This is a genomic window from Proteus sp. TSJ240517 (assembly GCF_047921575.1).
Lineage (GTDB): Bacteria > Pseudomonadota > Gammaproteobacteria > Enterobacterales > Enterobacteriaceae > Proteus.
This window is the reverse complement of sequence record NZ_JBLRMH010000003.1, coordinates 230,686-346,028: the sequence shown is the minus strand read 5'-3', so window position 1 is coordinate 346,028 and position 115,343 is coordinate 230,686. Positions and strand designations below refer to the sequence as shown.

At 38.1% G+C, this 115,343-nt stretch carries 88 protein-coding genes and 1 pseudogene (2 of these 89 only partly in view); 35 read left to right on the top strand and 54 right to left on the bottom strand.

All coding sequences use genetic code 11. The features are described from left to right. Nucleotides 1-1,815, bottom strand: the 5' portion of a protein-coding gene (helD, locus tag ACNARN_RS07795) for a DNA helicase IV (protein ID WP_416304310.1). The gene continues 237 nt to the left of window position 1, outside the view; the window shows 1,815 of its 2,052 coding nt (coding positions 1-1,815); the start codon lies at nt 1,813-1,815; its stop codon lies beyond the left edge, outside the window. 114 nt (nt 1,816-1,929) lie between these two features. On the opposite strand from helD, the gene yccS reads away from it, so the two are divergent. After that, on the top strand, nt 1,930-4,098 hold the full coding sequence (gene yccS / locus ACNARN_RS07790) for a YccS family putative transporter (protein WP_198620523.1): 2,169 nt from the start codon (nt 1,930-1,932) through the stop codon (nt 4,096-4,098). 70 nt (nt 4,099-4,168) lie between these two features. On the opposite strand, the gene ACNARN_RS07785 is transcribed toward yccS, so the two are convergent. After that, nucleotides 4,169-4,777, bottom strand: a complete 609-nt coding sequence (locus ACNARN_RS07785; RefSeq protein WP_109373553.1) for a TfoX/Sxy family DNA transformation protein — start codon at nt 4,775-4,777, stop codon at nt 4,169-4,171. A gap of 228 nt (nt 4,778-5,005) precedes the next feature. On the opposite strand from ACNARN_RS07785, the gene sulA reads away from it, so the two are divergent. Then, the gene (sulA, locus tag ACNARN_RS07780) at nt 5,006-5,557 is read left to right on the top strand and encodes an SOS-induced cell division inhibitor SulA (protein ID WP_109373552.1); all 552 of its coding nucleotides are present in this window, start codon (nt 5,006-5,008) and stop codon (nt 5,555-5,557) included. A gap of 349 nt (nt 5,558-5,906) precedes the next feature. Continuing rightward, a complete protein-coding gene (gene ompA / locus ACNARN_RS07775) occupies nt 5,907-6,998 on the top strand; it encodes a porin OmpA (protein WP_198620521.1) in 1,092 nt (363 codons plus the stop codon). A 179-nt stretch (nt 6,999-7,177) separates the two neighbouring features. On the opposite strand, the gene matP is transcribed toward ompA, so the two are convergent. Next, nucleotides 7,178-7,639 carry a macrodomain Ter protein MatP gene (gene matP / locus ACNARN_RS07770; protein ID WP_088493264.1) on the bottom strand — a complete coding sequence of 154 codons (462 nt, stop codon included), beginning with the start codon at nt 7,637-7,639 and terminating at the stop codon, nt 7,178-7,180. A 361-nt stretch (nt 7,640-8,000) separates the two neighbouring features. Here matP and ACNARN_RS07765 point away from each other — a divergent pair, with 361 nt between their 5' ends. Next, nucleotides 8,001-9,743 carry an AAA family ATPase gene (locus ACNARN_RS07765; protein ID WP_198620520.1) on the top strand — a complete coding sequence of 581 codons (1,743 nt, stop codon included), beginning with the start codon at nt 8,001-8,003 and terminating at the stop codon, nt 9,741-9,743. An 83-nt stretch (nt 9,744-9,826) separates the two neighbouring features. Further along, entirely contained in the window at nt 9,827-10,345 is a 519-nt protein-coding gene (gene fabA / locus ACNARN_RS07760; protein ID WP_023581351.1) for a bifunctional 3-hydroxydecanoyl-ACP dehydratase/trans-2-decenoyl-ACP isomerase, read from the top strand. Between the two features lie 116 nt (nt 10,346-10,461). Here the strand turns inward: fabA and ACNARN_RS07755 are convergent, their stop codons facing one another. From ACNARN_RS07755 to rlmKL, 7 genes are all read right to left on the bottom strand, one after another. Beyond that, a complete protein-coding gene (locus tag ACNARN_RS07755; RefSeq protein WP_416304309.1) occupies nt 10,462-10,953 on the bottom strand; it encodes a hypothetical protein in 492 nt (163 codons plus the stop codon). 875 nt (nt 10,954-11,828) lie between these two features. Continuing rightward, nucleotides 11,829-11,999 carry a ribosome modulation factor gene (gene rmf / locus ACNARN_RS07750; RefSeq protein ID WP_023581348.1) on the bottom strand — a complete coding sequence of 57 codons (171 nt, stop codon included), beginning with the start codon at nt 11,997-11,999 and terminating at the stop codon, nt 11,829-11,831. Between the two features lie 669 nt (nt 12,000-12,668). After that, nucleotides 12,669-13,241, bottom strand: coding sequence for a membrane integrity-associated transporter subunit PqiC (gene pqiC / locus ACNARN_RS07745; RefSeq protein WP_109373548.1), 573 nt, complete (start codon nt 13,239-13,241; stop codon nt 12,669-12,671). After that, entirely contained in the window at nt 13,241-14,893 is a 1,653-nt protein-coding gene (gene pqiB, locus ACNARN_RS07740) for an intermembrane transport protein PqiB (protein WP_198632285.1), read from the bottom strand. The genes pqiC and pqiB overlap by 1 nt, the downstream gene beginning before the upstream one ends. Continuing rightward, nucleotides 14,886-16,175 (bottom strand): membrane integrity-associated transporter subunit PqiA, encoded by a 1,290-nt coding sequence (gene pqiA, locus ACNARN_RS07735; RefSeq protein WP_109373546.1) that lies wholly within the window; start codon nt 16,173-16,175, stop codon nt 14,886-14,888. Before pqiA ends, pqiB begins: the two co-directional genes overlap by 8 nt. Before the next feature lie 85 nt (nt 16,176-16,260). After that, nucleotides 16,261-18,189: an ABC transporter ATP-binding protein gene (locus tag ACNARN_RS07730; RefSeq protein ID WP_198620516.1), complete on the bottom strand. Its 1,929-nt coding sequence runs from the start codon at nt 18,187-18,189 to the stop codon at nt 16,261-16,263. Nucleotides 18,190-18,195: 6 nt separating this feature from the next. Beyond that, the gene (gene rlmKL / locus ACNARN_RS07725; RefSeq protein WP_198620515.1) at nt 18,196-20,310 is read right to left on the bottom strand and encodes a bifunctional 23S rRNA (guanine(2069)-N(7))-methyltransferase RlmK/23S rRNA (guanine(2445)-N(2))-methyltransferase RlmL; all 2,115 of its coding nucleotides are present in this window, start codon (nt 20,308-20,310) and stop codon (nt 18,196-18,198) included. Between the two features lie 108 nt (nt 20,311-20,418). Between rlmKL and ACNARN_RS07720 the strand changes: the two genes are divergently transcribed. After that, nucleotides 20,419-21,576: a YcbX family protein gene (locus ACNARN_RS07720; RefSeq protein ID WP_416304308.1), complete on the top strand. Its 1,158-nt coding sequence runs from the start codon at nt 20,419-20,421 to the stop codon at nt 21,574-21,576. 309 nt (nt 21,577-21,885) lie between these two features. Here the strand turns inward: ACNARN_RS07720 and ACNARN_RS07715 are convergent, their stop codons facing one another. The 5 genes and pseudogenes from ACNARN_RS07715 to pepN form a co-directional block, all read right to left on the bottom strand. Next, nucleotides 21,886-22,143, bottom strand: a complete 258-nt coding sequence (locus ACNARN_RS07715; protein ID WP_160230123.1) for a colicin E3-like toxin immunity protein — start codon at nt 22,141-22,143, stop codon at nt 21,886-21,888. Nucleotides 22,144-22,156: 13 nt separating this feature from the next. Next, nucleotides 22,157-22,468: pseudogene (locus ACNARN_RS07710) on the bottom strand (colicin E3/pyocin S6 family cytotoxin); the annotation flags it as partial. A 1,390-nt stretch (nt 22,469-23,858) separates the two neighbouring features. After that, the gene (locus ACNARN_RS07705) at nt 23,859-24,410 is read right to left on the bottom strand and encodes a cell division protein ZapC (protein ID WP_196533064.1); all 552 of its coding nucleotides are present in this window, start codon (nt 24,408-24,410) and stop codon (nt 23,859-23,861) included. A 218-nt stretch (nt 24,411-24,628) separates the two neighbouring features. Further along, the gene (gene pyrD, locus ACNARN_RS07700) at nt 24,629-25,639 is read right to left on the bottom strand and encodes a quinone-dependent dihydroorotate dehydrogenase (protein WP_099074980.1); all 1,011 of its coding nucleotides are present in this window, start codon (nt 25,637-25,639) and stop codon (nt 24,629-24,631) included. Between the two features lie 204 nt (nt 25,640-25,843). Next, nucleotides 25,844-28,459, bottom strand: coding sequence for an aminopeptidase N (gene pepN, locus ACNARN_RS07695; protein WP_416304307.1), 2,616 nt, complete (start codon nt 28,457-28,459; stop codon nt 25,844-25,846). Between the two features lie 340 nt (nt 28,460-28,799). On the opposite strand from pepN, the gene pncB reads away from it, so the two are divergent. The 4 genes from pncB to ACNARN_RS07675 all read left to right on the top strand — a co-directional run bounded on the left by pncB (nt 28,800) and on the right by ACNARN_RS07675 (nt 34,674). Further along, nucleotides 28,800-30,014 carry a nicotinate phosphoribosyltransferase gene (pncB, locus tag ACNARN_RS07690; protein ID WP_196533061.1) on the top strand — a complete coding sequence of 405 codons (1,215 nt, stop codon included), beginning with the start codon at nt 28,800-28,802 and terminating at the stop codon, nt 30,012-30,014. 257 nt (nt 30,015-30,271) lie between these two features. Then, complete coding sequence (gene asnS, locus ACNARN_RS07685; RefSeq protein WP_160230120.1) at nt 30,272-31,672, top strand: asparagine--tRNA ligase; 1,401 nt, start codon at nt 30,272-30,274, stop codon at nt 31,670-31,672. 340 nt (nt 31,673-32,012) lie between these two features. Beyond that, the gene (locus tag ACNARN_RS07680; protein ID WP_109373537.1) at nt 32,013-33,110 is read left to right on the top strand and encodes a porin; all 1,098 of its coding nucleotides are present in this window, start codon (nt 32,013-32,015) and stop codon (nt 33,108-33,110) included. Nucleotides 33,111-33,483: 373 nt separating this feature from the next. After that, nucleotides 33,484-34,674, top strand: coding sequence for an amino acid aminotransferase (locus tag ACNARN_RS07675; protein ID WP_198620511.1), 1,191 nt, complete (start codon nt 33,484-33,486; stop codon nt 34,672-34,674). A gap of 154 nt (nt 34,675-34,828) precedes the next feature. Here ACNARN_RS07675 and ACNARN_RS07670 read toward each other — a convergent pair whose 3' ends face one another. The 3 genes from ACNARN_RS07670 to ldtD form a co-directional block, all read right to left on the bottom strand. Beyond that, nucleotides 34,829-35,479 carry an MBL fold metallo-hydrolase gene (locus ACNARN_RS07670; protein ID WP_416304306.1) on the bottom strand — a complete coding sequence of 217 codons (651 nt, stop codon included), beginning with the start codon at nt 35,477-35,479 and terminating at the stop codon, nt 34,829-34,831. Between the two features lie 37 nt (nt 35,480-35,516). Further along, complete coding sequence (locus tag ACNARN_RS07665; RefSeq protein ID WP_198620510.1) at nt 35,517-36,065, bottom strand: DUF882 domain-containing protein; 549 nt, start codon at nt 36,063-36,065, stop codon at nt 35,517-35,519. A gap of 329 nt (nt 36,066-36,394) precedes the next feature. Beyond that, the gene (gene ldtD, locus ACNARN_RS07660; protein WP_368927096.1) at nt 36,395-37,849 is read right to left on the bottom strand and encodes a L,D-transpeptidase; all 1,455 of its coding nucleotides are present in this window, start codon (nt 37,847-37,849) and stop codon (nt 36,395-36,397) included. Here ldtD and ACNARN_RS07655 point away from each other — a divergent pair. Beyond that, a complete protein-coding gene (locus tag ACNARN_RS07655; RefSeq protein ID WP_368888112.1) occupies nt 37,819-37,944 on the top strand; it encodes a hypothetical protein in 126 nt (41 codons plus the stop codon). The genes ldtD and ACNARN_RS07655 overlap by 31 nt on opposite strands. Before the next feature lie 531 nt (nt 37,945-38,475). On the opposite strand, the gene aphA is transcribed toward ACNARN_RS07655, so the two are convergent. The 5 genes from aphA to cmoM all read right to left on the bottom strand — a co-directional run bounded on the left by aphA (nt 38,476) and on the right by cmoM (nt 46,690). Further along, nucleotides 38,476-39,189, bottom strand: a complete 714-nt coding sequence (gene aphA, locus ACNARN_RS07650) for an acid phosphatase AphA (RefSeq protein WP_109373533.1) — start codon at nt 39,187-39,189, stop codon at nt 38,476-38,478. A gap of 226 nt (nt 39,190-39,415) precedes the next feature. Next, complete coding sequence (gene mukB / locus ACNARN_RS07645) at nt 39,416-43,876, bottom strand: chromosome partition protein MukB (RefSeq protein ID WP_198620508.1); 4,461 nt, start codon at nt 43,874-43,876, stop codon at nt 39,416-39,418. After that, the gene (gene mukE, locus ACNARN_RS07640) at nt 43,873-44,604 is read right to left on the bottom strand and encodes a chromosome partition protein MukE (protein ID WP_109373531.1); all 732 of its coding nucleotides are present in this window, start codon (nt 44,602-44,604) and stop codon (nt 43,873-43,875) included. Before mukE ends, mukB begins: the two co-directional genes overlap by 4 nt. Then, nucleotides 44,585-45,907 (bottom strand): chromosome partition protein MukF, encoded by a 1,323-nt coding sequence (mukF, locus tag ACNARN_RS07635; protein WP_198620507.1) that lies wholly within the window; start codon nt 45,905-45,907, stop codon nt 44,585-44,587. The genes mukE and mukF overlap by 20 nt, the downstream gene beginning before the upstream one ends. A 9-nt stretch (nt 45,908-45,916) precedes the next feature. Next, nucleotides 45,917-46,690 carry a tRNA uridine 5-oxyacetic acid(34) methyltransferase CmoM gene (gene cmoM, locus ACNARN_RS07630; RefSeq protein ID WP_198620506.1) on the bottom strand — a complete coding sequence of 258 codons (774 nt, stop codon included), beginning with the start codon at nt 46,688-46,690 and terminating at the stop codon, nt 45,917-45,919. A gap of 375 nt (nt 46,691-47,065) precedes the next feature. Between cmoM and elyC the strand changes: the two genes are divergently transcribed. Beyond that, the gene (elyC, locus tag ACNARN_RS07625) at nt 47,066-47,893 is read left to right on the top strand and encodes an envelope biogenesis factor ElyC (protein ID WP_368888111.1); all 828 of its coding nucleotides are present in this window, start codon (nt 47,066-47,068) and stop codon (nt 47,891-47,893) included. Between the two features lie 87 nt (nt 47,894-47,980). Here elyC and kdsB read toward each other — a convergent pair whose 3' ends face one another. The 11 genes from kdsB to serC form a co-directional block, all read right to left on the bottom strand. Next, nucleotides 47,981-48,742, bottom strand: coding sequence for a 3-deoxy-manno-octulosonate cytidylyltransferase (kdsB, locus tag ACNARN_RS07620; RefSeq protein WP_072069670.1), 762 nt, complete (start codon nt 48,740-48,742; stop codon nt 47,981-47,983). A gap of 4 nt (nt 48,743-48,746) precedes the next feature. Beyond that, entirely contained in the window at nt 48,747-48,926 is a 180-nt protein-coding gene (locus ACNARN_RS07615; protein ID WP_004244593.1) for a Trm112 family protein, read from the bottom strand. 415 nt (nt 48,927-49,341) lie between these two features. Then, nucleotides 49,342-49,557, bottom strand: a complete 216-nt coding sequence (locus ACNARN_RS07610) for a cold-shock protein (protein ID WP_023581324.1) — start codon at nt 49,555-49,557, stop codon at nt 49,342-49,344. 514 nt (nt 49,558-50,071) lie between these two features. Continuing rightward, nucleotides 50,072-51,061: a tetraacyldisaccharide 4'-kinase gene (gene lpxK / locus ACNARN_RS07605; RefSeq protein WP_198620504.1), complete on the bottom strand. Its 990-nt coding sequence runs from the start codon at nt 51,059-51,061 to the stop codon at nt 50,072-50,074. Beyond that, nucleotides 51,058-52,803, bottom strand: a complete 1,746-nt coding sequence (gene msbA / locus ACNARN_RS07600) for a lipid A ABC transporter ATP-binding protein/permease MsbA (RefSeq protein ID WP_109373525.1) — start codon at nt 52,801-52,803, stop codon at nt 51,058-51,060. The genes lpxK and msbA overlap by 4 nt, the downstream gene beginning before the upstream one ends. 36 nt (nt 52,804-52,839) lie before the next feature. Beyond that, a complete protein-coding gene (locus ACNARN_RS07595; protein ID WP_416304325.1) occupies nt 52,840-55,191 on the bottom strand; it encodes a DNA internalization-related competence protein ComEC/Rec2 in 2,352 nt (783 codons plus the stop codon). A gap of 431 nt (nt 55,192-55,622) precedes the next feature. After that, the gene (gene ihfB, locus ACNARN_RS07590) at nt 55,623-55,910 is read right to left on the bottom strand and encodes an integration host factor subunit beta (protein ID WP_006537420.1); all 288 of its coding nucleotides are present in this window, start codon (nt 55,908-55,910) and stop codon (nt 55,623-55,625) included. Nucleotides 55,911-55,974: 64 nt separating this feature from the next. Beyond that, on the bottom strand, nt 55,975-57,648 hold the full coding sequence (gene rpsA, locus ACNARN_RS07585) for a 30S ribosomal protein S1 (protein WP_006537421.1): 1,674 nt from the start codon (nt 57,646-57,648) through the stop codon (nt 55,975-55,977). Nucleotides 57,649-57,821: 173 nt separating this feature from the next. Beyond that, on the bottom strand, nt 57,822-58,508 hold the full coding sequence (gene cmk / locus ACNARN_RS07580; protein ID WP_098943727.1) for a (d)CMP kinase: 687 nt from the start codon (nt 58,506-58,508) through the stop codon (nt 57,822-57,824). Between the two features lie 312 nt (nt 58,509-58,820). Then, complete coding sequence (aroA, locus tag ACNARN_RS07575; protein ID WP_198626167.1) at nt 58,821-60,107, bottom strand: 3-phosphoshikimate 1-carboxyvinyltransferase; 1,287 nt, start codon at nt 60,105-60,107, stop codon at nt 58,821-58,823. 196 nt (nt 60,108-60,303) lie between these two features. Beyond that, nucleotides 60,304-61,392: a 3-phosphoserine/phosphohydroxythreonine transaminase gene (gene serC / locus ACNARN_RS07570; RefSeq protein ID WP_416304305.1), complete on the bottom strand. Its 1,089-nt coding sequence runs from the start codon at nt 61,390-61,392 to the stop codon at nt 60,304-60,306. Between the two features lie 136 nt (nt 61,393-61,528). On the opposite strand from serC, the gene ACNARN_RS07565 reads away from it, so the two are divergent. Then, nucleotides 61,529-62,962, top strand: a complete 1,434-nt coding sequence (locus ACNARN_RS07565; RefSeq protein WP_416304304.1) for an MFS transporter — start codon at nt 61,529-61,531, stop codon at nt 62,960-62,962. 69 nt (nt 62,963-63,031) lie between these two features. Here the strand turns inward: ACNARN_RS07565 and ansB are convergent, their stop codons facing one another. Next, complete coding sequence (gene ansB, locus ACNARN_RS07560) at nt 63,032-64,069, bottom strand: L-asparaginase 2 (RefSeq protein WP_416304303.1); 1,038 nt, start codon at nt 64,067-64,069, stop codon at nt 63,032-63,034. 230 nt (nt 64,070-64,299) lie between these two features. Between ansB and ycaO the strand changes: the two genes are divergently transcribed. The 5 genes from ycaO to ACNARN_RS07535 all read left to right on the top strand — a co-directional run bounded on the left by ycaO (nt 64,300) and on the right by ACNARN_RS07535 (nt 71,957). Then, nucleotides 64,300-66,057 (top strand): 30S ribosomal protein S12 methylthiotransferase accessory factor YcaO, encoded by a 1,758-nt coding sequence (ycaO, locus tag ACNARN_RS07555; protein ID WP_416304324.1) that lies wholly within the window; start codon nt 64,300-64,302, stop codon nt 66,055-66,057. Between the two features lie 672 nt (nt 66,058-66,729). Then, nucleotides 66,730-67,584, top strand: a complete 855-nt coding sequence (gene focA / locus ACNARN_RS07550; RefSeq protein WP_100159566.1) for a formate transporter FocA — start codon at nt 66,730-66,732, stop codon at nt 67,582-67,584. A 54-nt stretch (nt 67,585-67,638) separates the two neighbouring features. Next, nucleotides 67,639-69,921, top strand: a complete 2,283-nt coding sequence (pflB, locus tag ACNARN_RS07545) for a formate C-acetyltransferase (RefSeq protein WP_198620500.1) — start codon at nt 67,639-67,641, stop codon at nt 69,919-69,921. A 108-nt stretch (nt 69,922-70,029) separates the two neighbouring features. Continuing rightward, nucleotides 70,030-70,770 carry a pyruvate formate lyase 1-activating protein gene (gene pflA, locus ACNARN_RS07540; protein ID WP_023581312.1) on the top strand — a complete coding sequence of 247 codons (741 nt, stop codon included), beginning with the start codon at nt 70,030-70,032 and terminating at the stop codon, nt 70,768-70,770. A gap of 299 nt (nt 70,771-71,069) precedes the next feature. Then, a complete protein-coding gene (locus tag ACNARN_RS07535; RefSeq protein ID WP_349443161.1) occupies nt 71,070-71,957 on the top strand; it encodes a BPSS1780 family membrane protein in 888 nt (295 codons plus the stop codon). Between the two features lie 86 nt (nt 71,958-72,043). Here the strand turns inward: ACNARN_RS07535 and allD are convergent, their stop codons facing one another. From allD to lrp, 9 genes are all read right to left on the bottom strand, one after another. Continuing rightward, entirely contained in the window at nt 72,044-73,093 is a 1,050-nt protein-coding gene (allD, locus tag ACNARN_RS07530) for an ureidoglycolate dehydrogenase (protein WP_416304302.1), read from the bottom strand. A 257-nt stretch (nt 73,094-73,350) separates the two neighbouring features. Further along, nucleotides 73,351-74,175: a MetQ/NlpA family ABC transporter substrate-binding protein gene (locus ACNARN_RS07525; RefSeq protein ID WP_311748490.1), complete on the bottom strand. Its 825-nt coding sequence runs from the start codon at nt 74,173-74,175 to the stop codon at nt 73,351-73,353. 52 nt (nt 74,176-74,227) lie between these two features. Then, nucleotides 74,228-74,914 (bottom strand): methionine ABC transporter permease, encoded by a 687-nt coding sequence (locus ACNARN_RS07520; RefSeq protein WP_198620496.1) that lies wholly within the window; start codon nt 74,912-74,914, stop codon nt 74,228-74,230. A gap of 1 nt (nt 74,915) precedes the next feature. Further along, nucleotides 74,916-75,902 (bottom strand): methionine ABC transporter ATP-binding protein, encoded by a 987-nt coding sequence (locus ACNARN_RS07515; protein WP_198632272.1) that lies wholly within the window; start codon nt 75,900-75,902, stop codon nt 74,916-74,918. A gap of 303 nt (nt 75,903-76,205) precedes the next feature. Further along, on the bottom strand, nt 76,206-77,495 hold the full coding sequence (serS, locus tag ACNARN_RS07510; RefSeq protein WP_109373512.1) for a serine--tRNA ligase: 1,290 nt from the start codon (nt 77,493-77,495) through the stop codon (nt 76,206-76,208). A gap of 118 nt (nt 77,496-77,613) precedes the next feature. Beyond that, on the bottom strand, nt 77,614-78,963 hold the full coding sequence (locus tag ACNARN_RS07505) for a replication-associated recombination protein A (protein ID WP_198620527.1): 1,350 nt from the start codon (nt 78,961-78,963) through the stop codon (nt 77,614-77,616). Between the two features lie 7 nt (nt 78,964-78,970). Beyond that, entirely contained in the window at nt 78,971-79,579 is a 609-nt protein-coding gene (gene lolA, locus ACNARN_RS07500) for an outer membrane lipoprotein chaperone LolA (protein WP_368927111.1), read from the bottom strand. A gap of 113 nt (nt 79,580-79,692) precedes the next feature. Then, entirely contained in the window at nt 79,693-83,418 is a 3,726-nt protein-coding gene (locus tag ACNARN_RS07495) for a DNA translocase FtsK 4TM domain-containing protein (RefSeq protein WP_416304301.1), read from the bottom strand. Between the two features lie 132 nt (nt 83,419-83,550). Then, nucleotides 83,551-84,045: a leucine-responsive transcriptional regulator Lrp gene (gene lrp, locus ACNARN_RS07490; RefSeq protein ID WP_004244566.1), complete on the bottom strand. Its 495-nt coding sequence runs from the start codon at nt 84,043-84,045 to the stop codon at nt 83,551-83,553. 544 nt (nt 84,046-84,589) lie between these two features. Between lrp and trxB the strand changes: the two genes are divergently transcribed. The 5 genes from trxB (at nt 84,590) to infA (ending at nt 90,467) form a co-directional block, all read left to right on the top strand. Further along, nucleotides 84,590-85,549, top strand: coding sequence for a thioredoxin-disulfide reductase (gene trxB, locus ACNARN_RS07485; protein WP_109373510.1), 960 nt, complete (start codon nt 84,590-84,592; stop codon nt 85,547-85,549). 141 nt (nt 85,550-85,690) lie between these two features. Then, the gene (cydD, locus tag ACNARN_RS07480; RefSeq protein WP_198626161.1) at nt 85,691-87,460 is read left to right on the top strand and encodes a heme ABC transporter permease/ATP-binding protein CydD; all 1,770 of its coding nucleotides are present in this window, start codon (nt 85,691-85,693) and stop codon (nt 87,458-87,460) included. A gap of 2 nt (nt 87,461-87,462) precedes the next feature. Beyond that, nucleotides 87,463-89,214 carry a heme ABC transporter ATP-binding protein/permease CydC gene (cydC, locus tag ACNARN_RS07475; protein WP_198620492.1) on the top strand — a complete coding sequence of 584 codons (1,752 nt, stop codon included), beginning with the start codon at nt 87,463-87,465 and terminating at the stop codon, nt 89,212-89,214. 1 nt (nt 89,215) lies between these two features. Beyond that, nucleotides 89,216-89,908, top strand: coding sequence for a leucyl/phenylalanyl-tRNA--protein transferase (aat, locus tag ACNARN_RS07470; RefSeq protein ID WP_198620491.1), 693 nt, complete (start codon nt 89,216-89,218; stop codon nt 89,906-89,908). Between the two features lie 340 nt (nt 89,909-90,248). Next, nucleotides 90,249-90,467 carry a translation initiation factor IF-1 gene (infA, locus tag ACNARN_RS07465; RefSeq protein WP_004244560.1) on the top strand — a complete coding sequence of 73 codons (219 nt, stop codon included), beginning with the start codon at nt 90,249-90,251 and terminating at the stop codon, nt 90,465-90,467. Between the two features lie 124 nt (nt 90,468-90,591). Here the strand turns inward: infA and clpA are convergent, their stop codons facing one another. After that, nucleotides 90,592-92,883, bottom strand: coding sequence for an ATP-dependent Clp protease ATP-binding subunit ClpA (gene clpA, locus ACNARN_RS07460; RefSeq protein ID WP_198626158.1), 2,292 nt, complete (start codon nt 92,881-92,883; stop codon nt 90,592-90,594). A gap of 30 nt (nt 92,884-92,913) precedes the next feature. Beyond that, nucleotides 92,914-93,228: an ATP-dependent Clp protease adapter ClpS gene (clpS, locus tag ACNARN_RS07455; RefSeq protein ID WP_109373506.1), complete on the bottom strand. Its 315-nt coding sequence runs from the start codon at nt 93,226-93,228 to the stop codon at nt 92,914-92,916. A gap of 288 nt (nt 93,229-93,516) precedes the next feature. Here clpS and cspD point away from each other — a divergent pair, with 288 nt between their 5' ends. Next, entirely contained in the window at nt 93,517-93,726 is a 210-nt protein-coding gene (gene cspD, locus ACNARN_RS07450; RefSeq protein ID WP_109373505.1) for a cold shock domain-containing protein CspD, read from the top strand. Between the two features lie 137 nt (nt 93,727-93,863). Here cspD and macB read toward each other — a convergent pair whose 3' ends face one another. The 3 genes from macB to ACNARN_RS07435 form a co-directional block, all read right to left on the bottom strand. After that, nucleotides 93,864-95,816 (bottom strand): macrolide ABC transporter ATP-binding protein/permease MacB, encoded by a 1,953-nt coding sequence (gene macB / locus ACNARN_RS07445; RefSeq protein ID WP_198626157.1) that lies wholly within the window; start codon nt 95,814-95,816, stop codon nt 93,864-93,866. Further along, nucleotides 95,816-96,925 (bottom strand): macrolide transporter subunit MacA, encoded by a 1,110-nt coding sequence (macA, locus tag ACNARN_RS07440; protein WP_198626156.1) that lies wholly within the window; start codon nt 96,923-96,925, stop codon nt 95,816-95,818. Before macA ends, macB begins: the two co-directional genes overlap by 1 nt. A gap of 120 nt (nt 96,926-97,045) precedes the next feature. Continuing rightward, nucleotides 97,046-98,722: an ATP-dependent nuclease gene (locus ACNARN_RS07435; protein ID WP_198632268.1), complete on the bottom strand. Its 1,677-nt coding sequence runs from the start codon at nt 98,720-98,722 to the stop codon at nt 97,046-97,048. 343 nt (nt 98,723-99,065) lie between these two features. On the opposite strand from ACNARN_RS07435, the gene ACNARN_RS07430 reads away from it, so the two are divergent. The 6 genes from ACNARN_RS07430 (at nt 99,066) to artM (ending at nt 104,472) form a co-directional block, all read left to right on the top strand. After that, complete coding sequence (locus ACNARN_RS07430; RefSeq protein ID WP_196533032.1) at nt 99,066-99,968, top strand: lysine exporter LysO family protein; 903 nt, start codon at nt 99,066-99,068, stop codon at nt 99,966-99,968. Between the two features lie 52 nt (nt 99,969-100,020). Beyond that, on the top strand, nt 100,021-101,478 hold the full coding sequence (locus ACNARN_RS07425; RefSeq protein WP_416304300.1) for a DUF2867 domain-containing protein: 1,458 nt from the start codon (nt 100,021-100,023) through the stop codon (nt 101,476-101,478). 112 nt (nt 101,479-101,590) lie between these two features. Beyond that, complete coding sequence (gene artP / locus ACNARN_RS07420) at nt 101,591-102,319, top strand: arginine ABC transporter ATP-binding protein ArtP (RefSeq protein WP_109373499.1); 729 nt, start codon at nt 101,591-101,593, stop codon at nt 102,317-102,319. Nucleotides 102,320-102,333: 14 nt separating this feature from the next. Beyond that, nucleotides 102,334-103,068 (top strand): arginine ABC transporter substrate-binding protein, encoded by a 735-nt coding sequence (gene artJ, locus ACNARN_RS07415; RefSeq protein WP_023581291.1) that lies wholly within the window; start codon nt 102,334-102,336, stop codon nt 103,066-103,068. Between the two features lie 31 nt (nt 103,069-103,099). Beyond that, nucleotides 103,100-103,804 (top strand): arginine ABC transporter permease ArtQ, encoded by a 705-nt coding sequence (artQ, locus tag ACNARN_RS07410; RefSeq protein ID WP_198620486.1) that lies wholly within the window; start codon nt 103,100-103,102, stop codon nt 103,802-103,804. Beyond that, nucleotides 103,804-104,472, top strand: coding sequence for an arginine ABC transporter permease ArtM (gene artM / locus ACNARN_RS07405; RefSeq protein WP_196533029.1), 669 nt, complete (start codon nt 103,804-103,806; stop codon nt 104,470-104,472). The genes artQ and artM overlap by 1 nt, the downstream gene beginning before the upstream one ends. A gap of 120 nt (nt 104,473-104,592) precedes the next feature. On the opposite strand, the gene ACNARN_RS07400 is transcribed toward artM, so the two are convergent. The 4 genes from ACNARN_RS07400 to ACNARN_RS07385 form a co-directional block, all read right to left on the bottom strand. Continuing rightward, a complete protein-coding gene (locus ACNARN_RS07400; RefSeq protein WP_349443165.1) occupies nt 104,593-105,792 on the bottom strand; it encodes a multidrug effflux MFS transporter in 1,200 nt (399 codons plus the stop codon). A gap of 105 nt (nt 105,793-105,897) precedes the next feature. Further along, on the bottom strand, nt 105,898-107,031 hold the full coding sequence (gene rlmC, locus ACNARN_RS07395) for a 23S rRNA (uracil(747)-C(5))-methyltransferase RlmC (RefSeq protein WP_198620484.1): 1,134 nt from the start codon (nt 107,029-107,031) through the stop codon (nt 105,898-105,900). Between the two features lie 30 nt (nt 107,032-107,061). Beyond that, a complete protein-coding gene (locus ACNARN_RS07390; protein WP_109373494.1) occupies nt 107,062-107,577 on the bottom strand; it encodes a YbjN domain-containing protein in 516 nt (171 codons plus the stop codon). A gap of 166 nt (nt 107,578-107,743) precedes the next feature. Then, nucleotides 107,744-108,046, bottom strand: a complete 303-nt coding sequence (locus ACNARN_RS07385) for a YbjC family protein (protein ID WP_196533025.1) — start codon at nt 108,044-108,046, stop codon at nt 107,744-107,746. Between the two features lie 171 nt (nt 108,047-108,217). On the opposite strand from ACNARN_RS07385, the gene ACNARN_RS07380 reads away from it, so the two are divergent. Continuing rightward, nucleotides 108,218-108,481 carry a GrxA family glutaredoxin gene (locus ACNARN_RS07380; protein WP_036912158.1) on the top strand — a complete coding sequence of 88 codons (264 nt, stop codon included), beginning with the start codon at nt 108,218-108,220 and terminating at the stop codon, nt 108,479-108,481. Nucleotides 108,482-108,734: 253 nt separating this feature from the next. On the opposite strand, the gene ACNARN_RS07375 is transcribed toward ACNARN_RS07380, so the two are convergent. Further along, the gene (locus ACNARN_RS07375) at nt 108,735-109,160 is read right to left on the bottom strand and encodes a secondary thiamine-phosphate synthase enzyme YjbQ (RefSeq protein ID WP_416304299.1); all 426 of its coding nucleotides are present in this window, start codon (nt 109,158-109,160) and stop codon (nt 108,735-108,737) included. Between the two features lie 238 nt (nt 109,161-109,398). Between ACNARN_RS07375 and ybjG the strand changes: the two genes are divergently transcribed. The 4 genes from ybjG to ACNARN_RS07355 form a co-directional block, all read left to right on the top strand. Continuing rightward, the gene (gene ybjG, locus ACNARN_RS07370; RefSeq protein ID WP_198620482.1) at nt 109,399-110,010 is read left to right on the top strand and encodes an undecaprenyl-diphosphate phosphatase; all 612 of its coding nucleotides are present in this window, start codon (nt 109,399-109,401) and stop codon (nt 110,008-110,010) included. Between the two features lie 911 nt (nt 110,011-110,921). Beyond that, on the top strand, nt 110,922-112,238 hold the full coding sequence (locus tag ACNARN_RS07365) for an HAAAP family serine/threonine permease (RefSeq protein WP_160230107.1): 1,317 nt from the start codon (nt 110,922-110,924) through the stop codon (nt 112,236-112,238). A gap of 125 nt (nt 112,239-112,363) precedes the next feature. Then, nucleotides 112,364-113,728 (top strand): L-serine ammonia-lyase, encoded by a 1,365-nt coding sequence (locus ACNARN_RS07360; protein WP_198620481.1) that lies wholly within the window; start codon nt 112,364-112,366, stop codon nt 113,726-113,728. Nucleotides 113,729-114,055: 327 nt separating this feature from the next. Next, on the top strand, nt 114,056-115,343 hold the 5' portion of the coding sequence (locus ACNARN_RS07355) for a formate--tetrahydrofolate ligase (RefSeq protein WP_198632265.1). Its footprint extends 383 nt past the window's final position; the window shows 1,288 of its 1,671 coding nt (coding positions 1-1,288); the start codon lies at nt 114,056-114,058; its stop codon lies beyond the right edge, outside the window.

The window sequence follows — 115,343 nt, the reverse complement described above, 5'->3', positions numbered from 1 at the left end:
AATAACGTAATCCGCTTGTTGCCCTTTTGAAGCATGAAAAGTCATAAACTGTAGATCTAATTTAGGCCAACGTGTTTTCGCTTTTTTTAATAATTCTGGTTTTAAATAGTGATAACGAGCGAGTAAAAGGATAGTTTCATTTTCTTCTACATAACCACTCATTTTATTTAATAGATTTTCAAGTTGATCATCAGATAACAGTACAACTGACTTTTTATTACCTTTCACTAAACTATTTAAAGGCTTAGATAATTGAGCTGGATTTTGTTGAATAAACGTATTGGCAACATTTCCTATCGTGTCATTAAAACGATAAGTCGTATCTAATGCACATTCAGCACCTTCACCAAAAGAGTGATGGAAAGAAGTCGTTAATAATAATTCTGCGCCACTAAAACGATAAATGGCTTGCCAATCGTCTCCTACTGCAAATAGAGATGTTTGTTTATTTTGCTGTTTTAATGCAGTTAATAATGAAGCTCTTAATGGAGAAATATCTTGGAATTCATCAACGAGAATATGTTTCCAAGGACTAATAAAACGCCCTTTTTCAATAAGATTGATAGCTTGATGTAATAAGCCCGAAAAATCGATCGCATCTTCCTCTTTTAATGCAGTTTTCCAAGCTTTTAATAATGGAGATAATAATTTTAAATACTTTTTAAAGGCTTCTGTATATTCGGGTTGTACACTTTCAATCAGAGATTTTTGGCTACCGCCTTGCATCCTTAATAAACCAATCCAACGCTCTAATCTTACGGCAACTTGGTTTTCTAATTTTTTATCATGCCAAAACTCACCATCAGGAATATCCCACTCTAACTCCTGAGATAACCACTCTCGCCACCCTTTTGCTTGTGCTTTTTTCTGTTGGCATTGCTCTCGCCACTCACCTAATAATAGCGCTCTTCTTTTTTCACTATTTATTTCAAGCTCACTAATTTTGGGTTGTTTTTTAGTCGCTTGTTGAATAACGGATAATGCCAGTGCATGGAACGTTTTTGCCATAATATCGGCATTTAAACGACTAGAAAGCCTTTCATTCATTTCTTGTGCGGCTTTACGACCGAAAGCAAGTAATAAGATTTGATCTGGTTGTGCTAATTGACGACGTAATAACCAGCCTACTCTTGCGACTAATACTGATGTTTTACCACTGCCCGCACCAGCAAGAACAAGAGTATTTTCTTCACCATTAATCACAGCACGACACTGCGATTCATTTAATGGCGATGATTCAATCGTATTAAAAAATTCCACATACTCATTTAATATTTGAGTTACCCATGCAGAATTTTCTTTATTAATAAGTGCGTCACCTTGCTTTAACCATTCTAAACATTGCTGATAAAGAGTATGGCAATTATCAAATTGAGTAAGGCGTTCAAGAGGAAGGGGAATAGCAGAAAAGCTTTCTTTGATAGATTGTTGGATCTCAACAAGCTTAGACTTTTTTATCCATCTATTTGATTGAGTGACTTCATTAATATTATGGAGTTGCTTTTCAAGCACCTGAGCACTTATTTCGCTCATTTCTTTACTCCAATTTTGCCATGATTGATAAAGATAACGATAAAACTGCTGAGTTTCACCCCAGTCTGTTCCATGCAATCGAACAACTTTATCTTCAGGCAATAAAAATTCTAATTCCCCCCACACAATTCCTTTTTTACAGAGAATATTAATCAATTCGTTAAAAGGAATTAAATACTGATGTTTTTCACCACTGACTTCAATACCAGCATTTAACAATTTGACTCTATTATAAGGATGCTGTGCTAAACGTTGTCCCATCGGGGTGGATTTCAGTTCCATACGTAATTCCTGCAATAAATAACAAATAGTCTGTTGTTAAGCTCTTTTTAATCGGTGATAAACCCTATATTCTAAGAGGTAATTATCTTCATCTTGTTTATTTAAGGGCTTTTTGTGTTCACTTTGCTAAATGGCGCCCGCCGATTTATCTATAATAGCCACTTTTTATATTATATTCGCATAATAATCGCGCTTACAGGAACGACTTTGTTTCCTTGGATTTTAGGGCAAGAGCCTAAATACACAATTCCGCTAACTTTAGGAGTGGTTGCGGCAGCATTAACTGACTTAGATGATAGGCTTGTTGGCCGTTTAAAAAACCTTGTTATCACTTTATGCTGTTTTCTTCTTGCTTCAGCATCAATAGGATTACTTTACCCATATCCTATTTTATTCTTTTGTGGTTTAGCCATTTCTACTTGGGGATTTATTTTATTAGGCGCTTTAGGCCAACGGTACGCAACCATTGCGTTTGGTGCTTTATTAATCGCAATTTATACTATGCTCGGTATGCCTATTTTCCCTGAATGGTATGAACAACCCGTTTTACTACTGTTAGGCGCTATTTGGTATAACTCATTAACATTAGTTGGTCACTTATTATTCCCAATTCGCCCAGTTCAGGACAATTTAACTCGTTGCTACCAACAACTTGCCACTTACCTCGAAGCTAAAGCGACATTATTTGATCCTGATATCGAAGATGACTATCAACATTCGCTTTATAATTTAGCAATGGCAAATAGCCAATTAATTGACACGATGAACCAAACTAAAGTTACATTATTAAGTCGATTAAAAGGTGATAGAGGCCAACGTAGTAGCCGTTTCACTCTTCATTACTATTTTGTTGCTCAAGATATTCATGAGCGAGCAAGTTCGTCGCATGTTCAATACCAACTATTAAGTAATGAATTGCGACATAGCGATGTGTTATTTCGTTTTCAACGTTTGCTTTCTATGCAGGCACGAGCTTGTGAACAAGTTGCACAATCTATTCTTTGGCATAAAAAATATCAGCATAACCCTTCATTAGAACGTGCTATAAATTATTTAGAGAATGCATTAAATCATTTAAAAAATACGACTTCAGAGCCACAATTAATAACGCCTTTAAATAATTTACTGCAAAATCTTCAAGGTATTGATGCGCTTTTACGAAGTATTAGTACAGAGCAATACCAAATATCCCACGACCAAAAGGAAGAAACGCAACTTTCTGATGATGGTTTAACTGGATGGCGCGATATTGCACTAAGAATAAAAGAACACCTTACACCTAAATCGGCGCTTTTTAGACATGCCGTTAGGATGTCACTCGTTTTATGTATTGGCTATGCCATTATTCAATTCTTCCAATTAGACAGAGGTTATTGGATATTACTCACCAGTCTGTTTGTTTGCCAACCTAACTACAATGCCACTCGCCGACGTCTTACCTTACGAGTAAGTGGTACTATTATTGGTATTTTAATTGGCTTCCCTATTTTATATTTTGTTCCTTCAATTGAAGGGCAACTTGTTTTAATTGTGATAACGGGTACGCTCTTTTTCGCATTTAGAACCATACAATATGCACATGCCACACTATTTATTACTTTATTGGTTTTATTAAGCTTCAATTTGCTTGGTGAAGGTTATGATGTTGCCCTTCCTCGTATTATCGATACCTTAATTGGCTGTGCCATAGCATGGTTTGCTGTTAGCTTTATTTGGCCTGATTGGAAATTCCGTCAACTGCCTGTTGTTATTCAAAAAACAATGACGAATAACTGCTATTATCTTGATGCCATCCTTATTCAATATTACCAAGGAAAAAATAATAGCTTGAGTTATCGAATTGCTCGTCGAAATGCTCATAGCAGTGATGGTGAATTAGCATCATTGATCTCAAACATGTCATCAGAGCCAAAAAGTTATCAAGCATCCCAAGAAGTGGCTTTCCAGTTGCTTTGCTTAAATCACACTTTACTCAGTTATATTTCTGCACTTGGCGTTCATCGTTCAAAAATAGAAGATGAGAATGTACTTACATTGCTTAATGATACGGTTTGTTATATCGATTCTGCTTTACGTCGCAAAACGCCACAAGACGAAGGATTTAAGCAATCTCATGTAGAATTAATTGAAAGGATCAACCTATTACCTAATGCAGATAATCCTCGCATTCAATTAGTACTCACTCAAATCCGATTACTATTGGATTTGCTGCCACAAATTATTAGTTGTATCCAAATTATTGAGCAAAGCGAATCAAACAGCCTACCTAAACCCCAAGTTTAGTCCCATATTGACGTTATTTTCTCTAATTGCCATAAGTACATTAGAGAAAATAACGGTCATTACTTTTATCTTATTGAAAAGATAATTCGTTGTACCAATCTAATAACTCCATTTTAAGTTGACTAGGTAATACAGAACGATGGCACCCAACGATAGCTCCTGCCAATGAAAGTAAAAGTTCACTATTTCTCAAATTGTGGCTATGCATTAATTTTAGATAACACGCTTTAGCACCGATTAAACGCAGTTCTTCAACTTGATTAATGCCAATTTGATTCAACCTTTTTTCTAATATCACACCTAAATTAGGTAAGTCTTTTATTCTGCAAGGCTTTTTTCGTTGTCCTAAATATTCTTGAATGCTGTAGTGATATGACATATCAATATATTGATCTAATTTTTGCTGATTTTTCCATAGTGAATCCGTTATATGGTAATAACGCAATATGATAGGAATTCCTTTTTTCAAATAGGTATAGGAACTCATTTTTGTTGCCTTATAAAGAGTTTCTAAAAAACCACTTCCTTTTAAATAAAACTCATTATCTGACGTGATAGCAAACATAACATCATCAATCATTAAGCTAACACCACCAAATTGAGACTTTGTTGTTAACTCTCCATATTGCGCAATACGCGATAATAAATGAGCCTTCCTTTGCTCAGGTAAAAATAACATTGAAACTCCAACACATACTTTAAGATTAAATTTTATCTTTGAATTCAAAAACATGCATAAACATAACAAGAAGGACAATAAAGAATTTCCTTTATATTGCCAATAGTTGACGACTTAAAAATAGAGATTTACATAAAATTTGAGAGGAACTTTCAAAAAAATGAGCTTGATTTAAGCGAAATATAGAGATACTGTATATTCATACAGTACATATGGAACGAGGTAAATATGAAACTCTCAACATCATCTCCGACAAGACAGAACGCCATTCTCCAAGAGATCTCAAATGAGGTATTACCTCTATCTATCCCTTCAACAGTGGCGACTTACGATAGTAATAATAAACAAGGTATGGTGAGTGAACTTCTCTACCAAAACCCGCTCGTCATTAATCACATCCTTTTGCCATTACTGAAACAGTATAGTCATGAATCGCGTTGGTTATTGTGGCTAAATCCACAACAAAAACTAAATCGTACTTGGTTAAAAAACGCAGGATTACCACTTAACAAAATAATCCAGTTAAATCATATAAATATGATAACTACTGTTGATTTAATGGAAAAAGCACTGATGAGTGGTAATTACAGTGTAGTACTCGGTTGGTTACCAGAAATATCGTCAGAAGAGATGAAACGATTAGAATCTGCTGCAAGTAAAGGAAAAACCCTTGGGTTTATTATGCGACAGCAAGTTAATTCAAATATCCATTTAGAAAGTACTAATACATCTAAACGACATTTGAATTCCGTAAAAATTCATTCAATTCACTACCATTAGTGAAATTTAAGAGTTTTCCTAATACTCAAAACACCCTTGTGTCATTTAAGATAAGTCAAAAGTATTTATAACCTAAATCATATAGTTACAAGAAATTTAACAAAAATACAGAATCTTTCCCATTGTGGAATAAGACGGATCTTTTTAAAATTTTAAGTCGAATTTTAAAGGATTACTTGTAACTTTTTAAGTTCATTGTAGACTTTATGTCGTTAAGGTTATGCTTTAAATCCCATTTTTCGGGATCATCATTTGATGAAAGCATTGGATTCCTAACAATAATTTAACCAAGGGCAAATAATAAGGCTTAAAGCCAAATGCCTAACTTGGATGATAACGAGGCGTAAAAATGAAAAAGACAGCTATCGCATTAGCAGTGGCAGTGGCAGCTTTCGCAACTGCAGCGCAAGCAGCTCCAAAAGACAATACCTGGTATACTGGTGGTAAATTAGGTTGGTCTCAATACCAAGGTACTAGCAACCATTTCGATGGTACTTCTATCGGTAATGGTAACACTCACCGTGATCAATTAGGTGCAGGTGCATTTGCTGGTTATCAATACAACCAATACTTAGGTTTTGAACTGGGTTACGATTGGTTAGGTCGTATGACTTATAAAGGTTCATATGACAACGGTGCATTCCGTGCTCAAGGTATCCAATTAACCACTAAATTAAGTTATCCAGTAATGGAAGACTTAGACGTTTATACTCGTTTAGGTGGTATGGTATGGCGTGCAGATTCTTCTGCAACTAAAAATGCTACTTCAGCATCTCCAGTTCAAGAACGTTTCTCTAATAACGATACTGGCGTTTCTCCAGTATTCGCATTAGGTACTGAATACGCGATCACTCCAAACATCGCTACCCGTGTTGAATATCAATGGATCAACAACATCGGTGATAAAGGTACTCTGAATGCACGTCCAGACAACGGCATGCTGAGTGTTGGTGTTGCTTACCGCTTCAACCAAGAAACTCCAGCTCCAGTTGTAGCTCCAGCACCAGTTGTAGCTCCAGCTCCAGTTGTTGAGAACAAAACCTTTACTCTGCGTTCAGACGTTCTGTTCAACTTCAACAAATCTACTCTGAAAGCTGAAGGTCAAGAAGCTCTGAATGGTCTGTACGCTGAACTGGCTAACATCGACCCAACTCAAGGTCGTGTAGTAGTTATCGGTTACACTGACCGTATCGGTTCACAAAACTACAACCTGCCTCTGTCAGAAAAACGTGCTCAATCTGTAGTTGATTACCTGGTTTCTAAAGGTATCCCTGCAAACAGCATCTCTGCAGAAGGTCGTGGTAAAGAAAACCCAGTTACTGGCAACACATGTGACAACGTTAAAGCTCGTTCAGCTCTGATCGATTGCTTAGCGCCAGACCGTCGTGTTGAGATCGAAATCCAAGGTACAACTGAAGTTGTTGTTCCTGCTGGTAAATAATTCAGATAGTAGAATAATCTACTGTTGATGAATTCAAAACCCTGCCATTGGCAGGGTTTTTCTTTTATGGAGATAAAATTAGATCAAAATATAAAGACAAGAACGTTTTCAGGCCAGTATGAAATATCACAATAAAAACAAATAAATTGTCGAAGCCAGTAAGCTAAGAATAATGTAACTTATTTTTCTTTATCGCGTTCTAATAACTCAATGAGTCCATCTTTTAAACTATGCACTTTTAATGCATATTGTTCTTTTCGTTCAGCGTCTTCAATTAATTGCACGATCGTTTCTGATAATGTGATCCCTCTTCGTTGTGACAATGCAGATAAGCGTTGCCAAACTTTAAACGTTAAATCGATTGATTTCTTGCGCGTATGCTGATGCTCAGCATTAAAATAACGTTTTCTGCGAGCTCTAATCGTTTGCTTCATCCTATTAGATAAATCAGGATTCATATGCAAATCTATCCACTCTAAAACTTTTAATGGTTGTGATTCAAGAAGCAACAATTGCTCGACAACTTCATCAGCGGCACTTTTTTCTATATAACGGGTAATTAATTCACCTTCACGGTGTTTTTTTACTAGATAGGCCCACTTCCAGCCACATTCTAGGTTCTCTAATTGTTGATATTTCATACAAATCCCCGTGACAACGTAACTATATAGTAGCATATCAACAATTTTACAAAAATACTGCCACTGAACCGAAATTTTTTGACTATTTTATAGGCAAAGTTATTTTAGATAATCTTTCTTATCAATTAATAACAAGCCTTGATAAGGGATAGTTTTCTGAGCACGTTATGATAGAATCGAGCGTCGCTATCATAAAACCTTAATGACCAATTATTAACCCGTCATTATAAGGTCGTAGCGGTACATATTCCCTGCCTATGCAGTTGATGACAGTTAAAGAACCGTCTTATTGCAGGATAGGTATCGACTTATACGATATCTAATTATCTCTTTTCACTAATCAATAATAAAAACGGTAACCTTGAAAAACAACGAATTAGAATGGCAGGCGTTACGTCCTGATTACGCCTCCTACCAAACTTTCTTTCAAACAGCATCTCAATTACCTGCATCTCTACTTCGTGAGGTTCAACCTCGCCTGTATGAAAGCCTGCAATGGTTAAACAATGCAGATTCAGGGCAGTTTATGCTGTTAAAAGCGGATGATTCTACTGCTTACTTTGATATGCTGACAGACACATTAACGCAATCAGGGATCAAAACTGATCCTGTTGTTGGCAGTTATCAAGCAGAAACCAATAAAATCGATTGGCAAGAAAATGTACAAGGTGCATTTTCATCATCAGAATCTATTACTTGTTGCCAATGGATAGAGCCAGAACAACTCTTTGGTTCATTCTATTGCCATAAAGACGAAGTTACCCTCAGCCCAGGTTTATTGCATAAAGTAAATGGAGGCATTTTAGTCCTCTCTATAAAATCTTTACTTGCACAACCACTAATGTGGTTCCGCCTTAAAAAAATGGTTGAAGAGCAGCGTTTTGAATGGCTTGTTTGGAATGACAATCAATCCCTGCCTTTGCCTATTGAAAGCATGCCTCTCAATTTACGGGTTATTTTAGTCGGTGATAGATTAAGCCTTGAAGAGCTTGAATTTATGGAGCCTGAGCTAAGTAGCACTGCTTTATATGGTGAATATGAATACGATATGTATTTAGAAGACGAAACCGCTCTTTCTCAATGGTGTGGCTTTGTAAATTCATTGTGCCAAAAATATAGCCTCCCTTCTCTATCTGCGGATGCTTGGGAAGTCTTGCTAACACAAGCAGCAAGACAACATGAAGATCAGCTAATGCTGAGCCTAGATTTAGAATGGATCTTACGCCAGCTTCGTTATGCAATTCGTTTTAATCATGGTCCTTCTCTAAATGCTGATGCATTGAAAAAAGCAGAAGAAAATCGCCTATGGCGACACAGTTATTTATTAGAACGTAGTCGTGATGAGATTTTACAAGACCAAGTAATGATACAAACAGAAGGTGAAGCTGTTGGTCAAATCAATGGACTTTCTGTCTTGGATTACCCTGGATATCCTGATTTAATCGGAGAACCGACTCGCATTACCTGCGTTGCACATATAGGTGATGGTGAGTTTACAGATGTTGAGCGAAAAGCTGAGCTTGGTGGCAATCTTCATGCTAAAGGAATGATGATTATGCAAGCTTACTTAAACTCAGAATTACGTTTAGACCAACCACAGCCATTTAGCACCTCGATTGTTTTTGAACAATCATATGGTGAGGTGGATGGTGATAGCGCCTCTCTGGCTGAATTATGTGCTTTTATTAGCACTCTGGCACAACAACCTATTGATCAACAAATTGCTGTTACAGGTGCCGTTGATCAATTTGGTCAAGTCCAACCGATTGGCGGCGTAAACCAGAAAATCGAAGGCTTCTTTGATATCTGCCAACAAAGAGGGCTAACTGGTGCACAAGGCGTAATTATTCCTCTTGCCAATATTCGCCATCTTGTACTCAACGAAAATGTGCAACAAGCGGTAAAAGAAGAAAAATTTCATATTTGGCCTGTCACTCATGTAGCGGAAGCGATAACGTTACTGACGCGTCAGCCATATTATGAAGAGCAATGTGAACCAGAACAATCAGACTCACACTTGTTAGCTGTTATTCATGATCGTATAACACTTGCAAATAATCAGGATAGACCTAAATTACCTTGGTTCTTACGTCTATTCAGATAATTCTGTTTCAAGTGATCGGAGTTGTTCAGCGTACAAGTGTAAGCTATTCTGTTGTCTTACACTTGATAAAGGCTATATAGACAATGGTTGATAAACGCGAATCTTATTCTAAAGAAGACCTCATTGCTTCAGGCCGTGGTGAATTATTTGGCCAAGATGGCCCACCACTGCCATCTGGTAATATGCTAATGATGGATCGCATCATTAAAATGACAGAAGATGGCGGCACCCATAATAAAGGCTTTATCGAAGCAGAATTCGATATCAAGCCAGATTTATGGTTCTTTGATTGCCACTTCGTGAATGATCCTGTTATGCCAGGTTGCTTAGGCCTAGATGCCATGTGGCAACTTGTTGGCTTCTATCTTGGCTGGCTTGGTGGTGAAGGTAAAGGCCGTGCGCTTGGTGTTGGTGAAGTTAAATTCACTGGGCAAATATTACCAACAGCAAAGAAAGTTACCTATAAAATTGATTTCAAACGTGTTATCAATCGTAAACTGATCATGGGTATTGCCGATGGTGAAGTGTATGTTGATGGTAAGCTGATTTATGAAGCAAAAGACTTAAAAGTTGGCTTATTTAAAGATACAACTGCATTCTAAGATAGATAACAACCCGAATCTATTATAGAAATACCGTGTAACATAAAGTACACGGTATTTTTTTATCTATGCTAACAACGTATTTATTTTTTTATAAAAAACAGATCATATTCAACTCAGTTTTTATCAATACATGCTGTCGATTGTTTATCTTTTAGATACTGAAAATATTGTTTAATTTTAAGAGAGAAAAATAAGCTGTATGTAAGATAAACAAGTAATCCTACTAAAAATAAGATCCCTAATACTTCACCTGAATTTTCTGCTTGATTACTACCACTTGTATTATCCAATGTATTTTGCATACCTACGACTATTGCAATAGTGATAGGAAGCATTGATATACTCCAGAATATTTTTAGCATCATCGATGCTATTTCTTTATTCATAAAGATAACAAAAAGAGTAATAACATATAAAGTTGGGAGAGCAAAAGTTTGTATCAAACTCCACAATATAGAAAGATAAGCTATTAAATTTAAATTTTCGCTATCTTTTATAGATATGCCCACTAAAGTAGAAACACTAGTAAATGAAGATATTAATTGCCCTAAAGTAAAGAAAATAAAAACAATTAATATTATCCATAATGATATTGGTTTTTTCATTGAAATCTTCCTTGTAAATAAAAGTCGCTATCATAAATTAATCGATGTATAGTGTCATTATATTAATAAATAAAATTTATATATAAAGATAAATTTAATTTAAGTGAACTTTTTTTATTCCAAACAAATACTAAACTTAAAATTTATATCCACTTAGTATAAGTAGATTACGTCAAGAAATAATCGTATGGATATGATTATAAGCGCAATAGTAGAACTGTTGAGCTTTCTGATTGATCTTATCTTTTTTCTTTGCAAAGCAATTGGCTATAAGATCACAGTTTTATTGATTATATTTATTTGTATGTATGCTAATCAATTCAATATAAAATGGATCTTAGGTTTTTCTATAACCTCATTATGTTTATATAGTCCAAATTTATATAAGTTATTTAAAAAATCAAAAGGAAATCCTTAAGTTAAATTAATCGTCATAAAAATAATTTAAGGAAAATAAGTGATTAATAAAGGAAAAGTATCTAAAAAAATGCAGACTTTATGTTTTATTGTGGCATATTTCTGATATTTACATTTTCTATACCTTGGTTTACTTCAGAAAAAATTGATTGGCTCTATAATTCTGTTAATACAATACTTGCTATTTTTCTTACTATTTATGGGTTTCGTTTACGTAGAAATTCTTATAGATCAGAATAAAAAAATAATGACAATATAACGTAAAAAGGCTTACAAAAATGTAAGCCTTTTTTATATCCAAATTGATTGTTTGTTATTTATACTCAAATTGTCCTATGCTCAATATGTACATAGGAATATATATAAATAACCCTCGTTTTGATTGTCGGTAAAATCTTAGTGATAATATTCAATAGGACTCAAAATTAGCCATGATATATTTCACTACGACGGGTTATTTATTTTACCAGACTAGGGCGATCTTCCATCGCCTGTCGCCAGCCTCCAAGCCAATGTGAACGCGCATCAATGGCGAAATAAGGGCAAAGTTCTTTTGAACGACCTTGCATACCAGCTTGATAACCTTTCGATAATGCTCTTGCTAAACGATCTCGTTTCTGTCTTTTCATATCTAGACAACCCTCACGTTCTAAGTTTAAGCGGAAAGATAATGATTGTTTTTTCAACAACCACTATAAATTGATACGCTTTATTGCGCATTTAAGCAAGTAAAGAAGTTAATACAAATGTCATATTTGTGATGTTGAGCCAGCTAAAAATGTAATACCAAATGTTATTATTTATTTTATTTAATGATTTAATTTAAATATTATCTAATTCTTTTAATGGGTTATACCTAAAAAAACATAACCAATTGATATTTAGTAAAAATTATTAATTAAAAACAATTTTATTTATTTTTATCTTAGAAAATCAATAAATTAAATAAGATATAATAATGTTTATTTTTATGTTTATGTCAATATAAGACTTAGTTTATAAATATAACTTTTTGCTCTATTTTTATTTTTTCGTAGAAAATTCTTTTTAATTACCTTTGCTTTATTAAGGAATTAGCCATCATTGGAGGTAAAATAAGCTATTAATACCTCTTACATACTTCTATTAATTCAAACTCTTCAAATACAAGTTACATATCTTCTAAAAAAAATGCTATGCAATACGCCAAGCTTAACTCTTCTTCATTTTATTCTTTTAGATATAAACAAAAACCCAATATTCAACTTAAATACAATTTAAAAGAATATTGGGTTTAAATAAACGTAATGCTAAGTCAGTTAGTATTGAGCTTGAATTGCTTTCGCTATCTCAGAAACAACTTGCTCCCATCCCTGCCCTAATGTACGCACTAAAGCAGGATAACCATCTTCCGTTTGTGTTAAAACTAAAGAAAATGGCTGATTAATAACCTTATTATTTTCAGCGTAGATCCAGTCACCTGAAATAATCACTTGCCCATCATAACGGCCTTGGAAGTAATTAACGGTAACGGTTAATTTCGCAAGATTATCTTCAACCGGTTGATTAGCAACAACTGTATCCGGCAATGCTTTTGTTAAACCTGAAATAAGGTTCTGTTGTAATTGCTGATCAAGTGGATTAATCCATAAATGTTGATTAGCCACGGTATAGTTAATATCTGTCGTTTGATAAACAATTCCTGCATTAACTAGCATATTAGACAAACGGATCGGCTGAACCCAAATTTGGGGCTTCTTGGCTGACTGTGTTGTCGAGACTTGTTCTGACACGCCACCTTGATAAACATCGGGCAACTGATAATACGTTTTATCAATCTGACTTGAACATGCCGTTAGCATCAATACAAATACCCCAATGATGTATTTCATTATTTTTCAGCCCTCTTCGGTTCTGGATCTTTACCTTCCTTCGCTTCAAAAATTAATGCGTTGCTCTTATTGTTCAATGTTTTCAATAAAGGCTGCATCTCTCTTAAAACCTGATCAAGCTGCTGCATATTATCAATCATTTTTCCGTATGCAGGAGAGCCCGGTTGGAAGCCTTGCATACTGCGATTAATCTCTTTCAATGACTGTTGAATATCATTAGGAAGATTTCTAAATTCATCACTACCAATCATGGCATTCAATGCTTTTAGTGTCTCTTTCGCTTCAGCAACTGCTTTTTGGCTTTCAACTAACGTTGCCGTCATCTCTTTAAGCATTGGCTCAACAGGAAGATTGTTGATCTTATCAAGAGATGTCATGACTTTTTGCTGAATTTGCGCTAAACCTGAACTTGTAGTCGGTATTTGTTGGAAACCAGCAACTTCTTGAGGGCCTTCCCATTTTGTTGCATCAGGGTAGAAATCAAGGTCAATATAAAGCGCACCAGTTAAAAGATTTCCCGATTTTAAAGAAGCTCTTAGCCCATTATTAGAGGCTGAAGTGATCTCTTTGACGAAGTCAAAACTTTCACCAACATCATTAGCAAAACGCTCTGGTTCAACATGAATTAGCACTGGAATACGAAAATCTTTATCCAGTGATTGTTGCATGCCTTTAGTGTAATAAGGTACTTGAACAACAGTACCCATGCGAATTCCACGGAATTCAACAGGTGCCCCCGCCTGTAATCCCCTTACAGAATCAGAGAAAAACATAATGTAACTGCGATAATCAGTATATAGCGAGTTTTGAATGCTCTTCTCATTATCGTAAAGTTTAAATTCTGTTTTAGGTGCTATTTGATCGCCTGGTAACCATCCGTTTGGAACATCAAAACTAACGCCACCACTAAACAATGTGGAAAGTGATGCCATTTCAACACGAACACCCGATGAAGACATATCAAAGGCGATACCTGAATCTTTCCAGAATCTCACATTAGATGTCACCATTTTGTCATAAGGTGCTTTGATAAAGAGTTGATAATGCATATCTCTTGTATCAATATTGAATTCACTGGTTTCAACTGAACCAACTTGGTAACCTCTAAATAAAACTGGGTCGCCTGCATTTAATTGACCTGCTTTTTCACTCACTAAATTAATGCGAATACCTTTTGCATCAGGCGAAGCGAGTGGCGGTGAATCAAGAAGGTTAAACTCATCTTCTTCTTTACCCGTTAATCCCGGTTGTAGCTCAATATATGCGCCTGAAAGCAAGGTGCCTAAACCCGTTACACCCTCTTTACCTATTTGCGGTCTTACAACCCAGAATGCGGTATCTGCACGTAATAACTCTTTCATGCCAGTATCAAGGCGCGCTGTGATGATAACGCGACTAAAATTGCTATCGAGTGTGACACTTTCGACTAAACCGATATCCACACTGCGGCTTTTAATTTTGGTTTTACCTGCTTCAATGCCATCTGCATTATAGGTAATTAATGTAACTTCTGGACCCTGATGGCTGAAATGATAATAAAGTATCCATGCACCTATCAGTAAGGTGACAAGTGGTATGATCCAAACTGGAGACCAGCTTTTTAGTTTGTTAATTTTTGCTTCAGTTAAAGCAGTTTCATTCTTTTCAGTCACCCTTAGGCTCCTTAATCGTGGGTTTATCATCATCGGTTGTACACTTATCCCACGTCAACCGAGGATCAAACATCATTGCAGAGAACATAGTTAGCACTACAACCAATGCAAATAGCACCACACCAAAATCAGGATAGATGCTCATCAGACGTCCCATTCTGACTAATGAAGCTAAAACAGCAATTACAAAGACGTCAATCATCGACCAACGCCCTACATATTCAACAACTTCGTAGAGAAAATGCATTCTAGCAGGATCTCTTTTCCCATTAGATTTGTGTGCATCCCAACACAACCAAGCTATTGCTACCATTTTTAAACTTGGCACCATAATACTGGCAATAAATATCACCATTGCAACAGGATAAGAACCATCTTCCCAGAGCAAAATAACCCCTGCCATAATGGTTGAATAAAGGTTATTACCCAATGACTCAGTCACCATAATCGGCAATAAATTCGCGGGGATATAGAGGATCAACGAAGTAATCAACAGTGATACTGTCCATTGCAAGCTTTTCGGCCTTCTTGCATGTCCTTTGACTTCACAACGACTACATTCATATTGGTCGGCAGGTAAAATTGCCGTACATGAACGACATAATCTTACACCTTGTTTTAATCCCGGCTTACCCGATTCTATGTCAGGATAAGCAGGACGAGGCTCTAATTTTTCCCATAAAGTATGCCTATCAAGACATTGGAAAGCACGAATTTGAAATAAGCAATAAAGCACATAAGGTGGGAAACTCAACCCCAGCCCAATATCACCATAAGCCATTAATTTTACAAAGCTAACTAAAATTCCTGCAAGAAAAATTTCTGCCATACACCACGATTTTAGTTGAAATAAAATACGCGATAACCAAATTTGTAGCTTTCTTGGTAATTTAACGGGTGTGCAAAGAAGCAAGATTGCGATCATGCAAAAAGCGGGCACAATCTGCACAAACAATAGGAAAAAGGCACCTAGTTCAACGTAGTTTTCACTAAACATCACCGTTGGAATTTGCATCAGTGTGACATTATTAGCAATACCTGCCACTTCCATACTAACAAAAGTAAATTGGCTCGCCATTAACAGCATAAACAATGCGCTGATTGCTAACGCAACAGGTTGATAAAAAGGTTGGCGCCAACGTGCAGTTAGCACAGTATGGCAGCGAGGACATGTTGCTTTTGTTCCTTGTACTAATTCAGGAACACTGACCACCAGATCGCACTGAGGACATAATATTTGCTCATGTTTATGTTCATGACGATGTTGTTGACCAGAGCACACAGCGACACCTCTTATTTAGAATAATCAATAAAAGAATATTTAATCCAGAAAGTAAAACGGGGCGTGATGCCCCGTTTTCGGTTGGCTATTCGCCGTTTTGCATCAATTCTAGCTCTTGCCATCTGTCAAAAGCCGTTTCAAGCTCTTGTTCTTTGTCAGCAAGCGCCTTTAAGACTTTTTCTGTCTCTTCATGAGGACGAGTAAAGAAATCCGCCCCACTTACTTCTTCTTGTAATTCACTTAACTGCGTTTCTAAGCTTTCTAATTTAGCGGGAAGTTGCTCAAGCTCTCGTGTCAAATGATAACTTAACTTATTAGTACGAGTGTTCTTTTTAGAGCTATCTTTTACTTTTGCTTCTTTTTCAGCTTTTTCTGGTGCGTTGCGTGATTTATTTGTCTCACTCTTTAGTGAAACCGACTGTGCTCGTTGTTGCTGAGCATCGTAATATCCACCAACGTAGCTGTTAATAACACCATCACCTTCAAAGATCCAACACTCAGTAACACTATTATCAACAAATTCACGGTCATGGCTAACCAGTAAAACAGTGCCTTGGTAAGCATCAACGAGCTCTTCTAGTAATTCCAATGTTTCAACATCGAGATCATTGGTTGGCTCATCGAGAATAAGTAAATTACTAGGTTTTAAGAATAAACGTGCTAATAATAGACGGTTTCTCTCACCCCCTGAAAGTGCGCGAACAGGAGTCATCGCACGTTTAGGTGGGAATAAGAAATCTTGCAAATAACCAAGTACATGGCGAGGACGGCCATTTACCATCACCTCTTGCTTACCTTCTGCAAGGTTATCCATGACTGTTTTATCAGGATCAAGTGTCGCACGGTGCTGATCAAAGTAAGCGACTTCAAGCTTAGTACCACAATGAACTCGTCCGCTGTCTGCTTTTAAATCGCCTAACATGAGTTTCAATAAAGTGGTTTTACCGCAACCATTTGGCCCCACCAGCGCAATTTTATCACCACGTTGTACTTTGGCAGAAAAGTCACGAACTAACTTACGCATTCCAATGCTGTAATTAACATCTTCAAGTTCAAATACAATTTTACCAGAGCGAGTTGCTTCTTCGACCTGCATACGAGCACTGCCTAACACTTCACGGCGTTCGCTACGCTCAACACGCAGTGCTTTTAATGCTCTTACACGACCTTCGTTACGAGTGCGTCGTGCTTTAATGCCTTGGCGTATCCACGCTTCTTCTTGCGCTAATTTGCGATCAAACTCTGCGTTTTGTTGCTCTTCAACACGCAATGCTTCTTCTTTGCTTTCAAGATACTTATCGTAATTTCCCGGCCATGAAGAAAGTTTTCCACGATCAAGATCGATAATACGCGTTGCCATATTACGGATAAATGAACGGTCATGGGAAATAAACACGATACTTCCTTGGAAATCTTTTAAGAATTTCTCAAGCCAAAGGATCGTTTCAATATCAAGGTGGTTTGTTGGTTCATCTAAAAATAGTACTCTTGGTGCGCTGACTAGTGCGCGCCCTAATGCTGCTTTTCTTAACCAACCACCTGATAAAGAAGAAAGCTCTGCTTCACCCTCTAAACCGAGTTTTTCTAGTACTTCTGCAATTCGGCTATCAAGCAACCACAAGTTACGACTATCAAGTACTTCTTGTAGCTCTGCCATTTTATTGAGATTTTTATCAGAAGGATCTGTCTCAATCAGTTTAGAAATATGGTGATAATCCGTTAGATATTTAGCATCTTCTTCAACGCCTTCTGCAACAAAGTCAAAAATAGTGCCTTCAATATCTCTTGGGGGATCTTGCTGTAAGCGAGCAGTTACAAGATCTTGCTCATAAACAACTTGACCATCATCTAAAGGTTGCTCTTTAGATAACACTCTTAATAGTGTTGATTTACCCGCACCATTGCGCCCAACTAAACAAACGCGTTCATTTTCTTCAATAAATAAATCGGTGCTATCTAATAGTGGGGCATCACTGAAAGATAAGTAAGCCCCAGTCAAACTAATTAACGGCATTGTAAATTATTCCTCACCAGCATGAGTTAACAGCCAGCAATTGTGAATTTGACGGTTACGTGCAAAGTCTTGTGATAATGTTTTCTGTGTTATCTCTTTTGCACACAACCCAATTTTTGCTAACTCGTCATGTTCCATTTTGAATCCACGTTTATTATTTGAGAACATAATTGTTCCGCCTTTTCTCAACAAACGTTTTAAATGTTTCATTAGTTCAATGTGATCACGCTGTACATCAAAGGTATTTTCCATTCGTTTTGAGTTAGAAAACGTAGGCGGATCGATAAAGATCACATCAAATTGTTCGTTGCTCTGCATTAACCATTGAATGCAATCTGCTTGCATTAAACGGTGTTGTCTACCTGATAAGCCATTCGCTTGGAAGTTTTTCTCAGCCCATTCAAGATAAGTACGGGACATATCAACGGTTGTTGTGCTTTTTGCACCACCAATTCCTGCATGAACAGAAGCCGTACCGGTATAAGCAAAAAGATTTAAGAAGTCTTTTCCATTACTCATTTCACCCAGCATTTTTCGTGCAATACGGTGATCTAAGAACAATCCTGTATCGAGGTAATCGGTTAGATTTACCCAGAATTTTGCACCAAACTCGTCAACTAAGAAGAAATCACCTTTTTCGGCCATTTTTTCATACTGCTGCTTACCTTTTTGGCGTTGGCGTGTTTTTAAAATCAGTTGATCAGAACGTAATGCCAGTACTTCCATTGTTGCGCTAATTACATCAAATAAACGCTGGCGGGCTTTGTGTTCATTAACTGTTTTAGGTGGTGCATACTCTTGAATAACCACTTTATCGCCGTAACGGTCTACAGCAACATTATATTCAGGTAAATCAGCATCGTATAAGCGATAACATTCAATTTGCTGTTGTTTTGCCCATTTCGCGAGTTTTTTCTCATTTTTACGTAAACGGTTTGCAAAATCTTCCGCAAGTCCAGTGTTAATCGTGGATGGTGTATCAGAAAGTAAATAGTTCTTTTGTACACAATCAAGAGGACCATTTTTTGCTTTGAACTCTCGTTCAGCACGTAATTGAATGCAACTTAACAGTTCAGGTGATGCACTAAATAGTGACAATCTCCAACCTGGGAAGTGTGCTTTTATCGCTCTTCCTAATTGGCTATGCAGTGCAATTAATGCAGGCTCACTTTCTAAACGCTCACCATAAGGTGGATTGCTGATAATTGTCCCTTTTATTTCTGTTGAAACAGGGTTTGTCAGTTTAGCTGCATCACCGTGAGCAAATGTAATCAGTTCAGCCACATCCGCTCTGCGGGCATTGGCTCTCGCCATATCCAACACACGTTTATCAACATCAAAGCCATAAAAACGCGCTGTTGTATTCTTTTTGCCTTCACGGAAACGGGCAAAAGCTTCATGAGTCACTTCTTTCCATAGCGCTTCATCGTGGCCTAACCAATGACGGAATCCCCAATGCACTCGATTTAATGCTGGCGCACAATCAGTCGCCATCATAGCTGCTTCAATTAATAATGTACCAGAGCCACACATTGGATCGATTAATGGTGTGTCAGTTTTCCAACCTGAACGCATAATAATTGCAGCAGCTAAATTTTCTTTTAAAGGCGCTTGACCTGTTAAATCACGATAACCACGTTGATGTAAACCATCGCCACTTAAGTCTAAAGATAGCGAGGCTTTTTCTTTATGAAGATGGATAGTTAAGCGGATATCAGGAGATTGTTTAGCGACATCTGGACGTTGCCCTATTTTACGTTGGAATGAGTCAACGATGGCATCTTTCGCTTTTAATGCGCCATATTGGCTATTACGAATAATGTCATTCGTGCCATTAAAATGAATAGCAAAAGTCTGATCAACAGTAAAAATCTCACTCCAATCAATTGCCTGCACACCAAGATATAAGTCTAGATCACTATAAACATTGAATTCATTTAACGGCAACATAATACGCGACGCTAAACGGCTCCAAAGTAAAGACTGATACATGGTTTTATCATCAGCACGGAAATAAACACCGCCTTGTGTTATCTGGCAAGCCTGAGCACCTAAGTGTTCAAGTTCAGATTTTAATAGTTCTTCCAGACCTCGGCCTGTGCTGGCAAACAGAGAGCGCATAATATTGTTACCACCTAAAATAAAATTGTTGGGCATTATAGCTAATTGTATTACGTTGTCATAAAGTTACTGGCTATAAAAAATAATAATGTCTTTTTGGGAGCACTGATGATCAACGTTTCACGCCTTTATATACACCCAGTTAAATCAATGAAGGGAATTCGACTTTCTCATGCATTTGCTCGTGAGAGCGGATTCACGTTTGATCGCGATTTTATGATAACCACCCCTGAAGGGACTTTTATCACGGCACGAAAATTTCCCGTTTTGCTGTGTTTTATTCCCACAGTCATGGCAAATGGTATTTATATTCAAGCTCCTGATGGTGAAGGCATTGCTATCACCTATCAAGATTTTGAAACCACATTGCAACCGACAGAAGTTTGGGGCAACCATTTTACCGCGTATGTGGCTCCAGATGAAATAAATCAGTGGTTCAGTCGTTATTTAAAAATGGATGTTCAACTTCGTTGGACTGGCGAAAAATCGACACGCCGAGTGAAAAAGAATCCAGAAACCGCTGTTTCTTTCGCTGATGGTTACCCTTACTTATTAATTAATGAAGCCTCATTTCAATACTTACAACAGCGTTGCCCCGCTTCAATTAATATTGAGCAATTTCGAGGTAATATCCTCATAACAGGTGCAAAGCCTTTTGAAGAAGATACTTGGCAGACTATTCGTGTTGGCTCTGTTGTGATGGACCTGATGAAACCTTGTAGCCGTTGCATCATGACCACTATAAGTATAGATAAAGGTGTTAAACATCCTAACACAGAACCACTCGCAACACTGCAAACATTCCGTAGCGATGAAACAGGTGATGTCGATTTTGGTCAAAATGTCATCATTCGTCAAACTGGCATAATTCGTGTGGGAGATACTGTTGAGGTATTAGCTTATAAAGAAGCGAAACAATATCTTGTAACGGCACCTGTTGAAACACAATCAACACCTATTGTTGAACACGCACAAGAGCAAACTGTCAGCATTGAATTTAACGGTGAAATTTTTGAGGGTAATAACCAAGAAGTCCTGTTAGAACAGCTTGAAAATAATGGTTATGTTATTCCTTATAGTTGCCGAGCTGGCCTTTGTGGCTCTTGTGTTATCCAATTAGATGAAGGCGATGTTAATGCATTAAAAGCCGGAGCAATTAAACGCTCAGGTAAGATTTTAGCCTGTAGTTGCATTCCTAAAGGTAATGTGAAACTTTCACTTAAAGATAATAAAAATCAAATAGATATAAACAAAAAAATGAAATAAAGAACTCAATATAAACACAGTTATGTATGATATATATCGTTATCAGTAAATATTAAATTGATTAATTTTACCCCAATCATATATAACTGAGTTTATTGATGCACCCTCGATACCATTGCATTGGCAGTATTATGATTTTCCAGAACTGCATCACCTTATTAAGTACAAAGGTAATGAAAAAAATTTATTGGGAATGAGCAAGTTAGTTTATTAACCAACTGATTTTTCTATGATATCTCCAGTGCAAAAAAAAGTCTCCGTTAAGAGACTTTCAAAATGATGTAAGTGAATATTATATGCGCTTGTTCATTACCATTTATCACGGTAATCGAAAGAAATTTGGTAAATATACTTATTCAATTCAATTTTATGTGTAACATGCTTTTGAATAGCTTTAACCCAATCTTCATGTAAATCAAAAACCCCATTATTAATGATATTTTCATCTTTCGGATCAATTGTTTCATCAATCAAAAAATCATCATCACCAAAATCTTTTGAGTATTCCTCGCCTATAATTTCTTCTGTTTTTTTATCAAACCATTGAGTATGTAATTTCAATCCCATAATCTTATCTACCTTATAGAAATTTTTTGATATTGCGTTTAGGATCTGCTGGTTTTAACTGATTACCCGTTTTTGGATCAAATGCCCCAATATGCTGTCCATCACTAGCGCGATATCCTTCCAGCTCACCATGCTGTGAATCCCACTCATAGATCCTTCGCCCTTTATCACCTTTCCAGCGATTATGTTTGCCTGCTCCACCTTGTTTAGGTGTTTTACCTTAGACAGGCTTAAGGATACCCAATCCTTTAATATCTTCAGTTTTTGGTGCTGGATGATAACTATGACCACGCTCTTTTACGCCTTGGCGGGGTTTATCTTTTTTCCCTGTCGATAAATAAATTGGTTTTATTCCCAATTCCCATGGAAACACCAAAATTATAGGCTCTTTCAGCGAAGACTGTTCTTTCTCACTTTCTGTAAAAAAAGTGAGGGTATCTAAAGGTAAGTTATTAAACCTAGGAATATCATATACCTTACCAAGTAGATATCTATGTCTTTCTGGCTGAGGTAATGCAGTACCCGTTAAGATCTCCGCACTACCAATCTGAACAATTCTTTCTTGTTTCTCATTTGGTAAAGTATAAGCAAAAATACCTTTCTCAACAGTTTTTCTCGCTTCAACTACTCGAGTTTTAACTGGTACATTCGTTTTCACTAACTCAATTTGTTTTGTTCCATTAACTACCTGTTCAATGACAGTAGCCGAGGTATTAATTATCCCTTTTTGCTTTGCAATATCTCTTAATTGCGCTTCTTTAGGAATATTTAATCTCTGACATGCCGCAGTAAGCGCAGTTTCTTTATTTTGGGGAAATTCTTGATAAATCATCGAAGGGTATCTATCACTCCCTACTCCAACTGGAGGAGAATACAGAATGAGGCCTGCACCTAAACCTAATGCACGACCTAAAATAGCCCCCAACGTTTCTGATGCAACCGTTGCATTTGTCGTTGTTACCACTGGAGTAAAAATAGCCACTGGGGCTAAATTAGCTTTATTGATACTCTTTCCTGGGATTAACGTAGATTGAGCAGATGTTATTGCTGTATTTAACTCAGCAGAAATACTGATTTGCTGCTTAGGTGCCGAAGTTAACATTTGAACAATAGAATCATATGATCCAACCGCTTTCTTTAAACTACCACTCATCATCCCTGCACACTGTAGATAACGCTGAGAATAAATTTTTATCGCTTTGGTTATATCACCTTCCCTGAAAGCATCCATCATCTCTTTACAATGCTTATCTTTTGTTAAAAAGATGCAATCTATTTTTGCACATACAGGGCAAATATTACGCTTCATTACCTCGATCGGTTTGACACGTTCACTCATATAAATTCCTTTTTATATTCAATCATACAATGACGATAGTGATCTAATATGACCAACACACCATTATTTGACTATTCTGTTTTTTGATACAAGTGTTATAAACCTCCTGATCTATAGCTCACATTTGACATAAAGAAGATAATTTTCCCTTACCTTATTTTTTATTTTAAATAAAACAGTTTATTTAATAAGAATTATCTTATTAAGAACTCAATAATGAATTATCAATAAACTCATTTTATTTTTTAGAAAAAGATTACAGAAAGAGAGTAATGAAGATTTGATTTTAGGGAGTATTGTTTGGGGTGAATTTGTTTTTAGAATGTTATAAATAATGAGTGACGATAAAAAGAGTAAGTCCTTTTTACTCTTTTTGTTAAATAACTTTTTCGTACAAAAATGATCCTGACTCTGACTCTTTATGGTAATTGCTTAACCTATCATTCATAATTTTTATTGGGTCACAAAAATTAAGAGTTCTATCAAATAATGTTAACTGAGGTTGAGCTAATAAACATAAACAAGCTTGAGCCCCCACTTCAGTCACTAAAAAAAGAGCGGTTTCGCCTTCTTCTTTTAATGAGGCTTCTACCACTTGAGATAAATAAGGGTTGATTTGATTATTGTTAACTTCAAAATACCAACTCTTAGGCATCAGCGGCTTTAAAAAGCGATGGGCTATTAATGCATTTAAAGCTAATTCAGCTCTTGATTCTGATGGCATATCTATTTGTCGAATTTGCTCATCGTATCCATAATAAAGAGCTGCATCATCGACGGTAAAAGATGCTGATTGTCGAGCACTCTCACTCAACATTTTGCTTGGAAAGCGGGAACGAAAAACCATACCATTTGCTAAATCAAGCATTAATTTTTGTTGCTCAACATCAAAATACCAACGCCAGCGATCATCGGGTTTTATTATCACTAATTAATCCCCCTTCGATTCATTCCCTGTTTTATACTCTGATAAACAATCAAAATTAAATGACCTAAATAAAATATTTAATATCACCTAACAAAAACAGGATTCATTTTACTATTAATTAAGCACAATCAGTGCAATTTAATAAAAAATAACCAACTAGGGGCAATATAAACGAGTTAGGGGCAGAAGAAAAGCCCCTAACTCATTATTAAATGTATTTAGATATGATTAATTATAGATTTGATAAGTGCAGGACCTTGATAAATGAATCCTGAATAGACTTGAATTAGAGAAGCACCAGCATCCATTTTTTCTCTAGCTGCCGTTAGTGAATCAATTCCACCTACACCAATAATAGGTAATGCACCTTTTAATTCTTCATTTAATTGACGGATTATTTGTGTACTTTTTGATTGTACCGGACGACCACTTAATCCACCCGCTTCATTACAATGATTTAATCCACTCACTAATGATTTATCTAATGTGGTATTTGTCGCAATAACACCATCAATATGATGACGCACTAAGCTATCTGCAACTTGAATTAATTCTTCATGTGTTAAATCAGGCGCAATTTTAACTGCAACAGGAACATATTTTTGATATTTTCCTTGCAACTCTAATTGTTTATTTTTAATTGCTGATAGCAGATCGTCTAATGCTTCACCATATTGTAATGTACGCAAACCTGGGGTATTTGGTGATGAGATATTAATTGCGATATAACCAGCATGAGCATAGACTTTTTCCATACAAATCAGATAGTCATCTTTACCTTGCTCTACTGGGGTATCTTTATTTTTACCGATATTAATGCCCAGTACACCGCCATAACGGGATTGTTTTACATTTTCAATTAGGTTATCAACACCGAGATTATTAAATCCCATACGGTTAATTAAGCCTTCGGCTTCCACTAAGCGGAATAAACGAGGTTTATCATTTCCCACTTGAGGACGTGGTGTCACCGTGCCAACTTCAATAAAACCAAATCCCATTGCACCCAGTGCATCTATACAATCACCGTTTTTATCAAGACCGGCGGCAAGACCAAGTGGATTTTTAAATGAGAGTCCCATACAGGAAACAGGTTTAGAAGGAAGTGACTGCTGAATAAGAAATTGAAATGGGGAATGAGATAAACGTTTTAACTGACGGAAGGTAAAATCATGGGCACGTTCAGGATCTAGCCGAAACAATGCCTTCCTTACTAAGGAATAATACATACGATCTCCATTGAGAATATCGGGTATTAGGAATGATATGTCTACGACAATTTAAGCGTCGAGCATCATATAGATAAAAGCATGAAAAGTAAACGTTTCAATTTCACAATTCGCCATAAAAAATCCCCAGACTATGCTGGGGATCTGATTATCTTGCTGATTTTATACTATTTCTTCACTCATAAAGTGATATAAGACATGATATTAATCAGCTAATGCTTTGGTGATTTTCTCATATAAATCGCCAGACAAATTCTCAAGCGCTTTCAGTTTTAATAACTCAGCACGCATTTTATCTTGGCGAGTTGCATCATAACGTTTTAAACGAATAAACGGCTCAATAAGGCGTGAAGCAACTTGTGGGTTGCGACTATTTAAGTCAGTCAGAATTTCTGTCAATAATAAATAACCAGAGCCATCTTCAGCATGGAATGCCACAGGGTTATTATTCACAAATGCACCAATTAACGCCCGAGTACGATTAGGGTTTGCAAGTGTAAATGAGCGATGAGATAACAGACTACGTACTTTCTGTAACACACCTTTTTCTGGGCTCATGGCTTGTAAACTAAACCATTTGTCCATCACTAAACCATCTTGATGCCATTTGTCATCGAACTCTTGTAGCAATGCATCTTTACAAGGTAACTGTGCCATCACTGCTGCATTCAATGCGGCAAGTGCATCCGTCATATTGTCACTGTTGTGATATTGCGCGTCGACAAGTTGATTACCTGTTTGCTCATTTTCAACTGCTAAATAAGCTAGACACACATTACGTAAATCACGTTTTGCAATATCATCATGATTAACACGATAAGCACCGATATGCATTGAATGATAAACAGCAGAGAACTCATCTGCCATTTCAGTTGCTAATGTTTTACGAATAAAACCAAGCGCTTTATGGATAGCAACTGGATCAATAATACTAAATGATTCACCCGCTTCGACATCTGTTGGTAATGTCAGAATAAGTGCAGCTAATGCAGGATCGATATCTTTATCAAGTAATACTGCACGGAAAGCATCAACCACCATTTCAGGCAGAATGCAGATTTCACCCTTTTGAACTCGAGCCACGTTTTCTTTTATATAGCGACCCAATAATGCTTGAGCAGCATCCCAACGTGAAAATGCATTACGTGCATATTTCATTAAGAAAGAGAGTTGCTCATCCGTAAATGGATAATCAAGTTTTACAGGCGCAGAGAACTCACGTAATAAAGATGGGATTGGTTGTTCTGGCACATCGTCAAAGACAAACTGCTGCTCTTCACGTACCACATTCAATACATTAGAAACAGTTTGACCTTGTGAACGCAGTGGGATCACATCGCCTTTGGTATCATATAATTCAATATCTAATGGAATATGTAATGGCTGCTTTTCAGTTTGATCGGCTGTCGGTGGCGTCATTTGACTAACAGTTAAAGTGTATTGCTTTTTATTAGCATTATAACTATCACGAACTGTCAGTTGTGGTGTACCTGATTGGCTATACCAACGACGGAATAAAGTAAGATCAACATTAGAAGCATCTTCCATTGCTTGAATAAAATCGTCGCAAGTTGCAGCACTGCCATCGTGACGATGAATATACATCTGCATGCCAGCTTGGAATTGCTCTTCGCCTAATAAAGTGTGGATCATTCGGATCACTTCTGAACCTTTTTCATATACTGTTAAAGTATAGAAGTTGTTCATTTCGATCACACTATCAGGACGAATTGGGTGCGCCATTGGGCTTGCATCTTCTGCAAACTGAGCGGTACGCATCACGCGTACATTATTGATACGATTAACAGAACGAGAGCCTAAGTCAGAGCTAAATTCTTGATCACGGAAAACGGTTAAACCTTCTTTCAGGCTTAACTGGAACCAATCACGGCAAGTAATACGGTTACCTGTCCAGTTATGGAAATATTCATGACCAATAACAGACTCAATACCTAAGTAATCTTTGTCAGTTGCCGTTTCACTTTTCGCTAGCACATATTTAGAGTTAAAGACATTCAGCCCTTTATTCTCCATTGCCCCCATATTAAAGAAATCAACAGCAACTATCATATAGATGTCGAGATCATATTCTAAATTAAAGCGAGCTTGATCCCATGCCATCGCATTTTTCAATGATGTCATTGCCCAATCTGCACGATCTAAATTACCTTTATCAACAAAAAGCTCTAAAGCAACTTCACGACCGCTTTTGGTGATAAAAGTATCTCGTAACACATCAAAATCACCCGCTACCACAGCAAATAAATAACTTGGTTTTGGATGTGGATCTTCCCATGTTACCCAATGACGACCATCATCCAGTTCACCTTGTGCAATACGGTTACCATTGGACAACAAATAAGGATACTGTTTTTTGTCTGCCGTGATTGTTGTGGTGTAACGAGCTAATACATCAGGTCTATCTAAATAGTAAGTAATATGGCGGAAGCCTTCAGCTTCACACTGTGTACATAATGCATCACCAGAAACATACAACCCTTCCAATGCGGTATTAGCTGATGGGTTAATCTCATTAACAATTTTTAATGTAAATTGTTCGGGCAGTTGTTCAATGATGAGTTTGCCGTTTTCTTCTTTATAGTGTGTCCAAGCAACATCATTCACTGCGATTGATTTTAATGTTAAATCTTCACCATCTAACACTAATGCTGTCGCATCTGAGTTTAGGCGTTTACATTGGCTTATCGCTGTAACCTGGGTGTTTTCTTTGTCTAAGATAAAATCAAGATGTAAATCGGTGATTGTGTAGTCAGGGGCACGATAATCTTTGCGAAATTTCGCGATTCTTTGTTGTGTCATAGAAAAAACCTTTTAGTTAACACGACTATTTAACGGTTATATTGCCAAAGCTTACTCGTCAAAAATCTGTTTAGCCAGTCGAATATTCAATTGAAACCATTAAAAGTCAACAGAATGTTAATAGTTTATTAATACATGTAATCAATTTATTTGGTAAATGATGCTAATATACTCCCAAATTATGTTTAACGTGGTAAACTCATCTAAGTTTTACAGCTTGTTTTTATGTCGCAGAGAAATATTGTTGAATAGTGACGCTTTGTCGTCATATTCGGGTATACTCTCCAACCTTAACGATTTAGCAGACATAAAAACGCTCCGTGAGGATGCTTGACGCGCTATGATTTTAGACGCTACACCGATTATTACATCACTGTTGGATACCGATGCATATAAGCTCCACATGCAACAAGCGGTTTACCACCATTATAGTGATATTCCTGTCGTTGCTGAGTTCCGCTGTCGGAGTGATGAACGTCTAGGTGAATATGCAACAACCTTACGCCATCAAGTTAATATGATGGCAGACTTGTCATTAACGAATGAAGAATTTGACTATCTTCAGAGCCTCCCCTTTTTCAAAAATGACTATCTGCAATGGTTTAAGCATTTTCGCTTTAAACCAGAACAAGTCCAAATTTCAACAATACCTGAAAACCAACTGTCGATAAGAATAACGGGGCCTTGGCGCGAAGTTATTCTATGGGAAGTTCCTTTGTTGGCTTTAGTGAGTGAAATTGTACATCGTGCTCGTTCTCCTCAAATCACGCCTGATGATGCAGTTAATCAACTACGTAAATTAATTGACATCTTCTACCGTGATGCGGCTGAACAACAGATTGACTTAGCTGATTTTAAATTAATGGATTTTGGTACTCGCCGCCGTTTCTCTTATGATGTGCAGTGTGCCATTGTGGATGAGCTGAAAAATCATTTCCCTTATCTTATTGGTACAAGTAACTATCATTTAGCTGAGCGTATGCATTTGGCTCCTGTGGGAACACAAGCTCACGAGTGGTTTCAAGCTCATCAGCAGATTAGCCCTGAACTGGCAAATAGCCAACGAGCAGCCTTGCAATCTTGGTTAGATGAATATCCAGATCAATTAGGTATTGCATTAACAGATTGCATTACAATGGATGCGTTTTTGCGTGATTTTGATAAAACCTTTGCAGAAAGCTACCAAGGTTTACGTCATGACTCAGGCGATCCGATTGAATGGGGTGAAAAAGCGATCGCGCATTATGAAAAATTGGGCATTGATCCCATGAGTAAAGTATTAGTCTTTTCTGATAGCCTCGATTTTCAAAAAGCACTCGTACTTTATAAGCATTTCCATAAGCGTATTCGTCTAATCTTTGGTATTGGTACTCGACTCACTTGTAACATACCTGAAATAACGCCTCTTAATATTGTGATTAAGCTGGTGGAGTGTAATGGTAAGCCAGTGGCTAAATTATCAGATAGCCCAGGTAAAACAATTTGTGACGATAATGACTTTGTTGACAAGCTACGCAAAGCCTTTGACGTTCCTCTTGTTAAACAGGCCTGTTAATTAGCTAAAAATCTTCATTAATAAAAGAAAGGGTAATAATTGCCCTTTCTTTTGTCATAACACCTGCCTTTATCAATATTTCACCTATTTTTATCAATTTATTTTATACAAAAGCTTTTCTCTTCTTTATTGACTCTTTAAACTAAAATTTCCTACTTGTTTCCTGCGCTATTGCAAGTAACATAGAAAAACTGTCCGACAGGGGCAGAGTGAATTAACCAAACAATTATTTTAATTAAACGAAGAGAGATTTATTTATGATCGTTGCGCCTGTAGTCGACGTACTGCAAGGCCGTATCGCGGTTGGCGAAGACGTCACCGTTCGCGGTTGGGTACGTACAAGAAGAGATTCAAAAGCTGGTATCTCATTCCTTACCGTCTATGACGGTTCCTGCTTTAATCCAGTACAGGCCATCATTAATAATAATTTACCGAATTATCAAGATGAAGTGCTGCACTTAACCACAGGCTGTTCTGTGGAAGTCACCGGTAAAATTGTTGAATCTCCGGGCCAGGGACAGAACTTTGAAATTCAAGCCACTCATGTTGTTGTGGTAGGAATGGTCGATGATCCGGAAACTTATCCGATGGCCGCCAAACGTCATAGTATTGAGTACCTACGTGAAGTTGCTCACCTTCGTCCTCGTACTAACTTAATTGGTGCGGTTGCTCGTGTTCGTCACACATTAGCACAAGCACTACATCGTTTCTTCGATGAACAAGGCTTCTTCTGGGTTTCTACGCCACTGATTACGGCGGCAGATACAGAAGGTGCAGGTGAAATGTTCCGCGTCTCTACATTAGATATGAACAACCTGCCACGCACAGATAAAGGCGAAGTCGATTTCAGTGAAGACTTTTTTGGCCGTGAAGCGTTTTTAACTGTTTCTGGTCAGCTAAATGGTGAAACTTACGCCTCTGCATTAAGCAAAGTGTACACCTTCGGCCCAACATTCCGTGCTGAAAACTCAAATACCAGTCGTCACCTCGCTGAATTCTGGATGGTAGAGCCTGAAGTAGCATTTGCTGATCTTAACGATATTGCAGCCCTTGCTGAAAAAATGCTGAAATACACCTTTGCAGCTGTATTAGCAGAGCGTAAAGATGATATGGAGTTCTTTGCACAACGTGTCGATAAAGACGCTATCACACGCTTAGAGAACTTTATTACCTCTGATTTTGCTCAAATTGACTATACCGATGCGGTCACTGTGCTTGAAAACTGTGGTGAGAAATTTGAAAACCCAGTTTACTGGGGTGTTGATCTCTCTTCTGAGCATGAGCGCTATCTTGCAGAGAAACACTTTAAAGCGCCTGTTGTTGTGAAAAACTATCCTAAAGATATCAAAGCATTCTATATGCGCATGAATGAAGATGGTAAAACAGTTGCAGCAATGGACGTGTTAGCGCCAGGAATTGGTGAAATCATCGGTGGTTCTCAACGTGAAGAGCGTTTAGATATGTTTGATAAACGTTTAGACGAAATGGGAATGAGCAAAGAAGACTACTGGTGGTATCGCGACCTGCGTCGTTATGGCACAGTACCTCACTCAGGATTTGGTTTAGGCTTTGAACGTTTAGTTGCTTATGTGACGGGTGTCGCAAACGTTCGTGAAGTTATTCCATTCCCACGTACACCAAGAAATGCTGATTTCTAATTTAGTGATTAATTAGTATTCAGCTAAAAATTTGCACTGCTGTTTTATTGCACAAGTTTAACTTAAGTGAAGAAGCCAACCACAAGGTTGGCTTTTTTTATGCATGGCTGTTATTTGATTCAAAAGTTCCCCTAAATACATACTTTGAAATACATAGTTACAATTTGTTACACTTTTTTCGTTTTTGTAGCAAATTGGGGGTAGATAAAATTTTTTACCAATGGAACACTGTCTCCCGACACAGACGACACTTAACTCTCATAAATAGTTCCATAAAAATTAAGAAACTATTTCTGGCAGTGGCAAAGGTGTCTGAATAACACCAATGAGGGTAATAATAATGATGAAGCGCAATCTTCTTGCAGTGGTAATCCCAGCTTTAATGTTTGCTGGTGCAGCAAACGCAGCTGAAATGTATAACAAAGACGGCAACAAAGTAGACATCTACGGTAAAGTTGACGTTCGTCATTACTTCGCTGATAAAGATTCAGGTGAAGACGGTGATGCATCTCGTGCACGTATCGGCTTCAAAGGCGAAACTCAAATCAATAAAGATTTAGTTGGTTTTGGTCGTTTCGAATATGAAATCCGCACAAGCAATACTGAAGGTGATACTGATTCACGTGCTCGTTTTGCTTACGCTGGTTTTAAATTTGCAGATTACGGTTCACTGGACTACGGTCGTAACTACGGTGTAATTTACGACACCAACGCATGGACAGACGTTCTGCCTTTATGGGGCGGCGACTCCATGGCACAAACTGACGTTTACATGACTAGCCGTACTACCGGTGTTTTAACTTATCGTAACACTGATATGTTTGGTTATGTTGATGGCCTGAACTTTGCTCTGCAATATCAAGGTAAAAACAACGAAAATACTATCAACAAACGTGATGGTAAAAAAGCTAATGGTGACGGCTTTGGTTTCTCTACAGCTTATAATTTAGGCTGGGGCGTAACTCTGGGTGGTGGTTATTCAAGCTCTGCTCGTACTTCTTGGCAACAAGATAACAGCACTGCTAAAGGTTCTCGTGCAGAAGCATGGAACGTTGGTGCTAAATTTGCAGCTAACAATGTTTACTTAGCAGCTATGTACGGTGAAACCCGTAACATGACTAGCTTCAATAAAGGCATTGCTAACAAAACTCAAAACATCGAGTTAACTGCACAGTATGACTTTGCTGACTTAGGTCTGAAACCATCTTTAGGTTATGTTCAATCTAAAGGTAAAAATCTGAACCAAACAACAGACACTGGTATTGCTTATGTTGGTGATGAAGATTTAGTTAAATATATCTCTGTAGGTTCTTTCTACAAATTTAACAAAAACATGACTGCAGTTGTTGACTATAAAATCAACCTGCTGAAATCTGATAACAAACTGGGCATCAACGACGACAACGTAGTTGGTTTAGGTCTGACTTATCAGTTCTAATTACCGCTTATAGGTAATTAAACAGTCAAGTTAATTGATTTGAAAAGCAACACTTCGGTGTTGCTTTTTTATTTATACAATTTAACCATCACAACACGCCATTTATTCGCTTAAAAATATCCCCCCTTTTCTTTATTTTTCAAATTATCAAAAAGTTTATCATACTAAACAATTAGGTGTTTTTAGTGATAATTTTTATATGTTAATGTAATCACAGGATATTCACTTATTTACATCTTGATTTGCTATTTATTCTCACTTAGTTCACAACTTCTTGTTAATTTCACTACAAACAGTTGGCAAAAAGGCCTCATAGCGTTACTCTTGATACTCATATTTCGGCTTCGTTTTGAGCTTAGGGAACAATTACACTATGTTTGAGAAAATCATTGCTGCACCAGCCGATCCTATTCTGGGTTTAGCTGATAGTTTCCGTTCTGATCCTCGTGAAAACAAAATTAATTTAGGAATTGGTGTTTACAAGGATGAGACAGGCAAAACTCCTGTTTTAACCACTGTTAAGAAAGCAGAAAAATACCTGTTAGAAAACGAAACCACTAAAAACTACCTTCCTATTAGCGGTATCCCTGAATTTGGCAATGTGACCCAAGCACTTCTGTTTGGTGAACAACATCCTATTATCTCTGAAAAGCGCGCACGCACAGCTCAAGCACCGGGTGGTACTGGCGCTTTACGTATCGCCGCTGATTTCATTGCTCAGCAAACAACAGCAAAACGTGTCTGGATCAGTAATCCAACTTGGCCTAACCATAATAATATTTTCCAAACTGCAGGTCTTGAGATCTGTAATTATGATTATTATGATGCAGAAAATCGCGGGTTAGATTTTGAAGGCATGCTGGCAAGCCTTGCAAATGCACAGGCTGGCGACGTAGTGTTATTCCACGGATGCTGTCATAACCCAAGCGGTATTGATCCAACAGAAGAACAATGGCGCCAACTCGCAGCATTATCAGCAGAAAAAGGCTGGCTACCTGTCTTTGACTTTGCATACCAAGGTTTTGCGCGTGGTCTTGAAGAGGATGCCCAAGGCTTACGCCTCTTTACAGAAAAAAATCCTGAGCTTATTGTCGCAAGTTCGTACTCTAAAAATTTCGGCCTTTATAATGAGCGTGTAGGCGCATGTACTATTGTCACAAAAGACAGTGAGACTGCGGAAAAAGCCTTTAGCCAAGCAAAAGCCATTATTCGTGCAAACTACTCTAACCCACCAGCACACGGCGCTTCAGTGGTAACGACGATTCTTTCTAACCCAGAGTTAAAAGAAGAGTGGATTGAAGAACTTACAACCATGCGTGAACGTATTCAGCGTATGCGTCAATTGTTAGTAACAACGCTACAAGAAAAAGGCGCCAAGCAAGACTTTAGCTTTATTATTGACCAAAATGGGATGTTCTCATTTAGTGGTTTAAATAAAGAGCAAGTTGAGCGTTTACGTGCTGAATATGGTATTTATATCGTGGGTTCAGGCCGTATTAACGTTGCAGGTTTAACCCTTGAGAATATGGTTCCACTGTGCGAAGCCATTGTTGCTGTACTCTAATTGCCTTCTAAAGTGTAATTAAGATAAATGCCATGTTATTAAATAACATGGCATTTTTATTGATATAAAAGAAAGATAAACCACACTTTTTTTATTCATAAAAAAAGCCCTTTATAATAAAGAGCTTTTCGTTAATTAATGGATATTATCAGTATTACCAGATTGGCATTTCATCTTGTAAAAAAGGATTATATTGGCGTTCATGCCCTAAATTAGACATAGGACCATGTCCCGGAATAAACAGATAATCATCGCCTAAAGGTAATACTTTATTTTTGATTGAAGCAATAAGATCGGCATGGTTTCCACGAGGGAAATCAGTACGACCAATGCTTTCTTTGAATAACACATCTCCCATAGAGATAAGTTTATTCTGATGATTAACAAAAATAACATGTCCTGGAGTATGACCAGGGCAATGTAAGACAGATAACGAAATTGTTTTACCTATCGTGACGGTATCACCTTCATTTAACCAACTATCTGGTGTAAATGATTTTCCGCAAGGGAAATTAAACATACGGCACTGTTGTTCTAATTCTTCTAATAAGAAATTATCATCTTTATGAGGACCGTAAACAGGGACATTGAAGTACTCAACAATTTGTGAGGTGCCTGCAATATGATCAAAGTGTCCGTGTGTTAATAATACTTTGGTCAATGTTAATTGGCGTTCTTCTATTTCTGCAATTAACGTTTCAACATCACCACCGGGATCAACAATTGCTGCTTCCTTCGTTTCATCACACCAAATAAGGGTGCAATTTTGCATATAGTTTGTCACAGGTACAATGTGATACATCATGAATCACTCCACTCTTTATTATCTAATTCTCAATAGATTACCATGAGCGGACAGGCCCTGTATCAATATGCACAAAATTACTTTTTGGATAATAGCCTACACCACCTGCTTTCATTCTTAATGCAACTTGACGCACTTTAGAAAGATCAGTGCCGACTAAACGAAAATCCATTGCTTGACCACGCGTGTGATAGCTCTTCTTTGCCACTCCGCTACTACTATGACGTAGATTATTATTTGTCACTAAAGAACGATAACCTGAAATAAGCTCAACGGGTTTATTGTTATTAAGCATTACTTGCAATAAGTAGATTTGGTCAAACAGTGCAGGATCTATCGTTTTTATTTTGTTTTGACGGTAATCTCTAAAGAGATGATTTAGTTTAGCAAGCTCATGTTTATTATAACGTTTTCCATCAAAAAACTCGGCTTTAATAGTTTCACCTGTATTTAAATTATTAAAGCGAAGGATTTTTGGACGAGGTGTCGCTAGTGAAGCAAATGCATGAGAAGGTAATAACCCTAACCCCACTGCGGCCATACCAAGCCCCAGCCATTTACGGCGATGTGAATCAATAATATCCATAGTATATGCACTCAAAAAATTATTTCAGGAAGAAGAACCTTTATTATGACAATATTTTTCTCGAATTGTTTCTTACAGTTTGTATAGTATTGTAAATAACACTTCATTTCAATTTAATGCCATTAGTAATTTTATAAGTTTAGTTATTTATACTAAATTCCATTTTTATCATTCTATTTTTAATGGAAATTTTAAAAATATTTTATAATTTATTATATTTTTAATTACCCTATTAATAATCATAAGAGAATAATCTCATCTTATTGATTTATATAGAAATAAAGGATAGCCAAATTAGCTACCCTTTATTCAATTTATATTTATTTATATCACAAGTATTTCTTAATATTCTCTAAATAAGGTTGTGCATTAGTCGTGGCTTTGTCATAACCATAAATATCTGCACGATATTGAGGTGCATTTTCCTGAGCCACCCATGCTGTTTGATAATATAAATAAACCGGAATACGTTCAGGAATTGGCGCATATTGTGTTGAACCACGTTTTAGTGCCGCATCAATTCTATCTTGTTTCCATCCCGCATCGCCCAATAAAATTGAAGCAAGTTCAGAGGCTTTATTAACACGAATACAGCCTGAACTGATTGCCCTCATATTTTTTGAAAACAGTGAATGATTTGGTGTGTCGTGCAGATATATCGCATCTGAATTTGGCATATTAAATTTATAACGGCCTAATGAGTTTGTTGGTCCCGGAGCCTGCCAAATTCGGTAAGGGAAGTTATTAGCACTCATATTTTGCCAATCAATATCGTAAGGGTTAATAGGATAAGCATCATTTCCCCACCCTGAATAAATGGTATATCCCTTACGACTAAAGTAACTAGGATCTGCTTTACCTCTAGGCACAATATCTTTACGAGTCATGCTTGTTGGCACATTCCAAGGTGGGTTAACCACAACATTATTTAGTGCACTACTCATAATCGGTGTTTTTCTATCTGGGCGACCGACAATGACTTTTGAGTCGAGAATAAGCTCGTTATTGGCATAAAAATAGAGCGAGAAATCAGGAATATTAACCCAAATTCCAGTATCACCAATGGCTGGCGTCAGGCGAAGACGTTGAATATTTAATGCCATAATGCTAGCGCGCTGTGCTGGTGTTATATTTAACCACACTCGCGTTTGTCGCCCAATAACACCATCCGGCTCTAATCCATGAGCAGTTTGAAATAATTTAACAGCCGCAACTAAAGGCGCATCATAAACGGTTGTCACAATTTCCTGCTCATTCGCTGCCAACTCAGGAATTAATTTTAAATTACGTAAAATCTGTCTCAGCGGTACAACTTCTTGTGATGATTGATTTGGCTTTAATGATGTTGTTCCTTTCATTTCTGGCCAAACAACTGAACTATGTAACTGCTTTCGCACTTCCTCTTTCATTAAGGCGTAATAAGGATGAGACGGTGCATAAGAAATAACAAAGCTACCTAAGGTGTTATTTTGAATATTTTGCTGTAATTCCACGACTGACTTATCAGTTGGTGATGGTAATGTTTGCATCACATCACGATACAGTAAAGATATACCTGATTTATTTACTTGCTCAACAAAACTGATATAGCCTAAAAAAGCATCTGATAAAATAAGGTCGCGTGCTTCTTTTGTTAATTCAGGCGACTCTAGTTGTATTAACCATTGCCCAAATTGAGGTTGGGTTCCCGACATCGCCACTTCAGCAATTTGTTGCTGTAATTGCTGTACTGTTTTTTCATCTTGCCAGATTAATGCTAAATCACTTGCTTGGTAAACTTTCACTAACTGGTTTAAATATAACGGTTTATATCCCGTTGAGCTCCATGATTGTAGTTTTGTTCTTACTGCTAACTCAGTCAATTGTGGAACCTTCATAACTACAATTGCAGGTGCTGGCATAACTTCACTAGTGACAGGAACTAATGTTGCGTTTTCTGTTTCGGGTGTAGATAAAGTCACCGACTCTGTTTCTGTGGCTATTGCATAATGACCAGAAAGGAGTGTACCTATAACAACTGAATATGCGATTGCTCTTTTAATTGGTTGATGCGCCATAAATCCTCTACCCTCATTCCTTATTATTATTTTGGTATCCTAGAATATTAGATGAGCTAGGCAAAGAGTTTTATAGGAATAAACTAATATTTTTAAAGTTTTGTAAGCCCCTGATAGAAATTTGGTTTTATTTAATCAAAAAAAGACTATCTAGCTGCTTTTATATTCAAATATATAATTTAAATTAAAGATACAATAAAAGAACAAAAAATAGACATATTGAAAATAAGCATTCAGGAAATAATAAAGAATTGTGAATAGATAAATAAGATTATTTAAATGGAAGGTATTTTAAAATAGAAAAAGGCGCAGTTTCCTACGCCTTACAAATAAAGGTAAACAAAGGGTAAAGATTAATACTCTGAATTGATAACAACTTCTTCACCAAACTGGCCTGCTTTTGGCAGTGGCTGGTAAGAAGAGTTAGCCGCACGCAGAATACGAATACCACGGATATTCAGTTCATCTGCTGCTGCGATATCAGCATCAGCATCACCGTAGTAAATTTTCAGTTTATGATCACGCATCCAGCTTACTTTGTTATTTGCGCCAGGTTGGTCACCAGCAAAAATAACCGGCTGCATTTTATCAGCAGGAATGTTTAAGCCTTCTTGTACATATTTGGTCACAGTCTCAGTTTTAGTTTGAGTACGACCAGTAATGAAATAAACAGTATCCCCACGTTTTAGGTGCATCTGAACAAGATCGATACCGACTTGTTTAGGCATACTGAATTTATCCCACTCATTATTCATTTTGTTCCAGAATTCTGGGTTTTTCAGGTAGCTGAAATCGTTTGGAGAGTATTCTAGTTTACCACGGTAGAAACCAGGGCTTGAGAACAGAACGGTGTCATCAATATCAAAACCAACCGCCATCGGCGCTTGACCTGCAAGGCTTTTTTCAATATCAGCAACAGAAACCCAATGAATTGGTTGTTGTTGTGCAAGTTGTGCAACAGTAACACCTGGGCTAACAACTTCTGGTAGATGTACTTTTGCCATTGCTGCGCCGTTTAAGCTTAACGCTAAAGCAATTGCACTAAAAGCTAACGTGACTTTACGCATTCTTTTTCCTTTAAATTTTTATATTAATCACATACGGGAACAATAATAAACATCATGATTACATTTAAATGAGATATGGCGCACGTTATACCACTTAAAATTTCATTTTTTTGTTAATTTGCTTTCATTTTTTGATCTATGTAACACTTTGAAAAAAGAAGGCGCTATAAGCATAAGCCCGCAGCGCCTTTATTCTTGCCCTTTTGAGGCTAATAATGGGATAAAATTATTCTGTTATTTCAGCAACATTTGATGATCCGATTTTATCTTTTTCAGCCTGTTGACCAAAACCTTTTAAGCCAACAACATGTACATGTTCAGTGCCGTTGAACACTTTACGCACTAATTTATAGGTTGTTCCTTTTTCTGGGCTGATATTTTCTGGTGCCGCAATAATTAACTGCATATCAAGACGGTCGCAAAGCTCAAATAACGTTGCAATAGATTTCGCATCTAAACGCGCAGCTTCATCGAGGAAGAGTAAACGACAAGGAGAGATATCTTTTCCTCTTAAACGTCGCGATTCTTCTTCCCAGCTTTGTACCACCATAACCAGAATTGACATCCCCGTACCAATCGCTTCACCTGTTGATAAAGCACCACTTTCTGCTTTTAACCAACCTTCTGGTCCACGATTAACTTCAACATCCATTTCAAGGTAATTACGGTAATCTAACAGCTCTTCACCCACGGTTTGTGGCATACGTTGACCAATGTCCACTTGAGGGTTTAAACGCTGATAAAGCTTCGCCATTGCTTCAGAGAAAGTAAGGTTTTGGTTTTTAAATAGATCTTGATACTGGTTATCTTCTTCAGATAACACATCCAATAACACTTGATGACTTTCACGAATATTGACGTTGAGTCGGACACCTCGCACCTGACCAAATGAAACTGCTTGTAAACCTTGGTTTAACATACGGATACGATTTTGCTCACGCTGAATAGTTTTACGAATAATATTCGCGACACTCCGTGAACTAATCGCTAATTTTTGCTCACGACTAGTTAACTCTTCAGTTAAGCGAGCAAGTTCGATTTCCATCTGTTCAATTGCATCAACCGGATCATCAGTTTTAATGATGTCTTGACGAATACGTTCCCTTAAATGCTGGTATACCGCAATAAAGAACTGAACTTTACGATCTGGATATTTCGCATCTTCTGAGCGACGTAACGCATCACGTAAATATTCATTATCAGCAACCGCTTGGCGTAAAGCACCTAACGCTTTATCCGACATTGAACGTAGCTCATCAGCAGAAAGATAAGCAAAATCTCGTCGATGTAAGCGACGCTCCATACCATTTTCTTTCACTAATCGCATAACCGCGCACCAACCCGCTTTTGCACTCACAACATGCTCACGAATTTGAACGTAATCACGCTCAAGTTTACGAATTTTCTTGGTGAGATTATCTCGCTCTGCTTCACTCAATGCGATATCACGCTCAAGTTGACTAATACGAGTACGGTTTGCACTTACCGCAGAATAGCGCTGGTCACGTAGCTCTTTTGCTCTTGTTTCAGCACCAACATCAATCTGGATACCCGTATCACTCATCTCTTGCTCAAGCTCTCTGAGCAATTCAGATTTAGTGTCAAAAGAGCTTTTTAATGAGGCAAGTACTTGATTAAATTGAGCACATTGAGCTTGTTGCTGACGATAAAGTTCTCTTGCCGTAGCACGTTCTGTTTCTGCCATCTCTAAACGGTGACGTAGCTTCTCGTTAAGATCACTATTTTCACTGACAATCTCAACGGCATCACTATAACTAAAGTGTGGGCGACGCTGTACCACTTCCACCAGTAAGAAAGCTTGTTGCTGATAACGTTGTTGCTCTGCTTTTGCTTGCTCGTAATCTTGCGCTAATTGTTCATGCGCTTGTGGATCACTTTGCAAGATTGAAGCGATAGGCTCTAATGCTGCTAATGCTTTTTCGTGACGCTGTAAGTAACGCATTGACTCTTCAGCGGCATACAGCTCTTCGCGTAACTCTTCAACACGATCAATCAGAGTTTCATCCATCAAGATATTAACTTGAGGAATAAGTTTATTAAGAAGATTCAGCGATTCTTTAGTACGTGCATAATGTTGACGCTGTTGTTGAGTACTCTCTTCGTATTGCGCTAACGCTCTTTCTAGCTCGTTACGTCGTTGATTAAGCTGGCGAATATTCTCTTCAGGATCAGCCTCAAATGCCACAGAAATATGTTGTCCCACAAACTGACTAAAGGCATGGTGGGCACGTTGGATCTTCTGTACATCAAAAGCTTGTGTTGCGTAAAGCTCAGAAAGTTCGTCACGCTGACGCGATAAAATTTCTAATTGATTTTCACGCGCAGCACGACCAAAAAGCGGAATTTCAGGGTAGCGAGAATAACGCCATTGTCTATCAGTACTTTTGATAAGAACCGCTTTATCCATCTCTTGAGCATTAAATACACTATCATCGAAAGATTGTGGGTCACCTTCGATAAAATAGAGATCTTCAGGGCAATCTTCTAATGTTTCTAATTGTTCCTGAATCAACGAGAGATCTTGCACAACAATTGCGTGACGTGCAGGGCCATATAATGCAGAGAAATAAGGCGCATCGTCTAACGTAATATCATCATAAATTTCTGATAATAAAACACCATTAAAACGTTCCGCTAATGTAATTAAACGTCCGTCTTCTGCACCACTTGGCTGACTTAAACGTTCAATTTGTGCTTCAATCTGCTGTTTACGAGTTGCAGTTTCATCACGTAATACGGTTGCTTCACGCTCTTTCTCAAGTAACTGTTGCATATATTCTGTTACTTGATGACCCGTTTCAAAAGATTGACGAGTCTGTTCACATAATTGTGTTAACGCATCTTGTGCAGCAAGCCATGCGGGTGCTTGTTTTTTCAGCTTTTCAATTTGTTGTTTAAGTTGATCCAGCTCTTGGCGCATTTGCATGCGGTGTTCGCCAGACTCATTAACATAATCGCTAAGCTCTTCAATTTTGGCTTCTAACTCATCTTGAAGAATTAACAAATCATCAGGCTCCATCGACTTGCCATGATGTTTGTTAAACTCTTCAAGCTGGCGCTCTGCACTATTTCGTTGATGCAGGCGTTGCTCTAATTCTGCCAACTGCATGCGAATAGGATGAACCCTATCCGCTTGATGTCGATGAGAAGACCATTCACGTAATGCTGTTTTTGCCGCATCCCATGCATTTTGACGTTCAACCTCACCTACAATTGAACTTACCAGTTTATAGGCTTGATCAAATTGCGTTTTAGCCGCTTCAGAAACATTGAGTTTCTGTTCCATAGAGAGTAATGAATGCGTAATGTTTTGAATTTTGGCTTGAATACGTTCAGCCCATTGTTCAGCATTTTTCTCGTCTAAATCCGCAATATCACACTGTGCTTTAGCGCGCTCTAACGCTTGTACAGCTTGACGATATTGAATAGCACGCGTCTGTTGTACGTCTAATGCTTGTTGATAATCTGCCAACTGATTTTTCAGTTCATCAACTTCTTCTTCAGCAGACTCCACGCGCGCTTCAAGCTCTTCTTTCTTAGAAGCTGCTTCTTCAACAACTTCACTTTGTTCTTCTAAGCGAAAAGTGATTTCTTCGACATCGGCAACATAGCGGTCAATTTTTTCTTGTTGGCGAACCGCATTTTGCACTAAGTTTAGTCGGTCGCTTGCCGCTTGATAATCGGCTTCAAGATCAGAAGATAACGCTTGTTGCTCTTCTAGCTCTTTTCCCATTTCAACAAAACGATACGCTTCGTTATTAATGGATTTACGCTGACTCCATAACTCACGACGTACTTCTAAAGCTTCATCAAGATGAACACGTCGTTCGTTAGCATGGCGCATATAGTCAGCTGCAACATAAGATGTCGCTTCTGTAATTAAATGCTTAAATAAGTCACGATCAGATTGAGTGACTCGAATAGCTTCAAGCGTCATTCGGTTTTCACGTAATGCGCCTTCCATATCTTGGAAAGCTTTTCTTACACCACTATTCTCAGGTAGTAAATAATCACGTAAAGAGCGTGTAATCGCACTTGAAATACCGCCATACAATGAGGCTTCAATTAAACGATAGAATTTGGCACGATCACTTGCTGAGCGTAAACGTTTAGGAATAACCCCTAAATCAAACATCACCGCGTGGAAATCAGTGATAGAGTTAAATTGTCTAAAAACAACCCCATCAATGGCTTCAACTTTTTCTTTTAATTCATTAAGCGGTAAAACACGGGCTTGGCGATCTGCAACAGCTTGCGTTAAAATTTCTGTTGGATTTTCTGCCATTGGCAGCCCTTGGATCATAAAGGGTTTGATATCAACTTTCTTATCACGTCCTGCAATTTGCTGTAAGCGAACACCGACCACAGCACGTAAGTGACGCGAGTTGATCACATCTAATACGGCATAACACACACCAGGGCGCAATTTCCCGTATAACCCTTTATCACGAGATCCACTTGTCGATCCTGCTTCTGTGGTATTACGGAAATGAAGCAAAGTAAGATCAGGGATCATAGCTGTGATAAATGCAGCCATAGTGGTTGATTTACCCGCACCATTACCACCTGATAACGTAGTCACCAACTCATCTAAATCAAAAGTACGAGCAAAGAACCCATTCCAGTTGATAAGTGTTAATGAGCGAAATTTTCCCCGTTCAATCATTTATTTTCTCCCTCCGCATCATCTTCACTGGATTGTAATTGCTCATCTTCATTTTCTTCATCGTCGTTAAGTGTTTCTGAGCTATCTTCAAGCGCCATTGCTTCACCATCACGGATCATGCGCATTTGAGCCTCAAGCGGATTATCACCACTACGCACATCTGCACCAAAACGGAAAACAGATTCTGTGATCGAGAAACGCTGCATATCATTTAATAAGAATGAAATCATGCCTAAACGACGTAAACGATTTAACGAGGTTCTTATTTTTTCTTGTAATTTTTGCAAATCAAGATCAGAACCTGTTGAGCGTTGATTCACTAAACGTAAAAGTTTGGTTTCATCTGCTAATGTTCTTAATTCATCGAACAGCTCTTGAACGGTGAATATTCCCTGATTGGCTAACCGCTCAGGGCTAAGGTAAAGATAACAAAGAATTTTCCCCACCAGCATATCCATTTCAGAGAGAACAGAGCGTGGAATAAGTGTGGTTGAACGCGGTCGCAAATAGAAGAATCCTTCTGGCGCTCGGATTAATTCGACGTTATAACGCGCATAAAAGTCTGATAACTCATCTTGAAAATCCATCAAAAAAGCATGATTATCCAGAGAGTCTATACCGATATGTCGACCTGCACGTAACTGGCTATCCAGTTCAGGAAAAAGTGAGTTCGCTAATGCCTGCGCCAGTTTTGCTGGCATAAATTGTTCAGTATGTATCGATGACATGCGCTTGTACCTTAGCTCCATATTCGTTAATTTCTGACCATTTTGCAGGTAATCCTGCGAGCTCAGCTTTCGCTACACCTAATCGTACTGCTTGATCAATGACAATACGTGCAACATCGAAATGTTTCTGTTGCGGATAACGATTAAGATATTCAACTAACACTGAACTGAGATCTAATGCTCTTTGTTCTAATTTGTAAGAAGCAAGCTCTTGCTCTACCCATTGCGCTATCTGTTCGTTCACTTCACTGAACATTTGATATTCAAGCTCTTCGGGTAACTCACCCGTGACTTCTTCATCACGTAGAACCAGTTCTTCATCACGCATATCAAACAACCGATCAGCATTAGCGTAAGTTAATGCCCACGGGTTGTCGAAATAGGTTTGTACGGATTGACGTAAACGGCGAGAGAAAATACGATTTTTATCCATATCAATCGCTGTACGAATAAATTTATGGACATGTCTGTCGTATCCAATCCATAAATCAATAGATTGCTGACCCCAACTAATAATGCGGTCTAACTTACTTTGAAGTTCAAATACTAATGTATCTATTTGCTCAACATGGCCCGTATTCATGTTTGCTTCCTGAATACGTAAGAGATTGGCTTGAAGTTTGTCGCCAGCTGCTTCAAGCGTATCTTGTAGCTCTCTTAATGTACCAGATGTTTCAGATAACAGCTGTTCACAGCTTGAAATAGCCGCTTGCCAATCTTGGTTTAATAACGCAGCAATATCTTCTTTTACTGTATTTTGCTGCTCATCCATAATTCGCTGAGATAAATCAATGCTATCGAAAATTTCCGCCACTGAATACTTTAGAGGCGCGAAAACATTACGATGCCAATGATATTCATCACCGCCGTCTTCAGCAGAGCTTGCCGCTGAATCAAGCTCACCCGCCACAATAGAAAGTTGCATAGATAAGCGCAATGATGAAAATTCGCGTTGGCGAATATAGTAATCACTAATTCCAATACCCAACGGGGTTAAACGGTATATTGCATTACCTTCTACCAATTCACTGGTAAAACGGTTAAAAAGCCGCTGCTTTACCATGTCATTAATGGCATTATTCGCGCGAACTTGTATTGATTCTGCTGGTTGTTCGAAGCCTTTACACACTTCCCTAAAGGCATCAATTAACTCCCCTTCACTGATTTCGCCATCAAGGCGCTCGCTGTTTAATACAGCGACAGCCATCAAAAAAGCTAATCTTTCTGGTGGCAGTGAGATTGAGAAATCATTTTTTCTCGCCCAAGACACTAACTCAGGAACGGTCTGGGTAAAATCACTCATAGTACATCCTTAATTTACACGCTTTTGTGCCATGACATGAATGTAACGCCCCAGACTGATATAGGGCTCTTGCCGACAATATCGTTGCTCTAATGCAAGCAACGATGGAAAATCTTTATTTTGTAACTGACGACTTTGCAAATAATCATGGAAAACACGAACACCCGTTTTTCCCAATATTGTCATCGAAAACTCATCTAACCATTGATAAACATCTTCTGGTTGTAATGGATTTTGAGGTGATAGCGATTTTTTTCTTCTACGTGGGATCTCAGGATTTGCCAGATGAAAATTCCCTAAAATCGCATTTCTCATGACAATACCATTCGCATTGTAAAACATTAGCGATAAGATACCATTAGGTAGCAACATATCGGTAAGAACATTTACGGCGTCTTTCTGATCCGTGATCCATTCCAATACTGCATGAAATAGAATTAAGTCAACCCCTTCATCTATATGCTCTTTAATCTCTTGAGCCGCACAACAAATAAACATCATGTTCTCGATGACACCCTCTTCAATCGCAGCTTCTTGTGCGCGATTAAGCATCTCTTGTGATAAATCACATAAGATAATTTGGTGTCCTAATTTAGCAAGCTGACGAGAGAAATAACCTTCACCTCCACCTGCATCTAAAATACGCAAACTTCGGTTAGGTAAAAGGGTCAATAATTGTTGTAAATCTTCCCAAATCACCGCTTGACGTATTTTACCCTTTGTTGTGCCATAGATATTGCGGGAGAATTTATCTGCAATATCGTCAAAATTACGATCTGACATTAAAACGCCTCATGATAACAACTTACTACTTGCGCTCTCTGCGTTCTGATAAATTCAAAAATATGAGACACTGTACATTAATAAAGACGGCAATTTTACCAGTGTTCTATGATACTGACTGTTTTCTCTAAAGAAATAAGTCATGAATCAGACTATTCGCAAAGCGCAGTACAAATATAACGCTTATTAATGAAAAAATTAACGTTCAAACGTTTATCGTTTTATAAATAATTAAACGGTTCTTTATTTCTATTGATGAAAACTTAGTGAATCGTTGTTGTGTTAGCTATTTTGACACAACGTCTTGGAATTCCCCTAGTTTTCACTAAACTTTCGCTATCAATTGCATGTATTTCACTCAATCTAGGATGATTTATGCTGTTTTTGCTCAAAAAATATGTTGCAGGCTTTCTGATGCCCTTGCCTTTGCTCTTATTAATCGCCTTTTTTGCATTAGCACTACTTTGGTTTACACGTTGGCAAAAAACCGGAAAAAGCCTACTCACTGTTGCGCTTGTTCTGTTAACTATTCTAGGCATACAACCTGTTGCCGATACACTATTAATGCCAAGTGAAAAAGAGTATCAAGCTCGTTATGAATTACGAGAAAATTCGCAACAAGATGTGAACTACATTGTTGTTTTAGGTGGTGGATTTACTTATAACCCAGAATGGGCACCAAGTTCTAATCTTCTTAACAATAGTTTGTTTCGTGTTGCTGAAGGTGTAAGACTTTATTACCGCAATCCCAATTCGACACTGATTTTTACAGGGGGAGCAGGTGTTAATCAGATAAGTAGTGCAGAGGTAGCGGCTCAGGTGGCACAATCTTTAGGTGTACCTGCGGATAAAACTATCGCATTATCAACACCGAAAGATACAGAAGAAGAAGCCTATGAAGTTGATAAATTAATTGGAAAGAAACCATTTTTGCTTGTGACGTCTGCCAACCATTTAGCACGCGCTGAACGTTTCTTTTTAGCGCGAGGCATGAACCCTATCGTTGCGCCAGCTAACCAATTGGCTATCACTTCACCATTACATCCTTGGGAGAAATATTTTCCCTCCGCCACTTATTTTCAGCACAGTGAACGTGCATGGTATGAGTTTTTAGGATCGATGTGGCAATCAATAAAACCGGCTGGACAACCCGCCACTATTCCTGGAAATGAAGATCATCAATCTGATAAAGAAAAAAGCTAATAATTAAAAATATCTTTGCTGACTGAGACAAAAACGGCACTTAATTAAAATTAAGTGCCGTTGATATTATTTGTTGTCGCTCAAAGACTAAAATTCTTGGTTAAGCGCTCGATATGCCGCTCTTGCTGCGACAAGATCATCTTGTGTATCTACACCCACACCAGGAACTTCTAATGCTTTTGCAACATGGATTTTTTCGCCATACCACAGCACACGCAGTTGCTCTAACATTTCAATAGATTCTAATGGGCTTGGTTCCCAAGTAATATATCGACGTATAAAGCCCGCACGGTAAGCATAGATGCCAATATGGCGAAGATAATGCTCACCAATTTCATCATGTGATAAATTAAAACGGTCTCTTTCCCAAGGAATGGTTGCACGAGAGAAATAAAGTGCAAAACCTTTTGCATCCATCACGACTTTCACCGCGTTAGGATTAAAAGCTTCTTTTGAGTCAACAATAGGCACCGCTAATGTTGCCATTCCTGCACCACAATTTGCTAAGTTTTCAGCAACTTGGGTAATAATAGCGGGTGGAATAAGAGGCTCATCACCTTGTACGTTAACGATTATTTCATCATCTGCAAATTGATATTTTTCAATGACTTCTGCTAAACGTTCTGTACCTGAATGGTGATCTTCGCGAGTCATACACGCTTCCCCGCCCGCTTTTTCAACTGCTGCAACAACATCTAAGTTATCGGTTGCAACAATGACGCGGTTTGCACCAGAGCGCATAGCCTGTTCCATCACACGAACAATCATAGGTTTGCCATGAATATCCGCGAGGGGTTTACCCGGTAAACGGGTCGATGCATATCGACCTGGGATAATGACCGTGAACATGAAGTTACTTTTCCTCTTCTAGTGATAATTCTCTTGCTTCATTCTCCAGAAGAACGGGGATATTGTCACGAACAGGATAAGCTAAATGATCAATTTTGCAGATAAGCTCTGAGTTTTCTTTATCAAAGATAAGTTTGCCGTGGCAAACTGGGCAAGCAATAATTTCAAGTAAGCGGTGATCCATTTTGTCCCTCTCAAGGGTTAATCATTTTATATGGCAAAAGGATATCATAAGGAAGGATCAGCGTTAATACTCAAAACCTCTCGTTTAGTGATAATTCGAAAATTATTTTAGTTATTAATAAATTTATTATTTTCTCTTTTACTATAAGCAACAAAAAAGCCACATTAGTGTGGCTTTTTATCGTTGAGTCTGCAACATCATTAATAAAGAATTACATTCAGCTTTTATTGATAATAATTTAACCTTTTTATTATCTTTATTGCATTCTAATTAACGAAATGACTCTTTTATATTACTTATTCAGCTTGGTGGTAAACTATTTCCGCCTACCTACCTAAAAATAGGCATAAACGATAATTTAATCTCAATGTTAAACTACCGTTTTATCTACAACTTTAACAAGGCTAAACCTTATTTAAAATCCAATAACATCAGCGGCTTCTAAACCTGCTGCTGTTCTGATTACAGAAAACTCAACGTCTTGACCTTCTGTTAATGCTTTATTTTTTGTATTGGCAATCGCTTTTTTATTGACATAAACTTCTTGTTCAATATCTCTTGCAACAATAAGACCATAACCCTTGTTATTGTCAAACCATTTTACGCGACCCATTCTTAATTGTAATGTCATGATAGATAAACTCCTTTTGTTCTTTGTATAGTTTTATTTTCCTATACAAATGCATCCTACTTTTTATTAAGTCTTCTTATATAAAACCCCAATTAAATTCTGAACACATTAATTTAAGTAGTGCATTTTATTATTCAATATAAATGTTCAAAATCGTGATAGCTAAGCTTAATAAATATCTTAAAGCACAATAAATATTTACAGTATCAATATGACAAAAAGATGACATGTTGATATTTATTGAGCACTGATAAAAAAGATAACCGAATATAGAGATAACTAGTCACCATCAAAAATGGTTTTTATTATTCATAGTGCACAAAAGCCAACGCTATTCACTGCACAAAATATTAACCCTACATTCAAGATCCACAAACTCTCCACACAAGGCTTTTGAGTAGATAGGGTAATTGCGAGTTAAATTGAACTACGACAAAAGCGATATGCAACTGTAGGTAGGTAATCTTTTATGTAACGCTATCCTGATTTCCACTATAAATATCATTGTTTCAGATCAGATACAAGTTTTTTTCGAGCCGTAAATTAAATTGCTGACTTGTTTTAGCACAGATTGACTATTTAATTCAGCGCTAACGGGTAAATACCACCAATTATCTTGCGCAAAATGCTGACATTTAACGGCATCTTTTTCTGTCATAATAAGGGGTTCTAAATCTGGCGTTAGATCCTGTAATTCTTGAGCGCTATAATCACTATGATCACTAAATGCTTTTGTTGTGATTAACTCTATCCCTTTTTCATGTAAAGAGTTAAAGAATCGAGGTGGATGACCAATTCCAGCAATAGCAACAGCCTTCTTAATTTGCTGAACAGGTTTCTTTTCTCCCGTTTTAAGATTAACAGCAATATCACCTTCCAGTACCATGCTTATCTCGTTACCTTGGCTTACTCCGCCATTAACGATAATTGCATCTACTGAATTTAAGCGCCCTGCACGCTCCCGCATAGGTCCTGCTGGTAACCACCAACCATTGCCAAACCGACGTTGGCCATCAATAACAACAATTTCATAATCACGCTGTAATGCATAATGCTGTAAACCATCATCAGTGATGATCACATCAAGCTCATATTGAGCTAATAACGCTTTTACTGCATCTCGTCGATTAGGTGCAACCGCAACGGGAGCACCTGTTCGATGATGAATCAATACAGGTTCATCACCTGCCATAGAAGGTGATGTATCGGATGTCAAAAGTAATGGATAATGGTCTGATTTCCCGCCGTAACCACGAGACACAACACCTGGTTTAAATCCCTGCTGTATTAATTGCTCAACAAGCCATATCACAACAGGTGTTTTACCATTCCCACCTGCAGTTAAGTTGCCAACAACCACAACAGGAACAGGGGCTTTCCATGATGCTAACCACCCTTTTTGATATGCAAAACGCCTTAACAGTGTGATCGCACCATACAACCATGAGAATGGAAGCAATAGGATATAAAACCAAGATTTACCAGACCAAATCCGTTCAATCATTTGCCAAATTGCATCCTATGAAGTTGAGCATAAATACCTTTTTTCTCAATCAAATCAAGATGTGCGCCGCGTTCAATAATTTCACCGTCTTCAATAACTAATATTTCATCCGCTTTCTCAATCGTTGATAAACGGTGAGCAATCACTAAAGAAGTTCTATTCTTCTGTAATTCATCAAGTGCTGACTGGATAGCACGCTCTGATTCTGTATCTAGTGCTGATGTTGCCTCATCAAGAATAAGAATTGGTGAATCTCGCAATAACGCTCTTGCAATTGCAATACGCTGACGTTGTCCGCCTGAAAGTAGCACACCATTTTCACCAATTTCAGTATCTAAGCCTTTATCCATTTTTTGGATAAAATCCATCGCATGTGCCATTTTCGCCGCTTTTTCAATATCTTCACGGGTATACTGATCTTCACAAGCATAGACAATATTGTTTGCTACAGTTTCATTAAAAAGATGCACATTTTGAGAAACCAGAGCCACTTGATTACGCAAAGATTTCAATGTGTATTCACGAATATCATGACCATTAATCAATATCTCACCTTCATTAATGTCATAAAAACGTGTGATCAGGTTTGCAATCGTAGATTTACCCGAACCTGAGCGTCCAACTAATGCAACAGTTTTCCCAGCTGGAATAGTAAATGACATATTTTTTAAAGCTGGTGTATCTTTCGTCACATATTGGAAAGTGACATTGCGAAACTCAATATCACCAGTCGGTTTCTTCAGCTCTAATTTACCTGTGTCTTTTTCTTGCTCCATATCGAGGATAGCAAATAGCGTCTGACAAGCAGCCATACCACGCTGAAATTGAGCATTCACATTAGTCAGCGATTTCAATGGACGCATTAATGCAACCATTGAGGAGAAAACAACCGTTATTGTACCAGCTGTTAATGTATCCATAATTTCAGGGAAACTTGCTGCATATAGGACAAATGCTAATGCGAAAGAAGCAATCAATTGAATAATAGGATCTGAAATTGACGACGCAACAACCATACGCATACCTTGACGGCGAATATGATTGCTCACATGGTTAAAGCGTTTATTTTCAACTTCTTGACCATTGAAAATCAGAACTTCTTTATGCCCTTTTAGCATTTGTTCTGCACTAGTTGTCACTTGCCCCATGCTATTTTGAATTCGTTTACTGATCGTTCTAAAGCGAGTCGATACTAAACGAATAACAAAAGCAACAATAGGCGCGATAACGATAAGGATCAGAGACAATTGCCAGCTATAGTAAAACATCAAACAGAATAGCCCGATGATATAGGCACCTTCACGTACAACAGTAATTAATGCACCTGATGATGAAGAGGCAACTTGTTCTGAATCATATGTGATACGGGAGAGTAAAGTCCCTGTTGATTGCTGATCGAAAAAGCTCACCGGCATTCCCATAATATGGGAAAACAGTCGGCGACGCATATTCATTACCACTTTTCCTGATACCCAAGAAAGACAGTAACTTGAAATAAAGTTAGATATACCACGCAGAACTATCAGTCCAATAACGGCAAAAGGCATCCATTTTAATACGTCATTACTCGCTTTACCAAAACCTTCATCAAGAAGCGGTTTTAATAAAGAAATCATAAATGCATCCACGCCCGCATTGATAATTAATGCAATTGCAGCAGTGATTAAACCCGCTTTGAAAAGTCGGATCATTGGCCATAGGCGGCGGAATGTTTGCCACGTTGATAGATCTATATCATTCATATATATTACCAAACTTTTAATAATTAGCCGGACATTCTACTCGGGAAACGTCAAAACACCAAACCACTGATGATACCAACGAGGTAAAATATCTCGTCTATAGGTAAATACATCAATATTATCTTGATTAAACTCGATAGAAACTTGCCCACTAATAGAGGTTGTTAGCCAATTAATAGCTTCTTTTTTATAGCGATGATGTACTTTATCAGAAGGTAAACGCCAAGGGCTATAACGAGCAGCAGAAACAAGTGCAATTTTTGGTGATACAGCTTGAATAAACATCAATGTGGATGATGTTTGACTACCATGATGAGGGACTTGTAAAACATCTGCTTTCAGTTGTTCTTTTTTTACTCTTACCAATTGAGCTTCAGCTTCTTTCTCTATATCTCCAGTCAAAAGAATATTATGTTTACCATCACTGACATTAATTACACAGGATTGATTATTCTTCGGAGAAAGTGATTTATTCGGTGGCCATAATGCATCAAATTGAAGCTCTTTCCACTGCCATGATTTATTGCTTAAGCAAGGTAAATGCGAAGGATCGTCAAAACTACTACGAATGCTTAAGTTAGGATAAGCTTTTATTAAATCTTTAATACCACCCGTATGATCAAGATGATCATGACTAATTATCAATGCAACGGGTTTAAGTCGATGGCTTTTTAAATAAGGAATAATGACACTTTTTGCAATTGAACCACCACTTTTCCAACGTATTCCAGTGTCATAAATAATTGCCTCTCCTTCTTTTTCAATAATAACCGCTAAACCATGCCCAACATCTAGCATAGACATTCGCCATTGATAGCGTGAAGAAGCGGCGAATTCACAATATAAAATAGTAGCAATAGCCACAATACAAATAAAATGATGATACCACCATGACATTTTGATGACTAAAATAATACCAATTCCCAAAAATCCTAATAATAAGGGGATAGCGCCACTATCTTGCCAAAATGGTAAAAATAATGGAGCACACCCAAAAGCAAGGTTTATTGAAAGATCAACCCAATGCCAAATTATCGGTTGAAAAAATGAGAGAAAAAATGTCAATAATCCAAGCATTATTAATGGTACAGTAATAAAAGAAATAACAGGAACCGCCCATAAATTAACAATAAAACTAAAAAAATTAGCACCACTAAATAAATATAATTGAAATGGTAATAAAATAATTAATAAACCAAATTGTAAATGTACTAATCTTAAAATAAACCACCGTTTTTGATAATTATATTTAGCTTTTAATGGGTACATCCAATACCAAAAAATAATGGCGAATATAGCAGAAAATGAGAGCCAAAAACTGGCTGAAAGTATAGAAAGAGGTTCAACAATAAGAATGAGTGCAGCACTCCAAAGTGCCCATTGCCACGGTAAAAATAATCGGCTCCCCCAATGCAAAATCACCCAAACGGTTAATCCAATAACAGCTCTTGTTGCTGGTATTCCCCAACCCGATAACGCGGCATAGAAAACACCACATAGCCAAGCTATAACTAATGGAAATTGTGGATTAATCCATCTAATAGGAAAAAGAAATTGAATACCTCTTGCAATAACCCAACCAGCAAAGGCAGCTAAACCTATATGTAAACCCGATATCACAATTAAATGTGCAACTCCTGTTTTCATATAGAGATCTTTTTTTTCAGGTTCGATATATCGCTTATCACCTAAGACTAAAGCAATTATTTCACCTTTATTTTTTGCTGTTTGCCAATAAGCTGAGATGGTCTGAATAAGCTGAATACGCAGTGATATATCATCTCGGATAAACTTAGCCGTCATCACTTTACCCGTTAGAGTTTCTTTCATAGAAACGGCATATTTTTGGCTATCAAACCCACCTTCATTTAAATAGCTATGTACAGCTCTGAATTGAATCTTAAACTTCCAATATTGCCCTACCGCTATATTTTTAGGCGGATTTCGCCAATACACGTTAGCGTAAACAGATGATGAAAAGAGCGTTTTTTTCGTAATAGGTATTTTGATAATAATATTACCATCTGCTAATTGGCGATATCCCATAACTTTGGTTTCAAATGTTGCCATATTATCAGCAAACTGTTCCGTTCTCGTCATTAACAATGACGCAGCCATATTTGAATAAACCCAGAAAAACAGAAATATTGCTAAAAATCGGAATGAGCAAAAAGGAACAAATAATAGAAATAGAGCAACTAGAATAATAATAGAATAAATAGTTTGACTAAAAAGTGTATGTTGAGCTAATAACGGTAAGCAACCTAATATCATTGCTAAAGCAATATTATCTAAAGTTAACTTTGTGAAATAGAGTTTTTGAAAATAGGTTGAATGAAAGCACCTCCGTTTTATTGATACCACCCTTAACTCAAAAAAATTTATCATTCGATTCAATAAAATCATTTTCAGCATCCTTACCTTCAATCATTCTTTAAATATCATGATATTACCATTCAGTTAAAGAAAGACGTTTAGGTCATTTTTTAGCGATGCTTTATAAAAAGAAAAAGATCTCTTGTTGCATACAATGAATTTTGAGAAGAAACTCGTAAAAAGCAAAACAACTAAGTGATACAGGTAATTAAATAGAGAAATTACAACTAAAGCAGAATACAGTAGTAAAGAAGAAGTAAGAAAGGTAGGTACTAGTGGGATAAAGTAAATAGAGCAAATCAATCAATTCAAGATCAGAGATTGAAGAAGATTAGAGAGCAGAAAAATACGCTAAAAGTCATAATAATTGGTAATAAAAAAACGGCACCTAAGCACCGTTTTTGAGAAAGTTAACTAACATCGTGCCATTTCGACAGGAGTTATTATTCCGTATAAATGTTTACACGGTCACGTAACTCTTTACCTGGCTTAAAGTGTGGAACGTATTTACCTTCCAGATCTACTTTATCACCAGTCTTCGGGTTACGACCCGTACGCGGCGCACGGTAGTGTAGAGAAAAACTGCCGAATCCGCGGACTTCGATACGCTCACCATCAGCTAAAGTATCAGCCATATGATCAAGCATTTCTTTTACAGCTTCTTCAACCGTCTTAGCCGAAAGATGAGATTGTAGGCCTGCAAGTCTCTCGATTAACTCAGACTTGGTCATATTACCTCCCTAAACTACCGATAAATAGGCAACGATTAACGTTGCCTTCCGTTAATAACTTAAATTATTCGCCTTTAGCTGCTTTGAAAGCTTCAGCCATAGCGTTGTTTGAAAAACCAACTTCTTCTTTGTTGTTTACAGAAGCGATAGCGTCTTTCTCGTCTGCTTCGTCCTTAGCACGAACAGATAAGTTGATAACGCGGTTTTTACGGTCAACGCCAGTGTATTTAGCTTCTACAGCTTCGCCAACATTCAGAACCAGAGTTGCATCTTCAACGCGGTCACGTGAAGCTTCTGAAGCACGCAGGTAACCTTCAACACCGTCAGCTAATTCTACAGTTGCGCCTTTAGCGTCAACAGCAGTTACTTTACCAGAAACAATAGCACCTTTTTTGTGAGCAGACAGGTAATTATTGAATGGATCTTCTGATAATTGTTTAACGCCCAGTGAGATACGTTCACGTTCAGCATCAACTTGCAGAACTACAGCAGCGATTTCGTCGCCTTTTTTGTATTCACGAACTGCTTCTTCACCTGCAACATTCCAAGAAATGTCAGATAAATGAACCAGACCATCAATACCGCCGTCTAAACCGATGAAGATGCCGAAGTCAGTGATAGACTTGATTTTACCTTCAACACGGTCGTTCTTGTTGTGAGTTTCTGCGAACTGCTGCCATGGGTTAGATTTGCACTGTTTCAGACCCAGTGAAATACGACGACGTTCTTCATCGATGTCAAGAACCATAACTTCAACAACATCACCAACGTTAACAACTTTAGATGGGTGAATGTTTTTGTTAGTCCAATCCATTTCAGAAACGTGTACCAGACCTTCAACGCCTTCTTCGATTTCTACGAAGCAACCGTAATCAGTCAGGTTAGTTACACGACCAGTCAGTTTAGTACCTTCTGGATAACGTTTAGCGATAGCTACCCATGGATCTTCGCCCAGTTGTTTCAGACCTAATGATACGCGAGTACGTTCACGGTCAAATTTCAGGACTTTAACAGTGATTTCGTCGCCAACATTGACAATTTCGCTTGGGTGTTTAACACGTTTCCAAGCCATGTCAGTGATGTGCAGTAAGCCGTCAACACCGCCCAGATCAACGAATGCACCGTAGTCAGTAAGGTTCTTAACGATACCTTTAACTTCCATGCCTTCTTGCAGGTTTTCTAATAACTGATCGCGTTCTGCGCTGTTTTCAGATTCGATAACCGCACGACGAGACACAACAACGTTGTTACGTTTTTGGTCTAATTTGATGACTTTGAACTCAAGCTCTTTGTTTTCCAGATGAGTTGTATCGCGAACTGGGCGAACGTCTACCAGTGAACCTGGTAAGAACGCACGAATGCCGTTCAGTTCAACAGTGAAACCACCTTTAACTTTACCGTTGATGATACCAACAACAGTTTCGTTTTCTTCGTAAGCTTTTTCCAGCATCAGCCACGCTTCGTGACGTTTAGCTTTCTCACGAGACAGAACGGTTTCACCGAAGCCATCTTCAACCGCGTCCAGAGCAACATCAATTTCGTCGCCCACTTGGATTTCTAATTCGCCTTGAGCGTTTTTGAATTGTTCTACAGGAATAGCAGATTCTGATTTCAGACCTGCATCAACCAGAACAACGTCTTTATCGATAGCAACTACAACGCCGCGAACGATAGCGCCAGGACGAGTTTCGATTGTTTTTAGGGATTCTTCAAAGAGTTGAGCAAAAGATTCTGTCATGTTAATGATCTTCAAGTAAATTTAATTAACGTCCATTTAGCATCCGGCCGAATGGGGTTGTTTCACATACCTCGTTACATCCTTTGTGACAAGGTCATCGGGCATTGTTGTGTTTTCATTAACACGTCAACCCGATTTTGATAATTACCTAGTATAAACGAAATAAAAATTAATTACGCTGATAATTGCAGATTTTTTTTAGCATAAGTCAACGATTTTTCAATGACTTCGTCAATAGACAAGCTTGTAGAATCGAGAATTAATGCATCTTTCGCCGCAACAAGTGGCGCAACAGCGCGATTCCGGTCACGGTAATCGCGTTCTTTTATCTCGGATAAAAGGCGCTCAAAGTTAACATTAAAGCCCTTTTCCTGCAACTGTAACATGCGACGACGCGCGCGCTCTTCTGCACTCGCTTCTAGAAATATTTTTACTTGAGCATCAGGAAAAACAATTGTGCCCATATCTCGACCATCTGCAATTAAGCCCGGCGCTGTACGAAATGCGCGTTGACGACGCAGTAATGCTTCTCTTACACGAGGAAAAGTCGCAGCTTGTGATGCCGTATTCCCAACTGTTTCTGTTCGAATTTCAGTTGAAACATCTTCACCTTCAAGAATGACACTTAAGCCATTCTCATTAGGAATAAAACGTACATCTAAATTTGCAGCCAGGGGAACTAAAGCATCTTCTGAGGTGATATCAACATGGTGATGTAAAGCCGCTAATGCCAATACACGATAAATAGCGCCAGAATCGAGTAAATGCCAGCCAAACGCTTTCGCTAATGCTTGGCATAATGTTCCTTTACCTGCTCCGCTAGGCCCATCAACAGTTATAACAGGGACGATAACCGCCATGAGTTTCTCCTTTTCGTGGGCACTGCATTTCTGTATTTGTTGCTCTTATTACATTGATATAATAGGCATTGTATTCAAACAGAGAAAAACAGTATTAATATATGCGCGACATTATACGCATACAATGTATAGGAAGAAACAAGCAGATAAGCACTAAAGGGTCTTATTTAATATTATTTTTTCGAGATAGTGTATTTTTTAGAAAAATTAATCTAATCACAATAAAAAATCGGCAGTATTGTTCTTTAAAAAGTCCAATACTACCGATTTAATTGATTTAATTTTGACTCATTTTAATTAATGATTTTCACATTAATTATTACGTTGAGAAAGTGTTTCTAATTTCTCAAAATAATCAGGGAAGGTTTTTGCAGTACATCCTGGATCAAGAATAGTAATTGGCGTATCTGAAAGTGCCACCAGCGAAAAACACATCGCAATGCGGTGATCATTATAAGTTTCGATATCCGCAGTGATTAACTGTTTTGGTGGCGTTACTTTTAAGTAGTCGTGCCCTTCTTCAACTATCGCACCTACTTTTTGTAACTCTGCTGCCATTGCCGCTAATCGGTCAGTTTCTTTTACACGCCAGTTATAGATATTACGGATAACAGTCTCACCTTCAGCAAAAAGTGCCGTGGTAGCAATGGTCATTGCTGCATCAGGGATAGTATTCATATCCATATCAATGCCTTTTAACGTTCCACGCTCACACTCTATATAGTCATCACCCCAGCGTACTTTTGCGCCCATTTTTTCAAGCACAGAAGCAAAATGGATATCCCCTTGTAAGCTATTTTTACCTATACCTGTAACTCGTACAGTGCCACCTTTAATGGCAGCAGCGGCTAAAAAGTAAGAAGCAGATGAAGCATCACCTTCTACAAGGTACTTTTCTGGTGATTGATATTGCTGCCCACCTTTTATAACAAAGCGTTGGTAGTCTTGATTTTCAATTTTCCCACCAAAGGTATTAATTAATGCTAAGGTAATATCAATGTAAGGTTTTGATACTAATTCGCCTTTAATAGTGATAATAGTATCTTGCTCAGCTAAAGGTGCCGTCATTAATAATGCAGTCAAAAATTGGCTAGAAACACGCCCATCAACCTCAACATTACCACCTAAAAAACCACCACATAAGCGAATTGGCGGATAATCTGTCTGTTCAAGGTAGTCAATTTTTGCGCCACCTTGGCGTAAAGCGTCAACTAAATGCCCAATTGGACGCTCTTTCATACGAGGTTCACCCGTAAGAATAATATCGTGCTCACCAAGACTTAATGCAGCCGCTAATGGGCGCATTGCTGTACCTGCATTACCTAAAAAGAGCTCTAATGGCGAATTTGTTTTAAACTTTCCCTCGAGCCCTTCAATATCACATACCGTATTGTTATTTGATAATTGATATTGCACACCTAACGCTTTTAATGCATTAAGCATATGACGAATATCATCACTATCTAATAAGTTGGTTAGACGAGTTTTACCTTTAGCTAAAGCCGCTAATAACAACGCACGGTTAGAGACACTTTTTGATCCTGGTAAATTAATAACACCTTCGATATGAGCGATAGGTTGTAATGTTAACGATTCCATAAACAGGTAAAAACTCCAATAGACAAATAAATTAAGAGGGATGTTATTTAATTAAATATAAAATTATTTAGATACTTATATTTTTATTTATTAATTCTGCACTAAGTAATTCAATTTTAATTATTAACATCTTGAATATTGAATGAATAAGAAAACCTGTATGTTAAGCAGATTTTCTTATTCTAAATTTTATTTCTTACGCATGGCGACGTTCAAAATCAGCCATAAAGTCAACTAATGCTTGAACACCTTCCAATGGCATTGCGTTATAAATTGAAGCACGCATACCACCTGATACACGGTGACCTTTTAATGCGACTAAACCTTGCGCTTCTGCCTCTTTTAGGAATACAGAATCCAACTCAGGAGAAGACATTTGGAAAGGTACATTCATTAGTGAACGATTCTCTGTGGCAACACGATTGATATAGAAATCACTATTATCAATTGCACTATAAAGAAGCGCTGCTTTTTCATAGTTACGTTTTGCCATCTCTTGCAAACCACCTTGCTCTTTCAGCCATTTAAAGACCATACCTGATAAATACCAAGCAAAGGTAGGTGGTGTATTAAACATGGAATCATTTTCAGCAAGCACAGTGTAATCAAACACGGAAGGCGTTTCTTTACGCGCTTTACCTAATAGATCTTCACGAATAATGACAATCGTTAAACCCGCAGGACCAATATTCTTTTGTGCACCCGCGTAGATAACACCAAAACGGCTAACATCTATCGGTTGAGATAAAATAGAAGATGAATAGTCAGCAATAACAATTTTGCTGTCATCAAAATCTGGCTCTTCATGAATGGCAATACCATCAATGGTTTCATTTGGGCAATAATGCACATAAGCAGCATCAGCACTTAATTGCCACTCTTTCATTGGCTTAACGCCAATTTTGCCATCAATTTCTGTTTTAATTTTAATGATATTCGGCGAACAATATTTTTCAGCTTCTTCGGCTGCACTTTTAGCCCAATAACCACCATCAATATAATCAGCGCTTGCTTTATCGCCTAATAAATTGAGAGGTAAAGCAGAAAAATGGCCACGAGCACCACCGTGGCAAAAAAGAATTTTATAGTTTTCTGGCACATTGAGAAGATCGCGAAGATCTTGTTCTGCCTGATGAGCAACCTCAAGAAACTCTTTACTGCGGTGGCTAATTTCCATAACCGAACGCCCAAGTTCATGCCAGTTGCATAATTCTAATTCTGCACGACGAAGGACTTCTGCCGGTAACATAGCCGGACCTGCACTAAAGTTATATACCTGACTCATTCAAATTCACCCTATCTGAATATGTTTTTACAAAATGACCTTTATCGGTTGTATCATTCCCGTTAAATTGGCGCAATGATTATTGTGAACTAACGCATAATATGCAGAGCATAAAAATAATGGTTAGGAGTGTTTTATGTCGGGGAGTGTAAATAAAAAAGAAGAAGCGAGCTGGGGAATGCTTCTTCATGGAAAAAATAGTCTAAAATCGCTCGCTTTGGCAGGAGGTGTCGCATTACATGCAATTAATGTCTATATTACGATCACAACGCTACCTTCAATTGTACGTGATATTGGTGGGCTTAATTTATATGCATGGAACACCACTGTTTTTATTCTGGCTTCAATTCTCTCTTCTGCATTAACTTCACGATTACTGAGCGTACTTGCACCTCGCAATAGTTATCTTTTTGCCACAATTTGCTTTTTAGCAGGTTCTGTTATTTGTGCGACAGCACCCTCAATGCAGATATTACTTTTAGGGCGATTTATTCAAGGAGCTGGCGGAGGAATGTTGCTGGCTCTTGCTTACTCTTTAGTTCGGGTCATGTTTCCTCAACCACTTTGGTCTAGAGCCATGGCATTAATGTCTAGCATGTGGGGAATATCAACACTGTTAGGCCCTGCGCTAGGTGGAATATTTGCTGAATATGATGTTTGGCGCGGTGCATTTTGGTCTATTTTATTTGTAGGTATTCCTTACGCTATTTTATTATTTACTATTCTTCCTACCGAAAATAATGCTGATAATATCGTCGCGAAAACCCCATTACCTTATCAGCAGCTTATTTTATTAATGCTTGCTGTATTATCTATTTCTATTGGTAGTCTTTATAACGTTATTTTATATAACGCCTTATCCTTTATATTTGCTTTGATCTTTATTCTCCTGTTAGTCAATATTGATAAAAAATCAAATGATGGCTTATTTCCTAGAGGGACATTTTCTTTTTCTGCACCGTTAGCACCCATATATTTCACAATGGCTTTATTAGGGATTAGTGTACAAACAGAAGTCTTTGTGCCCTATTTCTTGCAAATTATCCATAATGTTACCCCACTACTTTCAGGTTATTTAGCGGCATTGGTTGGTGCGGGTTGGTCTTTCTCTGCCATTATGTCTTCATCAAGTAAACAATCTACTGCACAGCGGTTAATGCGTTTTGGCCCAATGATTAATTTTTCAGCCATTGTGATCCTCGGTTTATTTATCTCTAATGTTTTAACCGTACCTTATGGGCAGATTATCATTATTTGTATCGCTCTCTTTTTTACAGGTGCCGGAATTGGTATGGCATGGCCTCATTATTTAACCCGTGTTTTACACGTTTCTCAGGGACAAGAAGCTCAAAAAGCGGCAACATCCATTACCACTATTCAATTGTTTTCAACAGCTGTCGGTGCATCTATTTCAGGGACTGTGGTTAATATGGCAGGGTTAACAGATCCAGGAGGTATTCTTGGCGCGCAAAATGCTGCACATTGGCTGTTTATTGTGTTTGCTTTTACGCCGTTTGTGGCGTTTTTTACAGCGAAAGTTGTGGTATCTAGCGCTAAAAAGAATCAATGAATATGATGTGATTTTTAATATAACAAAGCCTCACGAATGAGGCCTTGTTATTATTTAGACTTGTTTAACTTAATACTTTTCAAAGTTTTCTTGAATTTTTGCAGGATCTTGAGTTTCAGTCAGTGATAACTGTAATAACACTCTCGCTTTTTGTGGATTTAAGCGCTCTGACGCAATAAAGCCATATTTTGCATCATCCACTTCACCATTTTGGGTGGTAAATCCTACTGGCACACGGCTTGCACGAACCACTGCAACACCTTTTTTCGCGCCATCAGCTAAGGTATTAAAAATATCAGTATATAAGTTACCGTTACCCACACCTGCACTAACAATACCTTTGTAGCCATTATCAATAAAGGCTTTTGCTGGTAAATCAGACGCATTGGAGTAGTTATAAACAATACCAACTTTTGGCAATTCGGTTAGTTTGCTCACATCAAATGCGGCTTTATCTGCACGAGGTAATGCCACAGTATAATAATGAACCTTACCGTTATGCACATAACCTTGAGCACCTGCGTTAACAGGCTGGAATGCTTGTACTTCAGTAGTATTCATTTTAACAACGTCTTTACCACTAATCACCGCGTTATTCATAGTGACTAACACACCACGATTTTCAGAGGCTTTATCACTGGCAATCACAACCGCATTAAATAAGTTTAAAGGGCCTTCAGCGCCTAATGCCGTAGCAGGACGCATTGCACCTACCATTACAACAGGTTTTTTACAAGCAGTTGTTAAATCAAGAAAATAAGCTGTTTCCTCCATGGTATCAGTACCATGTGTTATCACGAACCCGTCGGTTTTATCGCAATCTTCATTAATTTTTTTAGCGAGTTTTAACCAAACTTGGTCATTCATATCTTGAGAACCGATATTAACGACTTGCTCACCTTTTAAATTAGCCACTTGCTTCGCTTCAGGCACTGCATTGATCAACACATCAATGCCTAATTTACCTGCCGTATAGCTAGACTGTGTTGCTGAATCACCGCCGCCTGCAATCGTTCCACCTGTTGCAAGAATAGTGACATTAGGCAAAGCGAAAACAGAACCACTGATTACAGCTAACAAACTGGCAAGCAATGTTTTCTTCATCATTTTTTTCGATCCCTTATGAATTAATAAATAAATCTAATTATGATGATTTTTAATTATCAATTCCGTGATAAATCAAACGAATTTATTAAAAAAACTCATATATCAAATAAATAATGAGGCTTCTATATAGTTAGTTATTTTTCGTCATAAGAAATCGTTAGTGCATTACAGGGGATTTCAGTATCATGTGCCCCCTAACTATCACCAGCAAAATATTGATGAAACCTGCCATGTCACAAACATTTATTCCTGGCAAAGATGCCGCACTGGAAGATTCTATCGCTAGCTTTCAGCAAAAATTAACCGACTTAGGATTTAACATTGAAGAAGCTTCATGGCTAAACCCTGTACCAAACGTTTGGTCTGTTCATATTCGCGATAAAGATTGCCCTTTATGTTTTACTAACGGTAAAGGCGCCAGCAAAAAGGCGGCATTAGCCTCTGCTCTAGGCGAATACTTTGAACGTCTTTCAACCAATTATTTCTTCTCTGATTTCTGGTTAGGTGCTGATATTGCAGAAGGTGAATTTGTTCATTATCCAAGTGAAAAATGGTTCCCACTAACAGAAGATGATTCTGTTCCCACTGGCTTATTAGATGCGCGTTTACGCGAATTTTATGATCCAGAAGGTGAGTTATGTGGTAGTGAGTTAGTTGATTTACAATCAAGTAATCATGATCGCGGAATCTGTGCTCTGCCATTTATACGTCAATCTGATGAAAAACCTGTTTATATTCCTGTAAACATTATTGCTAATTTATATGCTTCTAATGGCATGTCAGCGGGAAATACAAAGAATGAAGCACGAGTTCAAGGGCTTTCTGAAGTTTTTGAACGTTATGTAAAAAATCGCATTATCACTGAGAGAATTAGCTTACCTGAAATTCCTAAAGAAGTTTTAGCTCGCTACCCTGCTGTTATTGAAGCAATTGAAACATTAGAGCAAGAAGGTTTCCCAATCTTTAGTTTTGATGCCTCTTTAGGCGGTCAATTCCCTGTTATTTGTGTCGTATTATTCAACCCACAAAATGGTACCTGTTTTGCCTCTTTTGGTGCTCACCCTGATTTTGGTGTGGCTTTAGAGCGTACTGTCACTGAATTATTGCAAGGCCGTAGCCTTAAAGATCTCGATGTCTTTAATCCGCCAAGCTTTGATGATGAAGAAGTTGGTGATCATACTAACCTTGAAACACACTTTATTGATTCAAGTGGTTTAATTAGTTGGGATCTATTTAAGAAAGATGCCGATTACGCATTTGTTGACTGGAACTTCAGTGGTACGACAGAAGAAGAGTTCCATACATTAATGTCACTTTGCCAGCAGTGCGATGCAGAAGTCTATATCATGGACTACTCACACCTAGGTGTTTACGCTTGTCGTATTTTAGTACCGGGCTTATCTGATATTTATCCTGCTGAGGATTTACAATTAGCCAATAACATTATGGGTGTACATTGGCGTGACACCATTCTTTCTCTACCAACGAGCGAAGGCACTAAAGAAGAGTATCTTTCTCTTATTGGTCAATTTGATGAAGATGGTTTAGATGACTTTACACGTATCAGAGAGATGATTGGTATTGCTCCGGGCAAAGATAATGGTTGGAGCCATTTGCGTGTAGGTGAATTAAAATCAATGTTAGCGCTTGCGGGTGGCGATCTTGATCAAGCGCTCGTTTGGGTTGAATGGACTCAAGACTTTAATGCTTCTTTATTTACGCCAGAGCGTCAAAACTATTATCGCTGTTTACACAATCTCTTATTATTACAACAAGAGACTGAACGTGAACCAGAACAATATATGTACGCATTTTCTCGTATGTATGGCGAAAAAACATTACAAGCAGCCTTAAATGCAATACAAGGCAAACAAGCATTTTACGGATTACAAACTATTGATCCTGATTTAGCTAATTTACCTGTTCATCAGTCATTACTTGCTGCCTATGAGAAATTACAGAAAGCAAAACGTCAATCGACTAAATAAGGCTATTTTGTTTAAGGTTATTTATTAAATAATAATTAACTTTAACTGAATAATAAGCGCGTATTTAAATTGAAACACTCTATTGAAAAGTAGAGTGTTTTATTTTTCTAAAAATAAAATATTGACAGATTTGTCATGTTGACAAATTTGCCATCTGACAAAATTGTCAAAATATGGCAAAAGTGACGATTTAAGGCATTTAATATGACACTATAAATACATATTGAACTTTTACACCAAGAATATTACTTAAATATAGTTTAAATTGCTATTTGTTTAACCAGATCTCAAAAATTAAAAAACCTTATTTTTATAATGGGTATATGTCTGGAGTAATCATTAAAGATTAACCACAAATAAAGTAATGTTTATATTTATGACAAAAGTAAATAAGGCGTTAAATTTAATTTTTAATTCTTAACATGCGGGGTTTAAATAATACTTTATATTTACTTTCTACTTTATTTATCCAGCTAGTCTAAAATTTTTTGATAATTTTTAAAAAATTTTTTCATTTTATTAATCAAATAGTTATAGCCAAAATAGCGGGTTTTTACGCACTAAAAACGGGATTCTAATGAGCGACCATGATCCATATCAATTTTAGAAGTAAGCCCCTTTGCTACTATTATTGCGTGCTATAATTATTCCAACATATAAGAGAGTGTTAGTATGAAAGCTGACAGCCCTTTTAATTTATTATCACCTGCAGATATGGCAAAAGTTGCCGATGATGCATGTTGTTATAAAGCAAATAAACATATTCCAACGACTTACTTATCTGCATTTACCGCGGGTATGTTTATATCAATTGCTTTTGTTTTTTATATTACTGCTACTACAGGTACCGCATCTGTTCCATTTGGGCTGGCTAAATTAGTCGGTGGGATCTGCTTCTCTCTGGGGTTAATGCTCGTCGTCGTTTGTGGCGCTGACTTATTCACCTCTACTGTTCTTACTATTATTCCTAAAGCAACTGGACGTATATCTTGGGGCAAAATGTTTGCAAACTGGATAAATGTCTATCTTGGTAACTTTGTTGGCGCACTCTTTTTTGTCGCCTTAATGTGGTTCGCAGGTCAGCATATGGCAGCGAATGGGCTTTGGGGGCTTAATGTCTTACAAACAGCACAACATAAAGTTGAACACACTTTTATTGAAGCAGTTTGTTTAGGTATTTTAGCTAACTTAATGGTTTGTCTTGCAGTTTGGATGAGCTATGCAGGTCGCACACTAATTGATAAACTCTTTGCATTAATTTTACCTATCGGTATGTTCGTTGCTAGTGGTTTTGAGCACAGTATCGCTAACATGTTCCTTATCCCTTTAGGTATTGTTATTAAGAATTTTGCACCCGCAGAATTCTGGACTAAAGTAGGTGCATCACCCGAACAATTTTCGGATTTAACAGTTTCGAATTTCCTCGCTGACAATTTATTACCTGTCACTATCGGTAACATTATTGGCGGAGCAGTCCTAGTCGGTTTAGTATACTGGTTAATGCATCTGCGTGGCGATAAACATTAATCCACGCAGGTATGACTGATTTCTTAAGTTCCATTGTAAAAAGGTAGAAGTATCATGTCTGATTTAAATGAAAAATTTGCTGAAGCATGGAAAGGTTTTTCTGAAGGTGAATGGCAGAACAATGTTAACGTTCGTGACTTTATCCAAAAAAACTATACTCCATATGAAGGCGACGAATCTTTCCTAGCAGGTTCCACTAAAGCAACTGATACACTTTGGGAACAAGTTATGGAAGGCATCAAAATCGAAAACCGCACGCATGCGCCGGTTGATTTTGATACTTCTGTTGCTTCAACTATCACATCTCACGATGCAGGTTATATCTCTAAAGATTTAGAACAAATCGTAGGTTTACAGACTGATGCACCTCTGAAACGTGCGATCATCCCATTCGGTGGTATCCGTATGGTTGAAAGTTCTTGCCACGCTTACAACCGTGAGCTGGACCCAGAACTGAAAAAAATCTTTACTGATTACCGTAAAACTCACAACCAAGGCGTTTTCGATGTTTATACTCCAGACATCATGAAATGCCGTAAATCTGGTATCTTAACAGGTTTACCAGATGCATATGGTCGTGGCCGTATCATCGGTGACTACCGTCGTGTTGCACTGTATGGTATTGAGTTCCTGCGTAAAGATAAATTTGCCCAATTCACCTCTTTACAAGAAAGAATGGAAAAAGGCGAAGATCTGGAAATGACTATCCAACTGCGTGAAGAAATCGCAGAGCAGCACGCTGCTTTAGGTCAAATCCAAGAAATGGCTGCGAAATACGGTTACGATATTTCTCGCCCAGCGCAAAACGCAAAAGAAGCAGTACAATGGACTTACTTCGGTTACTTAGCCGCTGTTAAATCTCAAAACGGTGCTGCAATGTCATTTGGTCGTGTATCTACTTTCTTAGATATCTACATCCAACGTGATATTGAAGCTGGCTTACTGACAGAAGAACAAGCTCAGGAATTAATTGACCACTTAGTCATGAAATTACGTATGGTTCGTTTCTTACGTACTCCTGAATATGATGAACTGTTCTCTGGTGACCCAATCTGGGCAACAGAATCTTTAGCAGGTATGGGTTTAGATGGCCGTACTCTGGTAACTAAGAATACTTTCCGTTTCTTAAATACCCTGTACACAATGGGTCCATCACCAGAACCAAACATGACCATCCTGTGGTCAGAACAACTGCCTATCAACTTCAAAAAATATGCAGCTAAAGTCTCAATCGATACTTCTTCAATCCAGTACGAAAATGATGACTTAATGCGTCCTGACTTCGACAGCGATGACTATGCAATCGCATGTTGTGTTAGCCCAATGGTTGTTGGTAAACAAATGCAGTTCTTCGGTGCTCGTGCGAACTTAGCGAAAACCTTACTGTATACCATCAATGGTGGTGTTGACGAAAAACTGAAAATCCAAGTAGGTCCAAAACATGCTCCAATCATGGACGAAGTATTAGACTTCGATACTGTGATGAACCAAATGGATCACTTTATGGATTGGTTAGCAACTCAGTACGTAACTGCGCTGAACGTTATCCACTACATGCACGATAAATACAGCTATGAAGCAGCTCTGATGGCACTTCATGATCGTGACGTATATCGTACAATGGCATGTGGTATCGCAGGTCTGTCTGTTGCTGCTGACTCACTGTCTGCAATCAAATATGCAAAAGTTTCTCCAATCCGTGATGAAAACGGCTTAGCAGTTGACTTTAAAATTGATGGCGAATACCCACAATTTGGTAACAACGATTCTCGTGTAGATGACATCGCTTGTGACTTAGTTGAACGTTTCATGAAGAAAATTCAGAAACTGCGTACATACCGTAATGCGGTACCTACACAGTCAATCCTGACTATCACTTCAAACGTTGTTTACGGTAAGAAAACAGGTAATACCCCAGATGGTCGTCGTGCAGGTGCACCATTCGGACCAGGTGCTAACCCAATGCACGGTCGTGACCAAAAAGGTGCGGTAGCTTCTCTGACTTCTGTTGCGAAACTGCCATTTGCTTATGCGAAAGATGGTATTTCTTACACCTTCTCAATCGTACCTAATGCATTAGGTAAAGATGATGATGTTCGTAAAGCAAACCTTGCGGGTCTGATGGATGGTTACTTCCACCACGAAGCGGGCATCGAAGGTGGTCAACACCTGAACGTCAACGTGATGAACCGTGAAATGCTGTTAGAAGCAATGGAAGATCCTGAGAAATATCCTCAGTTAACTATCCGTGTTTCTGGTTATGCCGTTCGCTTTAACTCACTGACTAAAGAGCAACAGCAAGACGTTATCACCCGTACATTTACACAAACAATGTAATAAAGATAACTATATGCATTTATTTACTGAGAAAGTAGATAAAATCGCTTAGAATAAAGGCCCCTACTTTGGGGCCTTTTTATTAGACAGTTTTGGAGTAACCCTGTTATGTCCGTACTTGGTCGTATCCACTCATTTGAATCCTGCGGTACTGTTGACGGTCCCGGAATACGTTTCATTGTTTTCTTTCAAGGATGCCTAATGAGATGCCTCTATTGTCACAACCGTGACACATGGGATACTCATGGTGGGCAAATCGTCACAGTTGATGAACTAATGAAAGAGGCGGTTACCTATCGTCATTTTATGAATGCTTCTGGCGGCGGTGTTACTGCTTCAGGTGGCGAAGCAATTTTGCAAGCAGAGTTTGTACGTGATTGGTTTCGTGCTTGTCAGAAAGAAAATATCCATACCTGCCTAGATACTAATGGCTTTGTTCGTCGTTATGATCCCGTTATTGATGAATTAATGGATGCCACTGACTTAGTGATGCTCGACCTAAAACAAGTCAATGATGAGATCCACCAAAAGCTCGTTGGTGTATCAAACCAGCGTACACTTGAATTCGCACGTTATTTAGCAAAACGAGGCCAAAAAACATGGGTTCGTTATGTAGTTGTACCGGGTTGGTCTGATGATGATGATTCTGCTCATCGTTTAGGCGAATTTATTAAAGATATGAAAAATATCGAAAAAGTAGAACTTCTTCCTTACCACGAACTCGGCAAACATAAATGGGTAGCTTTAGGAGAAGAATACAAGCTAGATGGCATTCATCCACCGTCAAAAGAGACGATGGAAAATGTAAAATCAATTCTTGAATCTTATGGCCATAAAGTGATCTACTAGGCTTTTCTACTTAAGATTAATTTAAGAAGCAGCGCATTAAAGCGCTGCTTTTTTGTTTTTATATAATTAAAAATATTCAAAACAAATAAAGTTATTTTTTAATGAGATGAAGTTAACTTAAATTATTTAAATCATTTTGTATTAATTAAAGAATGTCTGTCCTCACAAGTAAAAATATACATTCTAAGATTATCCTTAACCTATATTAAGTTGAATACAGTTGATTAATAACAAAACAAAAAGATATTATAGAAATCTTATATTTATAAACTAAAGATATTGGGATTAAGGTACAGGAAATGGAACAAGACAATAATTCATCGCTAACAGAGCCTCAAGAGGTATTTACGCCTATTCCTCAAGCACGAGGTGCCTCAGGCGGAGTACGTTGGTTAGGACTGGGATGGGATTTAATAAAAGAACGTTTTTGGATGTGGGTAGGCGTTATTATTATCTACTTTATCGTTAGTCTTATTATATCGACCATTCTTGGATTTATTCCGCTAATAGGTCCAATCATATCACCTTTTATTACTACTGTATTAGCTACAGGCCTTATTGCCATTGCCCATCAGCAATATGAAACCCGACGGATGGACGTTGATAATCTATTCTTTGGTTTTTATAACAAACGCTATCTAAGTATAATGGGCGCTTACGGCATCAGTTTCCTTATTTTGCTGTTTGGGATTATTCTCGCAGTTATTATCTCTGGTGCAGCCATGATGGACGTTATCTATGCAGCTTCTAGTGATTATTCTGAAGAAATTATTGCTGAAATGATGGCAGATAACACATCAGGTTTTACTCTATTTATCATTATTATTGCTATTTTTGGTACAATTAGTACTGCTGCATATTGGTTTGTCCCTGCGTTGGTATTAGTAAACGGTTATAAAGCGCTCCCTGCTGTTAAAGCGAGCCTTTCGGCAGTAAAAATAAATTTAGCGGGTGGATTCTTCTTCTTTATTTTACTGCTATTTATTCTGGTAGTGAGTATTATTCCATTTGGTTTAGGGTTATTAATTACTATTCCTCTTTCTTACACTGCGATGTATGGCTCTTATCGTGACGTTTTTTATCACCATAATGTAGGCAACCAAGGAAATAATGGTGGAAATGGTGGAAATGGAACGATTTCTCTTAATAAAACCGCTGAATCCAATATTGGTAAATTAGTCAGTTAATTCTTAGCATTAGCTTACTTAAATAAAAAAGCAGTAGAGCGTAAATCCTACTGCTTTTTATTATCTAGAATACATAGCTTACATCATTAACCCGCAAACGGGTTTTTATTATCGTAAGATTTATTATAAAGTGCATCAGATATTAAATAGTCATAAATTTCATCAACAATTTCAATACCTTCTTTTTCACTTCTTTGTTCTTCTATTTGACTATTCTCACCAGGATAAAGCACTTTCTCCACATGAGGAGCTGGCTTAATTGCATTTAACTCCCCCATAGCCTGTGAGATATGTTCTCTAAATAATGAGGCATCAGTAAAGAAAGCAGAATTAATAACAATATGTAATTGCCCTAGCTCTCGCCCTTGTGTTAAATCGTGATACATCGAACTAACATGTTTACCGAAAGGAAGCCCCAGCAAAATACCAGACAACACATCAACCATCATCATTAAACCATAACCTTTAGGTCCCGCAATAGGTAATAAACCTTTTACTGCGAAGGGATCTGTCGTAGGTTTACCACTTTCATCGACAGCCCAAGTATCAGGAATATCGACATGACGCGAGCGCGCATCAAGTACCTTGCCCCATGCCTGTACAGTTGTCGCCATATCAAATGTAATACGTTTATCGCCAACTCCTGGCGCTGAAAAAGCGATAGGATTAGTGCCGTAATAGACTTCAGAGCCACCAAAAGGAACAACCATAGGATCAGATTGACACAGCGAAATACCCACCATGCCTGCTCGTGATGCTTGTTCAACAAAATAAGACAGCGCGCCACTATGACCAATTCGTCTTACACCAACAACCGCAACGCCCTTCTCCTGTGCCATTTTAATTGCGCATTCCATTGCATCTTTCGCTGCAACATGCCCAGCTCCATTATCTCCATCAAATACAGCGCTACATGGTCCCGTTTCAGTATAAGTAAAATTAGGCGCCGTATTTGTACCACCTTTACTGATCCGCTCTGCATAATACTCTACACGAACAGCACCATGAGAATGAATACCTTTGGCATCAGCATGGACTAAGACATCAGCCACCGTATCAGCATGAGACTCACTCAATCCTGCATGATGTAATTTATTTTTTATTAATTGATGTAACTGCTGTTTAGAAACTATCATAGAATATGCTCTTTTGTAGGGTTCTAATTAAATAGAAACGTCATAAAATAACGGGGGTAAATTCGAGTGATAGGTCTAATTTAACAGCATAAATAGGATCTGCCGTGATCGGTTTAACCAATGGCGGATTGCGTTATATTTTTGTTAAATAGTCATTTCTTTATTAAAAACCTTTTTATAATCCCTCTTATAAAAAACAAAAAAGTGGCATAATCTCTTACACCACTCTTTGATACATTAATTTAAAAATAAACTAATTATGGAACAGGAACTGCTTCGCCTTTAAAGGTATCCAAAATAAATTTTTTGGTTTCAGGCGCTTTTAGTTGTGCCATTAATTTAGCAATACGCGGATCGTTTTTATCTTCTTCTCTTATAACAACCACATTGGCAAACTTACTGTTAGCCGCAGGCTCTGTATAAATTACTTCTTTGCTTAAATCTAGCCCAGCATTAATGGCAAAGTGCCCATCAATAGAAGCGACATCTGCTTCACCGTTTTTATAAATTTGTGGCAGCAATGGGCCATCATAGGTGAATAAGAATTTAATATTACGAGGATTTTCTACAATATCATCAATTGTGGAGTCATCAGGATCGATGCCATCACGTAATTTAATTAAGCCCTCATCTTGAAATAGTTTTAATATATGTCCATGTTGTGCCAAGTTATTACTACTAATCATTTTTGCACCGTTAGGTAAATCTTGCAGACTTTTATATTTTTGCGAGAAAAAACGATATGGATGCATATGTACAGCTCCCGCAGAAATTAATTTCCAATCAGGGTGATCTGCTAGTGTTTTATTTAAATAAGGTACATGTTGGAAAAAGTTAGCATCTAATTCTTTTTCGGCTAATGCTTGATTGGGAATAATATAATCATTAAAAATTCGAATATCTAACTCTAGCCCTTCTTTTGCTAATTGCGGTTTAACAAATTCTAAAATTTCTGCATGAGGTGTACTTGATGCGCCGATAATTAATTTATTCTCTGATTTTTCATCTGATGGTTTGCAAGCAGAGAGCGCTAGACTAATAAGTAGCAGTGATCCCAGTTTTTTAAATACTGTTAGTTTCATTATTGTAACCTTATTTTTTTAAATTTGATTTTTAATTGAATTAATTCTTTAATTAGCGTTTATCTATATTTCTTACAACACTATCTCCTAATAACTGAATGCATAATACAATAAATAAAATCACTAAAGTCGCAGCCCAAACCACATCAAGATGACTGCGTTGGAATCCTTCTAAATAAGCTAAGTTACCTAGTCCACCCGCCCCAATTGCGCCTGCAACTGCGGTTCCACCCACTAAAGAAATCAATGTGACAGTTAAGCCAGAAATAAGTGCAGGTGATGATTCTGGTAATAACACTTTAAATATTAACGTAGGCAAATTAGCGCCCATTGAAAGACTTGCCTCAATAACACCTTTGTCTACTTCACGTAATGCTAATTCAACTAGTCTGGCATAAAAGGCTGCTGCTGAAATCACTAATGCAGGTAGCGCTGCATTAACACCTAATATGGTTCCCACAATTAATTTAGTAAAAGGGAACAATAAAATAATTAAAATAATAAAAGGAACGGCTCTAAAAATATTTACAATAAATGAGAGTATTCGATAAATAGAAAGTTGCTCTTTATAACCCTCTTTTGCTGTTAAAAATAATGCCACGCCAATTAAGATCCCTAATAAGCAGGATAATGCACCAGAAACCAGTGTCATATATAATGTATTTAATGTTTCTTCACCAAGTACATTGAGTTTTAAATGAGGTAAATAGCTATTAAACCAACTTTGTATTTCATCCATATCACACGACCGCTATATCAAATTTATTATTCTCAAGATATTGGATGATTTCATCCGATTTATTATTTAGCTGTAAATAAATAAACCCGTTTTCTTGTGAAAAACTGCCCTTTATTAAATTAACTGGTTCATTAAATTTAGAAATTAAATCATAAAGTAAATAGTCATATTTTTTACCCTCTTGCAGTAACAGTTTTATTACTGTGCTTTGCTGCTTTATATTCTCAATATCATCACTGTTATCTGTTACATGTACTGATTGTGATAAAAACTGTTGTGTCACTTTATGTTTTGGTTGGTTAAATATTTTTACTACTTCGCCTTGTTCAATTATTTTTCCTTGCTCAATAACGGCTACTTTATTGCATATCGCTTTTACAACTTGCATTTCATGCGTGATCAACACAATCGTAATATTCATTTTTTGATTAATTTCAGCGAGTAGTGCTAAAATTGTTTGTGTTGTTTTTGGATCTAATGCAGATGTTGCTTCATCACATAATAAAACATCAGGATTATTTGCCAGCGCTCTAGCAATACCAACACGTTGTTTTTGCCCACCACTTAATGTTGATGGATATTCATCAGCTTTATCAGCAAGCCCAACTAACTTCATTAATTCACTCGCACGCTGAAAACGTTGCTTCTTATCTAACCCTGAAATTTCAAGTGGGAATTCAATATTCTCTCTAACTGTACGTGACCATAGCAAATTGAAATGTTGAAAGATCATACCAATTGAGTGGCGGATTTTACGGATCTCACGTTCACTACTGGTAGTAATATTGTATTTACCAACAATCACTTCTCCTTTTGTTACAGGTTCTAAGCGATTCAATAAACGAATTAAGCTACTTTTCCCAGCACCGCTATAACCAATGATGCCAAAGATATCTCCCTGCTCAATATTCAAATTAATATCATCAACAGCAATAGTTTGCTTTTTCCCTCGCTGATAAATTTTGCTGACATTTTTTAGTGTTATCATTTTAATCAACTCACCCTCAAATAGAAATCTAGATGGCTAAACATCTAGAAATCCAAGTTAATGTCAATATGAGAAATTGTCAAGCAAGGAATGAAAAAGAGATAAACAAAAAAGACATACCTTAGAATTAAATTATTTTTGATACGCTCTTTATTGAGATTTAACTCTGATGAAATAAAATATTGTGGATTTAATGACTTATAAAAAACAAATAAATAGCGTTAAATATTTACTACAGTTAATAAAAAACCCCCGGCCTAAGCAGGGGGTTAAATTATTAATACTCAATTAATTAGATAATAATTAACCGATATATTCTAAACCTTTCATGTATGGGCGTAACACTTCTGGAATTTCAATACGGCCATCAGCCATTTGATAGTTTTCCATAATTGCGACTAAAGTACGACCTACTGCTAAGCCCGAACCATTTAAAGTGTGAACTAACTGGATCTTCTTATCACCTTTAGAACGGAAGCGTGCTTGCATACGACGAGCTTGGAAATCCCACATATTTGAGCATGAAGAGATCTCACGGTAAGTATTTTGAGCCGGAACCCAAACTTCTAAGTCGTAAGTTTTACGTGAACCAAAGCCCATATCGCCAGTGCAAAGTACCACTTTACGGTAAGGTAGATTCAGTAATTGCAGTACTTTTTCAGCATGACCAGTCAGCTCTTCTAATGCTTCCATTGATTTTTCAGGATGAGCGATTTGAACTAGCTCAACTTTATCAAATTGGTGCATACGAATTAAACCACGAGTATCACGACCATAAGAGCCTGCTTCTGAACGGAAGCATGGTGTGTGAGCTGTCATTTTCAATGGCAAGTCGTCTTCTTCAAGAATGACGTCTCTTACCATATTTGTCACAGGCACTTCCGCTGTTGGAATAAGTGCGTATTGGCTTTCTGCTTCTTCTTCTAACGGTTTAGTGTGGAATAAGTCTTCACTAAATTTAGGTAACTGACCTGTACCGTACAGAGTTGCGTGGTTAACCAAGTAAGGAACATACATTTCTTGGTAGCCGTGCTCTTCTGTGTGCAGATCCAACATAAATTGTGTAATAGCACGATGTAAACGTGCAACTTGACCTTTCATCACAACAAAACGTGAACCGGTAATTTTTACCGCAGAAGCAAAATCTAAACCATCTGTTAGCTCACCTAAAGTCACATGATCTTTTAATTCAAAATCATAAGTTTTTGGTGTGCCCCAACGAGAAACTTCAACGTTTTCGCTGTCATCTTTGCCATTTGGAACAGCATCATCTGGCATATTTGGGATAGTTAAAACGTAATCACGAATTTCCGCTTGAAGCACTTCAAGTTCGGCTTTTGCAGCTTCAAGTTTTTCACCTAACAGGTTAACTTCTTGACGAAGTGGCTCAATATCTTCACCACGCGCTTTTGCCGCACCAATGGACTTCGATCGGGAATTACGTTCTGCTTGCAGGGATTCAGTTTCAACCTGTAACACCTTACGGCGTTCTTCTTGTTGACGAATTTTTTCCACATTGAGGATGAATCCCCTGCGAGCCAGTTTTTCGGCGACCGCGTCTAGCTCATTACGCAGTAGATTTGGATCGAGCATGCTTATCCTGTGCTTATTGATAGATTAATAAAAACCTTCTCTCCTATCTTATAAAAAAGATATCTGAGACAAGGCATAGTTAAGAAATTAATGATAATTGAATAACCTTACCGCATCTTTACATTTTGCGATAGCGTTTTGTCGTACTATTTTGATCTTGTTGAGTAAGCCAGTCTAATTTCTCTGCAAGCTTGATCTCTAACCCTCTTTTCACTGGGTAATAGTACTGTGTATCAGCCATTTCTTTAGGAAAATAGACCTCACCAGCAGCATAAGCATTAGGCTCGTCATGAGCGTACCGATATTCAGCACCAAGCCCCATTTCTTTCATTAATTTTGTTGGTGCATTACGCAAATGCTCAGGTACATCATAATCAGGTTTACTTTTAGCGTCAGCAATGGCTGCTTTAAATGCAGTGTAAACAGCATTACTTTTGGGAGCACAAGCCAGATATACAATTGCTTGAGCAATAGCGCGCTCACCTTCGGCGGGACCAACACGCGTGAAACAATCCCATGCAGCTATTGCCACTTGCATAGCACGAGGATCGGCGTTTCCCACATCTTCTGACGCAATCGCCAATAAGCGACGAGCAACATAAAGCGGATCACCGCCGGCTGTTATGATCCTTGCATACCAATAAAGAGCAGCATCAGGCGCTGATCCCCTGACTGATTTATGTAATGCAGAAATAAGATCGTAAAAGCGATCACCTTTATTATCAAAACGAGCACTTCGTTCACCACTGATTTCTGTCAGTAATGCTGGTGTTAATACTCGTTTTCCTTGATTATCAACTTCAGCGATATCCGCCATCATTTCAAGCAAATTTAATGAACGGCGCGCATCACCATTAACCAATTGTGCAATCATTTTGCGTGTATCATCTGGCAGAATAATATTACGTCCGCCTAAACCCCGTTCAGGATCGTCCAGCGCTTGTTGTAGCACTTGCTCAATATCAGCTTCGGTTAATGAACGTAATAAATAAACTCTTGCTCTGGATAGCAATGCTGAATTTAATTCAAAAGAGGGATTTTCTGTTGTTGCGCCAATAAAAGTGATTGTGCCGTCTTCAATATGAGGCAAAAAAGCATCTTGTTGACTCTTATTAAAACGATGAACTTCATCAACGAACAGGATCGTTCTACGCCCTGCATTGCGGTTTTGGCGCGCAATTTCAATAGATTCTCTAATTTCTTTAATACCCGATGTCACCGCAGATAATCGTTCTATATCAGCTTGTGCATAGCGACCAATGATCTCAGCAAGGGTAGTTTTACCCGTACCAGGAGGTCCCCATAAGATCATGGAATGCAATTGACCCGCTTTAATCGCTCGAGGTAATGGTTTACCTTCGGCAAGTAAATGAGTTTGTCCGATATATTGTTCCAACGTTTCAGGTCGCATTCTTGCGGCTAAAGGTTGGAACTCATTGCGTGAAAAATCGAGTGATAAATTACTCAAAATATCCTCACTGACGTTGGTCATCCACAGTCACACCCGCAGGAGGAGTAAAGCGAAACGCGGATGCATCGATTGGCGCGGCAGTCTGTGCAGTCAATTGATAATTGCTTACTTGACCGTCTTGTTCTGTAGCTGCAAATTGCTGAATTTGTCCGTTAGGTAATACAGTTATCGTAAAATGTTTTAAGTTATTTTCTACTTTAGGTGTTAACTCAAAACGATCACCAGACTGTTTCACGTCATAGTTTTGCCACTCTTTACTGTCATTACGGGCGATCAGCATAAAAGGCGTATTGGTTGTAGCACTTTCCAACCAAGTTGCTGTAACTTGCTCGACAAAAGGATTGTAAAACCACAATGTTTTACCATCAGAGATCAATGTGCTCTCATCCGGTGCTGTCATGTGCCAATTAAACAAATCAGGGCGTTGTACTTTTAAACTGCCTTCCCCTTTTTGGATAAGTGAGCCTTCATTGCTGGTCACGGTTTGACTAAAGTTTGCTTGAAAACTATTTACTTTATTTAATCGTTGTTGCAAATCCTGACGTGCATCAGCCCAAGCGGCTTGGCTACTAAATAATGTCATCGCACACACTGTAAATAATACTTTTTTCATTCTACAAGCCTCGGCATGAGATAACGCCGACATAATGTCGGCGCATAAATTATTGATGATGTTGTGCAGATTATCATGCTATCTCATTAGCTGATAACTGTGTTTTCAAGATATTACATATCTGAAGGTGGTGGCGAAAGGACATCACGTGTATTGTTGTGATTTGGCGCACTGACAATACCTTGCATTTCCATTTGTTCCACAATTCTTGCTGCACGATTATAGCCAATTCTAAATTGACGTTGCACTCCAGAAATAGAAACACGTTGTTTTTCAACCACAAATTCTACAGCTTGGTCAAATAACGGATCAAGCTCTTCGCCATCGTCATATCCACCACCACTATTACCTTCACCTTCTTCACTGCATTTAGTAATAGCTTCAATATACTGAGGACGACCGCGTGCTTTCCAGTCGGTTGCGACTGCATGAACTTCATCATCACTCACAAAAGCACCGTGAACACGCTCAGGTACAAAACCATTAGGTGCATAAAGCATATCCCCCATACCTAGTAATGATTCTGCACCACCTTGGTCTAAGATAGTTCGAGAGTCGATTTTACTCGATACAGTAAACGCAATGCGGCTAGGAATATTGGCTTTAATTAACCCAGTAATGATATCAACGGAAGGTCTTTGCGTCGCAAGCACAAGGTGAATACCCGCAGCACGCGCTTTTTGTGCTAAACGTGCAATCAATTCTTCGACTTTCTTACCTGCTGTCATCATTAAATCAGCAAATTCATCAACAACAACTACGATATAAGGCTCTTTTTCCAACGTTGGCATTTCTGTTGCCATACTGTCTGTTGGTTTCCAGAATGGATCTGGAATTGGGCGTCCCATCGCTTCTGCTTCTTTAATTCTTTCGTTATAACCTGCAAGATTACGCACACCCAATGCCGACATCAGTTTATAACGGCGTTCCATTTCAGCCACACTCCAACGCAGAGCACTTGCGGCATCTTTCATATCGGTAACGACTTCTGTTAGAAGATGTGGAATACCTTCATAAACCGAAAGCTCAAGCATTTTAGGGTCAATCATAATAAAGCGAACATCTTCTGGTTTCGCTTTATAGAGAATGCTGATGATCATCGCATTCACACCGACAGATTTACCTGAACCTGTTGTACCAGCAACAAGTAAGTGAGGCATTTTAGCCAGATTAGCAACAACTGGCTGACCACCGATATCTTTACCTAAAACAACAGTCAATGGAGAACGGCTATCACGAAATGCATCGCTATCTAACAACTCACGCATATAGACGGTTTGACGTTTTTTGTTAGGTAATTCCAGCCCTACATAAGGTTTGCCCGGAATAACTTCAACAATACGTACTGCAATAGCAGACAATGAACGAGCTAAGTCGCGTGATAAATTTGATATACGCGCAGCTTTTACACCTGGTGCAAGTTCAAGTTCAAAACGAGTGATAACAGGCCCTGGTGAAATGCCAACCACCTTGGCTTTAACACGGTAATCATTAAGACGAGCTTCAATAAGTTTACCAATACGCTCAAGCTCAAACATATCAACAGGTTCATCTTCTACTGGTGGCGTTGTTAGTAGATCCAGAGAAGGCATTGGCGTTGTTGGCTTCAGCAATGGTCTATCATTACGCATCAAGAATGGGTGAATTAACGATTCTTGCTGTTGCTGTTGCTGTTGCTGTTGCTGTTGCTGTTGCTGTTGCTGTTGCTGTTGCTGTTGCTGTTGCTGTTGCTGTTGCTGTGCAAAATGCTGAGCCATATTAGGCTGAGGCTCAATACGTGATTGAGGTACAGCTTGTGGCGTAACAGGTTCTGAAACAATCGGTGTAAACACTGGCTCTATCGGATCTTCATCCAATAGATCATCAATTGGCGAGAACGCCTCTAATGCTGTGAGCTCTCTTTCTAACTCAATTTTAGGGCTGTATTCTTCCTCTTCTTCATCACGAGGCGAAATTTGTAGAAATGCATTGCTGGCTGGGTATTCAACTTTTTTCTCAATAGTTTGAGTCGGTTGCGCTGATTGTGAAGCGAATGAATGTTGAATATGAGGTTGATAACCCGTTGTTGCTTGCAATGAAGGTGCTGATGTTGATATTTGAGGTAAAACCTCATCTTCGTTATCATCTAACGAAACATCATCACCATAACGATCCTGCAATTGTTGCTTAAATTGTGCTGCTAATTGTTGCTGATATTGCTCATCTTCATCAATATCGCTGTTATTCTCTTCTGTGGAAGAGAACGTATTCGCGGTAACCGTTGGTTCATCACGATAATCATCTTGTTGATGATCAAATGAAGGTAATGGTGTTGTAATATTTGGCTGATGGGCTCCAATAATAGCTTCAGGATCAACACTATCGTTCTCACCATAACGTTCGCGTTGCTGTTCGAGGAATTGCTGACGCAACTCTTGTTCGAAATTCGCTTGTTCTTGAATATCAGCTAACTCATCTTCAGATTCAGATTGAACGGCTTCCTCACGACGACGCAATTCAGCTTCGCGTTGTGAAGGTATATGAATGCCATAAAGCTCACGGCGTGTTGGCAATCGCACTGGATTTGGGCGTGGTAATTCAGGGCCTAATCCTTGTTTAACTTGAGAGCCATGACTAACAAGAGCACTCGTTGCTGCCACACCTGCTACCACTGTAGCTGCTTGCGTTAAAGAGTCTGTATCAGGTGCTAACGAGAATGTAGGTTCAGCTCTGGCAGGCATTACACTATCTGTTGATACGGACGATGGCTGTGCCATAGGTTCATTATCAAACGGCATCACAGAAGGTATATTCTTTTCTGGTATTGAGTAAACTGAACTTGAAGGCGCATTGACTTCTGATTGAGCTTCTTTTTTCAAAAATGCTTCTGGAATATCAAAACGGTAATGTTCTGGCTCTTCCTCTGTATGAGTTGGTTGTGAAACCGTTGCTGGCACAAGAGGATCAGCTTGTGTCAATGTTTGCGCATGTCCATCTGCTATGTCATTTGTTGCAGAGAAAGATGGCAAATCATCTTCTTGTTCTGCTTTAACTTGTAATGTGTCTATCTCTTGCTGACGAGCTAGCTCAAGTGCTGAAGGCGCAGAAAATAAAATATCATCACTCTCTTCTGTTGCTAATTCAGATTGCTGATTTTCTTTTTGATTTAAATTATCAGCTAATTCTGTAACAACGTCTTGAGTATCATCTTCCTCTTCTTCATCCTCGTAATCAGCTTCATTTTGGCCTCTATTGGTAATAAAACCAACACTTCCCAAAATAACGGCACCAATCTTTTCTGTGATTGTTAACCAAGACCAGCCGGTAAACAGTGTAAAGCCAATAGCCCAAACAGATAACAGAGCAAGAGTAGCACCTAAAACATTAAACCACGGTAATAGGGCTTTGCTAAACAAACTTCCAATAACACCACCAGAGCTGAAATTATAGATATCATCAAAATTAAGATCAGCCAATGCACAAGAGGTAAAGATCAGAGCCAAAGCACCAATCGTGCGTAGTGCAAGGGAAAAGAAGTCAGTGTATTCACGATTTTGTTGGTAGCGTAGAGAATTCCAGCACCCAAAAACCACGACGACAGGAATTGCATAGGCAAGTAAACCAAATGCAGAAAATAGAATATCAGCTAACCATGCTCCAATACTACCGCCTAAATTTTGAATAGGCTCATTCCAAGTGGTTTGTGACCAGCTAGGATCAGAGGGATGAAAGCTAAGTAATGAAACCATTAAAAAGACAGCGCCAATGCCGATGAGGATGAGAATAGCCTCCCAAATACGGCGACGGTTGCTTATCTTTGTTAAACGAATATTTTTATCTTCTGTATATTCCTGGCTCAAAGAGGGCTCTCCAGGTTTAACTTAGGGTGAATTAAAACGGAACAACGCTGAGATATCCCAGCGTTGAAACTGTATGCATAGACAGGAGTGTACCTAACTTTTTCCTGCTTTGCACCAACCTATTAAGTTGGCTTAGCGAGTTTTAATTACAAGACGGTTACTTTGTTTAACTTCTTCCATAACCACGTATGTACGTGTGTCATTAACGCCTGGAAGACGTAACAGTGTTTCACCGAGTAATTTACGGTAAGCGGACATATCAGGTACACGAGTTTTCAACAGATAGTCAAAATCACCAGAAACTAAATGGCATTCTTGGATTTCTTCAAGTTTTTGAACAGCCATATTGAATTGTTCAAAAACATCTGGTGCACCACGGTTTAATGTGATTTCCACGAATACTAGTAATGATGCATCTAAGTAATGTGGGTTTAACAGTGCAGTATAACCAGAAATAAATCCTTGGCGTTCTAAACGACGTACACGCTCTAAACAAGGCGTTGGTGATAAACCTACACGTTTAGATAGCTCAACGTTTGAAATACGACCATCTTTTTGAAGCTCATTTAGAATATTCCGGTCTATTCTATCAAGATCTTTACCCGGACGTTTTTTATTATCAATCATCTCTATACTCTCTTTCTCTTTTTCTCTTACTTTATTTTCCTATACCCATACCTGTACACCTTCAGCATCACTGTCGAAACTTCGGTATCAAACGGTCAGAGCAAACTACCAATCTATTTTCTTTTAATGCCAGATAAAAGTTCTATTTTATCCAAATACTCATTAGCAAATATCACAAAGTAACTATCCTATGCCCTGTCTGTCTAAAAAATAATACGTACAACATCCGAGGATAATTATCTTTAACAATCATGTTTTCGCAAATGTACAGCGGATTGTCAAAGCAAATGAGTAAAAATCAGAACAAGGCGCTATGTTATTCTCTATATACGCAAGATAAACATCAATTGTAAAGCAAAATGTTTCAGGTTAATTCGATGATGTTAGCCCAATATAACTCTATAATTATTAAACTATATTAGTATTAACTATTGCTAAAATAGCTAAAATATTATGTCTATTTCTCGTCATTGGCTTTTTTTAACGTCTTATTTCTCCTACAATCCCTCAATTCGCATCACGCCTAATCAGAGATGAGGTATACATGAGCACCATCAAACATAGCAAACTTATTATTTTAGGTTCAGGCCCTGCGGGTTATACCGCCGCCGTTTATGCTGCAAGAGCAAACTTAGAACCAGTACTGATTACGGGTGTTGAAAAAGGCGGTCAGCTGACAACGACAACAGAAGTCGAAAACTGGCCCGGTGACCCAGAAGGGTTAACAGGTCCTGGATTAATGGACCGCATGTTTCAGCACGCTGAAAAATTTAATACAGAGATTATCTCTGACCATATTAATAAAGTCGATCTGAAAAACCGTCCATTCCGCCTATTTGGTGATGAACAAGAATACACTTGTGATGCATTAATTATCGCAACAGGTGCTTCTGCACGTTATATCGGTTTACCTTCAGAAGAATCTTTTAAAGGCCGAGGCGTTTCGGCTTGTGCAACGTGTGACGGATTTTTCTATCGTAACCAGAAAGTCGCTGTTGTCGGTGGCGGAAATACCGCTGTGGAAGAAGCTCTTTATTTAGCGAATATCGCATCAGAAGTTCATCTGATCCACCGCCGTGATTCTTTCCGTTCTGAAAAAATCTTAATTAACCGTTTAATGGACAAAGTCAACAGTGGCAATATTATTTTGCATACTGATCGCACCTTAGACGAAGTTCTTGGCGATGATATGGGTGTAACTAAAGTTCGCTTAAAAGATACTAAGAGCGATAAAACCGAAGAATTAGAGGTTATGGGTGTCTTTATTGCTATTGGACATAGCCCTAATACCGCTATTTTTGATGGTCAATTAGAATTAGACAATGGTTACATCAAAGTACAATCAGGTACTCAAGGTAATGCAACACAAACCTCTATCGAGGGTGTTTTTGCAGCAGGTGACGTAATGGATCACATTTATCGTCAAGCAATTACCTCCGCAGGTACAGGCTGTATGGCTGCTTTAGATGCAGAACGTTACTTAGACGCACTAAAATCCAACTAAAATCATCACTTCCTTTCAAGGCGCTATTTCAGTAGCGCCTTTTACCATGTAACATACTAGCCTGGTTGCCAAAGCGTATAACTACTTACCCTTGGCCTTTCTGATACTGTGTATCTCACCTGCAAATTTGAATCTTTTCTTATGGATAAAACTAAACAAAGTGAATTGGTTCGATGGCTGAAACAGCAAAGTGCTCCAGCCCGCCGATGGCTACGGCTATCAATGATCTTAGGTGTTGTAAGCGGTTTATTAATTATTGCACAAGCATGGTTATTAGCTGTTTTACTTCAAGCATTTATCATGGACAGTCTGAGTCGTGATATACATATACCTACCTTTCTCACCCTTATTGGTATTTTTATCTTACGCGCTGTAGTGATGGCGATAAGAGAGCGTGTAGGTTATCGATGTGGTATGGCAGTCAGGCAACAAATTCGTAAAATTGTGCTTGATAAACTTGAAGAGCTAGGTCCTGTTTGGGTTAAAGGCAAACCCGCAGGGAGTTGGGCAACAATTATTCTAGAGCAAATAGAAGATATGCAAGATTACTATGCGCGTTATATTCCGCAAATGTATCTTTCTACTATTGTGCCTATTCTTATCCTTATCACCATTTTCCCTGTTAACTGGGCTGCTGCCTTGATTCTATTTTTCACCGCCCCACTGATCCCGCTATTTATGGCATTAGTTGGATTAGGTGCAGCAGATGCTAACCGCAGAAACTTCCTCGCATTAGGTCGTTTAAGTGGTAACTTCCTAGATAGATTAAGAGGGCTAGATACATTACGGTTATTTAACCGTGGTAATGCAGAAGTTAAACAAATCACCGAAGCAACAGAAGATTTCCGCAAACGTACAATGGAAGTGCTAAGAATGGCATTTCTTTCGTCAGGCGTATTGGAATTCTTTACCGCTGTTTCTATCGCTGTTGTGGCTGTTTACTTTGGTTTTTCTTACTTAGGTGAACTTAGTTTCGGTAGTTATGGCTTAGGTGTCACACTATTCTCAGGCTTTTTAGCACTGATCTTAGCCCCTGAATTTTTTCAACCTTTGCGTGATTTAGGAACTTACTATCATGCCAAAGCACAAGCCATTGGCGCCGCAGAATCTCTGGTTGAATTTTTAGAAGCCGATGGTGAAAAACCACAATTCACAGGTAATGAGCGCATCGACACAACAGAAAGTATTGAGATTACAGCTCATGAACTAGAAATTCTATCTCATCAAGGTGTTAAACTCGCAGGTCCATTAAACTTTACCATTAACCCTAATCAACGAATTGCGATTGTGGGTCTAAGTGGTGCAGGCAAAAGCTCGCTATTAAATGCGCTACTCGGCTTTTTACCTTATCGTGGCTCATTAAAAGTTAATGGCGTTGAATTGACGCAACTCTCACCTGAAGCATGGCGTCAATGTTTAAGCTGGGTTGGTCAAAATCCTAATTTACCAGAACAAACCTTGCTAGATAATATTCGCTTAAGTAATCCTAATGCCAGCAATGAACAAATCAATCTTGCCATTGAAAAAGCGTATGTCAGCGATTTTATTAATGAGTTACCTGACGGCTTAAATACGATTATTGGCGATAGTGCTGCACGCCTTTCTGTTGGTCAGGCTCAGCGTATTGCTGTTGCTCGTGCTTTATTGTCGCCTTGTCAATTTTTGTTATTAGATGAACCCGCAGCAAGCCTTGATTCTCATAGTGAACAACGTGTCATGCATGCGCTTAATAACGCTTCATTAAATCAAACAACCTTGCTTATTACCCATCTACTTGAAGAAACATTGGGTTACGACCAAATTTGGGTGATGGAAAAAGGTCAGATTATTGAAACTGGCACTTATGCATCATTAAGCCAACAGAACGGCACTTTTGCTCGCCTTCTTGCTCATCGTAAAGAGGAACTTTAATCATGAGAGTATTGCTTCCTTTTCTTGCGCTCTATCGACGTCACTGGTTTATGTTATTGCTGGGGATTATCCTTGCAATTCTGACGTTACTGGCGAGTATTGGTCTTTTAACACTATCGGGCTGGTTTTTAGCAGGTACTTCTCTTGCGGGTTTTGCGGGTATTTATAGCTTTAACTATATGCTACCAGCAGCGGGTGTTCGAGGTGCTGCAATTTTTCGTACTGCGGGTCGTTATTTTGAAAGGCTTGTCAGCCATGACGCAACGTTTCGCGTATTATCGCACCTACGTGTATTCACCTTTAAAAAGATCCTCCCTCTTTCGCCAGGTGGAATTGCACGTTTTCGTCAAGGTGAGTTACTAAACCGCTTAGTTGCTGATGTTGAAACGCTCGATCATCTTTATATTCGCGTTATTTCCCCTATCATTGCCGCTTTTGTTGTCATTATGACAATTATGTTTGGCCTTGGTTTAATCGATGCACGTTTAGCCAATACGCTAGGTGGCATTATGCTTACCTTGCTGATTGTTTTGCCTTTCGTATTCTACTACGCGGGTAAACCTATTGGTCGTGATCTCACCGATTTACGAGGTCAATACCGCACAGTATTAACTAGCATGTTGCAAGGACAAGCCGAGCTAACTGTTTTTGGTGCATTACCTCGTTTTAGACAAAATCTGGCGCAACTTGAAGCTAAATGGCTACATAGACAAGCACAACAAGCAAACTTAACTGGTTTATCGCAATCATTGATGATCCTCGCATCAGGCCTAACAGCAACATTAATTTTATGGCTGGCGGCTGATGGTATCGACAATAGCTTTATGCCAGAAGCGTTAATTGCCTTATTTACGTTCTGTGCATTGGCAGCATTTGAATCTTTAGCGCCTGTTACTGTCGCTTTCCAGCATTTAGGACAAGTGATGACATCAGCAACACGAATTTCTCATTTAATTGAGCAAAAACCCGATGTCACTTTCCCTGAAAAAGGGGGAGAAAAAAATAATCGCGCCACACTTACAATGCACAATATTTGCTTTACTTATCCAGCCCAACCAATGCAAGTGATCAATCATGTTGATTTAACGATTGAAGCTGGACAACACATTGCATTACTAGGAAAAACAGGGTGTGGTAAATCGACGCTATTGCAGTTGATCAATCGAGCTTTTGATCCGACTCACGGCACTATCAGTTTAAATAATCTGCCTATTGCTGATTATGATGAAGCGACATTACGTTCAATGATGTCAGTTGTTCCTCAACGTGTTCATGTTTTTAGTCATACATTAAGAGAAAACTTAACAATGGCTAAAGAAGATGCAACAGATGAAGAGATTAAACATGTTCTTCAGCAAGTTGGTCTTGGGCAACTACTTGAAAATGAGGAAGGCTTAAATGCATGGATGGGTGATGGTGGTAGACAGCTCTCTGGTGGCGAACAGCGACGTTTAGGACTTGCAAGAGCCCTACTCCATAATGCACCTCTTGTATTGCTTGATGAGCCAACAGAAGGCCTTGATGCCGATACAGAACAGCAAATCCTTGCACTCTTGCATCAGCATTGCCAAGGTAAAGCTGTATTAATGATCACACACAGACTTCACGGTTTAGATAAAATGGATAAAATCTGCGTTATGGATGGCGGAAAAATCGTTGAAACAGGCACTCATGCTTCATTGTTACAACAACAAGGGCATTATGCTAAATTTCATCAAAGACAGGCTCTATTAACACCAACGCACGAGGCATAATATGCCGTTGTTTCAATTGGATGATAATGATTTAGATTTTCCAGAGCCTCACTTAGCTTTAAAAGAGCCTAATGGTTTATTAGCGATAGGGGGAGAAATCTCCCTTTCACGATTACGTGTTGCGTATCAATCGGGTATTTTCCCTTGGTACTTTCCTTATGAAGAACCACTTTGGTGGTCACCTGATCCAAGGGCCGTTTTACCGGCTGGTGATTTGCATATTGGGCGCAGTTTACGTAAATTTATTCGGCACCAGCCTTATAAAATCACGTTAAATCATGCCTTTGCTTCAGTTATTGAGGCTTGTTCTGTACGTGAAGAAGGTACGTGGATAGGCCCTGATATAAAAACAGGTTATGAAGGGCTTCATCAACAAGGTGAAGCTCACTCTGTTGAGGTTTGGGAAGGTGATGAACTCGTTGGAGGATTATATGGTGTAAACATGGGTGCCGTTTTTTGTGGCGAATCTATGTTTAGCCGTAGAGATAACGCCTCTAAATGTGCCTTTATTGCTTTTTATAACCATTTTCTTCGTTATGGGGGTCAACTATTTGATTGTCAGGTGCTAAACTCTCATACTGCCTCGTTAGGTGCCACTGAGATCTCTCGTGAACATTATTTAGTTGCGTTATCTCGTTGGAAAAAAGTGATTATTGATAAAAAGTGTTGGTATCAGCAATCGTTGGAATTATAATCACTGCTTGTTTTTGTAAAGCCCTTCTTATTTAAGACAGAATCGAGAATGCCATTCTGTTATTTATGCAAAAAAGGTTTATACAAAAATTTTATCTTACACACCCATTATGTGGTTTGGGTGCTGTTATTTTATTGCTACAAATACCACAAAATAAAGAATTACGACTTCTGTTATTACTTTTACTTTAGCAAAGTAAAACGCAAGTTGCGGTAAGGATGTTAAGTGCAATAGCAAGGTGAACACCATTGCTATCCAATAACATTCCTTTACATAGGACAATATTTTCGGCATTATCTTGCCGTTTAAAAAATATGGTTATTAAAACTTAGAGGATTAGATGGCCAAAGAAGACAACATTGAAATGCAAGGCACTGTACTGGATACTCTGCCAAACACGATGTTCCGCGTTGAATTAGAAAACGGACACGTCGTTACCGCTCATATCTCAGGAAAAATGCGTAAAAACTATATTCGTATCCTGACAGGCGACAAGGTTACCGTTGAGCTGACCCCATATGACCTGAGCAAAGGCCGTATCATCTTCCGTAGCCGTTGATCCCAATCTGTTCTCTCCCGCTATTGTCATATAACGGGTGAAAAAAAAACACCACAGGCAAGGCATTTATTGATGCTCACCTGTGGTGTATGCTTTTATAGCTTAGTGAGATTAACCGCTATCCTTAGATAACGGTATCTTCATTCTTAGCTAATTTTTCTTGGCTAACAAACTCATAATTCAATTTGCCTGCCAGCTTATCTAGTGTTACAGAAACTGAACCACCATTAACAAGAGAACCAAATAAAATCTCGTTAGCTAATGGTTTTTTCAAGTTTTCTTGAATAACACGCGCCATTGGCCTTGCGCCCATCGCTCTGTCATAACCTTTATCACATAACCATTGACGTGCTTCTTGGCTAACTTCTAGAGATACCCCTTTATCATCTAACTGCACTTGCAGTTCGACAATAAATTTATCCACCACCATAGAGATAATTTCTGGTGATAATGCATTAAACCAAATAATACTATCTAAACGGTTACGGAACTCTGGTGAGAAGGCTTTTTTGATTTCAACCATCGCATCAGTACTGTTATCTTGCTCTGTAAACCCAATCGATTTACGTTGAGTTTCACGTACACCCGCATTGGTTGTCATCACTAAAATAACATTACGAAAATCTGCTTTACGTCCATTGTTATCAGTTAATGTACCGTTATCCATTACCTGTAACAGGATATTGAATACATCAGGGTGTGCTTTCTCAATTTCATCAAGTAACACAACAGAATATGGGTTTTTAATGACAGCGTCTGTTAATAATCCACCTTGATCAAAACCAACATAACCAGGAGGAGCACCAATTAAACGACTGACCGTATGTCTTTCCATATATTCCGACATATCAAAACGTAACAGTTTTACATTTAATGCGTTTGCTAACTGTACAGTGACTTCCGTTTTACCTACCCCCGTAGGACCAGCAAATAAGAACGACCCCACGGGTTTATTATCTTGGCTTAATCCTGCACGGCTCATCTTAATCGATTCAGATAAGGCATGAATTGCTTGATCCTGACCGAATACCAACATTTTTAATTGGTTATCGAGATTTTTCAGCATTGATTTATCACTGCTAGAAACTGTTTTTTCAGGAATTCGTGCAATTTTAGCCACGACCGACTCAATATCAGAGACATTAATGGTTTTCTTACGTTTGCTTGGTGCAACTAAACGTGTTTTTGCACCTGCTTCGTCGATGACATCAATAGCTTTATCAGGTAGATGTCTATCGGTGATGTATTTAACCGATAAGTCCACCGCGGCCTGAATCGCTTTATTGGTATAACGTACATCATGGTGCGCTTCGTATTTCTGGCGCAATCCTTTAATGATCAAAACCGTCTCATCTGGAGATGGCTCAGTCACATCAATTTTTTGGAAACGACGAGCAAGTGCTCTGTCTTTTTCAAAGATATTGCTAAATTCCTGATAAGTCGTAGAGCCTATAACGCGAATTCGACCACCTGACAGTAAAGGCTTAATTAAATTTGCCGCATCAACTTGTCCCCCCGATGCTGCTCCTGCACCAATAATGGTGTGGATCTCATCAATGAATAAGATGCTTTTTTCATCTTTTTCTAGGGTTTTCAGTAATGCTTTAAACCGTTTTTCGAAATCGCCACGATATTTTGTTCCCGCTAATAGCGAACCAATATCGAGTGAGTAAATCGTGTAACCTTTCATCACATCAGGTACATCATCTTGCTCAATACGCCATGCAAGCCCTTCTGCGATAGCTGTTTTACCGACACCCGATTCGCCCACTAATAATGGGTTATTCTTGCGACGGCGGCATAACACTTGGATTGTTCTTTCTAATTCAGCTTGGCGCCCAATTAGAGGATCAATTTTACCTTGGCGCGCTAACTGATTAAGGTTAGTGGTAAAATTATCCATATGATCGTCACCTTGAGGCATCTCTTGTTGAGATTGTGCGTTCATATCATTCATGTCAGAAAGATCTTCGTTTTGTTGATCTTCTTTTGAAATGCCATGAGAAATAAAGTTAACGACATCAAGGCGACTAACGTCGTGTTTACGTAATAAGTAAGCTGCGTGAGACTCTTGTTCACTAAAAATAGCCACCAGCACATTAGCGCCAGAGACTTCATTTTTGCCTGATGATTGAACATGAAAAACAGCGCGCTGTAATACACGCTGAAAACTCAGCGTTGGCTGTGTTTCTCTGTCCACATTTTCAGGCAGAATTGGGGTCGTTTTACGAATAAAGACTTCAAGTTCTTCGCGTAAGACTACTAGATCGACTTTACAAGCTTCCAATGCTTCGCGTGCCGATTTATTACTTAATAGCGCCAACAACAGGTGCTCTACAGTCATAAATTCGTGTCTGTTATCACGGGCTTTCGCGAATGCAACATTAAGACTCAGCTCTAATTCGTGATTAAGCATAAGCACCTCCTCCTTAAAAAACTAACCGGATTATGCCTGTTCAAGAGTGCACAAAAGTGGGTATTCGTTTTCTCTTGCATACAGATTAACTTGAGCCACTTTTGTTTCGGCAATATCCGCACTATAAACCCCACAAACTCCTTTTCCTTTATGATGAACGTCCAACATAATTTGCGTTGCTTTTTCCTCGCTAAGGAAAAAATACATCGTAAGCACTTCTACAACAAAATCCATGGGGGTGTAATCATCATTATTCAAGATCACCTTATACATTGCTGGTGGCTCATTTAGCTGATGAACATCATCCCTTAACGTGGTTTCTGTTAAAAAATCAAACTGACCCATTGTTTTGCATTACTCATAGTTTTGTTAAACGTCACTTTCAATTATGACATTTAGTTTACCATCTCACAGGAAAGTCTGCCTATCAACGCTTTTTTATTCCCTCTTTTTACATCCAAAAAATAACAAAGCGTTAGCTACATCAAAATTTCGCCTCATTGAAACACTTTCTATCCCCTTCACCTCTTGACGACTTAAACAATAAAATAGAGTATGTTTTATGAACAGCTCAGTAAATATACTGAAAGTGATGTTAAACAAATAAATACAAGTATATGAGAGAAGCTAAGTATGGAGACAGGTACAGTAAAGTGGTTCAATAATGCTAAGGGTTTTGGTTTTATTACCCCGGCAAATGGTGGCGAAGATATTTTTGCCCACTATTCAACAATTAGAATGGAAGGCTACCGCACACTTAAAGCGGGACAGAAAGTTAATTATAGCACGATAAAAGGACCTAAAGGTGATCATGCCGACCTTATCATTCCTATTATTGAATAGAGGATAATTGACAGTATAGATAAACCCAATAAAAATACCTTTTACACAATGCAGTTCGATACTTTTAATTTAAAAGAATGCCTAATTCATTCAAATAAAAGCCCTTTCTATTAAGGGCTTTTATCTTATGGCTTGCGTTATTCTCTCGCGAGAGCATCTATTGGATTCATTTTTGCTGCACTTCTTGCAGGTAAAAATCCGAAAATAATTCCAATAGCAGTTGAACAGATAAACGCACTGACTAAGGCAATAGGCTGGAAAACAAAATGCCAATCAGGCAACATCACACTGGCAATCATTGCGATACCAAATGAAAGACCAATCCCTAATAATCCACCCACTAAACAAACCAAAACTGATTCGATAAGAAATTGCTGCATCACATCACTCGCTCTGGCACCAACCGCCATTCTAATTCCTATTTCTCGTGTTCTTTCAGTTACGGAAACCAACATAATATTCATTACACCAATACCACCAACCACCAACGAAATAACAGCAACTAATGTCAGAAACAGTTGCATTGTCTGTGTGGTTTTTTCAGCGGCTTTCAACAAGCTGTCGATGTTATAGGTGAAAATATCTTTCTTACCATGTCTAATCGTTAATAGGCGAAGTATTTGCTGCTCTGCCACACTCGCATCATAGCCCTCTTTCGCCCTTACTGTGATGTTATCAAGGTAAGCCCGATTTAAAATTCGGCTATTTAATGTGCTGTAAGGTACCCATACTCGTAATGACTTATTATCACCAAAATTCGATTTTTGTTCAGCAACCACCCCTATAATCGTAGAGGGAATATTACGGATAATAATTTGCTCACCAATCACCTCTTTTTTAGTAGGAAAAAATCGGCGTAATGTATTTTGATCAATCACTACAACTTGAGCTTGCCGTTGGATCATATCAGGTGTAAATGAATGTCCTTGAGCGAATTTCATGGCATAGACAGAAAAATAATCATCACTGACACCCGCAACAGTGGCAGGTGAGTCTTGATTTCCACGACGTAATCGCGTACTAAATTGCACCTGTGGTGTCACCGCTTGTATGTAGGATTGTTGCTTTAGTGCGTAGACATCTTGGATAGTTAATGATTGCCTATCTTCAGGCGAATCACTGCCGAAATCTTTCCCAGGATAGATATCAATAGTATTAGAGCCAATAGCTTTTATATCTGCCAGCACCATGCTTTTAGCTGCATCGCCAATCACAATAATAGTGACGACAGAGGCGATACCAATAATAATGCCGAGCATCGTTAGCAAAGTGCGTACTTTATTCACAACCATTGCACGCCAAGCCATATCTAATGCTTGTGTGAAACGCCCAAATATTTGCCCTAAATAAAAATAAGAAGAAGCTAAAACAGAGGTTGTCTCTTTTTTAACTTTATTTGCTGTTATTTGATGGTAATTATCATTAATAATCTTACCATCTTTTATTTCTATAATTCGCTCAGCCTGTGCCGCAATTAACGGATCATGGGTTACGATAATAACCGTATGCCCTTGTTCATTTAATTGCTTAAGAATGGACATCACCTCTTTACCAGAATGGCTATCCAATGCTCCTGTCGGCTCATCAGCAAGAATGACTTCACCACCATTCATTAATGCTCTAGCGATACTTACACGCTGTTGTTGACCGCCAGAGAGTTGATTAGGGCGATAATCAACGCGATCACCTAATCCTAAGCGCGTTAATAATTCACGAGCCCTTTCTTTTCTTTGAGTGGCATTTTTATCTGCATAAATTGCAGGAATTTCAACATTCTGTTCTGCATTTAAATGCGACATTAAATGGTAGCGTTGGAAGATAAAACCAAAATGCTCACGGCGTAATGCAGCAAGTTGATCGCCTTCCATTTTCGCAACACTTTGACCTGCAACTTTGTATTCACCGCTACTTGGTTTATCTAAGCAACCTAAAATATTCATTAAAGTCGATTTACCGGAGCCAGAAGCGCCAATAATCGCCACCATTTCTCCGGCATTAATCGTTAATGAAATTTTATTGAGAACAACGGTTTCTTCTTCACCATTAGTATATAAACGGCTAACCTCATTGAGCTCTAATAATGCAGGCATCATGCTTCTCCTGAAGTTTCACCCAGAATAACCTCATCGTTTTCTTTCAATCCGCTGAGAACTTCTGCATAAACATCAGTACGCATTCCTATTTTTACTGTGCGTCTTTCTGGCTGACCATTAACCAATACATCAACATAATATTCATTAATTCCAGCATCATCACCTAATACAGAAAGCGGGACGAGAAGCACATCTTTCTTATTTTCAATAAGAATTTTAACTTGTGCCGTCATTTGTAAACGTAATAAGTGTTGGTCATTAGGCACTTCGAAACGTGCATAGTAAAAAATGGCATCATTAATTTTTTCAGGTGTGGGTAAAATATCTTTTAACTTACCGCTAAAGGCTTTATCTGGCGCACCTAGAACGGTAAAAGAGGCGCTGAGATCAGGTTTTAAATAGATAACATCTGCCTCTGATACTTCTGCTTTTACTAGCATTGTGTCTAAGTCAGCTAAAGTTAAAATAGTCGGCGCTTCTTGCGCTGCAATCACCGTTTGACCTTCAAGGGTTTTAATAAACGTGACAACACCATCCATAGGTGCCGTAATACGCGTATATTGCAGATTTGTTTTTGCTGTATCTAAAGTCGCTTGGTTCTTTTTAATTTGCGCTTCATAAGTGATGATGCGTGCTTTTTTCACTTCAACATCGGTTTTAGTGCGATCAAGCTCTTCTTGTGCAATCACATGGGTAGCAATCAACTTTAATTGTCGTTGATATGTCAATTGTGCCAAGCGCAATTCAGCCTGTGCTTGTTGAAGGTTGGCTTTTAATTCATTGTTTGTTTCTTGAGATTCAATGACATCATTTTGCGCTTTTTTAGGATCAATAATCGCCAATAAATCACCTTTTTTAACAACATCCCCTTCTTTTACATATAAAGTTTGTAGCTGACCACTAACCTGCGCACCGACATCAACTTTACGCACAGCATCAAGCTTACCTGTTGCGGTCACTTCTTTTGCCAGATCACCGCGTGTAATTGTTTGAGTTTGATAGGTGGGTGTATTTTCTCTCGGCCAGAAAAAATACATCGCAATTGCCACAATAATCAAAATAAGGGTGATCACTTTCCCTTGCTTTTTTAAAGATAAAAAAGCCATAAAATATCCTTCTAATACAATAAGACTAAATAAAAGCCGTGAGATTGAGTTGCAACTTAATGCCACAACTCAATATTAAGATCAGTAATTACGCAATAATTCACTTATTGGCGAACTTAATTAATTCGCTTTGCCTCGGGCAAGCCATGCAACACGAGAAAACATACTTTTCAGTATTGAAGGGATGGAGTCTACTCCACGTTGAGCCGCATTATTAGCCACCATTAGTGCGAGATCAGGCTTGGATGAACGTTGAATTGCTTTAATGATCACGCGTCGAGTTGGCCATTTTTCATTATCTGGCACACCTGCGACATCATGATATACATTGCGAAAGCCTTCTTTGTATAAAAAGTGTTCCATATCTAACGCAGGAAGCTTCGTTAATCTATCACGCTCTGCATCATTGCTTTTTAACGCAAAATCCTTAACGGTAGCGGCATATTTCTTACCTGCTTCATCACCATCCACTAAGGTATGCCATTCTATCCCCATATAAGTTGCGTACTTTAATAATGGCTTAAGCCCACATTGAGCAAACTCAATGACTTTTATTCCTTCCGCTTCAAAGAAATAATTACATTGCCTTGCCAATTCGTTCATTAACCAAATCTCTGTTTCACCTTCTACCAATAACCAACAACGCGCAAATAACGCAGAAGGTCGGTTATAACGAATATGAAATGAGATACGCCGCTCTTCATCAGAATGTAGTTGCTGACCTCCAACACGGTAAGCAGCAACTTTATCGGTATCACGCACTAAACGGCAAACGCTCTGCAACGGTGCTAGTGAAAGCAGTTCACCTGAGTTTGTGGTTGTGATCCGTTGTAATGAGAAAAGATTGAGTAATCCCCAAGCCACCGAAAGCATAATAGGATGTAAACGCGTTTCTGGGTTTTCAACAATCACGATAGGTCTTGCATACGGATCCAGCGCAACACTACCACGAGACTGTAAAATAGAAGAAAACATCCCCAAGATAATTAATCGAATACTTCTCTGATTGGGTTTTGCCAACACTTTATTGATATTTTCTAACGCATGCCAGCCGCGTACATGAGGCTCGTTGACTTTGCTATGGCGAGAGTGAGATTTGAACAGCAACGAACCGTGATCTGCAAAATAGTGCCCTAACAGTTGTTGCATTGCATCAAGGCCTTCACGTAAATCCTCATCTGATAACTCGTCAGGATTTTTGACTAACGCTTTGGTTAACTCGCTCATTTTGTTATTAAACGCTTCTCGATGAGGGCTGTTGTGAGAATCGATAACGTCAGAGGCAAGATCACGTACAAAACGCGCATCTTGTAAGCGGAGGACAGGATAAAGCCTAACAATCTCTGCAATGATTTCTTGAGTTTGTCCATTAGGTAAGCGAATTTGCTTTCCTTCTTTATCAAGAAAATAGCGGAATGTTTTTACATTTTTCTGCTCATCGAGTTCAGCACTGATACGGTAATAGATATGTTTAAGATCGTCACCATTTTCAACCCATACAGGCGCTATTTTATGGAAACGATAAGAACGATGACGTCCTGGGCGAGATTCGGTAAACGTTAAAATAATTTGTAGGCTTTTTTTGCCATTTTCTTCAGGTTCATTCGGCAAACGATGGAAATCTTCAGGTGTAAATGCATATTGATAGGTTTCAATACCTAAACTGAGTGTTAATGCATCAAGTAATGAGCTTTTACCCCACGCATTTTCACCCACTAAGACTGTATTCATATCAAGAGGTAATGAGAGACGATTAAGTCCACGGAATCCAACTATTTCCACTCTTTCTAAATACATAAATTCCCTCGCAAGTTATGACTAAGCTCTGGTTTTATTTTATGCTTTCTATCTTAATTTTATGCTTAATCAGCTAATAATTTCACTTAATGGATGTTTTCATTAATATCACAGTTAAAGCGCGCCGTAATAAAATTTACTCAACTATTCGATATATACCCAAATCGTTCGCATTTCAAACAATTAAAGCCTCTTACACCTAAACGTGGTAGGCTCATTACCCTTAATAAATATTTTAGACTTATCTTAATTTCTGTATCCACAACATCATAAGTAAATGTTATAATCCAATTCACGTTATTAGTTTATTTTATAATTTGAGCACACTCAGTAAGGAATAGAAATGCTGTCAGGGTTATTGATTATCCTACTTCCACTTTTTGTAGGATATTTGATTAAGTTAAACAATCGCCCATTGCTTCATCTAGCAAACCGCCTACTTAGCGCGATGGTTTACGTTATCCTATTTCTAATGGGCGTTAGTTTAGCCATGCTAGATAATATTGGTGAAAACTTAGTCTCCATTCTTGCTTATGCCAGTGTTTTCTTTTTATGTACCTTTGGCGCAAACTTAGTGTTCTTATGGTTACTCGATAAAAAAGATCCTTGGCATGTGCCTGCTCATAAGCAATCCAAGCCTCCATCACGCATCAAAATGGTGCTCGAATCACTGCAACTATGCGGTGTTGTCGTTGTGGGTTTTTTTGTGGGATTAACTGGCTGGTCAATTTTTCATTACGCCTCTCATGCCAGCCAAGGCGCGCTTATCTTCTTACTTTGGTTAGTAGGGTTACAATTGCGTAATAGCGGAATGAGCCCAAAACAAATTTTAATTAACCGTCGAGGTACAACAGTCGCGGTAGTAATGGGCGTTAGCGCCCTTGCAGGTGGAGCTTTAGCCGCTTATTTACTGGGATTACCTTTGAAAATGGGATTAGCAATAGCATCAGGTTATGGCTGGTATTCTTTATCAGGCATTGTCTTAACAGATGCATTTGGTCCCGTTATCGGGAGTACCGCTTTCTTTAATGACTTAATGCGAGAATTAGCGGCAATCATGCTTATTCCTATTATTGTTAATCGTTATAGAAATACAGCATTAGGGATTTGTGGTTCAACATCAATGGACTTCACCTTACCTGTTTTACAACGCAGTGGTGGTGTTGCCATCGTTCCCGCAGCTATTGTGCATGGATTCGTGTTAAGTTTAATCACACCAATCTTGATGGCGTTCTTTACTTCATAGAAAAATCAGTAACAATAGAACGATAACGTTCTCTTTTTACAATGGATTAACAATGAATCAACAACGTGTATTAGTACTTGGTGCCAGTGGACATATTGGTCAAAATCTTATTCCAGCTCTGATAAAACAAGGTCATCAAGTCACGGCAGGTGCCCGTAGAATTGACTGGATGATGTCTCAAGGTTGGGAAAATACACGCTGTATTTTTGTCGATCTCCACAATCCTGAAACACTTAAAAAGGTGATGCAAGATACCGATATTGTCTATTATCTTGTTCATAGTATGGGAGATGCGCATAATCTAGTTGAACTAGAGCGTCAAGCTGCCATAAATGTTGTTGAAGCACTTGAAAGCTCAAACGTTCAACAAATTATCTTTCTAAGTGCCTTACAACATAAAGATCAGCAATATTCACCTCATCTTATTGCACGAAAACTTACAGGTGAAGTTTTAAGAACCAGCACCATTCCTGTAACAGAAATCCGTACCTCAATGATTGTAGGACCGGGTTCTGCTGCCTTTGAAATTATGCGTGATATGGTTTATAACCTTCCTATTCTTACGCCACCTCGCTGGGTTCGTTCAAAATCCTCCCCTATTGCCTTAAAAAACTTAATTCACTATTTAACGGAAATTATTCATCACCCTACACATCAGCACCGAATTTTTGATGCTGGTGGCCCTGAATACATCAGCTATCAAACCCTTTTTGAGCGCTTCATTAAAATTTCAGGTAAAAAGCGGATGCTAATCCCCATTCCGATGCCAGCTAGTTTAATTTCGGCAGGGTTTATCAGTATGATAACGTCTGTGCCCACCTCTATTGCCAAAGAACTGATCCAAGGGCTTAAATATGATCTCCCTGCCAACGATGCGCCATTACGTAAACTTATTCCTCAATCTCTAATTAAATTTGATGATGCGGTAAAAGAAACACTCGCTGATGAAGAAGCGGCTTTAGATAACCAAGATTGGGGTTACTCTTCGGCTGTCCGTAGTCGCTGGAAACCCGGTTATGGTTATTACCCTAAAAATGCAGGCTGCACAGTATCCACACCTGCAAGCGCGGCATCCCTTTGGCATACAGTGCAACAAATTGGCGGAGAACAAGGCTATTTCTATGGTAATGCGCTATGGAAAACACGCGCCATTATGGATGATATCGCTGGAAATAAAGTCACTTATGGGCGCCCATCAAGAGAAACATTAGAGCTTGGCGATATGATTGACGGCTGGCGAGTGATCAAACTTGAGCCTGAAAAACAGCTCACACTGTTATTTGGAATGAAAGCACCCGGTTTAGGCAGACTCTCTTTTACGATCCACGACAGTGGTAATCTTCGTTCAATAGATGTTCGTGCTTGGTGGCATCCCGCAGGATTTAGTGGATTACTTTATTGGTTTGCCATGATGCCAGCACACTTATTTATTTTCAAAGGTATGGCTAAAACAATAAGTACTAACGCTTACAAACTGGATAAAAATTCACCTAATAGTGAAAAAAAATAGCCGAATTACCCATTTTTACGTAAAAAAACCACTTTATTATGCAGTTTTAGTTGCATAATTATTCTTACCGTTTTATTATTTGAACCAGTTAATGACTATTCAGAAAAAACGCATGAGTATTCAATTAAAAAACATAAATTGTTTCTACGGTTCGCACCAAGCACTCTATGATATTAATCTAGAATGCTCTGCTGGTGAAACAATGGTTCTATTAGGACCAAGTGGTGCAGGTAAGAGCTCACTAATGAGAGTTCTTAATTTATTAGAAATGCCACGTTCAGGCGAATTAGAAATTGCGGGTCTACATTTTGACTTTAGCCAACAACCCAACGCAAAGGCAATTCGTTCATTACGCCAAAATGTGGGCATGGTATTTCAACAATACAATTTATGGCCACATTTAACGGTTCTTGATAATTTAATTGAGGCACCTTGTCGTGTATTAGGTTTATCAAAACCACAGGCCAAAGAAAAAGCAATGAAATTACTTGAACGTTTACGTTTAAGTGAATACGCAGAACGCTTCCCACTGCATTTATCAGGGGGACAGCAACAACGTGTTGCTATTGCTAGAGCATTAATGATGGAGCCTCAAGTTCTCTTATTTGATGAGCCAACGGCAGCATTAGATCCTGAAATTACCGCTCAAGTTGTTGATATAATTAAAGAGCTTTCTGAAACGGGTATTACACAAGTGATTGTGACCCACGAAGTTGAAATCGCACGCAAAGCCGCGAGCAAAGTTGTATATATGGAAAACGGCCGTATTATAGAGCAAGGTGATAACTATCGTTTCACTGCTCCACAAACGGAAGCTTTTGCTAATTACTTGTCACACTAAATCAGGATCAGACAATGAAAAAAATATTATTTGCAGCACTTCTGACCAGTATTACACTTTCTGCAACTGCGGCTGAGAAAGAGACAATTCGTTTTGCAACGGAAGCAACGTATCCTCCATTTGAAATGATTGATGCGAATAATCAAATTGTGGGATTTGACGTTGATTTAGCGAATGCAATGTGTGCAAAAATTAATGCTGATTGTACCTTTACCAATCAGTCATTTGATAGTTTAATTCCTAGTCTGAAATTCCGTCGTTTTGAAGCATTAATGGCAGGCATTGATATTACGCCAGAGCGTCAAAAACAAGTTGATTTCACTGATTCTTACTATGATAACTCAGCAGTATTTATCACAGTAACAGGTAAAATCTCTGATGTTGCAAGCCTAAAAGGCAAGCAAATTGGTGTGCAGAATGGGACAACCCATCAGAAATTCATCAATGAACAACACAAAGAGATGAAAACGGTTCCTTATGACAGTTACCAAAATGCAGTATTAGATCTGAAAAATGGTCGTATCGAAGCTATCTTTGGTGACACAGCTGTTGTTAATGAATGGCTGAAAAAGAATCCTGAATTAGGTATTGTAGGTGACAAAGTTGCAGATCCTAACTATTTTGGTACTGGTCTTGCAATCGCAGTAAGAAAAGGCAATGCTGATTTACAAGATAAATTAAATAAAGCATTAGCTGAAGTAAAAGCTGATGGCACCTATGATGTCATTTATAAAAAATGGTTTGAATAACGATATTTCAATAACAACAATAGCTTAATAGATGAATGAAATAACAACTCTAGCAGGTGCGGCCGTCACAACGGTCTCACTTGCTATTTCTGCTCTTATTATCGGATTAGTTCTTGCCATGCTGTTTACAGCTTGGGAATCCGCGAGATGGAAAGCCTTTGCTTTCTTAGGAACATGCTGGGTAACACTAATTAGAGGACTACCAGAAATGCTGGTGGTTCTTTTTGTCTATTATGGTACCTTGCAAGGTGTCATGATGCTAATGGATGGTATTGAATTAGGTTCATTCACCTTGCAAATTGATTTTGGTGATACTGAATCTTTACCTTTCTATTGCGGTGTTATCGCCCTTTCACTTCTTTATGCTTCTTATGCTTCACAAACTTTACGTGGCGCATTAAAAGCTGTACCAACAGGACAATGGGAAGCGGGTCAAGCATTAGGCATGGGGCGTATTACTATTTTCTTACGTTTTATTATGCCTCAAATGTGGCGTCATGCTTTACCAGGTTTAGGTAATCAGTGGTTAGTTCTATTAAAAGACACCGCGTTAGTCTCATTAATCAGCGTCAATGATTTAATGCTACAAACACAAAGTATCGCCAATAGAACTCAAGAGCCTTTTACTTGGTATAGCATTGTTGCTCTGATTTATTTAGCAATTACATTAGTCAGTCAATATATCCTGAAATGGCTAGAAATGAGAACAACTCGATTTGAACGGAGTGCCTCATAATGTGGGATTATATTGTTGATATTTTACCGGGATTACCAACAAGCCTTTCATTAACTTTTGTGGCTTTATTGGTAGCATTTACTTTATCGGTATTAATGACCTTTATCTTGGCATTAAAAACTCCCATCATTACCCCGATTGTAAAAGCTTATATTACCTTATTTACTGGTACGCCATTATTGGTGCAGTTCTTCTTAATCTATTATGGTCCTGGGCAATTTCCTGCGTTGAAAAACTTCCCGTTGATTTGGGAGTTATTATCAACACCATGGTTTTGTGCAATGGTCACATTAGCATTAAATAGTGCGGCTTATTCAACCTTACTTTTCTATGGTGCTGTAAGAGCTATTCCGTCAGGACAATGGCAATCTTGCCAAGCGCTAGGAATGTCACCAGTACAAACAGCAAGAGTGATATTACCTTACGCATTTAAGCGTGCGCTTTCATCGTATTCAAACGAAGTAGTCTTAATATTCAAAAGTACCTCACTTGCCAGTACTATCACCTTACTTGAGTTAACAGGTTATAGCCGACAAGTCTTTGGTCAAAGTTATGATGTGATGGTTTTTGTTGCCGCAGGTATTATTTATCTGTGTATCAACGGAATACTGACACTTTTAATGAGATTAATTGAGAAAAAAGCCTTAGAGTTTGAACATCGTAATTAAAAACGCGTAAGCCGAACTGTCGATATAAAAACACCCCAAAGTTGGTGTCCAACTTTTGGGGTGCAGTTCATTATCATTCTGGGGTGTTTTTTATGTCAGAATAAACAACAAATACTTGTTCTATTCTTGTGTAGCCTGTTTTTCCATTAACGCTTCTTTGTGGCTTACTCGATAAGCATTCAACGCTAATAAACTACCGAGTAACATCACAATAGCTAACGCTAATTTAGGTTGTACTGGTGAAGCCAATGCCGTTAAACCAAAGACGGCACCACCTGCCATTTGAATAAAACCCACTAATGCAGAGGCAATACCTGCCGTTTTTGAATAAGGCTCAAGCGCATAACTTGTCGCGGGTCCCATAATAAAAGCAAGACCAGCACATGCACTTGCTACAGGAAGCATATAGATCAACCAATGATTTTGCATTTCGGCAGGAATAAACAACAAGCCACCTAATAAGCTCACACAGCCTAATCCCATTAATCCGCTCCCTAAGATCAAACAAATAGGTCTGCCGACACGGTGAATAACGCGGTTCGCATAAAAACTGACAAACATGATCCAAAAACCATTTACACCAAAAACAATAGAAAAAATCAGTGCTGATAATTTTGCATCTTTCATCAATACAATTGGGGCAAATGACACATAGGTTAATGCCATCCCCATTGTGCCCGCATTCACTAAAGCAAAAGTCAAAAAGCGTTTACTGCATAAAATCTCAAGGTATGTTTTACCTAATTTTTGTTTTGATTGAGCAGTATTTTCAGGCTTTGTTTCTGGTAAAAAACGCGCAATTAGAATTAAAACAAGTATGGAGTAGAAAATTAAAAATCCGAAAGGAGCACGCCATCCCCAATATTCTGCCAATAATCCACCTAATAATGGTGCCAATGCAGGGATAATATTTAACGTACCATTTAAAAAACCAAAAACGCGGGCAGCTTCATTACCATTAAAACAGTCACGAACACAGGTAAAAGCGACAACAGAAGTACAGCACACAGCTGAAGCTTGTAATAATCGTGAGATAATAAAAAGCGTTGAGTCTGTCGAAATCGTTGCAATAACAGAACCCACAATATAGATAAGTATCCCCGCGATAGCGATTGGTTTACGGCCAAACTTATCCACTAAAGGCCCTGATATAAGTTGCCCTACACCTAGGACAAAAATAAATAAAGCGATAGTTGATTGAATAAGAGAGACACTACTTCCTAAATCTTGAGCAATCGCAGGTATCGTCGGTAAATAGAGATCGATCCCCAAAGGCCCCAATAACACCATCACTAATAACAACGCTTTTAAGTTCTGCATAAAATAGAATGCCTATCTAATAAAAAAGAAAACGCCCGATGTTATCCATCGAGCGTTAAATGCTTATTTATACTAACACTCAATCACTATTTTGTAATAAATATCTTAGTTGTCTTGTAATACCAATAACGTAAGCACTTCATAGTGAGAAGTATGAGGAAACATATCAAATAATTGCACTCTATCTATCTGATAGTGAGAAAGTTGCTGAATATCTTTTGCCATGGTTTGAGCATTACAACTTGAGTAAAGAATAAAGCGAGGTTTCATTTTATTTAGATAACCGCATAATGCCTCACCAATACCTCTCCTTGGTGGATTCACAAGCACTAATTCAGGAACAGACTCTTTTGCTAATGCATAGCCCGTTGAATCTAACGCTTGGAATTCGACATGTTCTAGCCCTAATTCCTGAGCTGATAAACGCGCACATTCAATAGCTTCTGGACTAATTTCAATACCTGTTAATTGGGTTGATTTATCCGCACAATGCAACCCAAACCCCCCAGATCCACAAAACATATCCCACAGATGCGTGATATTTAATTCTCTTACCCAACACCCAGCAGTAGCATAAAGTGATGAGGCAACTTCTGGATTAGTTTGAAAAAAACCTCTTGGACGAATATGCAATGGAATTTGGTTAAATGATTCATCCAAGAACGTTTTTTCAGTCAGAATAATTTCTTGTTCGCCTTCCAAAATAGCCATATGGATAGGTTGAATATTCACGGAGATAACGGCTAATTGAGGCAATTGCGCTTGTAACCAAGGAAGTGCTTTGCGAAGTTGTTCTAGTTTTTTTTCTGAGCGCAAAACAAAGCGCAACATCATGGTGCTATTACTTCGACTCTCAGTTAATAAAATAAACTTGAGTTCACCGCGGCGACGTTCGATGTCGTAAGGAACTAACCCTGCTTTTGCAATAAATGTTTTTAGAACAGGAAACACGGAGGCAAAAGAAACTGGATACAGTGGACATTCGCATAAATCGACAGCAACACCATCTTTAGTTTTTAAACCTAAGACGGGTCTTTCGACACTCCCGCTGACGACCATTTTTGCTTTATTACGAAATTGCGCCTGTTGGCTTTCAACTGGCGCTAATTTATCAAAAGCATAATCTTCTGGAAGTAATGCTAATAGGCTGTGCTGTTTTTTCTTGATTTGTTCAGGATAAGCAAGAGAAAGCCACTCACAAGAATGACATTCACCCGCACTAAATCGTGCGCATTGCATAAGATTTTGTAACCGTTATGGAGATTAATATTAATGTACAGTATAGGAGGAGTCAGTTGATGCGCTGTTTATCTCAACATCTTCTTCCTCATCTTCTTCGTTTTCACTTTCTTGCTTTTCGCCATACAAGAAACCGTTATTAAAAATTTCGCTGACGACTTCAGCAGATTGCTCTTCTGCTTTTTGTAAGAATAGGTCAAATTGATTAAGTGAGATACCCGCAGCAACCGGGAATGATTGGCAGAAAACTAATTTTGGTAAGTTCTCATCACTAATTTCTAGAAATGTTTTAATAAATAAAGAGCTTGCATTAATTTGGCTTAGATTTGCCATTAAAGGCACTATTGCTGACGGTTTTAGCTCAGCGATAGCGGTAAATACAAGTACATCCTCAAGAATATCAATTTTAGCATCAAAAATGCCACTGATATATTGAAGATGCGGTAAATGTAACGCCTGACAAGAGTCACATTCATAATAAGCAATCTGTAGTTCATCAAGCCAAGACTTTAGCTGATCCAGATCGGTAGTCACAACAGCGTTCATTCAAATAACCTTTACGCGCAAAAAAAAGAATGCCTTTTGGCATTGGCGCTATTTTGCCACTTTTTCTATCTTGAAGGCACTAATAAATAGAAAAACTAAGAAAATTAAGCCAATTTACACATTGGATTTTCTTAGTTTCTAATATATTTTGAGGAAAAACAGATAGCTATTCTTCGTTATTCTCTTTTTTCTTTTTATTATTTAGGGATTTATGGTCAATCCCTAAAAAAGTTAATCGATAAATAGCACGCCATACAATATGGATAGCTGGCGGGATCATGCAGATAACCCCTAAAACAACCAACGTTAACTGTCCTGTATATGTTCCTAGCCACTGCGGAGAGGTCATATATTGGTTGATATAAAGATAAGCAACCACCAATAGAATAATCCCAATTATTTCAATGATGATAATGGGTTTTGGCATATCTGACAGTGATTTCATATCTCGATTTGAAGGCTTTTCCATCATTTCTCCGCTAAATGCTGTGTTGCAGTCCTATCTCATTATTCGGCAAATTGGTATAATTTATCACACTAAAAGGCAATAACTGTTTTTGTTTAGCCTAATAAAAGGGCATAGTAACAACCAATAGAAACTATTATGCCTGAATTTTATTTCCTCAATAAGGAGTGTCGTATGTTTGTTGTCATTTTTGGTCGCCCAGGTTGCCCATATTGTGTTCGTGCGAAACAACTGGCTGAAACTTTGTCTGAAAAACGTGACGATTTTGATTTCCGCTATGTAGATATTCAAGCTGAAGGAATTACAAAAGCTGATTTATCTAAAACTGTCGGTAAACCTGTTGAAACTGTGCCACAAATTTTTATTGATGAGAAACACATTGGTGGTTGCACAGATTTTGAAGCTTATGCTAAAGAAAATTTAGGCATCTACAACTAATTTAAAAGCGCTAAAACAGCTTATTTATCAATATGTTTTAGCGCTTTCTCTTTTTGTATCATCCATCTTTTCTCTATCATCTCACTCTTTCCAAAAAAAAATTCTATTTTTTTTCATTAGTCAGCGAACTTTCTTTCTAACCCGTAGTCTGAATTAGTGCCACTGCTTTTCTTTGATGTCCCCAAATATTGAGGAGCCCGATAGTTTCAACCCTTTTGGTGAAATAGCTGTCGGGTTTTTTATTGCTTGAAATTTAGTAACACTCACCTTGCAATGTCACAATAATACGACGATTACCACCGTGATTACGATGTTCACCGAGATAAATCCCCTGCCAAGTCCCTAAATTCAGCTCACCTTGACTAATAGGAACCATGACACTTTGTCCAAGTAAGCTACTTTTAATATGCGCGGGCATATCATCACTGCCTTCATAAGTGTGAAGATAGTAATCTTCGTTCTCTTTTACGTTGTGATTAAAGAAGTTTTCAAAGTCACTTCGTACTGTTGGATCCGCATTTTCATTAATCGTTAATGAGGCCGATGTATGTTGAATAAAAAAATGAGCAATTCCGATTTTATATTGTCTTAGTTCTGGTAATTCTTGAATCAATACTTGTGTAATTAAGTGAAATCCTCTAGACCTTGCACTAAGGACTATATTTTTCTGGAACCACATAAAGTTATACCTCGTTGAAGATAAGAAAAAGAACGATGTAGGAGCAATAACATAAGCGCAATACTCTTTTTAAGAGTGCTTTAGCTCAGTTTTGTATAAAACTGGCAAATCTTTTAAAAAAGCACAATTAAATAAGAAAAAAACACTTTACCCCTATTACTCCCTCATTTACCCTTAAAAACTTGCGTATTATGCATCATAAACATCGCTTATCAGTACGACATGTATGGAGCCTACTTTGCTGGAACAATTCAATTTAGCCGTATTTTCAATGATGAATGCAACACCTGCGGCATCTCCTTTAGAAATCGGTACGGCGATAATTATTGCTAAGTACCTTGTCTATCTTTTTCCGTTATCTTTAGTGTTCTATTGGTTATGGGGTAATGAAAAATATCTTAGCCAGCAAAGAACATTGGTATGTAAAGCGGCTATCTCTTTAGGTATCGCACTTTCTATCTCTTGGGTGATTGGTGCTATTGCTCCTCATGAACGCCCTTTTGCAGCTAACATTGGCTACAACTTTCTTGATCACGATGCAACACCATCATTCCCAAGTAACCATGGTACGTTTGTTTTCACCATTGCTTTAGCTTATCTCTTTTGGCATAACAGCAAACGTATTGGCTATATTATGCTCGGTTTAGGACTTGCGATTGCTTGGGCGCGTATCTATCTTGGCGTACATTGGCCAATCGATATGATTGGAGCTTTTATCGTTGCTCTACTTTCTTGTGGCCTTTGCCAGATCTTCTGGTCTAAAGGTGGAAATATACTCCAAAAATGGGTACAACAGCTCTATCAGCTCTGTTTTGCTTATCCTATTCGCAAAGGTTGGACAAAGGCATAACCTTTCTTATACCGAAAAAGACCACATTTATTGTGGTCTTTTTTATATTTAACTTAAGTGACACCGCCCTTCAATATATTAATATATAAATAAAAATATTCTCTACTATTATAGTATTTGTCCAAAAAAATAAATATGTTGTTATTTTAATCAAAATGAAACTTTTATATTCGTTATATAACAACCTACCAAACTCATTTATTAACAAATTCATTGTCGTATTTATAAACAATATTCTACTTATAAATGAAATATAGCTATATACATTTCATAAAATAAAAGAAATTCATTAATAAATAATCATATTGCATTGTTTCTATATTCTTTTGTCTAGTTTTAAACATTAATTAGAGAAAATAATTTATCATTATATTTCAATTAGATATATGGTTAATGTAATGTTTTAATTGTAAACAAAAATAACCTAGTTGATTTTAATCATTTATTTTCTAGTTAATAAAAATACCTAAAAATAATCATTAACATATGAATATTTAAGTATTTAGCTTTATTTTGTATTTCCTTTAAAATTGGAAAGTTATTTCAAAATGTTTTAAAAACCGCCTCGAAAAACACAAAATATAAAAAATGTTACATTTTCAGGTTTTTCAGTTATATTTAGCATTTGAGATGGTGATCACGGTAGTTTATCCTGAAAAACACTATATTCTGCACCTCTTAAGTCTGGATATAAACTTATTGAATATTTTTTCAAATTTTGGAAGAGTCTAATTCTTTTGAAATTTAAAGATTTTGTATGTGGTAATTGAAGATATTGAGATAACACCAGGTACTCAATGCACTCATTTATTCATAATTAAATTTATGCCGTGATTATTTCTAAAAAGAAATACAATCGCGCTCTTATTTTTATTCATTATTTTTTTTACCGCGTTATTTCGGAGAGTATTATGGATACAACCAAAGTTGGTTCTATCGCGTCGGGTAACACCCAAGGTGATTACAAAACATGGCGTAAGTCAGATACAGTATGGATGTTAGGTTTATACGGTACGGCTATCGGTGCTGGCGTTCTATTTTTACCTATCAACGCAGGGATTGGTGGTTTAATTCCTCTGTTGATCATGTTAGTACTTGCATTCCCAATGACCTTCTTTGCACACCGTGGTATGTGCCGCTTTGTGTTATCAGGTAAAAATCCAGGTGAAGATATCACTGAAGTTGTTGAAGAACACTTTGGTAAAACAGCAGGTAAATTAATCACCCTGCTCTATTTCTTCGCAATTTATCCTATTCTATTGGTTTATAGTGTTGCTATCACCAATACAGTAGAAAGCTTTATTGTGAACCAAATGCACATGTCTGCACCACCTCGCGCAATTTTATCGTTGGTACTGATTGTCGGTATCATGTCGATTATTCGCTTTGGTGAACAAGCTATCGTTAAAGCAATGAGCGTTTTAGTGTTCCCATTTGTTGCTGTCCTGATGGTCTTAGCACTGTATCTGATCCCAGAGTGGAATGGTGCGATCCTTGATACTCTCTCTTTTGATCACGCAACAACATCAGGTATGGGTCAAGGCCTATTAGTAACCCTATGGTTAGCTATCCCTGTAATGGTGTTCTCTTTTAACCACTCTCCAATCATCTCTGCGTTTGCTGTTGCAAAACGTGAAGAATACGGCGAAAACGCTGAGAAAAAATGTTCACGCATTTTAGCTTATGCGCACATCATGATGGTTATCACTGTAATGTTCTTCGTGTTTAGCTGTGTATTTAGCTTAACACCAGAAAACTTAGCAGAAGCAAAAGCACAGAACATCAGTATTCTGTCTTACCTTGCTAACCATTTTGAAGCACCTGTTATCGCTTATATTGCTCCATTTATTGCTTTCGTTGCGATCACTAAATCTTTCTTAGGTCACTACTTAGGTGCTCGTGAAGGTTTCAACGGTTTAATCATCAAATCACTGCGTGAAAAAGGTAAAACAATCGAAAAAGATCGTTTAAACAAAATCACTGCACTGTTTATGCTGGTTACAACTTGGATTGTTGCAACATTAAACCCAAGCATCTTAGGTATGATTGAAACATTAGGTGGCCCAATTATCGCAATGTTACTGTTCCTGATGCCTATGTATGCAATCCGTAAAGTACCAGCGATGAAGAAATACCAAGGCCATATCAGCAACGCATTCGTTGTAATTATGGGTCTTATCGCAATCTCAGCAGTTTTCTATAGCTTAATTAGTTCATTCATGGGCTAATAAAGCACCTGATGGCTACTTTCATAAAAGAAAGTAGCCATTACAGCTTTAGACTTCAAAACTGACACTTATCACTCTAATAATCACACAGTTGCGCCTTTAAATTAATTAGGGAGGCGAATATTATGGTTAGCGTCTTTGATATTTTTAAAATCGGTATCGGCCCTTCAAGCTCACACACTGTAGGTCCAATGAAAGCAGGTAAAGAATTCGTTGATTTACTTGCTGAAAAAAATCTCCTCTCTTCTGTTTCCCGCGTTATCGTTGATGTTTATGGCTCTTTATCTTTAACAGGTAAAGGTCACGCAACGGATATTGCTATTATTATGGGACTCGCAGGAAATTTACCTGATACTGTCGATATTGATTCTATCGCCCCGTTTATTAAACAAGTAGAAACAACTGGTCGCTTAATGCTGGCAAATGGCATAAAAGAAGTCGATTTTCCTGTTGAAGGCGGTATGAATTTTCATAAAAACAATCTACCCCTTCATGAAAATGGCATGACCATTACCGCTTATAACGGCGAGCAGGTTTTATTGAAAAAAACCTATTATTCTACTGGTGGCGGTTTTATTGTTGATGAAGAACATTTTGGCCAACCTGAAGAAAATGCAGTTCAAGTTCCTTATCCTTATCAATATGCGGCTGATTTACGTCGCCATTGCAAAGAAACAGGCCTTTCTTTATCAGCATTAGTGATGCAAAACGAATTAGCATTACGTAGCAAAGAAGAAATTTCGGCTCATTTTGCGGCTGTTTGGGAAGTAATGAAGTCAGGTATTGAGCGCGGTGTAAATACCGAAGGCTTATTACCAGGGCCATTACGTGTACCTCGCCGTGCTTCTGCATTACGCCGTATGTTAGTCACAGAAGATAAAACGACAACAGATCCAATGACTGTTGTTGACTGGATTAATATGTTTGCCCTTGCCGTGAATGAAGAAAATGCGGCTGGTGGACGTGTTGTCACAGCACCAACAAACGGTGCCTGCGGCATTATCCCAGCAGTATTATCTTACTATGATAAATTTATTCGCCCTGTAAATGAAAACTCTTACACTCGCTTTTTCTTAGTTGCTGGTGTTATTGGTTCACTTTACAAAATGAATGCATCTATCTCGGGTGCTGAAGTCGGTTGCCAAGGTGAAGTCGGTGTTGCTTGTTCAATGGCAGCAGGTGCATTGACTGAACTCTTAGGCGGTAGCCCAGAACAAGTTTGTATCGCAGCAGAAATTGCGATGGAGCATAACTTAGGGCTTACTTGCGACCCAGTGGCAGGACAAGTACAAGTTCCTTGTATTGAACGTAATGCTATCGCAGCCGTACAAGCTGTAAACTCATCTCGTATGGCTTTACGTCGTGTTAGCGATCCTCGTATTTGTTTAGATAAAGTCATTGAGACAATGTACGAAACAGGGAAAGACATTAATGCTAAATATCGTGAAACCTCTCAAGGTGGATTAGCCATTAAAATTTCTTGTGACTAAATCTGAAAGTCTGAAATACAGATATTTATGATAGATAAGGCGCTGATATCAGCGCCTTTTTTGTTTATTAACCTCAATCTTGAGACTCTTCTTTTTTTAATATCCTCTTTTTTGTATGAGATTAAATTGTCATCCTTAGTTAAAATAGTTTTTTTGAAAAAATAGGCGCTAACCTCAAAAATTATTTAAATGACGTGACGATGAACGCGTTATCTAAAGTAAATAACTACAAATTAATCAATCTATTGGCCATATTTAGATTATTGTCTAGAGTTGATAAATAAAGATCACTAGAGACATCATTAACGGGATAAAAAGAGAATTAAAATGAAATCAGATATTCAAATCTCCCAAGAAGCACACCTCTTACCTATTCAGGACATTGCTAAAAATTTAAATATTGATCAAGACGATATCGAGTTTTATGGCAAGTACAAAGCCAAATTTAGCCACAACATTTGGTCAAAAATTGCGACAAAAAAGCCCGGAAAGTTAGTTTTAGTGACAGCAATAAACCCAACACCGGCTGGTGAAGGTAAAACAACGGTGACTGTTGGATTAGGGCAAGCACTTAATCATATTGGGAAAAATGCCATTATTGCATTGCGTGAACCCTCTTTAGGCCCTTGTTTTGGCATTAAAGGTGGAGCAACTGGTGGTGGTTATTCACAAGTCGTTCCGATGGAAGATCTCAACCTTCATTTTACTGGCGATTTTCATGCTATTACCTCTGCCAATAACTTACTTGCAGCCATGCTTGATAATTCGATTTATCAAGGTAATCCTTTAAATATCGATCCTAAAAAAATCGTGTTTAAACGTTGTATGGATATGAACGATCGTGCTTTACGTAATATTGTTGTGGGATTAGGTGGCGAAAAAGACGGTATCACAAGAGAAGAGAACTTTGTTATTACTGTTGCTTCTGAAATTATGTCTATCCTATGTTTAGCTTTGGATATTGATGATTTAAAACAGCGACTTTCTCGCATCATTGTTGCTTATTCTTATAATGGTGATCCTGTTACAGCAAACGATCTACAAGCCGTCGGAGCAATGGCGAGTTTATTAAAAGATGCTATTAATCCTAATTTAGTACAAACACTCGAAAATACTCCTGCCATTATTCATGGAGGTCCTTTTGCTAATATTGCTCATGGATGTAATAGCGTAAGAGCGACAAAACTTGCTCTTCAACTTGCTGATATTACTGTGACAGAAGCTGGTTTTGGTGCTGACTTAGGTGCTGAAAAATTCTTTGATATAAAATGTCGGGTCAGTGGATTACGCCCTGATTGTGCCGTTATTGTTGTAACCACCAAAGCGCTAAAATATAATGGTGGCTTAGGTAAAGGCGAGTGGAATAATGAAGATTTAGCTGCCCTTGAAAAAGGCATTGTAAATCTTGAAAAACACATTGAAAACCTTAAAAAATATGGCTTACCCGTGATTGTCTCTCTTAATGCGTATGTCACTGATAGTATTGCAGAGCACCAGTTTATCGAACAATTTTGCCAAGATAGAGATTGTCGCTTCGCAATTACCAAAGTGTGGGAAAAAGGCGGCGAAGGTGGTATTGAATTGGCTAAGCAAGTGATTGATACGCTTGAAAATG

Excerpts from the sequence above, each read along its gene's own strand:
- trxB (WP_109373510.1), top strand. The coding sequence starts at position 84,590 with ATGAGCACCATCAAACATAGCAAACTTATTATTTTAGGTTCAGGCCCT.
- ACNARN_RS07380 (WP_036912158.1), top strand. The coding sequence starts at position 108,218 with ATGTTTGTTGTCATTTTTGGTCGCCCAGGTTGCCCATATTGTGTTCGT.
- ACNARN_RS07515 (WP_198632272.1), bottom strand. The coding sequence starts at position 75,902 with ATGATAACACTAAAAAATGTCAGCAAAATTTATCAGCGAGGGAAAAAG.
- pncB (WP_196533061.1), top strand. The coding sequence starts at position 28,800 with ATGATTTTAGACGCTACACCGATTATTACATCACTGTTGGATACCGAT.
- ACNARN_RS07365 (WP_160230107.1), top strand. The coding sequence starts at position 110,922 with ATGGATACAACCAAAGTTGGTTCTATCGCGTCGGGTAACACCCAAGGT.
- clpA (WP_198626158.1), bottom strand. The coding sequence starts at position 92,883 with ATGCTTAATCACGAATTAGAGCTGAGTCTTAATGTTGCATTCGCGAAA.
- focA (WP_100159566.1), top strand. The coding sequence starts at position 66,730 with ATGAAAGCTGACAGCCCTTTTAATTTATTATCACCTGCAGATATGGCA.
- ACNARN_RS07565 (WP_416304304.1), top strand. The coding sequence starts at position 61,529 with ATGTCGGGGAGTGTAAATAAAAAAGAAGAAGCGAGCTGGGGAATGCTT.
- ACNARN_RS07785 (WP_109373553.1), bottom strand. The coding sequence starts at position 4,777 with ATGTTATTTTTACCTGAGCAAAGGAAGGCTCATTTATTATCGCGTATT.
- ihfB (WP_006537420.1), bottom strand. The coding sequence starts at position 55,910 with ATGACCAAGTCTGAGTTAATCGAGAGACTTGCAGGCCTACAATCTCAT.
- cydC (WP_198620492.1), top strand. The coding sequence starts at position 87,463 with ATGAGAGTATTGCTTCCTTTTCTTGCGCTCTATCGACGTCACTGGTTT.
- ACNARN_RS07715 (WP_160230123.1), bottom strand. The coding sequence starts at position 22,143 with ATGGGATTGAAATTACATACTCAATGGTTTGATAAAAAAACAGAAGAA.
- serS (WP_109373512.1), bottom strand. The coding sequence starts at position 77,495 with ATGCTCGATCCAAATCTACTGCGTAATGAGCTAGACGCGGTCGCCGAA.
- ACNARN_RS07425 (WP_416304300.1), top strand. The coding sequence starts at position 100,021 with ATGAATCAACAACGTGTATTAGTACTTGGTGCCAGTGGACATATTGGT.
- rpsA (WP_006537421.1), bottom strand. The coding sequence starts at position 57,648 with ATGACAGAATCTTTTGCTCAACTCTTTGAAGAATCCCTAAAAACAATC.
- ACNARN_RS07435 (WP_198632268.1), bottom strand. The coding sequence starts at position 98,722 with ATGTATTTAGAAAGAGTGGAAATAGTTGGATTCCGTGGACTTAATCGT.
- allD (WP_416304302.1), bottom strand. The coding sequence starts at position 73,093 with ATGATAGTTTCTAAACAGCAGTTACATCAATTAATAAAAAATAAATTA.
- cmoM (WP_198620506.1), bottom strand. The coding sequence starts at position 46,690 with ATGTCAGATCGTAATTTTGACGATATTGCAGATAAATTCTCCCGCAAT.
- rlmKL (WP_198620515.1), bottom strand. The coding sequence starts at position 20,310 with ATGCGCTCTCTGTTTGCCAGCACAGGCCGAGGTCTGGAAGAACTATTA.
- artQ (WP_198620486.1), top strand. The coding sequence starts at position 103,100 with ATGAATGAAATAACAACTCTAGCAGGTGCGGCCGTCACAACGGTCTCA.
- sulA (WP_109373552.1), top strand. The coding sequence starts at position 5,006 with ATGAAACTCTCAACATCATCTCCGACAAGACAGAACGCCATTCTCCAA.
- fabA (WP_023581351.1), top strand. The coding sequence starts at position 9,827 with ATGGTTGATAAACGCGAATCTTATTCTAAAGAAGACCTCATTGCTTCA.
- ACNARN_RS07375 (WP_416304299.1), bottom strand. The coding sequence starts at position 109,160 with ATGTGGTTCCAGAAAAATATAGTCCTTAGTGCAAGGTCTAGAGGATTT.
- artM (WP_196533029.1), top strand. The coding sequence starts at position 103,804 with ATGTGGGATTATATTGTTGATATTTTACCGGGATTACCAACAAGCCTT.
- aat (WP_198620491.1), top strand. The coding sequence starts at position 89,216 with ATGCCGTTGTTTCAATTGGATGATAATGATTTAGATTTTCCAGAGCCT.
- pepN (WP_416304307.1), bottom strand. The coding sequence starts at position 28,459 with ATGACACAACAAAGAATCGCGAAATTTCGCAAAGATTATCGTGCCCCT.
- ACNARN_RS07400 (WP_349443165.1), bottom strand. The coding sequence starts at position 105,792 with ATGCAGAACTTAAAAGCGTTGTTATTAGTGATGGTGTTATTGGGGCCT.
- ACNARN_RS07615 (WP_004244593.1), bottom strand. The coding sequence starts at position 48,926 with ATGGATCACCGCTTACTTGAAATTATTGCTTGCCCAGTTTGCCACGGC.
- mukF (WP_198620507.1), bottom strand. The coding sequence starts at position 45,907 with ATGAGTGATTTTACCCAGACCGTTCCTGAGTTAGTGTCTTGGGCGAGA.
- ACNARN_RS07430 (WP_196533032.1), top strand. The coding sequence starts at position 99,066 with ATGCTGTCAGGGTTATTGATTATCCTACTTCCACTTTTTGTAGGATAT.
- ACNARN_RS07535 (WP_349443161.1), top strand. The coding sequence starts at position 71,070 with ATGGAACAAGACAATAATTCATCGCTAACAGAGCCTCAAGAGGTATTT.
- ACNARN_RS07655 (WP_368888112.1), top strand. The coding sequence starts at position 37,819 with ATGCTAAATCACTTGCTTGGTAAACTTTCACTAACTGGTTTAAATATA.
- serC (WP_416304305.1), bottom strand. The coding sequence starts at position 61,392 with ATGAGTCAGGTATATAACTTTAGTGCAGGTCCGGCTATGTTACCGGCA.
- artP (WP_109373499.1), top strand. The coding sequence starts at position 101,591 with ATGAGTATTCAATTAAAAAACATAAATTGTTTCTACGGTTCGCACCAA.
- mukB (WP_198620508.1), bottom strand. The coding sequence starts at position 43,876 with ATGATTGAACGGGGAAAATTTCGCTCATTAACACTTATCAACTGGAAT.
- macB (WP_198626157.1), bottom strand. The coding sequence starts at position 95,816 with ATGCCTGCATTATTAGAGCTCAATGAGGTTAGCCGTTTATATACTAAT.
- ACNARN_RS07755 (WP_416304309.1), bottom strand. The coding sequence starts at position 10,953 with ATGAAAAAACCAATATCATTATGGATAATATTAATTGTTTTTATTTTC.
- ACNARN_RS07670 (WP_416304306.1), bottom strand. The coding sequence starts at position 35,479 with ATGATGTATCACATTGTACCTGTGACAAACTATATGCAAAATTGCACC.
- ycaO (WP_416304324.1), top strand. The coding sequence starts at position 64,300 with ATGTCACAAACATTTATTCCTGGCAAAGATGCCGCACTGGAAGATTCT.
- macA (WP_198626156.1), bottom strand. The coding sequence starts at position 96,925 with ATGGCTTTTTTATCTTTAAAAAAGCAAGGGAAAGTGATCACCCTTATT.
- cmk (WP_098943727.1), bottom strand. The coding sequence starts at position 58,508 with ATGGCGGTTATCGTCCCTGTTATAACTGTTGATGGGCCTAGCGGAGCA.
- asnS (WP_160230120.1), top strand. The coding sequence starts at position 30,272 with ATGATCGTTGCGCCTGTAGTCGACGTACTGCAAGGCCGTATCGCGGTT.
- cydD (WP_198626161.1), top strand. The coding sequence starts at position 85,691 with ATGGATAAAACTAAACAAAGTGAATTGGTTCGATGGCTGAAACAGCAA.
- aroA (WP_198626167.1), bottom strand. The coding sequence starts at position 60,107 with ATGGAATCGTTAACATTACAACCTATCGCTCATATCGAAGGTGTTATT.
- rmf (WP_023581348.1), bottom strand. The coding sequence starts at position 11,999 with ATGAAAAGACAGAAACGAGATCGTTTAGCAAGAGCATTATCGAAAGGT.
- ACNARN_RS07675 (WP_198620511.1), top strand. The coding sequence starts at position 33,484 with ATGTTTGAGAAAATCATTGCTGCACCAGCCGATCCTATTCTGGGTTTA.
- rlmC (WP_198620484.1), bottom strand. The coding sequence starts at position 107,031 with ATGCAATGCGCACGATTTAGTGCGGGTGAATGTCATTCTTGTGAGTGG.
- artJ (WP_023581291.1), top strand. The coding sequence starts at position 102,334 with ATGAAAAAAATATTATTTGCAGCACTTCTGACCAGTATTACACTTTCT.
- lrp (WP_004244566.1), bottom strand. The coding sequence starts at position 84,045 with ATGATTGATAATAAAAAACGTCCGGGTAAAGATCTTGATAGAATAGAC.
- clpS (WP_109373506.1), bottom strand. The coding sequence starts at position 93,228 with ATGGGTCAGTTTGATTTTTTAACAGAAACCACGTTAAGGGATGATGTT.
- lolA (WP_368927111.1), bottom strand. The coding sequence starts at position 79,579 with ATGAAAAAAGTATTATTTACAGTGTGTGCGATGACATTATTTAGTAGC.
- ompA (WP_198620521.1), top strand. The coding sequence starts at position 5,907 with ATGAAAAAGACAGCTATCGCATTAGCAGTGGCAGTGGCAGCTTTCGCA.
- kdsB (WP_072069670.1), bottom strand. The coding sequence starts at position 48,742 with ATGTTCACGGTCATTATCCCAGGTCGATATGCATCGACCCGTTTACCG.
- mukE (WP_109373531.1), bottom strand. The coding sequence starts at position 44,604 with ATGTCATCGATACATACTGAACAATTTATGCCAGCAAAACTGGCGCAG.
- ACNARN_RS07390 (WP_109373494.1), bottom strand. The coding sequence starts at position 107,577 with ATGAACGCTGTTGTGACTACCGATCTGGATCAGCTAAAGTCTTGGCTT.
- pflB (WP_198620500.1), top strand. The coding sequence starts at position 67,639 with ATGTCTGATTTAAATGAAAAATTTGCTGAAGCATGGAAAGGTTTTTCT.
- ACNARN_RS07665 (WP_198620510.1), bottom strand. The coding sequence starts at position 36,065 with ATGGATATTATTGATTCACATCGCCGTAAATGGCTGGGGCTTGGTATG.
- ansB (WP_416304303.1), bottom strand. The coding sequence starts at position 64,069 with ATGATGAAGAAAACATTGCTTGCCAGTTTGTTAGCTGTAATCAGTGGT.
- lpxK (WP_198620504.1), bottom strand. The coding sequence starts at position 51,061 with ATGATTGAACGGATTTGGTCTGGTAAATCTTGGTTTTATATCCTATTG.
- pyrD (WP_099074980.1), bottom strand. The coding sequence starts at position 25,639 with ATGTATTATTCCTTAGTAAGGAAGGCATTGTTTCGGCTAGATCCTGAA.
- ACNARN_RS07360 (WP_198620481.1), top strand. The coding sequence starts at position 112,364 with ATGGTTAGCGTCTTTGATATTTTTAAAATCGGTATCGGCCCTTCAAGC.
- ACNARN_RS07595 (WP_416304325.1), bottom strand. The coding sequence starts at position 55,191 with ATGATAAATTTTTTTGAGTTAAGGGTGGTATCAATAAAACGGAGGTGC.
- cspD (WP_109373505.1), top strand. The coding sequence starts at position 93,517 with ATGGAGACAGGTACAGTAAAGTGGTTCAATAATGCTAAGGGTTTTGGT.
- ACNARN_RS07720 (WP_416304308.1), top strand. The coding sequence starts at position 20,419 with ATGATCAACGTTTCACGCCTTTATATACACCCAGTTAAATCAATGAAG.
- ACNARN_RS07385 (WP_196533025.1), bottom strand. The coding sequence starts at position 108,046 with ATGGAAAAGCCTTCAAATCGAGATATGAAATCACTGTCAGATATGCCA.
- ACNARN_RS07680 (WP_109373537.1), top strand. The coding sequence starts at position 32,013 with ATGATGAAGCGCAATCTTCTTGCAGTGGTAATCCCAGCTTTAATGTTT.
- pqiC (WP_109373548.1), bottom strand. The coding sequence starts at position 13,241 with ATGAAATACATCATTGGGGTATTTGTATTGATGCTAACGGCATGTTCA.
- ACNARN_RS07520 (WP_198620496.1), bottom strand. The coding sequence starts at position 74,914 with ATGGATGAAATACAAAGTTGGTTTAATAGCTATTTACCTCATTTAAAA.
- ACNARN_RS07525 (WP_311748490.1), bottom strand. The coding sequence starts at position 74,175 with ATGAAACTAACAGTATTTAAAAAACTGGGATCACTGCTACTTATTAGT.
- matP (WP_088493264.1), bottom strand. The coding sequence starts at position 7,639 with ATGAAATATCAACAATTAGAGAACCTAGAATGTGGCTGGAAGTGGGCC.
- elyC (WP_368888111.1), top strand. The coding sequence starts at position 47,066 with ATGCTGTTTTTGCTCAAAAAATATGTTGCAGGCTTTCTGATGCCCTTG.
- ACNARN_RS07610 (WP_023581324.1), bottom strand. The coding sequence starts at position 49,557 with ATGACATTACAATTAAGAATGGGTCGCGTAAAATGGTTTGACAATAAC.
- aphA (WP_109373533.1), bottom strand. The coding sequence starts at position 39,189 with ATGCGTAAAGTCACGTTAGCTTTTAGTGCAATTGCTTTAGCGTTAAGC.
- ACNARN_RS07730 (WP_198620516.1), bottom strand. The coding sequence starts at position 18,189 with ATGCCGTTAATTAGTTTGACTGGGGCTTACTTATCTTTCAGTGATGCC.
- pflA (WP_023581312.1), top strand. The coding sequence starts at position 70,030 with ATGTCCGTACTTGGTCGTATCCACTCATTTGAATCCTGCGGTACTGTT.
- msbA (WP_109373525.1), bottom strand. The coding sequence starts at position 52,803 with ATGAATGATATAGATCTATCAACGTGGCAAACATTCCGCCGCCTATGG.
- infA (WP_004244560.1), top strand. The coding sequence starts at position 90,249 with ATGGCCAAAGAAGACAACATTGAAATGCAAGGCACTGTACTGGATACT.